A 115,060-nucleotide genomic window follows, 5' to 3' on the forward strand; every position below is an offset into this window, starting at 1 on the left:
GCCCTTGCGGCAGCGGCGCGTGCGCGCTGGGCTTGTCCCCCAGCACCAGCGTGTGTCCCGAGTCCGTGTGCTCGAAGAAGTAGAAGATGCCCTCCCACTCCATCAGCCGGCTGACGAAGGCGAAGTCACTCTCGCGGTACTGCACGCAGTACTCGCGCGCCGCGTAGCTGCCCGAGAGCGCCAGCCGCACCTCCACCCCTCCCTCCCCCAGCACCGCCTTGAGGATGTCCGGCACGCTCTTGCTCTGGAAGATGCGGCTCTTGTGCACCTGGGACAGCCGCCACAGCTTCGGCACCACGTGCGCCCGGTAGCGCCGCCGGCCCGTCTTCATCCCCAGCGACTCCACCTCGCGCACCTGGCCGTGCACGTAGCGCGCGTCGCTGTCACGCACCGACAGCGTCACCAGCGCGTCCTTCCCCACGAGGTCCGCCACCACCAGCGGCTCGCCATCCTTCGTGAAGAAGTCCACACGGAAGTCGTACAGCCGGCTGATGCCCTCCGTGCCGGACACTCCGGAGACACTCAGCTCGTCGGGGCCATGGGCACCGAGCTGCACGGAGAACGCGGGCGCACTGTGTCGCGACATGACTCCCCCTTCGCCACCTGTGGGCCTCCACCGGCGGCCGGGAACGGCGGCGAAAATTCTACCATAGGGGAGTCACCCCGGACGCATCCCCGGGACCGGGGGCGGAATCAGCCGTCGAGCGGGTCCGTGGTCCGCACCACCCGCATGCCCGCCGCGCGGAAGTCCCTCAGGGCCGCGTCCGCCACGCGGGGGAAGTCCAGCGCGGGGGGCAGCGGGTCCAGCGGAGGCGCCGGCACCGGGCTCATGGCGTCCTCCAGGATGAAGACGCGCCCCATCTTCGAGCGGTCCGTCCGCTCGATGTGCTGCCGCAGGTCCTGCAGCGTGGACAGCACGCAGTGGGACTTGGCCTGGCCGAAGACGTACACGCGGTCGAACGACATGAGGTGCTCGAAGAGGCGCGTGTTGAACTCGCCCACCTTCTGCCCCTTCACCTCCGTCACCTCGGGGGAGAGGACGGAGTAGTTCTCGGTGAGCGGGTGCTCGCCCTTGAGCTCGAACCAGGTGGGCGTGTCACGCACCAGGGCGTGGAAGAGGCTGGCCTCGTAGACGGCGGGCACCAGCGCGTGGCTGAGCCCACCCAGCAGGGCGTGGAAGGGCCAGATGGTGAGCACGTACCGGCCGGTGGCCTCCAGCCGCTCGCAGTAGGCGAGGCTCTCCTCCGGGAAGCGGGTGGCCTGCCAGCGGCCCGAGCGCACGTCGGCCACCGTAATCACCGACAGCGGCGCGGGAGGCCGCCCTTCCGCGTCGCGCCACCAGGCGGGGTGGAAGATTTGAAACGCGCGGTGGGTGTCGAGCGAGAACACCAGCTCGGTGATGCGGTCCAGGTGCGAGTAGAGGAAGCGCAGCGCGCGCTGCGTGTCCTCGACGGCGCCGGGGACGAAGAGGCTGGCGCCGGGAGTGCAGAAGGCCACCTGCACATCGATGCCGAAGGCGGCGATGCGCAGCCGGTCTTCTCGGGCGGGACGGATGCGGTGCTCGGCGGCGTAGCGACGGGCCTCGTCGGCCACCTCCGCGCCGCGCTCCAGGTGGAGCTGGCCGACGCGCGCGTCCTCGTGGAAGCGGGGCATGGGCAGGGGCATGGCGTCCTCTCTAGCGGCCCTTGGGGAAGTGGCGGCGTGTCAGCTCGTCCACGAGCTCTTTCGTGGCCTGGGTGTAGCCGATGCGGGCGTCGGTGGCGGACTCCTGCGCGCCGACGAGGGACGGGGCCTCGGCCGTGCTGTCCATGAGGGGGAAGTAACCCTCGGGTGCCGGCTCGCCCTCCTGGCCGACGAGGCCGATGGGCCCCGAGCCATGGCGGCGGCGGAAGAGGACGGGCGTGCCGGGGATGCTCTGCTTGCCTTCCGCCAGCTCGTTGCCGAACTTCATCACCGGGGTGCGGCCGGTGCTGGACAGCTTGTAGATGGCGGCGACGCGGTCCCGGGTGAGGGGGCAGTCCATGGTGCGGGCGACGATGTGGCCGCCATAGCCATAGAACTGCGCGGACGGCTCCCAGCCCACCTGACGGCGCAGGTCCTCGAACTCGCGGGTGGCCTGGGCGTCCAGGCCGTCCTCGAGGATGTTGACGGGGCGGATGCCCACGTCGCGCGCGCGCGTCACGGCGTAGAGGTACTGGAGCTTCTTGTTGCCCGAGTCGAAGCGGATGGAGTCCTGCGCGCTCGGGTCCTCGCGGATGAGCTGGAAGGCGGCGGGGATGCCGGAGGTGAGCGTGTCGAAGGTGTCCAGCAGGTAGCTGGAGCGGCCGGGCCGGCGCTCGCGCATGGCGCGGAAGGCGGCGTCATCCGAGCCGTAGCGCTGCACGTGCTCGTGGCCCATGGTACCCACGGGAATCATCCCCAGCTTGCGCGCGCCCTCGACGTTGGAGGTGCGCTGGACGCCGACCTCCTTGCAGGCGCGCAGGGCCAGCTCGTGGTGCTCCATGCAGGTGGCGGCGCGCAGGCCCACCTCGAAGATGCGGGCCGGGTCCTCGACGATGTCGATGAGCTCCTGCACGGTGGCGCGCACGCGGCGCAAGTAGCCCTCGGAGTCGACGGTGATGGGGACGGGCTTCACGCCGACGGCGTCGAGCGTCTCCAGGGCGATGGCCTTCTGCTCCTCGCAGGTGACGGTGGCGAGCGCGCGGGCGAGCGCGTCACGGTCCGCGAGCGCCTGGGTAGCCACCTGGACGCGGTAGTTGAGTTGCAGGAGCAGCGGCTCTACCCATGACACGAGGGCGGAGGGGCCGGTGACGGTGAGGATGGGCTCGCGAGGGAAGAAGAGCGCGCCGCGGGGGATGGCGCGGACGGTGAGCCTCTCCTTGCGGAGGATGGCGGCCTTGAAGCCGACGCCCATCTCGTAGTCGTAGCGGGCGAGGAACTCGTAGTCCTCGGGCTTGGGGTCGGGGAGCAGCGCCTTGACGTAGGCGGCCAGGTCGAGCGGCATGACCTGAAGGCCGCCCTTGCGGTGCGAGTAGTAGAAGGTCTCCTGGCGCAGGGGCCAGCCCGCCTCCGCCATGCTGAACTTGTAGCCATCCGTCGCGAGCAGCGAGGTCGCCATCCTGGGTGTACTCCTCCGTGTAGGAGGAGCCTAAGCGCGGGAGGGTGCTCTTTCCTACCCTTCCACCCGTTTCCCCCATGTTTCACGGGCGCGGCGAGGGAGCGGGGTTAAAAGCAGGGGCCATGTCGCCGGCTCCCTCTCGACGACTCCTCTTCGCGCTCGCCGCCAGCCTGGGCGCGCATGGGCTCCTATGGCTCCTCATGCAAGGGGAGGAGCGCGAGGTGCGCCGTCCTCCGGCGCCGGTGCCGGCCCCGGTGGAATGGGTCGAGGTGGAGGTGGCGCCTCCACCGCCACCTCCTCCCGAGCCCCCTGCCCCGGAGCCCTCCCGCACGGTGAAGCGTCCGCCGCCCACGCCAGCGAAGCCGGTCGTGCCCCCTGAGGCCGACGTGCCGCGAGCGGAACCCCGTCCCACGGACATGCCCCGCGCGGAGGCGCAGCGAGCGGACCTGCTGCCCTCGGACATGCCGCGTGCCGAGCCGACAGGCCCGCGGCTGTTGCTCGCGACGCGAGCGGTGACGGCGCCGGTGGACCGGGGAGACCCGGTGGCCACGCTCGACGCGGGAGTGCCGGACCCGCAGGCCTCGGCGCAAGCGCTCGTGCAGGACCTCGTCTCCGAGGGCATCGGCCGAGGCAAGGTGGAGCGCGGGCTCGTGCACCCGTACTTCAGCCAGCTCGGCAAGGCACTGATGAAGGCGTGGGACGCGGACCGCTCGGTGAAGGAGCACGGCCTGCAGGGCTACTTCGACATGGGCATGGAGCGCGGCCGGGCGTACTCGCGCATCTGGCTGGAGCGCGCGGAGCACTACGGCGACTCGGGCTCCTTCGGCGCGAAGGACGCACCGGAGGCAGACCGCCGCAGGCCCGCGAGCACCGTGGGAGACCCCACGCTCCAGGCCCGCCGCGAGCTGCGGCAGAAGATGCGCGAGGAGTTCCGCGCCACCCGCCGCGCCACCATCCGCGTGGTGCAGGACGCGCAGGGTCAGCTCCTGGACGTGAAGCTCGTGAGCCCCAGCCACCAGCCCGAGGTGGACCAGGAAGCCATCAAGGACGTGCGCGCCGCGGCGGAGAAGCTGCCCCCACCACCCGCCGAGGCGGTCGGCAACCGCGAGCGCATCACCAGCCTCTGGCAGTTCGAGCTGATCATCTCCATCAGCCCGCCCATTCCGTCCTTCACCTTCGAGTTCGACGAAGCGCTCGGCTTCATCGACACCCGCATGCCGCTGGACCGCCGCATCTACAAGCGCGTGCGGCTGCTGGAAGTTCGCTAGCTCGCGCGAGCCCGCGTCCGGGCCTTGCGCGCCGGCCGCGAGCGGCTCTCCGTCATGTTGGCCTTCGTGCCGTACAGCCTCTCGTAGTCCTTCATGCTGCGCTTGATGACCTCGAGCGCCTCGGGCTGGTCATAGACCTCGGCGATTTCGACGCTGCGCTTCCCCTCGCCGGGAATCTGCTTGTACGTGAGGAAGTAGTGCTTGAGCCGGTCCAGCAGCGCGCGCGGCAGCTGCGCGATGTGCTGCAGCTCGCCGTACACCAGGTCCGACTCCAGCACCGCGATGATCTTGTCGTCGGCCTCGTTGCCGTCGACCATCCGGAAGCCGCCAATCGGCACCGCGCGCACCAACAGATTCCCGTTGGAGATGACCTTCTCCGTCAGCACGCAGATATCAATCGGGTCGCGGTCGCCCTGGATGTCCTTGCGCCCCGTGCGCTCGGCGCAGCGCTTCGCCACCAGCTCGTCGCAGTACGTCTGCGGGATGAAGCCGTAGAGCGTGGGGCACTGGCTGCTGAAGCGCTGCGGCCGGTCCAGCTTCAGGATGCCGGACTCCTTGTCCAGCTCGTACTTCACGGCGTCCGTGGGGACGATTTCGATGTACGCGGTGACGATGGAAGGAGCTTCTTCCCCGGGCGTGATGCCATGCCACGGGTGAGCCTGGGATGTGGTCTGTACGGGCTTCTTCATGGAACGTCTCCCGAGCGCTTGCACGCCTCGGCATAGAGTTGAGCGACCGCGTCCTCCAGCCGGCGCGTGAGCGCGTCGCGGTCTTGAATCGTCAGGCCCTCGGTGGGGATGGGCTTGCCCACCACCAGCGCCACGCGCTGGCCCCACCGCACCGCCCGGCCTCCCTTGGGAAGAATGAGCCGTGTGCCTGACACGGCCAGGGGCACCACCGGCACGCCCGCTTGGATGGCGAGCGCCGCGGCCCCCTTCTTGAACGGCCGCAAGAGGCCGTCCTCGCTGCGCGTGCCCTCCGCGAAGAAGAGCACGCTCACCCGCTCGCGCACGGCCTTCGCGGCCTCGGACAGGCGGGCCCTGTCTCCGCCGCCGCCCGTGCGCTCCACCGGGATGTTGCCCGCGCGCCGCAGCGCCGCGCCGAACACCGGAATCTTGAAGAGCTCCGCCTTCGCCACGTAGCGCGTGTGCTTGCGGATGTGCGCGAAGTTCAGCGGCGCGTCGAAATGCGACTGGTGGTTGCTCACGAAGACGACGTGGCCTTCCGCCGGGATGTTCTCCAGCCCCACCGCCTCATGCCTCACCCCCGCCGACGCCAGCACCGAGCGCCCCCACAGCACCAGGGCCTGGTCCGCGCGCTCCACGTCCTTCCGCAGCGACAGCGCCGATACCACCGTGGAGAACACGCCCGTGAGACCCACCGCCGCCGAGCCGGCGAACGCCGTCTGCAGGAGTTTGCGAATCACACGAACTCGTGGGCGGGGAACAGGAGGACATCCGAGATGCGCTGGACCCCGAGCAGCAACATCAGGATTCGGTCGAGCCCCACGGCGATGCCCGCCGAGGGTGGCATTCGACCTACCGCGTCAAGGAACCGCTCGTCCAGTGGATACACGGACCGCCCCAGCCGACGCCTGAGTTCCTGTTCTTCCACCAACCGCGCCCGCTGCTCCTGAGGGTCCGTCAGCTCGGAGAACCCGTTCGCCAGCTCCAGGCCCTTCGCGTACAGCTCCACCCGCTCCGCCACCGCCGCGTCCCCGGGCTTCAGCCGGGAGAGCGCCGCCATGGACGCAGGATACTCAATCAGGAAGGTGGGCCGCTCGTGGCCCAGCCCGGTCTCCACCCGCTGCAGGAAGAGGTGGAAGAAGATGTCGTCGAAGCTCTCCGAGTCGCCGGTGCGCACGCCCGCGGCCTCGGCAGCCCGCTTGAGCGAGGGCCCGTCCGCATGCACGCGGATGTCCACGCCCGTGGCGCGCAGCACCGCGTCGCGCACGGTGAGCCGCTCGTAGGGCGTGCGCGTGAAGAAGGCCGGGTCCGCGCCGGGCTCACCCTCCGTCGCGCTGCGTCCTGCCTCGGCGAGCGCACCCTCCAGGTCGTCCATGATGCCGTGGTAGTCCGCCCGGGGCCGGTAGAACTCCAACATCGTGAATTCCGGGTTGTGGGTGGGGGACACCTCGCCGTTCCGGAACACCTTGCAGATTTGGAAGAGGGGCCCCGCCCCGTCGGCGAGCAGGCGCTTCATCGCGTACTCGGGGCTGGTGTGGAGGTAGAGCGTCCTCGCACGGCCGATGTCGGTCTCCGGGATGAAGCCGGCCTCGAAGGCGTTGATGTGCGGCTCCATGCCGGGCGCGGGGATGAGGAGCGGCGTTTCCACCTCCAGGTAGTCATGGGAGGCGAAGAAACGTCGCAGGGCGGAGTAGAGGGCCTGACGCCCCCGGGCAGCCCGCCATTGAGAAAGGTTGGGCATGGGCAGCGCGGAAGTAACATGAGGCCCCACATGCACCCAAGGATTCCCCTGCTGCTCGCTGTTGCCTTCTGCATCACCGCCTGCCCCAAAGGTCCACCGGCGGATGCCCGGAAGGCGCTCACCGAGCAGCAGCAGCTCACCGCCGACGTGAAGGACCTCACCACGCAGGCCGAGGCGCTCCTGGAGGCTCAGCACCGGCTGGTGTGGGTCTTCTGGACGGAGGGCCGCCACGTGGACGTCGCCGGGACGTACGCGGGCAAGGAGGCGCTCTTCAGCATCGAGAACATCCGCAAAATCGACCGGCTCCGGCAGCTCACGACGGACGCGCGCGAGGTGCGCGCCCTCACCGCGCTGCACTCGCACTTCGCCGGCGAGTACCTCTCGCGCGCGCTCGCCGAGTTCAACGACGCGGCCGCCAACCTGGAGGCGTCACTCACCTTCAACGTGGACGGGAAGGACCTCCGCTACCGGGATTTGGAGCGACTGCTCGCCAACGAGCGGACGGTGGCGCGGCGGCACGCCATGTACACGGCGGCCACGCCCGCGCTCGAGCGGCTCAACCAGACGCTGCGGCGGCGCGAGGAGCGCGCGGAGGAGCTGGTGCGCGAGCTGGGCTTCTCCTCGTACGAGGCCTTCGGCGGCGAGCTGCGGCAGGCGGACCTGGGGAAGCTGAGCGTGCTGGCGGAGGAAATCCTCCAGGCCACGCAGGCGCCGTACCGGGTGGTGATGGAGCGGCTGAGCCAGCGCGAATTGGGCATGCCCTTCAAGGACATCACCCGCGCGGACATCCCCCGGCTGTTCCGCTCGCGCGAGGTGGAGGACGCCTTCCCCAAGGGCGAGTCGCTGCTCAAGGCGCACGGCACGTTGTCGGGGATGAACATCGACCTGGCCGAGCTGCCCAACGTGAAGATTGATTCACGCGATTTGCCGCGCAAGAGCTCGCGCCCGCTGGCCCTGGCGGTGCGGGTGCCGGACGACGTGCGGCTGTCGTTCAAGCCGGGCTCGGGCGCGCTGCACCAGGCGCGGGTGCTGCATGAGTTCGGGCATGCGCTGCACTCGGCCTTCACGAAGGAGACGCGCTTCGAGCTGGCGCGGCTGGGCAACCCCACGGTGGGCGAGGCGTACTCGGCGCTCTTCGAAGATTTGGTGGAGGACCCGGTGTGGCTGGAGGAGCACGCGGGCGTCGCGGGCGAGCAGCGCTCGAAGTACCTGGCGGCGTCCAGCGCGCACAAGCTGTACCTCATCCGTCACGCGGCGGGGCGGCTCCTGTACCAGCTGGAGCTGCACCGGCGCGTGGAGGCGGACCCGAAGGAGCTGTACCGCGAAATCATGTCGCGCACGGACGACATGCCGATGACGGACGAGGACATCGCGCGCTACCTCGTGGACCAGGAGGACTTCTTCCAGTCCGCGGACAGCTTCCGCGCGTGGTTCCTCGCGGGGCAGCTCCAGGCGCAGCTCAAGGCGCGCTTCGGCCCGGCGTGGTGGCGCTCGCCGCAGTCCGGCCAGTTCCTCAAGGACTTGTGGGCCAAGGGCAACGCGCTGTCCGCGCGCGAGGTGGCCGAGGCGATTGGCGAAAAGACCATCTCCCCGGACGTGCTGCTGCTGCGGCTGGGCACCACGCTCCAGGTGCCGATGAAGCTCAACCTGGAGGGAGTGGAGGACGCCATCCTCCCCGCCGCGCCCGGGCTGGAGGACTTCACCCAGCCGCCCCCGCCGCCAGGCCTGGAGGAGTTCACGACGCCGCCCGAGCAGAAACAGGCCGCACCGAAGGCGCCGGTGCCGCAGGCGGGCGACGGGCGCTGAAACGAACAGGGCCCCCATCCGCGGTGGATGGAGGCCCTGGAATCGCATTGCTTCAGCGCGGCACTACAGGAGCTTCATCAGCTCCGCGCGCTTGGCGTTGTACTCCTCGTCGGAGAGCACGCCCGCGTCCTTCAGCTCCTTGATTTCCTTCAGGCGCTGCGCGGGGCTGCGCGTGTCGGCGGGAGCCGCCTGGGGCGAGGGCTCCTGCGGGCGCTGCTGCTGGCCCTGCTGGTTCATGAACTGCTGGGCCATGCCGAAGCCCATGCCCATGCCCATGCCGCCCAGCGCGTTGCCGGCACCGCCACCGCCGTCGCCGCCGCCCTTGGCCATGCCCTCGGCCGCGCCGAGCATCGCCTGACCCTGCGCGTACTGCTGGAAGCCGCCCGCCAGGCGTGAGTACGCCACGTCCTTGGACAGCTTCTTCAGCGTCGCCTCGTCCTCCGGCTTGATGCTGACGTGGAAGTTGCCCATCCGGACCACGGTGAGACCGTAGCCGTCCACGTGCGGCTTCAGCCCGCCGATGACCTCGGTCTCGATTTCTTCCGTGTACGCGCCGCTCGTCACGTCGAGCAGGGGCCAGCGCTTCTTCACCAGGAGCTCGGCGATGCGGTCGCGCGTCACCTTGAGCACCTGGTTCTTGAACCAGCCCAGCAGTTCGTCGTTGCTGGTGCGGCCCATGCCCACGAGGCCCACCACCAGCTTCTCCGGGTCCGTCACGCGGATGGAGAAGTCGCCGTACACCATGGTGCCGATGCCCAGGCCCGTCTCCGGGTCTCGCACGTCACCGATGGGGCCGCCGAACTTCACACCGGCCACCTCGCGCACCGAGACGAAGAAGACCTCGGAGATGAAGAGGTTGCCGCCAGTGAAGCTCTCCATCAGGCGGGCGAGGAAGGGGATGTTGTTGGTGTCGAGCGTGTGCCGCCCGGGCCCCAGCTTGCCCTCGACCTTGCCGTCCTTCACGAAGAGGGCGACCTCGTCGGCGTCGACGGTCAGCTGGGTCAGCATCCGGATGTTGTTCTCCGGATACTTGTAGATGATCTCGCCCTTCGCCGAGTCCGCCCGCGCGATGAAGTTGCGCTTCGCCTCGCCCTTGATGCTGTCGAAGATACCCATTGCTCGTCAGCGCCTCCGTGGCCGCGTCGGCAGCCGGTCAACCCGCACCGCCTCCCGCCCCTCTTAAGAACGTGGCACCCACGACGAAAGCGCGCCCGCCTTCGCCCGGCTGCTTGCTCGCAACATGCCAGTTTCACTGGCCATTGCCTAGCCGCTCGCCCCGCTGGCGGCCTGTCTCGGCCCGGTAGCGGACGTCAGCCCCAGCGGCTGACGAGGCGCTCGCGGTCCAAGAGGCGGATGCTCGCCCACAGCAGGATGGCATCCAGCACCAGCACCACGGCGCCCTGGAGCGCGTAGTAGGCCAGCCCCGCCTTGAGGAAGCCGGCCACCTGTCCGCCCACCATGCCGACGAGGGGCAGCACCACCAGCGCGGAGAGCTGCTGCGCCATGCGTGCCTCGCTCACCCGCGCGGAGATGAGCACCGCCACGCCGTTGCCGAAGAAGGCGAACAGCGGAGCGATGACGAACACGCCGAAGGTCCACAGCGCGTTGGGCATCAGCGGCATCTGCACCAGCGGCCACGCGACGATGTCCACGCCCACGCAGAAGCAGATGAAGGCCGCCCAGGTAATCACCACCGCGGGCACCAACGCCGCCAGGCTCTTGCCCGTCACCAGCTCCGCCGCCGTCACCGGCGAGGCGAGCAGCGGCTCCAGCGTGCGCCGCTCCTTCTCTCCCGCCACGCTCTGCGAGGCGATGAGGATGGGGACGAAGACGGGCATCACCAGGAACATGCCGAACCAGTCGGTGAGCGTCTTGTCGATGAGGAAGCGCGCCGCGCTCGCGCCCAGCGGCAGGTTGGGGTCGTAGAACATGGCCACGCTGCGCAGGTCCGCGTGGTTGGGCGTGCGCACGTAGGACCAGACGACGCCGATGGGCACCAGCACCATGACGGTGGGCAGCACCGCCATGGACACCAGCAGGCCCAGGTTCTTCCGCAGGTCCAGGAAGTCCTTCCAGAAGACCGCCATCGCCCGCCGGGGACGGAACGCCATGGGCTACCCCCTCCCCTCTTGCAGCAGGTCCAGATACACCTCTTCGAGCGGCCGCTGGGCGGGCACCGCGCTGTGCACTCGCGCGCCCGCGCCCACCAGGCATGCCAGCACGTCCGGCGCGTGCGCCTCGTCCGCCAGCATGACGCGCAGCCGCGCCCCTTCCGCCAGCACGTTGGGTGCGAAGGGCAGCGACGCCAGCACGTTGAGGAAGCGCTCCGCCTCGCCGTCCACGCGCACGTCCAGCGCCTGCCCCGCGCGCCGCAACTCGCGCACCGGGCCAATGGCCAGCAGCCGGCGCTTCACCACGCCCACGCGCTCGCACAGGCGCTCCACCTCCGACAGGTTGTGCGAGCACAGGACGATGGTGCGCCCCTCCGACGCCAGCTCCGCCACCGCGTCGCGCACCGTGCGCGCGGACTCCGGGTCCAGGCCGCTGGTGGGCTCGTCGAGGAAGATGACCTGGGGGTCGTGCACCAGCGTGCGGACGATGGCCAGCTTCTGCCGCATGCCCTTGGAGAAGCCGCCCACCGGCTCCGCGTCGCGCCCGCCCAGCCCGAAGCGGCGCAGGTAGTCCTGCGCGCGAGGCCACGCCTTGGCTTCGTCCAATTCGTGCAGCTTCATGAAGAAGCGCAGGTTCTCCCGCGCGGTGAGCCGGTCGTAGAGGCCGGGCTGCTCGGTGAGCAGCCCCACCACCTTGCGCAGCGCCTCGCCGTCGCGGTCCACGCGGTGGCCCCACACGGTGGCCTCGCCCTCGCTGGGGCTGAGCAGGCCGGTGAGCATGCGCACCGTGGTCGTCTTCCCCGCGCCGTTGGGCCCGAGCAGGCCGAACACCTCACCGGGCCGCACGTGGAAGGAGAGTCCCTCCACCGCCGTGCGGTCCCCGAAGCGCTTTCCCAGGCCCTCGACGTGGATACCGCTCAATCGACCGTCACCAGGACGAACTTGTTGTTGATGTCGCGGTCCACGGGCGTGACGACCTTGTCCGCGCCCACCGCGTTGCGCAGCAGGTTGAGGCGGTTGTGCTCCACCAGCACCCACTCCCGGCCGGGCCGCGCCGCCAGGTTGCGCATGCGCGTGTTGGAGTCCGTGCTGCGGTACTGCTCCACCGTGTTGCGCGAGTAGAACGTCTCACCGCGCCAGTTCATCATGAACGCGACGATGGGCTCGTCCGGCTTGCGCTGCTCGTAGTACCGCCAGAACAGGTCGCGCTGCGTCCAGTGGTGGGACAGGTCCACCCAGTGGCTCCAGTTGAACCAGAGGGCCACGCCCGCGGCCAGCGCCCAGAAGGTGCCGAACAGCATCACCCGCGCGCGCATGATGGCCGCCACCACCGCCAGCGCCCCGGCCACCGCGAAGGTGAAGCCCAGGGTGCTCTTGATGTTGACGGGCTCGGACAGCGCCTTGAGCAGCGAGTCCTCCGCCACCGGCTGGCGGAAGCCGCGCACCGCGAGCGCTATGCCCGCCACCGCGATGAGGCCCGCCACCGCCTGCAGCGTGGAGCGCGCCTCCGTGCCCGGGCGCGAGGCCTGCCAGGCCAGGAAGCCGGCCACCGCCAGCATTGCCAGGCCCAGCAGCGCCTCCGCGGACACCTGCGCCTGCGACGCCACCGCGCCCAGCGTGGCCACGCCGGACAGCAGGAGCAGCAGCGCCACCGCGCGAGCCCCCGGCGTCGCCTTGTCCTTCGAGCGCGCGGAGAAGGCGTCGAAGGAGAGGTACACACCGAAGGCCAGCAGCACCAGCGTCACCAGGTCGCCCGTCCACAGCGGGCGCGAGGCGAAGAAGGCGATGGGCTTGGTCACCAGTTCCTGAGGGTACGGACGGTCGTAGTTGTAGACGAACAGGTCGGTGAAGTTCTTCGGGTTCTCCGCCAGGTCCTTGCCCACGAGGATGAAGAGGACGAGCCCGAAGATGAGGCTCACCGCGTGCGCGGAGATGCCCTCCTCCCACAGCCGGTCGGCGAAGAGCGCCAGGAGGATGGCCATGCCCGGCAGCACCGGGAAGACGTAGTGGTGGAACTTGGTGGCGCTGGAGGCCAGCAGCCAGAAGGAGAAGGCCACCCACAGCACGGCGATGATGGCCAGGTGGTCCGCCTTGCTCGCCGAGCGCAGCTTCAAGCGCGAGACGACCGCGAAGGCGCCCGGCAGCAGGGCCACCCAGGGGAAGATGGCGTAGCCGCCCTGCTCGATGAAGTAGATGAACGTGCCACCCGGCGTGGTGGTGTGCACGCCCGCCGTGAGGCGGTTGAGGTGGTCGTGGATGAAGAAGCGGTACCAGAAGAGCTTGCCCTCATCGTCCACGTTCTTGAACAGGGACATGGTGAGGTACCAGGGCACCGCCACCGCGAGGAAGACGAGGATGCCCGTGCCCAGGTGCATCCGGAACATCTGCCCCCACAGCACCGGCATGGCCTTGCGGCCCTCGCGCACGTCCTTGCGGAAGCCGCGGTCCGTCAGCCACTTGAGGTGCGAGTCCAGGCTGGCGCCGTCCCAGGGGATGACGGCCAGGATGGCGTACAACGCCAGGATGACGGCGGGCAGGCCCACGCCGAGCAGGCCCTTGGCCAGCGTGGACAGGCCGGCGAAGAAGTAGAAGCCGTACCACCAGGCGGCGCGGTGCTTCGTCGTGTCATCCAGTTGCGCGATGAGCGCGCACGCCATGGCGCAGATGAACGTGGTGACGAAGGGAGTGTCCGTCACCGTCTGCCGGGTGAGCAGGAAGTACAGCGGCATGGTGGCCAGGATGAAGCCGGTGGCCAGGCCCGCGCGGCGGCTCACCACGCGCGCCACCGCCAGCGACAGCAGCGCCACGGCGGTGATGCTCAAGAGGGCGAAGGGAACGCGCATGCCCCACTCGGTGTACAGGCCCAGCGCGCCTTCGGTGCGCACGGTGCCCACCACCTCCATCCCCAGCGCCTGCATCCACATGGTGAGCGGCGGCTTGGAGAAGAACCAGGAGCCTTCCCAGAAGGGGTACACGTAGTCGCGGCGCTCGATCATCATCCGAGCCACCTCGCCGTAGTGCGTCTCCCAGCAGTCCCAGAGCCCCACCGCCCCCAGATAGGGGAGGAAGAGCAGGGCCGCGAAGCCGGCCGTGGCCACCACGACGCGCGTACTGAAGGGCAGCGCCAGCCACCGCTTCATCCAATTCGCCGAGAGGGTCTCCTTGCCGAGGATGGCCTCGGTGAAGGTCTGCTCTCCCTGCTGTTCGCCTTCGCTCGCCACGGGCTGAAGCTCCTTGAGTCGTTTCGGGCGGATGGCCCGCGCACAGGGCACGGGCCGCGGCCTTATATCCCCGCCGCCCCCTCCGGTCGACCACGGGGGCACCGCGGTGTGCAGGGGGACGCGCCATTGTGCAGGAGCCTGCACGCCGTGGGGAGTCCAACCCCGCGAAAGCCCGACCTCCGGCCGGGGGCACGAGCCTTGTAATGGTTGGTGGCCGCCCTTTTCGAGGAGACTTCATGCTCGCACCCGCCGTGGCCCTGGGATGTGCCCTCCTGCTCGCACAGGCAGGAGGCGGCGAGGAGGAGGACACCGAGGCCCGGGCGCGGGAGCTTCTGTCCCACCTGGGCGAGAAGCCCGCCAGCCCTCCCGTCATCCAGCCCCCCGCCTCGCCCCTGCCCATGCAGGACCCGAACGCCGCTACCGTGTGCCTGACGCTGCCGCCGACGAAGGCGGTGCCCTCCGGGAGGTGGCGGGCACAGTGTGACGATTCGACGAAGCGGTGCCTCGTGGCGCCGATGTACGAGCTGGACGCCGACGGCGTGGAGACGGAGCGCACGCTGGAGCGGGTGGGGCCGTGCACCGACGAGTCGTACTTCTCGGACGCGCTCCGGCTGAAGACGTACCGGCTGGAGCCCGCCGTCGCCGACGCGCCCCCCGGCTGGTACCGCGACGAGCGCGGGCGGGTGATGCAGTTCAACTTCGACCTGAACCGGCGCCTGTGGCTGGGCGGCGCGTGGGCACCGCTCCTGCGCGACGGTGAGGTGGAGGGCCGCATGCGCGCGGACTTCGGCATCTCCGTGGAGGTTCCTGGCGAAGGCAAGCGGCTGCACCGGCTGCGCTTCCTGGAGACGGAGCTGTTCCTGGGCGAGCCGTCCTTCGAGACGACGCTGCTGCGCTACGACTTCAGCGTGGAGCGCGCCGAGCCGCTCTTCCGCGTGACGACCTTCTTCGGCAAGCCGCGGCGCTACGACATCGACATCAACCTGGGCCTGTGGATGGAGGTGCTGCACGCGGAGGAACTCGAGCGCGAGGACACCAAGGCCGGCTTCCTCACCTGGGGCGCGGTGCATGCGACGTTGGACCTGTGGCACTCGAAGGACCTGGTCTCCTACGTGCGCGTGCGCGCGGGCCCTTCCGTGGAGCGCGACTACAAGAACGGCTTCACCACGCTGGTACCGGGCGCGGCGCTGGAGGGGGATTTGACGTTGGACCGGGACGGCTTCCACCACCTGCGCGTGGGCGTGGAGGCGGAGAAGGTGCTGCTGGCCCAATCGGTGGAGGGACGCCCGCTGCGGCCGGAGCGGCTGCGCGTGAATGCCGGCTACGAGCTCATCCTCCTGGCCATCAACGACCAGCCGCTGAGCCTGGTGGTGGACGGGCGCGGCGCCTGGCGAGAGGACCTGCAAAACGTCCCGGCGCAGTGGGAGTGGTCCGGCTCGGCGGGGCTGCGCTTCTCGCTGTGGGCCCCGGCACGCCGCTCGGCGCCCTTGGCCACGGCCGCGAGGGAGTAGGCGCGTGCTCGCGCTCGGACTGGCATTGCTGCTCGCCTCCGCGGCCACGGAGGCGTCCCCGGACTCGGAGGCGGAGGCCTGCCTCCGCACGGACGAGCGGGGCGAGCAGTTCCCCATCTGCTTCGACCCGGGAGACGGGCTGCTGCTGGGCACCGGCCTGCGCGTGCGGGACGGCGAGCGGGCACAGTCGCTGCGGGCCGGAGTGCTCATCCGCACGGGACGCACCAGCCGCAGCAAGGGCACGCCCTGGTTCAACAGCCACCGACTGCTGGGCGTGGAGGCCTGGGGCGGCGAGCAGCGCGGGCTCATCGCCACGGCCTATGACGGCACGCTGCGCCGCCACCTGGAGGAGGGCTTCATCCTCCTGCCCACCGCGCGCCCGGTGCGCATCCCCTTCCCTTTCGACGTGACGCTGGCGCCGCGCCTGGGACACCTGGAGCGGCGCGTCTGGGAGGGTCCGGGCTGGACGCTGGAGACGGCACGTGTGGGGCTGCTGGTGGACCCGGTGCGCGCGGAGACGGGACGCATGTGGCTGGGCGTGGGACCGGCGGCGAGCCACACGCTGCGGCATTCGCCCGACGGCGACGAGCACACGGTGTCGCCCTTCACCACGCTGATGCTCGACACGGGGCTGGAGTCCGCCGACGGGCTGTGGGCGCTGCACGCGTCCGGGCTCGCGGGCTGGAGCCTGGGCTTCGAGGGCGGCACGTACTTCCGCGCGCGGGCCGAGGCGGGCCTGGAGCGGGTGCTGTTCGCGGTGCAGGACCAGCCGGTGGTGCTGCAGGTGTCCGGCGCGTACGTGCACCGGGACGCGGGGCTCGCGAGGGGAAGCGAGTGGACGGCGGGCGCGGGGCTCGCGGTGCGCGCCTTCAGCGCGCGGTGGTGACGTGTTGCCAGACGGGTGCCGTCGAAGGTGGCCCTGGCCGTCGCGTAGATTGCTGTCAGTCCGGGTGGAGCCTCTCGTCCCCTGGGAGCCCCGGCGCTTTTCGCCGGCGGGAAGGAGGGCGACATGGAGAGAAAGCTCGTCTCGATTCAGTGCATCGACCACCTGGAGCCCATTCCCGGAGCCGACAACATCCTGAAGGCGCGGGTGATGGGCTGGGACGTGGTGGTCAGGAAGGGCGAGTTCGCCCCGGGGGACGCGTGCGTCTTCTTCGAAATCGACAGCCTGTTGCCGGAGGGCCAGCCGTGGGCGGAGTTCCTGCGGCCGAGGGGCTTCCGGGTGAAGACGGCGCGCCTGAGGGGCGTGCTGTCGCAGGGGCTCGCGCTGCCCACGTCCATCCTCTCCGGCGAGGTGCCGGCCCAGGGGACGGACGTGCGCGACGCGCTCGGCGTCGTGAAGTTCGAGCCGGCGCTGCCCGACACCCGAGAGGTCGCCGGGCCCTTCCCGGGCCAGGTGCCGAGGACGGATGAAATCCGACTCCAGTCCGCGCTGGGCGTCCTGGACGAGCTGCGCGGCCACGACTTCTTCGTGACGACGAAGCTGGACGGCTCGTCGGCGACGTTCTTCCGGCCGCTGGAGGGCGAGCTGGTGGCGTGCTCGCGAAACTGGGCGCTGCGGCGAGGGGCGAACCCGGTGTGGAGCGTGGCGGCGAAGTACGCGCTCGACACCGTGCTGCCTCCGGGCTTCGCGGTGCAGGGCGAGCTGTGCGGCCCCGGCATCCAGAAGAACCGCCTGGGCCTCACGGAGGCGGAGTTGTTCATCTTCAGCGTCCACGACACGCGCACTGGCCGCTTCCTGGGCCACGCGGAGTTCATCGCCTTCTGCGCGGAGCACGGACTGCGCACCGTGCCGGTGGAGCACGTCGTCACCGGTGAGGCGGCGCGGACGTTCGACCACGGCCTGGAGCACTACCTGAAGCTCGCCCAGGGCTTCTACCCGGGCACGAAGAACCGCAAGGAGGGCATCGTGGTGAGGCCCCTCGTCGAGCGGCCCTCGCCCACGCTGGGCGGCGGCAGGCTGTCGTTCAAGATCATCAACAACGACTTCCTGCTCAAGGACGAGGACTGACGGCACCCGGCCGGGCGCTCCACTGCACGGAGCGCCCGGTCGCCCTCATGGGCGGGCCGGTGACTCCAGCACGGCCCGCAGCGACACCTCCGCCGCGCGCAGCCGCGCGTCCCGGGGGTCCAGCCGCCGTGCTTCCTCCAGTCGTTCCAGCGCGCGCGCCACGTCGCCGCGCGCCAGCTCGCAGCGCACGCCAGCCTCCAGCGCCCCCGTGTCCGAGGGCCCGTACACCCGCGCCTCCGCCGCCGCGTGGCAGCCCTCGTCCACCCGTCCCGTCTCGAAGAGCGCCCGCGCCAATTCCACGCGCGTCTCCACGTGTGAGGGCGCCAGCCGCACCGCGTCCGTCAGCGGCGCCACGGCGGCCTCGGCCTGTCCCCAGCGGCGCAGCTCTCCTCCCAGCACCCGCAGCGGCCCCGGCGCGCCCGGCACCAGCAGCGCCCGCGCCCGGGCCTCGCGCAGCAGCGCGGGCTCGCCGAAGCGCAGCTCCGCCACCATCCGGTCCACCACCGCCTCGTAGGCCGGGTACGCCGCGGGCCACGTGAAGACGAGCCGGTACACCCACTCGCCGCGCGGCACGAAGAAGGCCATCAGGTACGTGTCCCCGCCCGGCCCCTCCAGCTCCGCGCGCACCCGCCGCGCGTCCCTGCCGCCCACGCGCGTCGGCACGGGCCCCGCCACCTTCAGCGTCCGTCCCTCGGGCCCCGGCGCGCCCGGCACCAGCGTCTCCTCCTGGAAGTGCCGCGCCTGCACGGCGCCGTCCCCGGGCTCACCCACTTCGATGACCTCCGCGGAGAAGGTGGCCCGCCCCAGGCCCGGGAGCCCGTTGGAGAAGGAGCGCCTTCCCTGCCCGTCCTCCTCGCCGCGCCAGCCCTCCGGCAGCAGCACCGACACGCCGAAGGTGTCGTCGCGCTCCAGCCGCCAGCCGGAGCGCTCACCCACCACCAGCGCCGCCACCACGCCCGCCACCACGACGAGCCCCACCGGCCGGACGAGCCCCCGGCTGAGCGCTCGCGGCTCCAGGAAGGCGCCCACGAGCAACCCGGTGAGCAGCCCGCCCAGGTGCCCGGCGTTGTCCACGCCCACCGACGTCCAGCCCATCCACAGGAAGACGAGCACCGTGGGCAGCGCGCTCTCCCCCGACATCCACCGCGACTTCGCGAGCCGCCCCCGGTAGCGCCGGCTCAGCACCAGCAGCGCGCCCACGCACGCGTAGACGAGCCCCGAGGCCCCCACGCTCACCGCGCCCGACCACCCCAGCGAGCCCGCCATGGTGATCAGCCCCGCGGTCACCAGCAGCGCGGCGTAGTCACGGCGCCGGCACACCCGCTCCAGCGCCACGCCGGCCGCCACCAGCACCAGCAGGTTGAGCCCCAGGTGCGGCCAGTCCCGGTGCAGGAAGTTGGCTGTCACCAGCCGCCACGGCTGACCTGCCTCCACCACCAGCGGCCCCGCCTTGGCCCCCCACCGCACCAGCACGTCCACGTCCACCGGCCCGGCGAGGGCCAGCACCGCGTGCACCCCCACCAGCACCACCGCGAGGGCCAATGTGACCCAGGGCCACCCCGTCACGGCCGACTGACCGATGGACAACAGGCTCGGTTGCCCCTCCTCTTGGGGAGAAAGCCCTGTCTTTTGAGGGGGATACATGGCTTGTACAGGTAAAGCCCGTTCTGCTATGACTGTACGCGGATCGGACCCGTGCTGAAGCTCATCATCGAAGACGACGAAGGGCGCAAGACCGTTGTTCCCTTCGTGCGTGACGAGATCACCATTGGCCGTCAGGAGGGAAACACCATCCGCCTGACGGAACGCAATGTGTCCCGTCGTCACGCACGATTGGTACGACTGAATGGCCACGTCGTGGTGGAAGACCTGGGGAGCTACAACGGCACCCGGATCAACGGAGAGCGGATCGCGGGTCAGTCGCCCCTGAAAGAGGGCGACCTGATCCAGATCGGCGACTACGACCTGGCCCTGCAGACCGCCGAAGGCGCTGCCAGTGTGTCAGGCCCCATCACGACCAAGGTGCCTTCCGCGCTCCGCAAGACGGAGCCCGCGCTCGAACCCATGGGCGCGCAGGAGCAGGAGGAGCCAGAGGAGGAAGACGACGCCTCCGCCTCACCCGGCGCCGAGGACGACGCGGACGGGGACGAGCACGACCACACCCCGCCCTCCTCCGCCGAGGTGCGTCGGCACTCCACCTCCATCATCCGGTTGGATCAGGTGGAGGCGGACCGCCCCCGCAAGTTGATGGACGTGCCCGCCGAGGACGCGCCGCGCCTGCTGGTGCTGACCCCGGATGAGCTCAAGGGTCAGGAGTTCGCCTGCATCCGCACCGAGCTGCGCATCGGGCGCACCGACGACAACGACATCACGCTGGATCATCGCTCGCTGTCGCGCACGCACGCCAAGCTGGTGCGCGAGGACGGCGGTGAGTGGCGCGTCATCGACATGCAGTCCGCCAACGGGCTGACGGTCAATGGCGAGAGCTACGCCCAGGCCACGCTCGGCTCCGGTGACATCATCGAGCTGGGGCACGTGAAGCTGCGCTTCCTCAACGCCGGCGACGCCGCGGACGACCTGCCCGCCGGTGAGGGTGGCTCGCGCTCGAAGATGCCGCTGGTGGCGGGGCTCGTCGCCGTGCTGCTGGGAATCACGGCCGCGGGCGTCTACTTCATGCGCACGCAGCCCTCGGGCCCCCCCGTGCCTCCCATGGCGCAGCAGGGGACGGACCCGGAGCCGCCCGTGGTGGAGCGGCCGACCCCCGGCACCGAGCCGGATACCGTCGCGAAGCCCCCGGACGCGCCGCCCGAGACGCCTCCCGAGCCGACGGGCCCCTCGCTCGAGCAGCGGCTGGCCCTGGCCCAGAAGGCCATCGACGCCCGCGAGTTCGACAAGGCCGAGGACTACCTCTCCAACGCCAAGGACGCGCAGGGCCGGCGGCCGGCGGAGGCGGAGAAGCTGCTGGACCTGGCTCGCGCGGAGCAGATGGTGCAGGAGCGCCTGGCCACCGCCCGCACCGCGCTGGCGGGAGGCAAGCTCGCCGACGCCGAGACGGCGCTGAACGAGAGCTCCGGCACCCGGCTCTTCGCGTCCGAGCACGCGAAGCTGCTGGCGCAGTTGGGCGACGCCCGCAAGAAGGAAGCCGCCGCGGCCGCCGTGACTCCGCCCGCCGCCACGCCCACCAACACCGTCCCCGAGCCTGAAGTCGAGGAGCCCGCGACCGGTCCCTCGGTGGACAAGCTGCTCGCCGACATCCGCGAGCTGCTGAAGGCGAAGCAGGACGCGAAGTACCGCGAGGCGCAGCGGCTCGCGAAGGAGTGCACGCAGGTCGCTCCCAAGAACGCCGACTGCTACCTCATGCTCGGCACCGTGGAAGCGCGCCTCGGCAACATCGACAAGGGCGCGGACCATTACCGCCGCTACATCGAGCTGGCTCCGGAGAACCATCCGCTTCGCGCGGGCGTGCTCGAGCGCCTGCGTACGTACGACACGGGTAAGCAGCAGCAACAGAAGAATCCGGGAGGCTGACCCGTTCACGGCCGGCTGTGGGTGCTTGCCCCTCCCCGAGCTCCACATCCCCCCTACCGACGCTGTTCACCTGCAGCGAGGAGACGCTGTGCAGATTCGCATCCTGGTGGTTGATGACGAGCAGGACAACTGCGACTACCTCAAGCTGGTGCTGACCCGCGAAGGTTACGAGGTCGTCACCACGACGGACCCCACGCAGACCGTGGAGATCCTCCGCGGCTCCGATTTCCACCTGGTCATCCTGGACATGATGATGCCCCAGATGTCCGGGACCGAGGTGCTGGAGCAGATTCGCAAGTACGACACGGACGTCGCCGTGATTGTCGCCACCGCGTATCCCACGGTGGACACGGCCGTCGCGTCGCTGAAGGCCCAGGCTTCCGACTACGTGAAGAAGCCGATGGAGCCGGAGCAGTTCATCACCGCGGTCCGCAACGCCCTCCAGAAGAAGGGCCTGTCCCAGGACCCGGAGGCGGACCTTCACCGCGCCATCGGCCGCACCATCCGCGACGCGCGCAAGACGCAGGAGCTCACGCTCAAGCAGCTCGCGCGGCGCACCGGCCTGTCCGTGTCGCTGCTGTCCCAGATTGAGCGCGCGGAATCCTCCGCGTCCATCTCCTCGCTGTACAAGATTGCCTCGGCGCTCCAGCTGCGCATGGGCGAGCTGTTCGGCGACACCTGAGTCCCAGGTGAAACCCCTCTCCCGGCCGCCGTAGCTAGCGGCCGGTGAAGCGGGGCGGGCGCTTCTCCAGGAAGGCCGCCCGCCCCTCCTTCGCATCCTCGCTGCCGAAGGCCGCCGCGCGCAGCTCGCGCAGGCGCGCCCGGTCCGTGTCCTCCAGCGGGGCACGCGCCAGCCGGCCGAAGGACTCCTTCATCCCCGACACCGCGAGCGGTGCATGGCCGGCCAGCGTGGCGCACAGCGCGAGCGCGCGCGCCTCCGCGTCGGCGGGCTCCAGGCACTCGTCCAGCAGGCCCCAGGCGAGCGCCTCGCGCGCATCCAGCCTGCGGGCGGTGAGGAAGAGCTGCTTCGCGCGGGAGAAGCCCACCAGCCGCGCCGCCCGGGCCAGCCCCTCCGGCGAGTAGACGATGCCCAGGCGCGCCGGGGGCATGAGGAAGACGGCGTCCGGCGTGCCGATGCGGAAGTCACACGAGGCCGCCAAATCGAAGCCCGCGCCCACCGCCGCGCCCTGCACCAGCGCCACGCTGGGCACCGGGTGCCCCTCCAGCTTGAGGAGGCACGCCACCAGCGGGTCATCCGGCAGGAGGCCGTCCTCACCGGGCGGCCCCAGGCGCGTCAGGTCGTAGCCGGAGCAGAAGGTGCCGCCCGCGCCGCGCACCAGCAGCGCACGGACGTGCGGGGCCGGCTCCAGCGCCGCGTCCAGTTGCGCCAGCAGCGCGTCGTTGAGCGCGTTGCGCCGGGCCGGGTGGGACAGCGTGAGGACGCGGATGCCGCCCTCACGGTCCTCCACGTGGAGCGACGGCTCCGACGAAGGCTCCACTGCTAGCCGAGCACCACGAGGACATCACCCTCGTTGACGGACTGGGCCTCCTTGCAGCGAATCTCCTTCACCGTGCCGCCCTCCTCCGCCTCCACCGGCATCTCCATCTTCATGGACTCGAGGATGACGAGCGTGTCGCCCGCGTTGACCTGCTGGCCGACCTTCACTTCGATCTTCCACACCGTACCGGTGATGTGCGCCGCGACGTCCGCCATGGAACCTTGCCTCCTCAGGGGTGGGATGGGGCTGGAGCTGCTGCCCCGGCTGCTCTACGCCGGCTTCGCGTGGTGCTCCAGGAAGTGCGTGTCCAGCTCGCCGGCCCGGAAGGCCGCATCCTGCACGATGCGCAGGTGGAGCGGGATGTTCGTCTTGATGCCTTCGATGCGGAAGCTCTGCAGCGCCGCGATGGAGCGCTCAATCGCCTGCGCGCGCGTGTCGCCGCTGATGATGAGCTTGGCAATCATCGGGTCGTAGTTCGGCGTGACGGTGTTGCCCTCGCCGTAGCCCGAGTCCAGCCGGACGCCCTCGCCCGTGGGGGGCTGGAAGACCTTGAGCGGCCCCGGCGAGGGGAAGAACTTCACCGGGTCCTCGGCGTAGATGCGGAACTCCAGCGCCGCCCCGCGCCGCTTCACGTCCTCCTGCTTCACCGTGAGGCGCTCGCCCGCGGCGATGCGCAGCTGCCAGCCGATGAGGTCCAGCCCCGTGGTGAGCTCCGTCACCGGGTGCTCCACCTGGAGGCGGGCGTTCATCTCGATGAAGTAGACCTGCCCGTCCGAGTAGAGGAACTCCACGGTGCCGGCGTTGGCGTAGCCGAACGTCTTCGCCGCGGTGACGGCCGCGGTGAACAGCGTCTGCGCCAGGGCCGCGTTCTTCCCATCCGCGAACAGCACGGAGGGGGCCTCCTCCACCACCTTCTGGTGCCGGCGCTGGATGGAGCACTCGCGCTCCAGGCCGTGGATGAGGTGGCCGTGGTGGTCCCCCAGAATCTGGACCTCGATGTGGCGGGGCGCGGGGAAGTAGCGCTCCAGGTAGACGCCCTCCTTGCCGAAGGCCGCCTTCGCCCGGTCCGTGCACTGGCGGAAGACCTTCTCCAGCTCCGCGGGGTCCTTCGCCACCGCCATGCCGATGCCGCCGCCGCCGCTGGCGGCCTTGCACAGCACCGGGTAGCCGATGCGCTCCGCCGCCGTCAGCGCGCTCGCCACGTCCGGCACCACGCCGTCGCTGCCGGGCACCACCGGGACGCCGGCCGCGGCCACCAGCTTGCGGGCCTGGCTCTTGTCCTTCATCCGCGCCATGGCCGCCGGGGGCGGGCCCACGAAGATGAGCCCCGCGTCCGCGCAGGCCTGGGCGAACTCACCGTTTTCGGACAGGAAGCCGTAGCCGGGGTGCACGGCCTGGGCGCCCGTCTGCCTGGCTGCTTCCAGGATGGCGGCGGTGTTGAGGTAGCTGTCCTTGGCTGGGGCGGGGCCGATGCGCACGGCCTCGTCCGCTTCCTTCACGAAGGGCAGCTCCGCGTCCGCGTCCGAGTAGACGGCGACAGTCTTGAGCCCCATCCCCCGCGCCACCGCGCTGATGCGGCGGGCAATCTCTCCCCGGTTCGCGATGAGCAGCTTCTGGAACATGGCGGTCGGCCTCCCCTTCGAAGGGCGGCGAACCTAACCCTCGACCCCTCCCATGACAAGGGCGCGGGCGAGCGCGCAACAGGTCGGTACAATCCCGTAAATTTGCGGCCTTGCGAGGGCCTGACGTACCTTGCCGCCCGTGAAGCCCCCCTCTTCCCAAGGCCCTGAAGGCGTCGTGGATCTGCACCGCGCGCGGCGCGCCAGGCGGCTGGACCTCTACCGTTCCCGGCAGGCGGACCGCGTCCGCAGCGTCCGCACCACGCTCGAAACGCTCACCCAGAGCGGCACCCTCTTCACGCCGGACGGCACGCAGCGCGGCCTGTCCCTGCTGAAGGCCCTCCAGTTCCTGCAGCGCGCCAGCGCGCGCCTGGAAGAGCTGTCCGGTGGCGGCGTGCTGCCCGCGCCTCGTATGCCGGAGCGGGTCGACGCGCTGTACGAGGAGGTGGACGACCTCTTCGACCGCGCGGACACGCTGGCAGGCCGCGACGAGGCGAGTGTGGCGCGGCTTCCGGGCCGCTAGCACCGGCCCCCGCGCCTCTCTCCTTCCTACCTACGCGCTACGGCAGCTCCGTCTGGCCCTGGCGCCGGAGGAAGGTGGGGATGTCGAACTGGTCCTCGTCCAGCGGCAGCGCGGCTTCCTTCACCACCGAGGTGCGGGTGCTCATGGCCTTGCCGCTCTCCACGGCGGGCAACGGCCGGGGCGCGCTGCCCTTGGTGGGCACCAGGCTGGCCACTTCCTCGCGCGTGGCGGCGAGCACGGACGGCGCCGGGCGGGACAGCGGTACCTGCACCACCGTCGGCGCCGCGCGAACCTTGGGCGCGTCGCGGTGGACGAAGCCCGTGGCGATGATGGTGATCTTCACCTCATCCTGAATCTGGTCGTCGATGAGCGAGCCGAAGATGATTTCGGCCTCGCTGTCGGCCGCGTCGTGCACCAGCGTCAGCGCCTCGTTGACCTCCTGCAGGGTCATGTCGCGGCCGCCGGTGATGTTGATGAGCAGGCCGGTGGCACCGTCGATGGACACGTCCTCCAGCAGCGGGCTGGAGATGGCCTGCTGCATGGCGGTGAGCGCGCGCTTGTCACCGGACGAGTGGCCGGTGCCCATGAGCGCCAGGCCCTTGTCGCTCATGATGGTCTTCACGTCCGCGAAGTCCACGTTGATGTAGCCGTGGTACTGGATGAGGTCGCTGATGCCCTGCACGGCGTTCAGCAGGACCTCGTCCGCGCGCTTGAAGGTCTCCAGGAGCGGCATCGGCTCGTTGGAGAGCGACAGCAGGCGCTGGTTCGGAATGGTGATGAGGGTGTCCACCGCGGCCTTCAGCTCCACGATGCCCTGCTCGGCCTGCTTGCGGCGCTTGTTACCCTCGAAGAGGAAGGGCTTGGTGACGACGCCCACCGTGAGGCAGCCCAGGCTCTTGGCGATGTCCGCGATGATGGGCGCGGCGCCCGTGCCGGTGCCGCCGCCCATGCCGGCGGTGACGAACACCATGTCGGCGCCCTCGAGCACCGCGGCAATCTGGTCCCTCGACTCCAGCGCGGCCTCGCGGCCCATCTCCGGGTTGGCGCCCGCGCCCAGGCCCTTCGTCAGCGTCTGACCGAGCTGGAGGCGCGTCGGGGCCTTGCTGGCCGCGAGCGCCTGCACATCGGTGTTGGCGGCGATGAAGTCGACCCGGTCGAGCTTCGACAGAATCATCGTATTGACCGCGTTGCAGCCGGCCCCACCTGCCCCCACGACCCGAATCTTGGCGGCCTGCTTGTTCTGATCGAACTGATCCATGGCGGTCCTTTCGGCTGGAGCGGCGCGGTGCAGCGCGCGCACTCCCAACCTCCACAATCATCAGCAAGTCCCGCGCTTTGGCAAGTATTCCGCTACGAGCCTGTAGCGGGATGAGGCGCCGCCGAGTCCTGACGCGCACTTACGCAGCGGGCTGGCATGCACGCGGTGCGGCGTGGTGGGAGCACTTCGCCTCTTGACTCGCGCAAAGCGGTACTCCTCGGCAGGTCGGAATCACGCGTCGCCACCAACGCAAAGGGTGGTCCCGGAGCATTGTCCAGGACCACCCTCGCGCATCATCCGGTGGTGTTCACCGGGTCATCAAAGCCGGTGACTCAGCGGGCGTCACGCTCCACTTCGACCTTGCCCACACGGAGGATGGTGAACTCCACGCGGCGGTTGTTCTCACGGCCCTCCGCCGTCTTGTTGGTGTCCACCGGCTTCGTCTCGCCGTAGCCCGCCGACTCCAGACGAACCGGGAGGATGCCCTCGTTCACCAGGAACTTGCGGACGTTGTTGGCGCGGCGCTTGGACAGGTCGAGGTTCTTCGCGTCGTTGCCCTGGTCGTCGGTGTGGCCCTCGATGCGGAGCAGCTCCACCTGCGGGTTGGCGCGCAGCACCGCGGCCACCTGCTTCAGCAGCGGGAAGGAGCGCGCGAGGATGACGTCCTTGCCCGTGGCGAAGTAGACCTTCTCCAGGATGAGGATGCGCTCGCCGTCGACGAGCACCTTCACCTTGCCCTTGTCGGCGCAGCCGTCCTCGTCATCCACGCCGTTGATGACCTCGGGCTCGAGGGGGCACTTGTCCGCCGTGTCGGCGATGCCGTCCTTGTCGTTGTCCGGATCGGGGCAGCCGTCCGCGTCCTCGAAGCCGTCCTTGTCCTCGGCCTGCGCGGGGCATGCGTCGTTCGGGTCCATGAGGCCGTCACCATCCGAGTCCACTTCCGGCTCCGGCGCCGGGCACCCGTTCTGGGTCCCCGCCTCGTTCACGCACGGATCGACGCCGTCGACGACGCCGTCATCGTCGTTGTCCAGGTCCGGGCAGCCGTCCGCGTCCTCGAAGCCATCCTTGTCCTCGGCCTCGACGGGGCAGCGGTCCTGCGGGTCCATCAGGCCGTCGCCGTCGGTGTCCACCGGCGCGGGCGTGACGACGGGCTTCGGCTCCTTCGAGGGCGGCGGGCTGTAGCTCAGGCCCGCGAGCACGCGGAAGCCCGGCGTGCCGTAGCCGCGGGTGAGACCCGGACCGGCGCCCAGGTGCGCGGACAGGCCCCCCAGAGAGCGGTACTTCAGCGCCGCCAGCAGCTCCAGCGGACGCTCCTCCGTGTCCTGCTCCTCGAAGCCCAGCGCGCCCACCACCGTGGCCTCGGCGGCCAGCGGCAGCTCGCCCAGGGTGAAGGGGAGTTCCGCGCCCACGCCGAAGGCGAGCGCGTTGCCGGTGTTCAGGTTGCGAAGCTGCTGCTGCTTGCGGATGTCGACGCCCAGGTTGGCGGCGAGGCGCAGCCGCTGTCCGTACTCGGCCACCAGGCGAGGCTGCACCGCGACGCCCGAGCCACCGAGGAAGTCCGAGCCGCCGCCCGTGGGCAGCACCACCGGCACCACCAGCGCGAGGCCGAAGGACTCACCGTCCACCAGCCGCGCCTTGGGCACTACGCGCAGGTCACCGATGCCGCCCGAGCCCACGCCCTGCGAGAAGCTCGGGTCCACCTGCGGCGCCGGCTCCGAGTCCTGCAGCGTCACCGGCAGCACCAGGCCCACCTCGAGGCGGTCGAACAGACCCACCGCGCCCATCAGGTCCAACCCCACCTGGCTGCGCACCAGCGCGGTGATGAACCGGTCCTGCCGCGGGTCCAGGAAGTTGAGCGGCTTGTCCGCGTAGTTGAGGGACAGGCCCACGTTCCAGCCCAGGTGCCGCTGCACGCGGGCGCTGTGCACGCCGAGGATGTCCCCGGCGCCCGGACCCGGCTTGTACTGCTGCACGTCGATGGCCTGCGACGCCGTGGGCGCCGTCACCTGCGCCTGGGCCGTCGGGGCCACCAGCGCCCCGGTGAGGGCAAGGCCCCCGGCGGCACCAGCCACCAGCGCCCGCGAGGGACGCCGGCCCGAGCGGCGCAGGCGGCCCAGCATGGGCAGCGCGAGGAGGAGCAGCGCCAGCGGAGCGAAGGTGCCCGCCCCGCCCGTGCTGCAGCCACGGCCCACGACCACGAAGTCGTCGTTGCCGTCCAGCGGGTTGCCACCGCCGGTGACTTCCTCACCGTCGCTGGCACCGCCCTGGTCCGTGTCCCGGTTCCTCGGGTCCGTCTCGCCATTGTCGAAGCTGCCGTTGAGGTTGGCGTCCTCGCGACCGTCGTTCAGCCCGTCACCATCCGTGTCGGGGTTGAGCGGGTCCGTCGAGTTGCGGCCCATCACCTCGAGGCCGTCGTTCAGGCTGTCGCCATCCGTGTCCGCCTTGTTCGGGTCGGTCTCGGTGGAGCTCACTGCGCCGTTGGAGTCCGCGTCCTCCGCCCCATCGGTCAGCCCGTCACCGTCCGTGTCCGCCTTCTTCGGGTCGGTGGTGGTGCTCGGGTCCGCGTCCGGGACGAAGTTGGGCGAGCTGGTGTTGGTGCCCGCCGGCGCGTTCTCCAGCGTCACGCCCCGCTCCGTGCCGTCGAGCAGGCCGTCGTTGTCGCTGTCCGGGTCCAGCGCGTCGATGATGCCGTCCTTGTCGGTATCCGTGAGGCCGTCGGCGCCGTCCTGCACGCCGTCGTCATCCGTGTCCGCGTCGTGCGGGTCGGTGCCCAGCTCGATTTCGGTGGTGTCATCCACGCCGTCACCGTCCGAGTCGGTGTCGTCGGCGGCCACGAGCGGATTCGTCTCGCCCGCGTCCACGCGGCCGTTGTGGTTGGCGTCCTCCACCCCGTCGCGCACGCTGCCACCGTCGGTGTCGACGTTGAGCGGGTTCGTCGTGGTGGTCGGGTCCGCGTCCGGCGTGAAGTGCGCCGGGTCGGTGTCGTCGCCCTCGGGCTCCGTCAGGCCCAGCTCCAGGCCGTCCGTCAGGCCGTCGCCGTCCGTGTCCGCCTCGTTCGGGTCGGTCTCGTTCGCATCCACGATGCCGTCGTGGTCGGCGTCCTCCGTGCCGTCCATCACGCCGTCGTCATCCGAGTCGTCGTCGAGCGGATCCGTGTCGCCGACGTTGACCTCGAGGCCGTCCGTCAGGCCGTCACCGTCCGTGTCCGGGTTGTTCGGGTCCGTGCCGAGCGTGACTTCCTCGGCGTCCGTGAGGCCGTCGCCGTCCGTGTCGACGCTGACCGACCAGTTGTACGTGGCCGGCGTCGCGTCCACGTTGCCAGCCGCGTCCACCGCGCGCACCGCCAGGGTGTGCGGGCCCGAGGCCAGGCTGGTGAAGGTGACCGGGTCCGGGCACGCCGCGAAGGCCGCCCCGTCCAGGCTGCACTCGTACGACACACCGCCGCCCGTCTGGTCGAGGTCGAAGGTGGCCGTGCTCGGCGCGTCCGCCAGCGGCGGGCCGCTGACGATGAGGGTGTCCGGAGCGGTGACGTCCACCGTCCAGGTGTAGGAGGCCGGCGTCGGGTCCACGTTGTCGTCCGTGTCCCGCGCACGCACCGCCAGGGTGTGCTCACCCTCCGCCAGGCCGTTCAAGTCGAAGGGCGTGGCGCAGGACGCGAAGGCGGCGCCGTCCAGGCTGCACTCGAACGTCACCGGCGACTCGTCCGAGGTGAACTCGAAGTGGGCCGTGGTGCTGTTGGTGAGCGCGGGCGGCGTGGAGGTGAAGCTCGTGTCGGGCGGCAGCGCGTCCACCGTGAAGTCGTGCGTCACGGGCGGGCTGGTGTTGCCCGCGGGGTCCGTGGCCGTGACGGTGACGGAGTGAGGTCCATCCGTCAGCACGGTGCCCACGGGCAGCGTCCAGTTGCCCGAGGCATCCGCCGTCACCGGACCCACCTGCACGCCGTCCACCACCACCGACACCGTGGCACCCGGATCCGTCGTGCCCGAGTACGTCACCTGCGGCGTCGGGAGGACCGCGCCATCGGCGGGCGTGGTGAGCGTCACCACCGGCGCCACCGTGTCCACCGTCCACGTGTGCGTGGCCGGCGTCGGGTCCACGTTGCCGGCCGCGTCCACCGCGCGCACCGCCAGGGTGTGCTCGCCGTCACCCAGCGGGCCGAAGCTCGTCTGGGCCGGGCACGCCGTGAAGGCCGCGCCGTCCAGGCTGCACTCGAACGTCACCGGGGACTCGTTGGAGGAGAAGACGAAGTCCGCCGTCGTCGCGGTCGTCACCACCGGCGGGCCGCTGTCGATGGCCGTGTCCGGCACGCCCGTGTCCACCCGGAAGGTGGAGGTCGCCGGGCCGCTCGTGTTGCCCACCTCATCCACCGCGACCACCGTGACGGTGTACGGACCGTCCGCCAGCGTCACCGGCGGCGAGAAGGTCCAGTTGCCCGCGCCATCCACCGGGATGGGACCGTAGGTCGTCCCGTCCAGCGTCAGCGTCACCGACGTGGCACCCACCGCCGTGCCGGTGATGGTGACATTGCCACTGGGCAGCACCGCACCGTTGGCCGGCGTGACGATGACCGGAACCGCCGGAGCCGTGAGGTCCACCGTCCAGCTGTACTCGGCGGGAGACGGGTCCACGTTGCCGGCCGCATCCACCGCGCGGACGGCCAGCGTGTGCTCACCCTCCGCGAAGCCGTTGAACGTCACCGGGTCCGTGCACGGCACGAAGGCTGCGCCATCCACGCTGCACTCGTAGGTGGAGCCCGGCTCGGAGGCCGTGAACTCGAAGGTCGCCGTCGTCGCGTTCGTCGGGTCGTTCGGGCCGGAGTCGATGAGCGTGTCGGGCTCCGTGGTGTCCACCGTCCAGCGGTGCTCCGCCGGGGTGAGGTCCACGTTGCCCACCGCATCCACCGCGCGCACCAGCAGCACGTGCTCGCCATCCGCCAGGCCCGTGAAGGTCACCGGGTCCGTGCACGGCACGTAGGAAGCGCCGTCGAGGCTGCACTGGTAGGAGACGCCACCGCCCGTCTGGTCGAAGTCGAAGGTGGCGGACGTCTCGCGGGTGAGGGCCGGCGGGCCGGAGACGATGAGCGTGTCCGGGGCCGTCAGGTCGACGATGAAGGTGCTCGTCACCGGGCCGGCGCTGTTGCCGGCGGCGTCCACGCTGGTGGCGGACACCGTGTACGGGCCCTCGGCCAGCGGCACGGGCACCGTGAAGGTCCAGTGGCCCGAGCCATCCACCGGGATGGGGCCATAGGTGGCGCCGTCCAGGTCCAGGTAGATGCTGCTGCCCGGCTCACCGGTGCCGGTGATGGTGGGCGTCGCGGTGCCCACCGTGTCGCCATCGGCCGGCGAGTCGATGGTCGGCAGCGTCGGCGCCGTCAGGTCCACCGTCCAAGCGTAGGTGGCCGGCTCCGGGTCCGCGGTGCCGAGCGCATTGACCGCGCGCACCGCCAGGGTGTGGTTGCCCGCCGCCAGGCCCGTGAAGGTCACCGGGTCCGTGCAGGGCGCGAAGGCCGCGCCGTCCAGGCTGCACTCGTAGCGCACGCCGCCGTTGACCTGGTCGAAGTCGAAGGTGGCCGTCGTCGAGTTGGTCCTCAGGTTCGGACCGGAGACGATGACCGTGTCCGGGGCCGAGGTGTCGACGAGGAAGTCATGCTCCGTCGCCTCGCTGATGTTGCCCGCGGCATCCGTCGCCGTGGCATCCACCGTGTGCGGGCCGTCGGCCAGGTCCCCGTCCTCGAGGATGCTCCAGTGGCCGTCCACGTCGGCGGTCACCGTGCCCAGCACCACGCCGTCCACCGTCACCGTCACCTGGGCGCCCGGCTCGGCCGTGCCCTCGTAGGTGGGACGCCGCGTGGCCACCGTCGCCCCGTCGGCGGGACGATCGATTTCCGGCGCATCCGGCCGCACCGTGTCCACGATGAAGGTGGAGGGAGCGCTCGGCTCACTGACGTTGCCCGCCGGGTCCGTGGACGTGGCGACCACCGTGTGCGGGCCCTGGTCCAGAACCACCGGGCAGGGGAACGTCCAGTTGCCCAGGCCGTCCACCGGCGCGGTGCCCAGCACCACGCCGTCCACAATCACCGTCACCGTCGTGCCCGGGTCGGCCGTGCCGGCGAAGGTCGGCTGCTGCGTCGGCACCGTCGTGCCGTCGGCCGGAGCCGTCACCACCGGAATGCCGGGGGCGGTACGGTCCACCGTCCAGTTGTAGGTCGCGGGAGTGGGGTCCACGTTGCCGGCCGCATCCACCGCGCGCACCGCCAGCGTGTGGCCACCCTCCACCAGGCCCGTGAAGGTCACCGGGTCGGTGCAGGCCGTGAAGGCCGCGCCGTCCAGCGAGCACTGGTACGTCACCGGGCTGTCCGGCGAGCTGAAGTTGAACGTGGCCGTCGTCGCGTTCGTCTGCGCCGCCGGGCCCGAGTCAATCACCGTGTTCGGCGGCGTGGTGTCCACCGTCCAGGCGTGGGTCGCCGGGCTCGCGTCCACGTTGCCGGCCGCATCCACCGCGCGGACAGCCAGCGTGTGGTTGCCGTCCGCCAGGCCCGTATACGTGCGCGGGTCGGTGCAGGCCACGAAGGCCGCGCCGTCCAGCGAGCACTGATAGGTGACAGGGCTCTCGTTGGAGCTGAAGTCGAACGTCGCGCTGTTGCTGTTCGTCAGCGCGGGCGGGCCGGAGACAATCGTCGTGTCCGGAGCAGTGGTGTCCACCGTCCACGCGTACGTCGCGGGAGACGCGTCCACGTTGCCCGCGGCATCACGCGCGCGCACCGACAGGGTGTGGTTGCCCTGCGCCAGCCCGCTGAAGGTCACCGGGTCGGTGCAGGCCACGAAGGCCGCGCCGTCCAGCGAGCACTCGTACGTCACCGGGCTCTCGTTCGAGGTGAAGTCGAAGGTGGCCGTGGTGGCGTTCGTCACCGTCGCCGGGCCACTCACGATGGTGGTGTCCGGGGCGGAGGTGTCCACCGTCCACGCGCGGGTGGCCGGCGTGGGGTCCACGTTGCCGGCCGCATCCACCGCGCGCACCGCCAGCGTGTGGTTGCCCTGCGCCAGGCCCGTGAAGGTCACCGGGTCGGTGCAGGCCGTGAAGGCCGCGCCGTCCAGCGAGCACTGGTACGTCACCGGGCTGTCAGGCGAGCTGAAGTCGAACGAGGCGCTGGTGGAGTTCGTCACCGCCGCCGGGCCGCTCACGATGGTGGTATCCGGAGGCGTGGTGTCGACAGTCCACGTATACGTGGCCGGCGTCGTGTCCACGTTGCCGGCACTGTCCACCGCGCGAACCTCGAGCGTGTGGCTGCCGTTCGACAGGCCCGTGAAGGTCTGCGGGTCCGCGCACGCGGTGAAGAGCACCGCGCCGTCCAGACGGCACTCGTAGGTGACGGGGCTCTCGTTGGAGTTGAAGTCGAAGTTGGCCACCGCCGAGTTCGTAATCAGGGGCGGCGTGCTGGTGAACGTGGTGTCCGGAGCCACCGTGTCGACCGTCCACGCGCGGGTGGCGGGCGTGGGGTCCACGTTGCCGGCCGCATCACGGGCGCGCACCGCCAGGGTGTGGCCGCCCTGCGCCAGGCCGGTGAAGGTCACCGGGTCCGTGCAGGCCGCGAAGGCCGCGCCGTCCAGCGAGCACTCGTACGTGACGGGGCTGTCAGGAGAGCTGAAGTCGAAGGTGGCCGACGTGGAGGCCGTCAGTCCCGACGGGCCACTCACGATGGTGGTGTCCGGAGGAGCGGTGTCCACCGTCCACGCGTAGGTGGCGGGCGTCGGGTCCACGTTGCCCGCAGTGTCACGCGCGCGGACCGACAGCGTGTGGTTGCCGTCCGCCAGGCCCGTGAAGGTGCGCGGGTCGGTGCAGGCCACGAAGGCCGCGCCGTCCAGCGAGCACTCGAAGGTGGCGGTCGCGTCAGGAGAGCTGAAGTCGAACGTGGCGCTGTTGCTGTTCGTCACCGACGCCGGACCACTCACGATGGTGGTGTCCGGGGGCGTGGTGTCCACCGTCCAGGCGTGGGTCGCCGGGCTGCCGTCGATGTTGCCCGCGGCATCCACCGCGCGGACCGCCAGGGTGTGATTGCCGTCCGACAGGCCCGTGAACGTACGCGGGTCGGTGCAGGCCACGAAGGCCGCGCCGTCCAGCGAGCACTGGTAGGTGACAGGGCTCTCGTTGGAGCTGAAGTCGAACGTCGCGCTGCTGCTGTTCGTCAGCGCAGCAGGGCCGCTCACGATGGTGGTATCCGGGGCCGTCTGGTCCACCGTCCACGCGTAGGTAGCGGGCGTCGGGTCCACGTTGCCCGCGGTGTCACGCGCGCGCACCGCCAGGGTGTGGTTGCCCTGCGCCAGGCCCGTGAAGGTCACCGGGTCGGTGCAGGCCGCGAAGGCCGCGCCGTCCAGCGAGCACTCGTACGTCACCGGGCTATCAGGAGAGTTGAAGTCGAAGGTAGCGCTGGTGGAGCTCGTCACCGCCGCCGGGCCGCTCACGATGGAGGTATCCGGAGGGGTGAGGTCGACGGTCCACGCGTAGGTGGCGGGCGTCGGGTCCACGTTGCCAGCCGCATCCACCGCGCGCACCGCCAGGGTGTGGTTGCCGGCGGCCAGGCCCGTGAAGGTGACCGGGTCGGTGCAGGCCGCGAAGGCCGCGCCGTCCAACGAGCACTGATAGGTAACGGGGCTGTCGGGCGAGTTGAAGTCGAACGTAGCGCTGGTGGAGTTCGTCACCGCCGCCGGGCCGCTCACGATGGAGGTATCCGGAGGAGTGAGGTCGATGGTCCACGCGTAGGTGGCGGGCGTGGGGTCCACGTTGCCAGCAGCGTCACGCGCGCGGACCGACAGGGTGTGGTTGCCCTGCGCGAGGCCAGTGAAGGTGACCGGGTCGGTGCAGGCCGCGAAGGCCGCTCCGTCCAGCGAGCACTCGTACGTCACCGGGGTCTCGTTCGCGGAGAAGTCGAACGTAGCCGTCGTGGCGTTCGTCACCAGAGCCGGTCCGCTGACAATCGTCGTGTCCGGCGGCGTGGTGTCCGTCGCCACCGTGAAGCTGTTGGTGTTGCTTCGGGGGCCGGCAACGCCCTGCACCTCGGCCACGGCGCTGATGGTGTGCGCACCCGTCGTCAGGTCGGCCGGCGGGGTGTAGGTGAAGTTGCCAGCGGCATCCGCCGTCACGCGGGCGTACTCCACGCCATCAACGAAGATGACCACCGTTGAATTCGCCGGAGCCGTGCCGCTCATGGGCGGGCGGAGTCCGGTGGTGGAGCCGTTGGCCGGCGTCGTCACGACAGGCGCGGCCGGAGCCGCCGGGAAGGCACCCGCCAGGGTGGTGACGAGACCGACGCTGCCAGGCGCAGCGCCATAGGTCAGACCGTCGGGAGCAGCCGCCGTCGGCTGCGTACCCGCCGCACCACCGGTAACGGAGGGCGTGCAGCCCACCGTGCCGCCCTGAATCAGGCCGCGACCACCACCGCCACCACCGCCCGTGCCGTGCTGGTCGAAGTCGGTGCTGCCACCGATGCCACCGCGCGCCGTCACCTGATTGGCGTTACACGTGAAGTTCCCCGTGAAGCGCAGGTACAGCGTACCGCCCGCGCCGCCGCCGCCCGCCGCGTCGTTGCCCGGCGGCGTTGCATTCACACCCGCCACGCCGTTCGCCGAAATCGTTCCAGCCCCCGTCAGCGACGCCGCGCGGATGAACACGATGCCGCCACCGGCGCTGCCGCCGCCGCCCAGGTCGTCATTGCTGTGGCCCGCGCCGCCACCACCGCCGAAGAGCAGGTGGTCCTGCGGAGTGAAGAGCATCTGCGCGCCGCCGCGACCACCCACGGTTCGCGAGGCCGGAGCATCGCCGCTCCACGTGCGGCCACCCACACCACCCACGCCATGGCTGCTGCCACCGCCACCGCCCGAGTTGTGGCAGATGCCGCCGCCACCACCATTGAAGATGTTGCCGTAGCCCGTCGTGCCCGCCGCCGGAGGAATTGCAAGGGAGTAGCGCGCCGGCACGATGCCCTCGCCCTTCGACGTACCGCCCGGGAAAGCCTGGTCGATGCCGGTGCACCCATCACCGTTGCCGTTGAGGAACTGGCCGCCGCGGAATCCCAGTCCGCTCGCGGAGATGGCGCCCGCGTTGCTCACCGCGCCCGTCGCCAGGAAGATGACCACGCCACCCGTCGTGCCATCCCAGGCCTGGGCGACGATGCTGCCCGCGGCGTTGACCGTCACGGTGGTGTACTCGGGCACCCGGATGGCCTGCGTCATGTTGGCTGCGAAGCTCATCGTGAGCGGCTGGCCGAAGGTGAGCCGAGTGCCGGTCAGCGCGGTCACGCGTGCGAACTGCCACCGGCCCACCGTGTTCCCCGTCAGGTCGAGGGCCGTCTGGCTGCCCGACGTCACCGTCCCGGTGTAGCCCGTGCCCTGGTACACCAACACCAGGTCGCCCACCGCGAAGCCCGTCGTGGAGGCCACGTTGGCGAAGCTCTGATTCGCCGGAACGGCCGCCGTCACCCGCGTGTAGGTGTTGACGACGGTATTGGCGGCGTTGACCGTCAGTGCGCCATTGTGGCCGTTGCCCAGCTGGAAGGTGTCGGGCTCGGCCTGGGCGGCGGGGGCCACCAGCACGGCGCACAGGAGCGCCAGCAGGCCAGCAGCAGGCAGGCGAGCTCGGAGGCGTCGCGCAGGTGCCTGCGGAGGAGAGGTGTGGGTGTGGTCGTTCATGAGGGCGTGGCCGCGCGAGGTGGGATGGGGTCCCGGCGGCAATGGCCGCACATAGCAATCCTGAAGCCATCCCCCGTCCAGTTCCCAACCCTCACAGTTCCAAGGGCTTCTGGGACCCACCACCCTCCCCTCCCAGAGGGCAATCCGAATCACGGATCTGGATTCTGGAAATCAGACAGCTTGGCGTCCCAACGGAACGCGTCCGAAGCTGCTCCTGACGCGTCAACGCTGGACGCGGGGAGGAGCCCTGACGCGTCCACGCCAGACGCGGCCAGGGCATGACGCGCCCGGCCAGAATGCAAAAGGGGCCCCCCTTCCGGAGAGCCCCTTCGCATGCGGCGGGCGCGTGGCCTCAGCCCGTCAGAAGATTTCCTCGAGCCACTCGCGCATGCGGCCCTTCACCTTCTTGTACACGTTCTCCTCGCGGATGCGGAACATGCGCCGGTCCAGGTGCTTGGCACCGTAGACGACCAGGCCCACGCCCGTGGCGTACATGGGGCTCTTCACCACGTCCACCAGCCCGCCGATACCGCGCGGCATGCCGCGGCGCACCGGCAGCCCGAGCACCTCTTCGGCCAGCTCCGGCATGCCGGCCAGCAGCGTGGAGCCACCCGTAATCACCACGCCCGAGGCCAGCAGGTCCTCGTAGCCGCACTTCTGGATTTCGCGGTGCACGAGTTGGAAGATCTCCTCCACGCGCGGCTCCAGAATCTCGCAGAGAATCTGCCGCCCCAGGACGCGCGGCTGACGGCCGCCCACGCTGGGCACCTCAATCGTGTCGTCCTTGTTGATGAGGGACGCCAGCGCGCAGCCGTACTTCTGCTTGATGCGCTCGGCCTCGTGCGCGGGCGTGCGCAGGCCGATGGCGATGTCGCTGGTGAGGTTGTTGCCGCCCAGCGCAATCACCGCCGTGTGGACGATGGAGCCGCCGGAGAAGATGGCGATGTCCGTGGTGCCGCCGCCGATGTCGACGAGGCACACGCCCAGCTCCTTCTCGTCCTCACCGAGCACCGCCTCCGCGCTGGCCAGCGGCTGCAGGACGATGTCGGAGACATTCAGCCCCGTGCGGTTGGCGCACTTGACGATGTTCTGCGCGCTCGAGACGGCCCCGGTGACGATGTGCACCTTGGCCTCGAGGCGCACGCCCGCCATGCCCAGCGGCTCCTTGATGCCGCCCTGGTCATCGATGATGAACTCCTGCGGCAGGACGTGGATGACCTCCCGGTCCAGGGGGATGGCCACCGCCTTCGCCGCGTCGATGACGCGGGCGATGTCCGCCTCGCGGACCTCCTTGTCCTTCACCGCGACGATGCCCTGGGAGTTGAAGCCCTTGATGTGGCCGCCGGCGATGCCCGTATAGACGTGGGAGATTTCAGCCCCCGCCATCAGCTCCGCCTCTTCGACGGCGCGCCGGATGGAGGAGACCGTGGCCTCGATGTTGACCACCACGCCCTTGCGCAACCCCTTCGACGGGTGCGTACCGATGCCGATGATGTCGATGCCGCTGTCGGTCAGCTCTCCGACGATGGCGCAGATCTTCGTCGTGCCGATGTCGAGGCCGACGATGATCTCCCCCGACTTCTGCTTCGCCATGACAACCCTCCCAGGCCCCCCACTCTCGTGAAAGGGGCATCCGCTTACCGCGTCGAGACCCCGTTCCTCTCGGAGACAGGGCTCGAAAGCTTCACCGCCACCCAACCGGGTCGGGCACGGTTATCCAGGTGAATGATCTCCGCTGCAAGCCCCCTCGCACCCAGCTCTCGCCGGACGCGGGCCAGCCGCTGCAGCTTGACCTCGGAATCTCCTTCTCCCAGGCGCACTTCCTGGCCGGACGCCGTCACCAGCGCCACGGTCTGCGCCTCCATGCGGACCTCGGACAGGCGCTCGGCCTTGTCGGTTGACAGCCGCGAATAGGCGCTCGCCACCTCCAGCGCCGCGCGCAGGCGCTCGCGCGCCACCGTCGGGTCCGTCACGTACCCCTCGCGGTCCAACCCCGTGACGAGCGGCAAATCCAGCCCGTCCCCCGGCGTCACCCGCTTGAAGGGCTCACCGTCCTCATCCAGGACGTACAACTCTCCCAGCACCGCCAGGGCCACCGGCGCGTGCTCGGTCACCTCCACCGACACGCGGTTGGGGAAGCGCCGCGTCACCTCCACCGTCTTCACCCAGGGGTGCTGCGACATGGCGCGCTCCAGGGCGCCGGGGTCCAGGGTCCACAGGTTCTGCCCCTTCGTCAGCACCGCCAGCCGCAGCAATTCCACGCGCGAGGCACGCTGGAGGCCGGAGAAGGACACGGCCGCGAGGTCGAAGCGGGGCGACGTCAGCGCCCAGTGCCGCAATTCCACCCCGCCCCACACCAGCAGGCCCGTGGCCACGGTCAGCGCGAGCACCTTCAGGACGCCGGGGCCGTGCGAGCGCACGGCGCCCTTCACCGCCTCCTTCTGCTGGGCGGTATCCTGACGACGACGATTTCGCGCTCTGCCAAAGGCCATGGGTCGGGACGGTCGCACGCATGCTGCGCGCGGATGGATCTCCACGCCAGTTTTTGGCTACAGGCACGTCGCTGTAGCGCTGGCGGCGGGTGCGGGGCCAGGGACTTCCGGGGGTTTTCGACGAAGCCCGACGCCGAGTTGCGTCGGGCCCGCGAGGGGGGCGCTTCAGGCCTTGAGGGAGGCGCCCAACAGGAGGCGCTCACACAGGGCCGGGAAGTCGATACCACGTCCGGCGGCAATCTTGGGCAGGAGGCTGGTGGCCGTCATGCCGGGCAGCGTGTTGATCTCCAGCAGGAACACTTCTCCGCCCTCGGTGATGATGACGTCGGACCGGGAGCCGCCACTGCAACCGAGGGACTTGTGCGCGGCCAGGCTCACCTCGTTCACCCGGGCATACTGCTCAGGGGGCAGGGGCGCGGGGAAGAGATACTGAGTACCGGAGCCCGCCTTGTACTTGGCCTCGTAGTCGTAGAACTCGCGCGCGGCGCGCACCTCGATGACGCCGAGGGCCTCATCGTCCAGCACCCCACCCTGCACTTCACGTCCCTTGACGAACTGCTCCACCAGGAGGGTGCCGGCGTACTTCGCCGCGTCCTTCACGGCGGCGTCGTAGTCCTCACGCTTCTTGCAGATATGAACGCCCACGCTGCTGCCCTCGCGGCTGGGCTTCACCACCACCGGGAAGGGGAAGGGCAGCGAGTCCGCCGCCGCCAGCGCCGACTCCGCGTCCTTGAAGGCGCGGTACGCCGGGGTGGGGATGCCGTGCGCGACGAAGACCTGCTTGGCGTACACCTTGTCCATGCCCAGCGCGGAGGCCAGCACACCGCTGCCGCTGTAGGGGATGAACATCGACTCCAAGAGGCCCTGGAGGCACCCGTCCTCGCCATAGCGGCCGTGCACCGCCAGCCACGCCACGTCCACCTTCTCCGCGATGAGACGCGCGGGCAGGTCCTTGCCGACGTCCACCTCCACCACGTCGTAGCCCAGCGAGCGCAGCGCCCCGGCCACGGCGGCGCCGGTGCGCAGGGACACCTCGCGCTCGGCGGACAGGCCGCCAAACAACACGCCCACGCGCTTCGTCTTGAGCTCGTCCTTCGTGAAGGCGCCGCGATTCGGGGTCATGGCAGGAACTCTCCCACGCGCTTGACTTCGGGTTTCATGTCGACGCCGGTCTCCTCGCGCACCCGCTGCTGCATGAGGGTGACGAGGCCCAGCACGTCGCGGGCGGTAGCTCCGCCCAGGTTCACAATCCAGTTGGCGTGCAGGGTGGAGACCTGCGCGCGGCCCAGCGTATGCCCCTTGAGGCCGACCAATTCAATGAGCCTGCCGGCATGGTCGCCCGGCGGGTTGGTGAAGACGCTGCCGAAGTTGGGCTGACTCAGCGGCTGCGTGCGCTTGCGGTAGCCCAGGTCCGCGTCCATGGCGGCCTTGGACGCCACCATGTCCCCCTTGCGCAGGAGGAAGCGCACCCGCGTCACCACACTGTCCGGCGGCAATTCCGAGTGGCGGTAGGCGTGCGGCACCTGCGCCTTCGTCAGCCACCCCACCCCGTCCGCGGTGGCGACCTCCACCGATTCAATCGCGCGGAAGGCCTCGCCGTTCTTGGTGCCGGCATTCATCGCCACCGCGCCGCCCAGCGTGCCGGGAATACCGGCCAGGAACTCCGCACCCACCAGCGCGTTGGCGCGCATGACGTTGATGAGCCGGACGATGGCCGCGCCCGCGCCCAGCGTGAGGCGGCCCTCCTCGGGGCCCACGTCCGCGACTTCTGGAAACAGGTCCGAAGGCAGCTTCACGGTGAAGCCCGGCACACCGCCGTCGCCCACCAGCGTGTTAGCGCCGCCGCCGAGGATGGAGACGGGCACGCCCTCGTCGCGCGCCAGCTTCAACAGCGCCACCAGCGCCTCCGGCGAGCGAGGACGCACCAGGGCCTCCGCTGCGCCGCCCACCCGGACGCTGGTGAGCGGAGCCAGGGGCTCGCCCGGCTTCACCTCACAGCCGGACAGCCGCGCCACGCGCTCCGCCAGCGCCGTCCTCACGCCCGCTTCCACCATGGCGGCTCAGCCCTTCGACAGCGAAGAAGTGCCCAGCAGGGTGAGCAGGTCCGGCCCCACCTGGGTGATGTCGCCCGCGCCCAGCGTGAGCACCAGGTCGCCCTCGCGCAGCCGGGGCAGCAGCGCCGCCGGCAATTCGGTGCGCTTCTCCACGAAGGTGACGTCGCGGTGGCCGTGCGCACGGATGGCGTCCGCCAGCGCGTCGCCGGTGGCGCCCGGAATCTTCTCCTCGCCCGCCGCGTACACGCTGGTGACGAAGAGCACGTCCGCGTCGTTGAACGAGGTGGTGAACTCCTTCATCAAGTCGTGCGTGCGCGTGTAGCGGTGCGGCTGGAAGGCCACCACCACGCGCCGGCCGAAGGCCTTCCGCGCACCGGCCAGCGTGGCCATGACCTCGGTGGGGTGGTGCCCGTAGTCGTCCACCACGGTGATGCCCTGCGCCTCGCCGCGCACGGTGAAGCGCCGCTGCACGCCGCCGAACTCGGCCAGCGCGCCGCGCACCGTCTCCAGCGGGATGTCCATCTCCTCCGCCACGGCGATGACGGCCAGCGCGTTGAAGGCGTTGTGCGCGCCCACCATGCGCACGCGGAACTCGCCCAGCGGCTCGTCCCGGCGGAAGGCCTGGAAGGTGGTGGTGAAGCCGTCGAGCTGGATGTTCTCCAGCCGGTAGTCCGCCATGTGCGAGCTGCCGTAGGTGACGAAGCGCTTTTCAATCCGCGGCAGCAGCGCCTGGACGTTGGGGTTGTCCAGGCAGAGGACGTTGAGGCCGTAGAAGGGCACCCGGTTGCAGAACTCCACGAAGGCGGACTGGAGCGCGTCCAGCGTGCCGTAGTGGTCCATGTGCTCCGGGTCGATGTTGGTGACGATGGAGATGGACGGGTGCAGCTTGAGGAAGCTGCCGTCGCTCTCGTCCGCCTCCACCACCATCAGCTCGCTCTTGCCCAGCTTGGCGTTGGAGTCGAGCACGTTCACCTTGCCGCCCACCACCGCCGTCGGGTCCAACCCCGCCGCGCTCAGCACGGTGGCCACCATGGACGTCGTCGTCGTCTTGCCGTGGCTGCCCGCCACCGCGACGGCGTACTTCAGGCGCATCAGCTCCGCGAGCATCTCCGCGCGGGGGATGACGGGAATCTTCCGCTGCCGCGCGGTGACGACCTCCGGGTTGTCCTTGCGCACCGCGGAGGAGATGACCACCACGTCCGCCTGGACGAGGTTCTGCGCCTTGTGTCCCTCGAAGATGGTGGCGCCCATGCGCGTCAGGCGCCGGGTGATGTCGCTCTCCTTCAAGTCGCTGCCGGACACGCGGTAGCCCAGGTTGAGCAGCACCTCGGCGATACCGCTCATGCCGATGCCGCCGATGCCCACGAAGTGGACCTGCGCGGCGTGGCGCGTCTTGAAGAGGCTGGCGGGCTTGTTCTTCGTCACGAGTGGCTCCTCGGCGCCTTCTTCGGCTCGGCGGGGGCGCGCTCCCTACCATTGGGGCCCCACGCCTGCACCATTAGGTCCACGCAGACGTCCGCCAGCTCCTTGGCGGCCTCCGGGCGGCCCAGCAGGCCCGCCTTCTTCTCCATGTTCTTGAGCTTCGCCGGGTCGCTCTTCAGCGCGCGGATGGTCTCCGCCAGCTTCGTCCCGGTGAGCTCCGACTCGCGGAACATCAGCGCCGCGCCCGCGTCCACCAGCGCCTTCGCATTCACCGCCTGGTGGTCATCCGTGGCGTGCGGGAAGGGAATGAGGATGCTGGCCTTCTTGCACACCGTCAGCTCCGCCAGCGTGGTGGCGCCGGCGCGACAGACGACGAGGTCCGCCTTCGCGTACGCGCTCGACATGTCGTCGATGAACTCCACCACGTCCGCCTGGAAGCCCTTCTCCGCGTAGCCCTTGCGCACCTGCTCCAGGTCGTTCTTCCCCGTCTGGTGGACGAAGTGCAGCCCGTCCTTCAAGTCCCCCAGGGAGTCCAGCGCCTCAATCATCCGCTGGTTGATGCCGCGCGCACCCAGGCTGCCGCCGAAGACGAGCAGCGAGAACTTCTCGTGCGCCACGTGGCTGCGCAGGTAGTTGTCCATCAGCTTGCGGCGGATGGGGTTGCCGATGAGCTGCACCTTCTTCTCGGGGAAGAAGCGGCTCGCGCCCTCGAAGGCGGTGAAGACGACGCGCACCACCTTGCCCAGCACCTTGTTGGTGAGGCCCGGCAGCGCGTTCTGCTCCTGAATCGCCGTGGGGATGCCCATCAGCCACGCGGCCAGCACCACCGGCCCGCTGGCGTAGCCGCCCACGCCCACCACCACGTCCGGCTTCTGCCGGGCGAGGATGCGGAACGACTCGATGAAGGCCAGCGGCAGGGCGAAGAGCGCCTTGATGAAGGCGAACAGGTTCTTCCCCTTGAGGCCCTGCACCTTCACCAGCTCCAGCGGGTAGCCCTCCTTCGGCACCACGCGCGCCTCGAGGCCCCGCTCGGTGCCCACGAAGACCACCTCGTTGCCGTGGTGACGCGTCGTCACCTCTTCGGCCAGGGCGATGCCCGGGAAGAGGTGGCCACCGGTGCCGCCGCCCGCGATGAGGACCTTCACGCCGTCACCTCCCGCATGTCCGTGCCCGTCCGCGTGGCGCGCGTTGCCGGTTCGGCATTCGCGCTCAAGGACAACAGCACCCCCGCCGCGCCCATCAGCACCACCAGGGAAGTTCCTCCGTACGACACGAAGGGCAGCGTCAGCCCCTTCGTGGGCAAGAGCCCCATCGCCACGCACATATTCACCGTGGCCTGGAACGCGATGATGGAGGTGATGCCCAGCCCCAGGTACGTGCCGAACGTCTCCCCTGCGGCCAGGCTGGCGCGCACCCCACGCCACAGCACCGTTCCGTACAGCGCCACCAGCAACCCCACGCCTATCAGCCCCGTCTCCTCGCCGATGATGGAGAAGATGAAGTCGGTGTGCGCCTCCGGCAGGAAGAAGAGCTTCTGCCGCCCGTCCCCCAGCCCCAGGCCCAACACACCGCCCGAGCCGATGGACATCAGCGACTCGGCCACCTGGTAGCCCACGTCGTGCCGGTGCGCCCACGGGTCGAGGAACGCGAGGATGCGCTTCATGCGGTACGGGCTCGTCGCAATCGCCACGTACGCCAGGGGCAGCGCCAGCAGCACCGAGCCCACCAGGTAGCTCAGCTTCGCGCCGGCCGCGAAGAGCAGCACGAAGAGCATGAACACCAGCAGCACGCTGCTGCCGAAGTCCGGCTGGAGCATGCACAAGAGGACGAGCACGCCACACAGGGCCAGGTGCGGGAGGAAGCCCACGGAGAAGGTGGCCACCTTCTCGCGCTTCTTCGCCAGCGAGTAGGACAGGTAGACGACCCAGGCGAACTTCGCCACCTCCGCGGGCTGCAGGCTGAAGCCCGGCAGGCGAATCCACCGGCGCGCGCCGCCCGCCGTGGTGCCGACGCCGGGAATGGCCACCGCCACCAGCAGGACGATGGCGACGAGCAGCAGCGGGTAGGCCCAGCGCGCCAGCTTGCGCCAGCCCACCTTCATGGCCACCGCCATGGCCACCACGCCCATGCCGGCCGCGGTGAGCTGGCGCTTGAAGAAGTACAGGCTGTCACCCAGCTTGTCCTGCGCCAGCACCGCGCTGGCCGAGTACACCATCACCAGCCCGAAGGTGACGAGGCCGAGCACTGCGCACAGGAGTATCGGGTCGAACCGCACGGAGGCGGACGCGGGAGGAGTGGTCTTCATGTCCATCACAGCGCCCCGACGAGGCGTTTGAAGGTGTCGCCCCGGTCCTCGAAGTTCTTGAACTGGTCATACGACGCGCACGCGGGCGACAGCAGCACCGTGTCCCCCGCCTTCGCCACTTCACGCGCCTTCTTCACCGCCGCGTCCAGCGTGCCGCACGCATGCACCGGCGCCTGCCCGGCGTACGCCTTTGCAAGGACGTCCGCGTCCTGGCCGATGGTGAGCACGCCCTTCACCTTGCCCCGCCCCTCCTCCACCATGGGCGCGTACGGCGCGCCCTTGCCCTTGCCGCCGGCAATCAGCCACAGGTCGCCCTTGAAGGCGCGCAGCGCCACCAGCACCGAGTCCACGTTGGTAGCCTTGGAGTCGTTCACCCACTCCACGCCGTCCAGCACGCGCACGCTCTCCATGCGGTGCGGCAGCCCGGGATAGCTGTCCAGCCCCGCCTGCACCGCGTCGGCCGGCACGCCGCCCAGCCGCGCCAGCAGCGTCGCCGCCATGGCGTTCTGCGCGTTGTGCGCGCCGCGCAGCGCGCGGTTGGTGAGCCGGTAGTGCTCGTTCAGGAAGTCGAGCCGGAAGCCGCCCTCCTCCGCGATGGCCTGCCCCGCCAGCTTCGGCGCGTCCGCTACCGGGCGCCCCGTCATGCCGAAGCCGTACACGGGCACCTTCGCCGCGCGCGCCAGCCCCAGCACGTCGGCGTCGTCCGCGTTGACCACCGCGAAGTCTCCGGCCTGCTGGCTCTGGAAGATGCGCGCCTTGGCCGCGCCGTAGTCGGCGTGGGTGGCGTACCGGTCCAGGTGGTCCGGCGTGAGGTTGAGGATGGCGGCGCCGCGCGGGCGCAGGGTGCGGATGCCCTCGAGCTGGAAGCTGGACAGCTCCACCACCAGCGCGTCCCAGGCCTTCGGGGCCAGGGCCGCTTCGGAGAAGGGCCGGCCCAGGTTGCCGCCCACGAAGGTGCGCCGGCCGCCGCGCAGGAACAACTCGCCGGTGAGCGCCGTGGTGGTGCTCTTCCCGTTGGTGCCGGTGATGCCGAACAGGGGCACGTCGGTGAGGAAGCGCGAGGCCAGCTCCACTTCGCCCCACACCGCCACGCCCGCCGAGCGCGCGGCCTCAATCTCCGGCAGCGCCAGCGGCACGCCGGGGCTCACCACCACGAGGTCCTGCGACGCGAGCAGGCCCGGGGGCACGGGGCCGGTGACGAGCGACGCGCCGAGGGACTTCACCTCGCGGCCCACCTCGCCCAGCGCGTCCTCGGTGCGAGCATCCAGCGCCGTGACGTGGGCGCCGTGCTGGCGCAGGAGGCGCAGCGCCGCCACGCCACTCTTCGCCAGCCCGTATACGAGGACCTTCTGACCGGACAGCGACAACGACATGGCCGAGCCCCCTTTGCCGCGGTTTCAGCGCAGCTTGAGCGACAGGAGCGCCACGCCACCACAGAGGATGGAGACGATCCAGAAACGGACGATGATCTTCGGCTCGGCCAGGCCCTTCAGCTCGAAGTGGTGGTGCACCGGCGCCATCTTGAAGACGCGCTTGCCCGTCATCTTGAAGGAGGCCACCTGAATCATCACGCTCAGGGCCTCCGCGAAGAAGATGCCGTGGATGATGGCGGACACCACCTCGTTCTTGGACAGCACCGCCAGCCCGCCCAGCGCGCCACCCAGCGCCAGCGAGCCGATGTCGCCCATGAAGACGGAGGCCGGATAGGTGTTGAACCAGAGGAAGGAGATGCCCGCGCCGACAATCGCCGCGCAGAACACGGCCAGCTCCGCGCCACCCGGCACCTGGAGGATGCCCAGGTACTGGTACAGCGGCGTGGCCACGAGCTTCGGCACCCCGTTCACCAGCTCCGAGTCCGCGATGCTCAGCGTGGTACCGGCCACGTAGCAGAGCACCGCGAAGGTGATGGCGGAGACGATGGTGGGGACGATGGCCAGACCGTCCAGGCCGTCCGTGAGGTTGACGGCGTTGGAGGTGCCGACGATGACGAGCCACGCGAAGACGACGTAGAACCAGCCCAGGTCCGGGTTGAACCAGCGGGTGGGGATGAAGGGCACCGTCAGCTTCGTGTTGATGAGCAGCGTGGGCCCGAAGGAGCCGTCCGGGTGCGTCCACGTGGTGAGCAGGCCGAACACCGCCACCAGGAAGAAGAAGGTCTGCAGCACCATCTTGTAACGGCCCGGCAACCCCTTCGAGTTGCGCTTGGACAACTTCAGCCAGTCATCCAGGAAGCCGATGAAGCCATAGCCGAAGGTGAGCAGCAGCATCACCCACACGCCACGGCTGCCCAGGTCCGCGAACAGCAGCGTGCCGGCGGCGATGCAGATGAGGATGAGCGCGCCACCCATGGTGGGCGTGCCCTTCTTCTTCTGGTGCGAGTCCGGCGTGTCCTCGCGCACGTTGCTCTGCCCGTGCTGCTTCAGCCGCAGGCGGGCGATGAGCCGGGGACCGATGAGCATGCCGAGCAGCAGGGCGAAGACGCCCGCGGCGATGATGCGGAAGGTGGGGTAGCGCAGGAAGTTGAGGACGCGCCCTGCTTCCGTGTTCTGGATGAGCTCGTAGAGGAGATACAGCACTAGTGATGTCCTCCGGGGGCTGGCGCGCCCGTGAGCGCCGCCACCACCCGCTCCAGCCGCATGCCGCGGCTGGCCTTCACCAGCACCACGTCACCCGCGCGCAGCTGGGGCGACAACCAGGCCACCAGCGGCTCGATCTCGGTGAAGTGGGCAGCGGAATTGCCCATGGAAGCGGCCTCCCACCCCTTGACGGAGCGGGGACCGAAGAAGGCCGCGAGCTTCGCGTGCCCGGGAACGCGCCCGCCCAGGCGCGAGTGCTCTTCCAGCTCGCCCGGACCCAGCTCCAGCATGTCCCCCAGCACCACCACCGGACGGCCGCCAGCGGGCACCAGCGTGCCCAGCGTCTCCAGCGCCGCGTCCATGGACGCCGGGTTGGCGTTGTAGCAGTCGTCAATCACCGTCACGCCGCCCTTGCCGTCCAGCACGTTGAGGCGCCGCGCGTACGGCCGCGCCGTCTCCAGGCCGCGCACGCACTCCTCCGGCGAGTAGCCCAGCGCCAGCGCCAGCGCGAAGGCCGCCGTGGCGTTCTGCGCATTATGCGGACCGATGAAGTGCAGCCGCACCGGCCAGTCACGGCCCGCGTACCGCACCGTGGCCACCATGCCGTCACGGCCGTGCGTCTCCACGCCCGTCAGCCGCACGTCCGCGCCCTCCGCGCGGCCGAAGGTCAGCCGCTTCGCCTTGCTGCGCGCGGCCTGCTTCGGGATGAGCGGGTCATCCACATTCACCACCACCGTGGACGTGGGGCCCAGCTCGCGGAACATCTCCCCTTCCGCCTCCGCCACACCCTCGATGCTGCCCAGCCCTTCGAGGTGCTCGGGCTGGACGACGGTGATGACACCGGCGTCGGGGCGCACCACGCGGGTGAGCCGTTCAATCTCACCGGGGCGGTTCATGCCCACCTCGATGACGGCCGCCACGTGCTGCGGCTCCAGGCGGAAGAGCGTCAGCGGGACGCCCACCTCGTTGTTGAGGTTGCCCTCCGTCTTCAGGGCCGGCCCGCGCGTGGCGAGGATGGCGCCCACCATCTCCTTGGTGGTCGTCTTCCCGTTGGAGCCGCCCACCGCGCAGAGGGGAATCTTGAAGCGCTGCCGGTGGTGACGGCCGAGGGCCCCCAGCGCCATCAGCGTGTCCTCCACCTCGTAGAGGGGGAAGCCCTCCGGCAGCACGGGCAGCGTGCGCCCGCGGGCGACGACGGCGCCGGCCGCCCCGCCCTTCGCCGCCGCGTCCACGAAGGCGTGCGCGTCGAAGCGCTCGCCGACGAGGGCCAGGAAGAGACAGCCCGGGGTGAGCGAGCGCGTGTCGGTGCAGACCGCGGAGAATTCGGCCGGGGCCGCGCCTCCGCGCCGGGTGGCACCGGTCGCCTGCACCACCTCATCGTCGTTGAATCGGGCTGACATAGGGGTGTGGGGTGCGAGCGCGGCCGGGGCCGGACCGCGCTCGCGCGACTTCAGCTAGGGGGTGCGGTTGGCCAGCGCCTTCGCCGCCACCTGGCGGTCGTCGAAGTTGTGCTTCTCCGTGCCCACCTGCTGATACGTCTCGTGGCCCTTGCCGGCGATGAGGACGACGTCGTCCGCGGTGGCCAGACCGATGGCGAGCTCGATGGCGGCGCGGCGGTCCGCGTCCACGAGGTAGCCCTTCTCACCCGACTTGGCCTTGCCCGCGGAGATGCGGCGCAGGCCGCCCTTCTCCAGGCCCGGCGTCACCTCGGAGATGATGTCGTCCGGGTTCTCGGTGCGGGGGTTGTCGCTGGTGACGATGGCCAGGTCCGCGGCCTCCGCCGCCACCGCGCCCATCAGCGGACGCTTGCCCTTGTCCCGGTCTCCACCGCAGCCGAAGACCGTGATGACACGGCCCTTGGCCAGCGCACGCGCGGCCTCCAGCGCGCGCTTGAGCGCGTCGTCGGTGTGCGCGTAGTCCACCAGCACCGCCGGAGCACCGCCGGGGCCGTAGTTCTCCACGCGCTCCATGCGGCCGGCCACCGGCGTCATGCGCTCGATGCCTTCCTGCACGTCGCGCCGGGCGAAGCCCGCGCCCAGGCCGATGCCCGCCGCCAGGAGGATGTTCTCCAGGTTGTGGGGCCCCAGCAGCTTGCTCTTGATGGGGATGTCACCGGCCGGCGTCTTCAGCGTGCCCTTGATGCCCTGGAGCGTGAAGGTGACGTCGGCGGCGGAGACCTCCCCGTTGCCCACGCGGCTGAACTTCCACGCCATGCGCTTCTGGCCGCGCAGCTCGTTGTAGATGCGGCTGGCGTAGGTGTCGTCGCCGTTGACCACGGCCACGCCGGTGGCGGACAGGTTCTCGGCGAACAGCTTCCGCTTCGACTGGAAGTAGTCCTCCATGTCCTTGTGGTAGTCGAGGTGGTCTCGGCTCAGGTTGGAGAAGCCGGCCGCCTTGAAGGTGAGCCCGTGCACGCGCTCCTGCGCGAGCGCATGGCTGGACACCTCCATGATGACCGTCTCCACCCCCGCGTCGACCATCTCCCGGAAGATGCGGTGCAGCTCCAGCGCATCCGGGGTGGTGTTGGCGCTCTCCACCGTCTTTCCGGAGAACTTGTAGCCCAGCGTGCCGATGACACCGGTGGCCGCATAGGCCGCCGTGCTCATCGCCTCCAGCAAGTAGGTCGTCGTCGTCTTCCCGTTCGTCCCGGTGACACCGAGCAGCGTGAGCTGGTCGGCGGGACGGCCGTAGAAGTTGGCCGCGATGATGGCCAGGGCCTTGCGCGCGTTGCCCACCTTGAAGAAGGGCACCTGCGAGGAGGGCACCGGCTTCTCGGAGACCACCGCCACCGCACCACGGGACACGGCCTCGCCGATGAACTGGGCCCCATCCTCCTTCGTGCCAGGAATGGCGACGAAGAGGTCCCCCGCCTTCACGCGCCGCGAGTCCTGCGTCACACCGGTGACGTCAACCGCGGAACGGCCGCCCGAGGTCTGCTCGGCACCACATCCTGCGAGGACATCCGTCAGCTTCATCTCTTCCCCTTCACACGTCTTGCAAGCGCGGGTCCTGGAGCGAGCGCGGCCTCATTGCCGCGTCGCGAGCTCCAGCGTCACCCGGGCCCCCTTCTCCACCAGTGCGCCGGCGGCGGGGGTTTGAGACACCACTCGTCCACTGCCCATTACTTGTGGCTCGAGAGCCGCGGCGAGCAGCTTCACCACGGCTTCCCGTCCTACCTGTCCCTGGACGTCCGGCACACGCACCGTGCCGGGCTCCGGGGTCTCCGTCACCGCCTCCGCCAGCACCGGACGCGCGGGCACGACGGCCTTGACGGCCACCGGCTTCGCCGCGACAGGCGCGGGGGACACGGCGGCCACGGCCACCTCGGGTGCCACCGTCCGGGACGGGGGCACGGCCAGGTGGGCCATGGCGGCAGTCGCAATCTCCTTGAAAGCAGGGGCAGCCACGAGCCCCCCGTATACGTCGGTCTTCGGTTCGTCCACTACGACAAGAATCACCGCGCGCGGTGACTCGGCCGGCACCATGCCAGCGAAGGAGGCGATTCGCTTGTCCGAATACCCCCGGGCGACGGGGTCCGCCTTCTGGGCCGTCCCTGTCTTGCCCGCCACCCTGTACTCCTCCATGGCGGCCCTGGGGGCGGTCCCCTCCTTGGTCACCACACTCTCGAGCATGCCCACCACCTGCCGGGCAACCTTGGATGAAACCACCCGGCGAATCTCCGTGGGGCGGTTTTCCAGCAGGACTACCCCATCCGGGTCCACCACCTTCGACACGAGGTAGGGCCGCATGAGCACGCCATCGTTGGCCAGCGCACCATAGGCGGACGCAATCTGGACCGCCGTGGCCGTCATCCCCTGGCCGAAGGACTGGGTGGCCAGGGCCACCTCCGCCTTCGGGAAGGGGATGACGCCGCGCCCCTCGCCCGGCAGCGCCAGGCCGGTGCGCTCGGCGAAGCCGAAGGCGTGGTAGCCGGCGACGAGCTTCTCGCGCCCCAGCGCCTGGGCAATCTTCGCCATGCAGATGTTGGAGGACACCTGGAGGATGGCGCGGGGGGCCAGCCAGCCGTGCGGGTGGGTGTCGTTGATGGTGTGGCGGCCAATGGGCCAGGCGCCGTTCTCACAGAAGAAGACGCTGTCGGGCGTTATCGCCTGCTGATCCAGGGCCGCGGCCACCACGAGGGGCTTCGTCGTGGAGCCGGGCTCGAAGGTGTCCAGCGCGGCACGGTTGCGCATCTCGGCGCGCGTGCCGGCCCCGGGGTTGTTGGGGTTGAAGCGCGGGTGGTTGGCCACGGCCAGCAATTCGCCGGTGCGCGGGTCCAGCACCACCGCCATGCCGGCCACGCCCTTGGCCTCCTCCACCGCCTTGGCCAGCGCCTTCTCCGTCACGTACTGGAGGTGGCGGTCGATGGTGAGGGTGACGGCGGCGCCCTGGCGCTCCAGCGGGTCCATCGCGCCCTGCACCAGCAGCTTGCGGCCCTTGGCGTCGCGGAAGCCGGACATGCGCGAGTTCTGCCCGGACAGCTCCTCCTCGAAGGCCAGCTCCAGGCCCTCCAGGCCGTGGCCGTCCATGCCCACCATGCCCACCACGTGGGCGCCCAGCTCTCGCTGCGGGTAGAAGCGCTTGGGCTCCTTGGTGAAGCCGAAGCCGGGCAGGCCCAGCGCCTTCACCGCCTCCACCTCCTGCGGCTTGGCCTGGCGCTTCACCCACGCGAAGCGCTTGGCGCGGCCCAGGCGCGCGGCCATCTCGTCCGCGTCGACCTTGAGCGCCTTGGCCAGCGCGCGCGCGGCGGCCCGCACGTCCGGCAGCATCGACGGGTCCACCCAGATGGAGTCCACCTCCACGCTCTGGGCCAGGGGGGTGCCACGCCGGTCGAAGATGTCGCCGCGGCGGGCGGGGATTTCAATCTGGCGGACGTACTGGTCCTGCGCCAGGCCGCGCAGCTTCTCCTGCTCGAAGACCTGGAGGAACACCGCGCGACCGAAGGCGACGCCCAGCAGCGTCAGGAAGAGGCCGAACAGCAGCTGCACCCGCAGCCTCAGCCACTTCGCGTTGGGCTCGGGAGCCCGCGTCGCCTTGAAGTCCCTCACCGCACCGCCCCCGTCGCGTCGCGCCCGGCCACCCGCACGCCGGGCAGCTCGGAGCCACGAGCTTCGGCACGGGCGTCGCCGCGAGCGGGCTTCTCCGCGGCCAGCGACACCACGGCACCACCGTTGGGCATGGCCATGCCGAGCTGCTCGCGCGCCACGCGCTCCAGCCGCGCCGGGGCCTTGAGCGTGGCCAGCTCCAGCTTCAGCCGGTCATTCTCCCGGGTGAGGGTGCGGCTCTCGGCCTCCTCGCGCGACAGGCGGTAGCCCATGTCCACCACCAGCACGCGGCTGGTGACGTGGAGCATGCCCACCGCCGCGAAGAGGGCGAAGAAGAGGACGGCCGGCAACAGGTGCAGCAGCACGCCCGTCAGCGAGACGGAGCCACGCGTCGAACCCAACCTGGAAGTCGCCTTGCTCATCGGAGTTTCTCCACCACGCGCAGGTGCGCGCTGCGAGAGCGGGGGTTGGCCTCCACCTCTTCATCCGAGGCGGCCACGGCCTTCTTCGTCACCAGGGCGAACGCGCCCGAATAGCCACAGGCGCACACCGGCAGCCCCGGCGGGCAGGTGCACCGGCCCACCATGTCGCGGAACGCCTCCTTCACCTTCCGGTCCTCCAGGGAGTGGAAGGCGATGATGGCGGCGCGGCCCCCCACCTTGAGGAGGCTCGGAATGGCGGCGAGCAGCGCATCCAGCGCCTCCAGCTCACCGTTGACGGCCATGCGCAGCGCTTGAAACGTACGGGTGGCCACGTGGATGCGGTTGGGCCACGCCTTGCGAGGCACCGCCCGCTTCACGACCTCGGCGGCCTCCAGGGTGCGCGTGGGCAGCGCGCGCTTCAATTCACGGGCGATGGGCCGCGCGAAGGGCTCCTCGCCGTACTCCTTGAGGATGTGGGCCAGGTCGCGCTCATCCATGGAGGCGATGAGCTCCGCGGCGGTGGGCCCCGTGTCGCCCATGCGCATGTCCAGCGGGCCCTCCTTCATGAAGGAGAAGCCGCGCTCGGCCACGTCGAGCTGCGGGGAGGAGACGCCCAGGTCCACCAGCACACCGTCCACCGGGAGCAGGTCCGCGGCCACGCGGGGCAGCTCGGCGAAGTTGCCCTGCCGGGCCTGGAAGCGCGGGTTGCCCCCCACGCGTGAGGTGGCCGCCGCGAGCGCCACCGGGTCGCGGTCCACGCCCACCACGGTGGCGCCCCGAGCCAGGAGCGCCTCCGTGTGGCCACCGCCGCCCAGTGTGCCGTCGATGATCACCTTCCCCACTCCCGGTTGGAGCAAGTCCACTGCTTCCCGCAGGAGGACGGTCTGGTGCTGGAAGTCCAAGGCCTCCACGCGCCGTCAGACGAACGGGGCCCGCGCGAGCGCGAAGGCGGCCCGGGCGTCGTTCATGTGCGGGTAGATTTCGAAGGCGTCGTGCGCGCCGGCCGCGCGGAAGATGGCGGCCAGGTACGGCGACAGGCCGGACAGCTTCAGGTCCCCGCCGGTGCGGCGGAAGGCCTCGGCGCGGGCCATGAGCGGCTTGACGCCCCGGTAGTTCAGGTGCCCCACGTCGGCGAAGTCCAGCACCACCTGGCGCAGGCCGCGCTGCATCTTCCGGGTGAGGTCCTCGCAGAGCTGAAGCAGGTCCTGCTCGCTCAGCTCGCCCTCGAGCATGAGCGTCTCCACGCGCCCGGTGGCCACCGCCGCGCCCGCCTCTCGCCGCACCTCCAGAACCTGGTTCATACGCTTGCCACCCTCCCGGGACTTCTGAGCCCTGTCGACTTTCCCGCTACTGCTGGCGCAGCTCCGACAGCACCTTCATCACATCCGCGGAGGTCGCCTCCTGGCGGGCCTCCTCCTGCGCCTTCGCCCAGCCCTCGCGACTCCACAGCTCAATCACCTTCACCATCCCCGCCCACACCACGTCCTTCTCCAGCCCGGCATAGGTGCGAAGCGTGGGAGGGATGAGCAGGCGCCCCAGCTTGTCCAACGGGCACTCCTGCGCGCTGGCCACGTACAGGCGCATCAGCGTCTTCACCCCCGGCTCCATCGGGTTGCGGCGGGCCAGGGAAGCCTCCAGCGCCTCCCACTCCCGCACCGGGTACGCGTGGAGGCACCTGTCGAGCGCCGTGGTGATGATGAGCCGCTCGTCGTAGGCGCCCACCAGCGTTTCCCGGAGCTTCGCCGGGAGGCTCGTCCGCCCCTTCGCGTCGATCTGGTGCTCATAGACGCCTCGGAACACGCGGGACGATCCACCTTTTCAACCCGCCAGGGGACTGAACTCCACTCCTTCCCACTCCTTGCCACTACCGGGCGGCATACATACGCGTCCCCCTGGGGGGGGTCAAGAAACCGCAACAGGTTGGAACAGCGGTTCGTTGGCGCCAGACACCTGGACGGGTGCGGCACGGCGCTCGTGGCCGGATTCCGGCAAGGCCCCCGCACCACGGACGGCCGATTCCAGGAGGCCCCGCACCGCGAGTGCCCGATTCCAGGAGGCCCCGCACCGCGAGTGCCCGATTCCAGAAGTCCCGCCACACCTGGAAGGTCCGGTGGTTGCCGCGCCGCAGCGCCCTACCCAGGGAGATGGGGCCCGCTTGAGTTCCACCCGGAGACAGGCGCAGAGTGCCTTTTGCGTGAATACGAACGTACGACTGAAGGTGGCCTACAAGACCCCGCAGTCATTGGTGGGGGAGTACACACGCAGCGTCGGGCAGGGCGGCGTCACGCTGGAGACGCGCCGCAGCCTTCCGCTCGGGACTCGCTTCACCTTCGAGCTGCACGCCGGAGGCGTGCCCAGGCCCGTGGAGGTCCTCGGCGAGGTGGTGCAGGTGGAGCCGCGCGAGGCACAGCGCTACCTGCTCACCGTGCGCTACGGCATGAGCCAGGACCGCAGCGCGCTGGACGCGATGCTCCAGCGCATCTTCTCCACCCAGGAGCAGGAGGGGCTGCGCCGCTTCCCGCGCCTGCCCCTGCACCTGCGCGCGGTGGAGGCGGCGCCCATGTCGCCCATCTTTCTGGTACGTGACATCTCCAAGGGCGGCGTGGGGCTGGAGGTGCAGGCCCCGGCGCTGCCCCGCAAGGTGCACGTGGGCACGCCCTTCCTCCTGGAGATGGACCTCCAGGGGGGACCGTTGATGCTGCACGGCGAGGTGGTGTGGACCTCGTCGGTGCCGAAGAAGCACTCGGAGACGGTGATACCCGGCTTCGGCGCCACCTTCGGGCGCTTGCGGCCGGAGATGGAGAAGCGCCTGGAGGCCCTGCTGGCCCTGGCGTCCCTGCCCCCCGCGCCCTGGAAGGCGCGCGTGAGCTTCGGCATGGACGCCGTGACGCGGATGCCGTGAGGCGCACGGGGCTCCGGCTGTTCGGGAGCCCCGCCCTGCCCCGCTACTCCTGGCTGAGCGGGTAGCTGCCCGCAGACTCGAGCGCCGTCACCACCGTCTCGCGCAGCTCCGCGGGGTTGTACGGCGTGAAGACGTCCAGCGAGGCCAGGCGCTTCAGCTCCGTGTCGAGCGCCTCACCCTGGAGTGTGGCGCACAGCGCGCGGCGCGTCCTGTCGAAGGCGCGAGGGACCGCGTCCAGCGCGTACAACTGCGTCAGCGCCACGCGCACCGGGTCCAGCTTCCCCTGGCTGGCGGCCTGGCGGGTGCGCGTCACCATGGAGTCCAGCGCGAAGGCGTCCATCACCACGTCCGACAGCGCGGCGAGCACCTCCTGGTGCTTCTCCAAATCGGTGCCGAAGGTCTCCGCGGCGATGCGCAGGCCGTGGAGGGCGAGGTGCTTGGCGGACTCGGCGGCCACTTCCTGCGGGGCCAGCGCGTCCTGGCCGCGCGCGCGGGGACGTTCGCCCCGGGACAGCTCGTCGGCCACGTTGCCGGCGACGGCGAACAGCGGCAGGTCACCCTTCACCGCGCGCTTGAGGAGCATGCCGACGATGAGCATGCGGTTGATTTCGTTGGTGCCCTCGAAGATGCGGTTGATGCGCGCGTCGCGGTACGCGCGCTCCACCGGATACTCCTCGATGTAGCCAGCGCCGCCGTGGAGCTGCACGGCGTCGTCCACGAGGGTGCCCAGCGACTCCGAGCCGTGCACCTTCATGATGGACGACTCAATCGCGTACTCCTCGACGGCGGCGAGCAGGCGCGTCTCGTAGTCGGCGGCGGTCTTGTCGTGTCCGGCGAGGCGCGCGTCCACGAGGCCCGCGGTGCGGTACGTCATGCTCTCCACGGCGTGGATGAGCGCCGTCATGCGGGCCAGCTTCTCGCGGGACAGGGGGAACTGGACGATGGGGGTGCCGAACTGCTTGCGCTCCTGCGTGAAGCGCAGCGCGTTCTGGAGCTGGAGCTTCATGCCGCCCAGCACGCCCGCGCCCAGCTTGAGGCGGCCGTAGTTGAGGATGTTGAAGGCAATCTTGTGGCCCTTGCCCACCTCGCCGAGCTGGTTCTCCACCGGGACGCGCGCGTCCTCGAAGTAGAGGGGGCACGTGGACGAGCCGCGGATGCCCATCTTGTGCTCCTCCGGGCCCACGGTGAGGCCGGGAGTGTCCTTCTCGACGATGAAGCCGGTGAACTTGTCGCCGTCCACCTTGGCGAAGACGACGAACACGTCCGCGAAGGCCGCGTTGGTGATGTAGAGCTTGGAGCCGTTGAGAATCCAGTGCTTGCCGTCCGGCGAGCGCACCGCCTTCGTCTTCGCGCCGAGCGCGTCGCTGCCGCTGCCCTGCTCCGTGAGGGCGTAGGCGGCGACCCACTCACCGGTGGCGAGCTTGGGGAGGTACTTCTGCTTCTGGGCCGCGTTGCCGAACCAGACGATGGGCAGCGTGCCGATGCCGGTGTGCGCACCGAACGTCACGGACCAGGAGCCGTTGAGGCTCATCGCCTCGGCGAGCAGGAGGGATGTCGTCTTGTCGAGACCGGTGCCGCCGTAGGCCTCGGGGATGTCCACGCTGAGCAAGCCCAGCTCGCCGGCCTGGCGGAGGAGGTTGCGCAGGAGGGCGTTGTCCTTGGCCTCGATTCGCTCGGCATGGGGGAGCACCTGCTCGCGGGAGAACTGGAGGGCCGTCTTGAAGAAGAGGCGCTGGTCCTCGGCGAATGTCTCCGGGGTGACGATGCGGGTGGCGCCCACTTCCTGGAAGAGGAACGCGCCGCCGGCGGGAATCTCCTTCGAAGGGGCGGGCTCGAGTACGGCAACCATCAACGACCTCCAGGTGCGCGGAGAGAGCGTCCCTCCGCCGGGCGGGCAAGCTCCCGCCGCGGGCAATCTAGGGTGTGGCGGGACAGGGAGGTAGTAGCAACCACGGCCGTTGGCTTCATGCGGATGCGCAGGTCCGACGGCGGGGCGGGCGGCGCTCCGGAGTGCTCAGTCGAGGAAGCGGCGCTCCCAGCGGCGCATGTCCTCCGGAGTCATCCGGCCGAGCGGGCGGGTGTTCCGGTAGAGGTACGGTTCGAGGAGCCGGGCGAGCGCACGGTGGAGGGGGAGCGTCTCTCCGGCCTCTGTGTCGCCCGGGTTCGGCGCGTCGCCCAAGGAGATGAGGAGGCGGTCTCCGCTGAGTTCCTGGATGGAGATTCCGGGGAGATTCAGTCGCTCGCGAAGGGCGGCGATACCGCCGAGTTTTCCAAGTACCGGTTGGCTGAGGAAGTTCATCCAGTGGACGCCGTCGACGTGGGTGTCCATGTCGAGTTGCGGACCCTCGCGATTCAGATGAAGGCCCGGATAACGTTTGTGAATCAGGTCAATGGCATCCTCGACGGGGTTCACCCAACCGAAGCTCAGGTCCACGAACCCCGAGTTGAAGGGAAGCTCATTCGCGACCGCTACCGCCAACTCACGGACCTGACTCGGCCCCCGCGCCTCTAGAAACTCCGTAGGCAGCCGCAGGTACAAGCTGCACGCGTCGTGCTGTCGCGCTGGCCAGCGCGAAGGAATCCTCAGACCCTTGTACTCGACGTAGAGTCCTCCAACTCGCTCAGGAGTGCCTGCAAACCGAGGAAAGAAGTTCTCCTCGGGCCCCACCATCTCCTTCCGGATGGACTCCCACTGCGTTCCATCCAGAGGATGGGTTTGAGCGTCAGGATCGATGTACCAATCGAGCGTGAGGGGCTGGATGCGCTCACGGAAGATATCGAGCGCACGCAGGATGAGTGGCGCGATCTGCTCATGGGAATGCTTCATGTAAAAACAAATGAGCAGCGCATCACTGGCGGCCTCCCCAAGGAACCGGTCGGCAAATCGCAACCTCGGATATTGCATCGGGCGCATCCTCACTTCTTCCAACGCTTCACGCCCTCTCTCGGAGAGATGAGCGTTGGTTCGGCATACAGTGCATCGAGATAGAGACCGCCCTGGGTTGAACCCAGCCACGCACCATTTCGATAGGTCTCCCAACGAGCGAGATTCGTTTCCGGGCAAGGGAACTTCATGTCGTACACATGAATGATTACGCCGTGCGCATCCATGATGACGATGTCCGGCGCGATGGTCCCTTCCAGCCCCTTCCATCCCTGCTGTGAAACAATCTGATTCACCATCTCTCGGGTGAGGAACTCCCACCTTCCCGTCCCCTCGTTGAACTGGAAGCGCGGCTCGAACAAGTAGCGGCACGGCAGCAATTGTTTGAGGGCCTCATGGAGGCAGTCCCATGCCAGATTGTGCTTGAAAGACCCCAGGTACATGGCCCAGGTCTGCCCCTCTCTCTTGAGCTCGGCGCACTGCTCCCGACTCGGGCTCTCGCCGTCGAAGTGCTGGTCGTTCGCCTGTCGCTCCACCCTGCGCACGCACTTCAAGATGGCCGCTTCGACATCGGAGCGCAGGTCCGTGGCCAGTTCCACGCCCCGGCGCTCGGCGGAACCGATGATGGGCTGGAGCGCGAGTGCAGCGGCAGCCCCCACGGACGCGATTTTCATAGCCACGGAAATGCCCGCCTCGGTTGGACCTGAAGCACCGGTACACTTCTGCCAATCACCGGGGTTCTGCTTCAGACAGCACTCGGGCGTGAGGTCCCTCGGGCCGCATTTCAGTTCCCCGCCGTCCAGCGAGGACTCCGCCAGGCACCCACCCTGGAGCAGCGCCAGGAGCACCAGCAACGGCACCACGCCATGCCTCACGGTGGGAATCATCGAATCGAGGGTAGCATCGCGACCTGCCCCCGTGTCCCCCACACCCGAGCCCTCCGTGAGTAACGACAACGTGCCCCCCGAGCCGCGAGACGCCACCGCCCCTGAGCGAAAGTGGTCACGCCGTCGCGTGCTGCACTGGTCGCTCGGGCTTACTCCCATTCTCGCGGGCGGAGGCGTGGCCGCCTTCAATTGGCGGGAACACGTGAAGGACGATGCCCTGGCCGCCCGACTCGTCGCGACCGCCGCGCCCTTCTGCTTCGCGGGTGCCCCCGAGGCCCGCGCGGAGGCGGACTCGGCACTCCGTGTCTCCAGGAACTTCGCGCCGGCCTTGTTCCTGTTCGCATGTATCGACATGGAACAGGGCCGCTGGGACGCAGCGCGAAGCACCCTCTCGGCGCCGGGGCTGAAGGGGACGCCGGAAGCAAACCTCCTGCTCGAGCTCATCGCTCGCCGGCTGGGTGCACCCGATTGGCGACATGCCTTCTTCGATTCATGGCTGGCGCTCGGCAAGCCCGACTTCTCCAAGAGCCCGCTCCTTCCCGAGGCCATGGGCATGGAGTACCTGCTCGGCGTCCCCGAGCAGAACTGGGACCAGGCCAGCGACGAGCAGCGCTTCGCGCTCGTGGCACTCGACGTCACGCTGAGCAAGCGCAGGGCGAACATCCTCTGGCTCGTGAAGCAGATTGCCGCCACGACCTCCGTGCCGCTGTTGATGGCGCTCCAGGCCCAGCTCAGCGCGCCCGAGACCGACCCCGATATCGTGGCCCTCCTCCTCGACGACGTGGAGAAGCGGATCCAGAAGGTCGCCGACGCTTCGCCCCCGACGCAGCAACTCGCGTTGTTCTCGCTCCTGAAGGGCAGCACCGCCACGAAGCCCTTCCAGCGCTCGGACCTGGAGGCACTCGAGCGGGTGTCTGCGATTCCCGCCTGGAAGCAACACTCGAATGGAGCCTTCTTCCAGGAGATGCGCTCCCTCTTCGACGGCCTGATTCTCGCGCCGGGCCATCACGCGTGGCGGCTCGTCATCCTGGCCCAGGGAATATTGCTCGGTCTCCTCCTCCACCAGCGCGCCGACGTCACCAAGACGCACCTCTCCGAGGATGAGCAACGCTGGATGGGACGGATGCTCTGGGACGTGGGCGCGCGCCTGCGCGAGCAGCGCTCGCGCCTGGAGATGAGCCGGGGAATGCGTCTGCAGAACTTCAGCTCCGAGCTGACGCACCATGTCCCGGACATGGAGAAGGCCGTCAACCGCTGGGTCGAGCTGGGCGTCTGGGAGGAGGCCGTGCAGAAGGCGGCCTGCTATCGCTGGCCAATCCCTTCGCTCCAGGACGAGTTCTACGCGGCCCGGGCCCGCGATGAAGCCGCGTGGATGACGACCTTCGCGGGCGTGGGCGAGCTGCCCTGACACAGCCCTCAGCCTCCGTCCTTCACTCCGCGCGGCGTGGGGAAGATGAAGCACAGCGTCTCGAACAACGGCTCACCATTCGCCGTGTACACCGCGCCGAGCGCCCGCACCGCCTGAGCCACCTCGGTGCCGAACGACGGCACGAGGCAGATGTCCTCCGACGTCTTGAAGCGCCGCTTCAGCAACCCGAGCGCCCGGCGCAGCGTCGCCAGGTCCTGCCGCCCTCCACGCACCGGCACCGAAGGTCCGTTCGCATCGGGCCCGGGCAACTTGCCCACACTCGTCATCAACTCGAAACCATCCGAGCGCTGGATGATGCGCAGCTTCCCCGCCGCCACCTCCTCGAGCCACGCGCGGAAGCCCGCTTCGTCGCGCAGCACCACGGGGTACGCCACCGGCCCGTCCGGGTGCTTCAGCCACACCGCCTTCGCCGAGTCCCGCAGCACCATCAACAACTCGGACACCTGCACCAGGTACGTGTCCGCGTCCGGTACCAGCAACACCTCGCGGTCCTTCACCCGCTCCGCCAGGCGCGCGGCCTCCGCGGGACGCTCGGCCTCGAAGGACTCCTGCCCCAGCCGCACCTGCTCTCCCGCCAGGTCGAGGCGCAGCGCCTCCTCCGGCAGGGCCTCACCGTAGACAGGCGCGGACTCCACGGGCGGCGCGGACTCGTCCCGCACCACCGCCCCCGCGTCTCCGACGGGTGCCCCGCTCCCCGAAGCGAGCGACGGCAGCGGCTCCGGCTTCAGGGACTGCAGCGGCTCGGCGGGCTTCTCGTCGCGGCACCCCACGCCCACCGAGACCAGCAGCACGGCCCCGAGGACACGCAAGAGCCCCGCGGACCGCGTTGGAGCTCCAACGCGCCGCCCTGGCGGCACCGTCCTCCGTGCCCAGGCCCCGCGCCTCACGGAGGTGTCTGCTTCACGGTGGCGCCCGCGGGCGCGACGACGGGAACGGCCTTCGGGAACGCGGCGGCCACACAGGCGGCATCCGCCAGCCCGGCACTCGCGGCGTGCACGGCCGCATCTTCCGACTCCTTGAAGAGCACCATGTCCTTGAAGCGCTTCGCGTCCTCGGTGCGCCCCGCGTCGCGGATGTAGATGGCCTTCACGCGTCCGGGGAACTCGTCGCGAATCTGCGCGTACACCTCCGGGTCCTTCTCCCCCGAGTCCCCCACCAGCACCACCGGCTGGGAGAACTGCTGGAGCAGGCGGCGGATGGCGGGCTGCTTGTAACCGGACAGCGTCCCCGGGCCGATGTCCCGCAGGTACACCCCGAAGCCCGCCGGAAAGCCATGGCGCGACAGGAAGGTCCGGATGCGCGGCAGGTACTGCACGGGCGAGCCACTCACCAGCGCGAAGGCCGGCGGCGACGGGCTCTTGAGGCACCCGTAGAACGCCGCCATGCCCGGCACCACCGCCTGCGTGTCCGAGTCCTTCAGCAGCGCCGACTCCACCAGCTTCACCGGGCTCGTCACGTTCGTCACCGCCACGGTGTCGTCGAAGTCCGAGACGACCAGCAGCGGCGCCGTATCCGGGATGACCTCCACCGGCGCCTTCGCGCCCGCCCCCGCCACCTTCGCCTCCGCCTCGCCCGTCCCCACCGTGAAGCGCTTCCCCTCCGGCGGCCGCAGGTTCACCTCGAAGCCGCCGTCATGGCCGCTTTTCACCGTGGCCACCACGCCCTGGAAGGACACCTCCACCCGGGCGCCCTCCCAGTTGGCTGCTGTCAGCCGTCTCACATTCCGAGACAACGCGGTGCTGCCTCCGGAAGGTGCCTCTTTCAACACCCGGCCCTGAAGGAGTACCCCCTCCGGCCTCCCAATCGTAGGGGCCAAAAGTACCGCCGGCTCCGCCGATGCGGCGGTGGATGTAGCGAGGAGTAGGACCAGCCCCAGGGGGCAGATAAGCGGTTTCAACGGAATTTTCCTATTACATTGTTGGCCATACCCCATGATAGCCTGCCTCGACTCCGCGGAGGCAGTGTGGAGGGCAGGTGCAGGTGCTACGGCCCGGAACGCCCGAAGGAGCCGGAACGAACGTGCAGCAGCCTTCCGAAGGGCTCCATTTCGGCAAGTACAAGCTGCTCGAGCGCATCGCGACGGGCGGGATGGCGGAGATCTACCGCGCCCGGATGACCGCCGTGGCGGGCGTCACCAAGCCCGTGGTCATCAAGAAAATCCTCCCCGGCTACGCGGGCAACACCGCCTTCGTGTCCATGTTCGTCAACGAGGCGCGCATCGCTGCGGGGCTGAGCCACGGCAACATCGCCCAGGTCTTCGACTTCGGCGAGGTGGACGGCCAGTACTTCATCGCCATGGAGTTCGTGGACGGCCAGCCGCTGTCACGCGTGCTCCGGCGCGCGCGGGAGAAGGGGCTGTACACCCTGCCCCAGCCCCTGGCGCTGCTCATCGCGGTGGAGGTGCTGGAGGGGCTGGCCTACGCCCACACCCGCCTGGACGAGCGCGGGCGCCCGCTCCACATCGTCCACCGGGACGTCAGCCCGCAGAACGTGCTCCTCGGCTACGAGGGCCAGGTGAAGCTGGTGGACTTCGGCATCGCCAAGGCCCGGCTCGCCGGCCGCAATGAGGCCGAGGACGGCGAGGTCATGGGCAAGTACGCCTACTTCGCCCCGGAGCAGGCCCGCGGCCGCGAGCTGGACGCGCGCACGGACGTCTTCGCCGCCGGCGTCGTCCTCTACGAGATGCTGTGCGGCCGGCTTCCCTTCGAGGGGAAGATGTCGGACGTGCTGCGCAAGGTCGCCCTGGGCGACTTCCCGCGCCCCAGGGACCTCAACCCGGACCTGCCTCCCGCGCTGGAGCGCATCCTCCTCACCGCCCTGGCCGTGGAGCGCGAGCAGCGCTACCCCACCGCCGAGGCCTTCGCGGAGGCCCTCACCCGCCACCTCCACACCGCCGCGCCGGACGTCTCGCCCCGGGCCCGGGCCCACTTCATGGGCTTCCTCTTCGAGGCCGAGCTGGTGGAGGACGGCCGCCCGGTGCTGCTGCCGCGCGAGTTCCTGGCGCAGATGACCCGCTGGACGCAGGGCCCCGCCGAGCGCCGCGCCCCACGCGAGCCCACCCACCTGCGCGAGGCGCCTCCGCTCCCCGAGGCGCCGGGCCAGGGAGACCGCACCACCCAGCCCATCACCCTGGAGCCGCCCTCCGCGCAGGACGCGCGCGAGCCCGGCCCCACCACGCAGCCCATCTGCCTGGAGCCGTTCCCCGTCGAGCCCTCCGTCTACTCCACCGGGCGCATCCCCCTGGCGCTCGTCCCCACCGAGGGCCCCGCGCCGGAAGAGGCCCTGGCGCCGTCCCCGTCGAGGGGCCCCGGCCTGCCGCGCAGCGTGGTGCTGGGGGCGCCGGTGGCCCTGGTCCTGGTCGCCATGGCGGTGATGCTGCAGATGGGCAACACGGGCACCTTCTCCGTGGAGCTGAGCTCCACGCCGCCGGGCGCCACCATCCGCGTGGACGGCCGTCCCCTGCCCTCGCGCACCCCCGCCCTCATCACCCACCTGCCCGCGGACGGCGAGCACCTCTTGGAGGTGCACGTGACGGGCATGGTGCCGTGGAGCCAGATGGTGCGCGCCGAGCGTGGCACCACCCTGGCCGTCCATGCCCGCCTCCGCCCGAGGGCGCAGGGAGGGACGGCGTCGAAGTCCGTCCGCGCCCCGCCGCCGCAGGAGGCCACCATGCCCGTGAGTCGGGTCACCCTGTCCGCCGTGGGACACGCCTTCCGCGTCCCCTTCGAGTCCGCGGCGGAGGTGAAGCTGAACCCGGCGCGCACCTACGCCGTGCGCGTGGAGGGCCGCCTGTCCACGGGCGGCCCCGCGACGGTGGAGCAGGCCGGCTACTTCCTGGAGGGCACCGAGCAGCTCCCCGCGCACGAGTCCTTCGGCCTCGTGGGCCCCGAGGAGCGACTGGTGCGCAACGCCTCCATGCTCTACGTCTTCCTGCTGGACGCGCGGAAGGAGGACAACCACGGCTCCCTCCAGGTGCGGGTGCGCGAGCGGGACAGCGGCACCGTCACCATCGTCCGGCTGGATGCGCGCACGCACGCCCTGAAGCTGTCGCGCGCGGACCGCTTCCTGCTGCGCCAGCTGGACCCGGACACCACCTATGAAGTGGTGCTGCGCGACAGCCCCGAGCCCGCGCGCACCCGCGGCTACGAGGGCGGCCCGGTGGGCCGGGTGCTCGGCCTCCACGGCACGGGCGAGGGCCCCGACTCCGCCCCCGGCGTCCTGGAGCTGCTGGAAGTCGGGCAGCCGGTGCGGCTGCGGGGAGCGTCGTGGTTGCAGCTCGCCTTCCCGGACGACCACCTGGCCGACAACACGGGCACCCTGCTCCTCGAGGTGTCCCCCGTGGTGCCGCCCGCCCGCCCGCCTCCCGTGCGGGCGCCGGGGCGCATGTTCGACACGCCCACGCGTTAGGCCCCTGGCGCTACAGCGGTGCAGCGACGTGTTGCAGAAAAATTGATCATCCGGGGCAGCCCCCTACCCTGGGCGCCCTGGAGGCATCACCATGAAGAAACTGGTGGCAGTGCTGGTGTTCGGGGTGGCGGTGATGGGGACGCTCGGGCTGTCCGCGCGCGTGGACGCGCAGCCGGGGAGCGTGGGGCTGGAGCCGACGGAGGCCCAGGTGGAGGCGGCGCTGGACGCGCGGCAGAAGGAGCTGTTGGGCTCCCTGCTGCGGGCCCAGGTGACGGACGCACGGACGGCGGCACTTCACCGGTAAACTCGTAGCGTCCGGCGCGGCTCGGTGCTAAGCCCGGGCCTCCGCTGACGTTTACCTCGCCCGTGAGGGGGACATGCCTGAAGGGTCCGCGTCACTCCAGCTCGCGGTCGGCGACCGGGTCGTCTATCCGAACCAGGGGGTCTGCCGCGTCACCGCCATCGACGTGAAGGAGGTGGCTGGCCAGAAGCTCACCTTCGTCACGATGCGCCGCGAAGAAGACGGCGCGGTCGTCATGGTGCCATCCAACAAGGTGGTCGCCATCGGTGTGCGCAAGGTCGCCACCGCCGAGGATGTGGAGAGCATCTTCGAGTTCCTGCGTTCGGACAGCGACAAGGCCGACCTGGACTGGAAGCAGCGCGCCCGCACCAACCTGGACCGGATGACCCAGGGCGGAATCCTGGGACTGGCCGAGGTGGTGAAGGGCCTCCAGGTCCTCAGCGAGCTGCGCCCCCTGCCGACCAAGGAGCGTGAGCTCTACGACAACGCCCGGCACCTGCTGGTGATGGAGGTCGCCGCCGCGCTCGGTACCGCCGAGGTCAACGCCGAGGACTCCATCGACGTCGTCCTCTTCCCGCCCGGCCGCGAGCGCCCCAAGCGCACCGCCGCCGAGTTCGCCCGCGACGAAGAGGACCTGGGCCTCGACGGCGACCTCTTGGGCCTGGATGGCGACCTCGACCTGCCGTCGGACGAGGAACCGCCCGCCGAGCCCGCCGAGGAGGAGGCCTCCGAAGAGGGTGAGGAGGGCGAGGCCGCCGAGTCGACCGAGGAGGCCGCTCCCAAGAAGCGGGGCCGCCCGCCCAAGGCGAAGCCCGAGGCCGCCGAGGGTGGCGAGGCTGCCGCGCCCAAGAAGCGCGGCCGTCCGCCCAAGCCCAAGCCGGAGGCCACCGCCGCCGCCGAGGGTGCCGAAGCTCCCGCGCCCAAGAAGCGCGGCCGTCCGCCCAAGCCCAAGCCGCCCGAGGCGGAGGGGGCTGCTCCCGCGGCGCCGAAGAAGCGTGGCCGCCCGCCCAAGGCGAAGCCTTCCGAGGGCGAGGACTGACAACCGACGGGCCCATCCGGGGCGGGTGCGCACAGGCCGCCCCGCCCGCCGTGAGGGCCCTCCCGCCGAGGTGACGCAACGTGATTCGCGTCTGGACGCTGGACTCCTTCGACGACAAGCAGCTCGCGAAGTTCAACCGCACGCTCTACACGGCGTTCGGCGTGGGCAGCGAGCACTCCGGCAGCGCCGAAGTGCCCGCCGGCATGCCCGAGCCGCTGGATGCGGAGAAGCTGCTCCAGGAGGTGAAGGGCATCCGTTCGTACAAGGATGACAAGGTGCTGCTGCTCACCACGCGCAAGCTGAAGGAGCGCGAGCTGCCCAGCGGCGTGGCGCCGACGTCCGGCTTCGCGTGGCACGGCAAGGACCGCGCGGTCCTCAGCATCGCCCCCCACAAGGACCTGGAGACCGGCTTCAAGCCCGTGGCCCGCCACGCGCTCCACCAGCTGGGACACCTCTGGGAGCTGCACCACTGCCTGGACCCGCGGTGCTCGATGTACCCGCCCTGGACGCCGTCGTTCGCCCAGGGCGAGCCCATCTTCTGCACCTTCTGCCGGGAAAAGAGCGAGCAGAAGATCCGCCTTGCGAAGTCCTAGCTTCCTGCGTGCGCTGCCCCTCGTGGAGCTGGGGGGCCTGGTACTCGTCGCGCTCCTCTGCCTCGTCTTCCACCTGCGGCTGCCGGGCCACCTTCCCTCCGAAGGTGACTACCGCGCGGTGGCGGAGCGCCTGAAGGCCGAGGCCCGTCCTGGCGACGCGGTGCTCCTCTTCCCCTGGTGGACGGAGCACGCGCGCCTCTTCGTCCCGCCCGACGTGCCGGTGTACGGCTATCTGGGCTCGGACCGGGACGACCTCTCCGCGCACCCGCGCATCTGGGTGCTGGGGCAGCCGGAGCTGCCGCGCTCGGATGAGGACGGCTTCCTCGCCACCTTCCTGCCCGAGCGCCGCGTGGTGGGCACGCCCGTGCACGAAGGGCCGCTGTCGCTGGCGCTCTATGAGAATGGCCGCTACCGGCCACGCCGCTTCACGGCCTCGGACGCGTATGCGAAGGCGCGCGTGTACCTGGAAGCGCAGGACGGCACGCGCCGCGACTGTCCCTTCGACGGGCAGGCGCACCGCTGCCCCGGCCCCAACTACCTGTACGTCGCGCCGGAGTGGCACGAGCTGTTCTACGAGCCGCGCCGCTGCCTGTGGATGCACGCGCCGGGTGGCCCGCAGCGCCTCGTCGCGGAGTTCGACGGCATCCCCGGTGGCGTGGGCCTGCGCCTGGAGGGCGGCATCATCTGGGAGCAGGCGCACCTCAAGGACGCACGGCTCACCCCGGCATACCTGGGCGTGGACGATGCGCGCAGCGGCGTGCGGCTGCTGGAGGTGGTGGTGCCGCCGGGCCTGGAGGGCGTGCAGAAGGCCGAGGTCCGCCTGCCCGAGGGCGAGCCGCGCACGGTGAAGGTCTGGGTGCAGTCGGACAACGCGGACCGGCGGCAGGTGTGCCTGGACGTGCTCGCGGTGGAGCCCGCGGTGGGGGTGCGGTGATGATGGGCCGGGCTCCCACGCGGGACGAGAAGTGGCTGGCCTGGGCGCTGTGGGTGCTGGCCTTCGTGGCGCTGCTGCTGACGGAGTCCGCGGTCGGCTTCACGCGCGACGAGAGCGTCTACTTCGCGGCGGCGGAGGGCTACGCGAGCTGGTTCCGGCTGCTCTTCCACTCACCCACGCAGGCCTTCACCGACGCGGCCATCGTCCGGGCGTGGGACTACAACCACGAGCACCCGGCGCTGATGAAGACGCTGTTCGGGCTGAGCCACCTGCTCTTCCACGACGGGCTGGAGTGGACGCGCTCGGCCACGGCCTTCCGGCTGCCGGCCTTCGCCTTCGCCGCGCTGATTCCGGCGCTGAGCTTCCTCTTCGGCAGCGCGCTGTACGGACGCACCGCGGGGCTGTTCGCCGCGCTCGCCTTCATGCTGGTGCCACGGCAGTACTTCAACTCCGAGCTGGCGTGCTTCGACGTGCCGGTGGCGGCCATGTGGCTGCTCGTCGTGTACTGCTTCTGGCGCGCGCTGGAGGACGTGAAGTGGGGCGTGTGGTGCGGCGTGGCCTTCGGCCTGGCCATCGCCACCAAGCACAACGCGCTCTTCCTTCCCTTCGTGCTGACGCCCTTCGCGCTGTGGCGCGCGTGGACGGCGAGCGAGGGCCGGCCCGAGGCCCGCACCTGGCTGTTGCGCTTCGTGGGGCTGTTCGCGGCGGTGGCCGTGCTCTACGGGTGGCTGCTGGTGTCGCTGGGCGGGGGCGAGGACTTCCAGAAGAAGTTCCTGCTGCTCAGCCCGCACACACTGCTCTTCGTCGGGCTGGCGGCCGGCGGAGCGTGGGTGCTGAACGGACTGAAGAAGGTGGACGGGCCGGTGACGCGCGCGCTGGTGCCGGTGCTGGCCATGGCGGTGCTGGGGCCGGTCATCTTCTACCTCCACTGGCCGTACCTCTGGCACGAGCCGGTGGAGCGCACGGCGTGGTACCTGGCCTTCCACGCGAAGCACAACCACTACGCCTGGTTCTACCTGGGGACGCTGCTGCGCGAGCCGCCCTTCCCGCTGACCTACGTGGTGGTGAAGACGGCGCTGACGGTGCCCACCAGCCTCTTCGTGCCCATGGTGACGGGGCTGGGAGCACTGGCGGCGCGCGCGGTGCTGGGACTCTTCGCGCGGACGCGCGCGTGGGTGGCGCGGCCGGTGACGCTGACCGAGGCGCTCGTCGGCGTGAATGCGGTGACGTCCATCCTCATCATCAGCCACCCGCAGGTGCCGCACTTCGGCGGGGTGAAGCACTGGTTCCCGTCCATGGTGTTCCTGGGCATCCTCGCGGGCGCGGCGGTGGCGCGCGGCTGCGCGGCGCTGTGGGACGTGCTCAAGGCGAAGCGCCCCGCCCTCCCCTTCGCGGTGGTGGCGGCGCCGGTGTTCGTCGTGCTGCTGGTGCCGGCGCTGGTGTACTCGGTGCGGGTGTTTCCGTATGGGACGGCGGCGTACTCGGAGCTGGCGGGTGGGCTGCCGGGCGCGGCCACGCTGGGCATGCAGCGGCAGTTCTGGTCCAGCCACGTGACGGGCGTGCTGCCGTGGATCAACGAGCACGCGAAGCCGGGGGCGCGGCTGTTCCTGCATGAGGTGCACAGCGGCTCGTTCCGCGACTACCAGCGCAACGGCATGCTGCGGAACGACCTGCGCCCGGTGGGCAGTCCCTTCGACGCGGACATCGTCGCGTACCAGTACCACCAGGAGTTCCGTGAGCAGGAGTTCCAAACCTGGCAGGCCTTCGGCACGCGCACGCCGGTGACGGGGCTGTACCTGGACGAGACGCCGCAGGTCATCGTCTACGTCCGGCCCGAGGGACGTTAGGCCTCGGGCCGCGCTCCGGCCCGACTACGCGACCTCGGCCAGCGGAGGCTGCGCGGGCGCTTCTTCGGAGTGGGCCCGTGAGCCCTTCCAACGCGCCAGCCCCACCACGGCCAGCCCGAGGACTCCGATGCTGACGGCGGACGCCTCCAGGCCATAGTCGCCTCCCGTCAACCAGATGGCCTTGCCATGGAACACCGGCGTCCACAGCCCATGGGCGGCGGTTCCACTCACGCCGAAGCCCAGGCCGCCCAGCATCCAGTTCCATCCCATGTGCACACCCACGGGGAGCGCCAGGCTGCCGGTGCGCAGGTAGCAGAAGCCCAGCAGCCACCCCGCCAGGAAGATGTTGAGCATCGCCACGGCGATGACGCTTCCCTCCATCTCCGGGCCGAAGTTGTGCGCGAGGGTGAAGATGACGGCGAACAGGAGCTGGGCCCCGAGCGGCCCCATGCCGCGGACCGCACGTTGGAACGCGTAGCCGTGGAACACGGTCTCCTCGAAGAGCGCGACGGTCAGCATCATCCCGGCCCCCTTCACGAGGCTCGACGCGCTGCCCTCCGGAGCCCGCACGAGATGGAAACCGTCGAGCAGCCAGACGGCGAACGCCACCAGCCCCACCAGGAGGGCCCCACCGGCCACGCCGAGCCCGAAGTCGTGAGCCGCGCGCCGATGGAGCGCGAAGCCTTGTGACGCAAGGGAGGTGCGCTCCAGCCGCGCGCAGAGCCACGAGGGGATGAGCGCGCCCAGGAACGCGAGGAGCGGCTCCGACACGAAGGGGCGCACGGCGTCGGGCAGCGCCCTGCGCAAGAAGATGAGGCCTGCCACGCAGAGGGCCGTCAGGACGAAATAGCCCAGCACCTTCCAGCCGTTGCGCAGGCTGTTCTCGGCATTGATGAAGAGGGACTTCATGGTGACTCGCTCCGATGCGGGTGGCCGTCGCGGCCCTGTTCCTCCGTACGGCGGAAGCGCGTCCGTCATTTCGCGCGATTCAACAGTGCTTTTATATAAGCACTTATACGAAGTGCCAAGAGCCTCTTGACGGCTGCCGGAGGGAAGCGCGCTTCACCATGCTCGGGCCGGAATGGGCCCCCTCATCCTCGCTGGCGCCGGTGGCTCCGTTGGTCGTGTGGACCATCCAGCTGGACGGCGGCGGGTCCGCCACGCTCGTGCGAAGCAGCGCATCCGGACACGTCCAGCACGTCAACGCCACGAGCAACTTCCGCCTGCCCTGGTGGGAGCGGCCCGTGGCCAATCACCTCGGCATCATCGCCCGGCCGCTGGGGCCTTGAGTCGCCCTCCGCTGCGACGGCGCTCGCGCGGCGCGGTGGAAGCGCGCACCTTCCGGGCGGGGAGCGGCCGCCGGGAGTCCTTCGCCCCGGCCTTGCCGTCCACCACCGTGAGGCGTCTGGGTTTGACGGGACGACTCGCCCAGGCCAGGGGCACGGGCAGGAAATACAGCAGGAAGATGTCCACGACGGAGTCCTCGGGGAGCGGGCGGAGGATCAACACCGCTCGGGGGTGGCATGTGTCACTTCGGCCTCGTCACGGATGACGATGGCGACCAGCCTGCGAACGTGCTCGCGGATGTCCCTGGGCCACGGCTGCGTGAGCTGCTCGAAGCGCTCTGGGTTCCGGGCGTAGAAGGCGCGAGACGCCTCCTCGAAGGCAGGAAGGTCTCCGGCCACGGCGAGCATGAAGCGGCCCGCGGCCTCCTGTGACTTCCGGGCCCGCTCGCGCCCCTGCCCTTCACGCATCTCGTTCTCGACGAGCTTGCGCAGCGCCGCGGACGCGCCGCTCGGCTGCGCGTTGAGCCACTCCCAGTGGCGAGGCAGGAGCGAGACTTCACGGGAGACGACGCCCAGCTTCGGCCGCCCCGGCCCGCTCCTTCGCGGCTCCTCCGAGTCTTCACTGGAGGCAGCGGACCGTGCGCGCCGCGCCTCGAGCCCCCGCAGCACGTCCTCGCGAGTCCCCCGCAGGTCCGGGTGGACGGGCAGGCCCGTCGCATCCTCGTAGATGACAACCGGCGCCTGCTCTCCCCCGTCGACCCACGCCTTCACCTTCAGCGCGACCTCCTCCAACCCTCCCGAGGCGATGCAGCGCGGCCCCGCGAACGCCATGTACCCGCCCTCTTCCCCCACTGGCTTCTCCTGACGCACGTGTCCTCCTCACTTCGGCGCTCGGGTTATTACCCGGGCAATATTCACCCGTCAATATCACCCGGGTAAAATTACTCAGAGTGCGGGCAGGCAGGCTTCGCTCAGGGCGCCGACATACCTGACACAAGGCTGTCATCCCCGAGGCCCAAGGTAGCCCCGCGCCCTCGAAAGGCGGCGCCCACCCCAGCCCGGTTCGAGGCCGTCATGCTCTCCTTCTTCTTCCCGCTCCTGCCCGTCGGCCTCTCCACTGGCGCTTCCAGGGGTTCCAGCGCGGTGCGCTCCGTGGCATCGGTGGGCGGAGCGAGGATGACCATGCCCACCCGAAAGCCCGTGGCGGCGCCCGCCCGTCGCGGAGGAAGCCGCCCGGCGCAGGTGCTCAGCCAGCGCGCCCTCAACCGCGCCCTGCTCGAGCGGCAGCTGCTGCTCCGCCGCTCGAAGCTGCCGGTGCTGAAGGCCGTGGAGCACCTCGTGGGGCTCCAGGCCCAGGCGCCAAACGCGCCGTACTACGGCCTGTGGACGCGGCTGCAGGGCTTCCGCCAGGAGGAGCTGTCCGCGCTGCTCATCGACAAGCAGGTGGTGCGCCTCGTCCTGATGCGCGGGACGCTCCACCTCGTCACCGGCCGCGACGCGCGGATGCTGCGACCGCTGGTGCAGCCCCTGCTGGAGCGCGTCCTCAAGACGGGCTCCGCGCATGCCCGGAAGCTGGTGGGCCTGGACCTGGAGGCGCTCGTCGCGGCGGGGCGGGCGCACGTCGACGAGAAGCCGCTCACGTACACGGAGCTCGGCGCACGGCTCGCGGAGCGCTGGCCGGACCGTGAACCCACGGCCCTCGCGCAGGCCATCCGCCTCCTGGCACCACTGGTACAGGTGCCACCTCGTGGCGTCTGGGGCTCCGGTGGACAGGCCCGCTGCACCACCGTCGAGGCCTGGCTCGGGCAGCCGCTCGATGCCGCCCCGTCGGTGGACGAGATGGTGCTGCGCTACCTCGCCGCCTTCGGCCCGGCCTCCGTCATGGACGTGCAGGCGTGGTCCGGCCTCACGCGGCTGGGTGAAGTGGTCGAGCGGCTGAGGCCCGGCCTGCGCACCTTCCGCGACGAGCAGGGCCGCGAGCTGTTCGACCTGCCCGATGCGCCGAGGCCCGACCCGGAGACGCCCGCTCCGGTGCGCTTCCTGCCCGAGTTCGACAACCTGCTCCTGTCCCACGCGGACCGCACGCGCGTCATCTCCGACGAGGACCGCAAGCGCATCATCACCGCGAATGGCCTGGTGCCCGGCTCCCTGCTCGTGGATGGCGTCTTCCGTGGCACCTGGAAGCTCCAACAGGACCGGGGCTCCGCCACCCTGCTCCTCGAACCCTTCAAGCGACTGTCCCCCCGCGAGCGCGCGGAGGTGACGGACGAAGGTGAACGGCTGCTCACCTTCGCCGCCGCCGATGCATCGCGCCGCGACCTCCAGCTCATCCGTCCGAAGTAGCGCGGGCTTCAGTCCTCGACGTCCGGGAAGCACGCAACCGGCAGGGCCCAGGGCTCGCGGCCGTGCACGCCATCCTCCGCCGTGAAGAAGACCTGGTCCCCCACGCGCGTGAAGCCGTAGGGGTAGGAGTTCGCCGTCCCTTCGTAGAGGTCCGCCATCCGTGTCCCCGCCGGGGTGCCGTCGGTCCACCACAGCTCGTCGCCGTGGACGGGCTCGAAGGCGTTGAACACGAGCCCGCTCCCCACGGCATAGGGCGTGTTCGGGTCGCCGGGGAAGGCGCTCTCGGGGCCGGGGTTGATGTCCTTCACCAGGTGCGTGCCGGAGCGGGTGCCGTCCGTCACCCACAGCTCGTGGCCGTACGTGGGATTCCGGCCGAAGAAGTAGACCTTGTCGTCGGCCGTCACCCCGGGGCCGACGCCGGAGTCCACCCCCGGCCACACGTCCGCCAGCAGCAGCGTGTGCCGCGAGGAGTCCTCGCCGCGCCAGGGCTCGCGACCATGGATGCCGTCATTCGCGTCGAAGAAGACCTGGTCCGTCCCCACGGGCAGCAGGAAAAAGGGCGCGGAGCCCAGGGGACCGGGAAGGATGTCCTCGACCAGCCGCGTTCCGCGCGCCGTCCCGTCGCTCTTCCACAGCTCCAGGCCGTGCTCGCCATCATCGGCGCCGAAGTAGAGCAGCCCGTCCACGACGGCGAGAGTCAGCAAGCCGATGCCCGAGCCCATCGGCCCCGGGTAGATGTCCTCGACCAGCCGCGTGCCCCCGGGCGTGCCATCCGTCGTCCACAACTCGGGGCCGTGGCTGCCGTCATCGGCGACGAAGAGGAACTGGCGTCCCGTCAGCCGGTAGAAGAGCGGGACGTTGGAGCCGGAGCTCGCGGCTCCAGGATAGACGTCCTCGATGAGCCGCGTGCCTGCCCGCGTGCCATCGCTCCTCCACGGCTCGCGCCCGTGCGTACCGTCGTCGGCGGTGAAGAACAGCGTGCGCGAGTCCACCGCGGTCAGGAAGTCCGGGAAGCCACTCCCGGCCCCGGGGTAGATGTCCTCGACCAACCGGGTGCCATTGCGCGTGCCGTCGCTCTTCCAGAGCTCGAAGCCGTGCTCGCCATCATCGGCGACGAAGTAGAGCGTCCGTCCCACGGTGATGAACCGCAGCAACTCCGAGCCCACGGGTCCCGGGCGGATGTCCTTCACCAGCACCGTGCCCTCGGCCGTGCCATCCGTCTTCCACAGCTCGCGGCCGTACCCGCCGTCGTCCGCGGCGAAGTACAGCGTCCGGCCGATGACGGCGGAGCCGAAGACCAGCGGAAGGCCGCCGAAGCCGGTCTTGATGAGGACCGCTTCCCATCGGCCGCATCCGCCCCTCCGCTCCAGCCTCCACAGCGTGTTGATGCCGCCGTTGTAGCCGTTGACGATGGGCGTGCCGTCCAGGTCGATGAAGCTGCGGACGTCCGTGCCCTCGAGGCCCGGAGTGAGGTCCGCCACGAAAGCGGGAGGCCGGCATCCGCAGTCGTGCTCCCGCGCCGCCTCCCCGCCCGACGTCGTGTCCGCCACGGGCTTCGCCTCGCTCGGGAGCACCACCTCGGCCTCGCGCGCACGGGCGCCCTCCCTGGCTTCTTCCGTGGCCCCACAAGCCGCCAGCAACGCGGTGGCCCCGCACAGTGACAGCCACGTGTTTCGCTGCTTCATCGTGCCCCCTCCTTGCCGCAATGGGTTCGCGGCGGCGCCAAATGTGACGAGCCCTCCCGGCCCACCCAGCGCACCCGGGGTGCCACGTCGCGTCGCACAGCGCACGCGCACCGTGCCCTTTCGGCCTCACGAGCGCCGAGCAGGTCCTGTTGCTCAAGGGTCGTCCAAGCCACGACGCGCGGTGACAACCCGCCTGCCCTCCGCGAGGGACGTGTACATTCGGCCTGCTCACACAGGAGTCCGCCCATGTCCCCGCCCCCTCCCTCCGACGACATCGACCCCCGAGCGCTCGCGGCCGCCCGCGAGGCCTTCAACCTCGCTCGCCAGGGCAACGCCGACACGCTCCGCCAGATGCTCGACGCGGGGCTGCCGGTGAACCTCACCAACGAGGACGGGAACACGCTGCTGATGCTCGCCGCGTACTCGGGTCAGGCCGACGTGGCGAAGCTGCTGCTCTCACGCGGCGCGGATGCCACGCGCGCCAACGACAAGGGACAGACGCCGCTGGCCGGCGCCGCCTTCAAGGGGGACGTGCGCATGGTGGAGCTGCTGCTCGACGGCGGCGCGCCGGTGGACGGTGCCGGGCCGGACGGGCGCACCGCGCTCATGTTCGCGGCGATGTTCGACCGCATCGAAGTGCTGGAGCTGCTGCTCTCGCGCGGCGCGGACCCCGAGCGCCAGGACGCCAGCGGCAACACCGCGCTGATTGCGGCGGTGATGATGGGCGCGCCGCGCGCCGTCGCCCGGCTCGACGCGCTGGCGAAGTAGGGCGGTACGGACCCGTTTGACACTCGGGGTGTTCTTCGCATTCCATGAGAACATGCGAAACAACTTTTCCCTGATTTGCGCCTTTGCCCTGGCCTCCGCCGCGTGCGGTGGTCCGGAGGCGGTCGACAACGCGGTGTCCGGAGAGGGCCTCGCCACGCAGGAGCAGGCCGCGTACTCGGGCGTGAATGGCACGTACTGCCTGGAGAGCCCGTACAACTGCAAGCTGCAGGACCCGGGTGGCAACCGCGTCCCCACCAACGACCCGGCCGACGACAACTGGGGCCTGGTGACGGGCGTCCCCATCCGCGACGGCAACGGCACGGTGGTGGGCACCAACACCCGCACCAGCTCCGCGTTCAACTACGGCCAGACGCGCACCTTCGCGAACGAGCTGCACGCCTTCGCGGTGTCCACCTCCAACTCCAGCGCGGGCTGGCTGCCCATGTCCGCCATCCTGGGGCGGACGTCCTTCGAGCAGAAGGTGGGCCACGTCTCGGCGCTGGGCTCGGGGCTGGCGAAGATGGCCTGCTACGCCGTGCGCAACTGGCATGACCCGGCGCTCGAGGTGAAGAAGGTGGTCTACGACACCACGTCGTCCAACGAGCGCGCGGGCGACTACCTGCCGCTGGTGCGCGCCAACGGGCTGCGCTCGGTCAACCTCATCTTCAACGTGCCGGGCCTGGCCCTGGGCGGCCCCGCGGTGGACCACTTCCCCGCGGGCACGAAGTTCCAGCGCCTGGACGTGCCCACCGACAACGGCGCGCCGTCCATCGACATCCCGCTCTGGGTGAAGGACAGCGCGGGCCGCTACCGCACGCAGTCGGGGACGATGAAGTTCATCTACGGCTACGTCATCGCCACCACCGGCACCAAGCGCAACGGGTGGATGGCCTACGACGCGCTCGAGGTCAGCTCCGGCTGCCCGTAAGCCCCTGAAGCACCGGCCCGCCCGGGCGCGTCAACCCGGGCGGCACAGACATCTCCAGCCACCTGGGACACGATGCACGCCATGCGCCCTTCCCTGCTGCTGTGCTCCCTGCTGCTGTGCCTCGGCTGTGCGCGCTCGGTGGAGCCCGTGAGCCGGCCGGACGACGCGGCGTCGCAGGAGAGCGGTGCCGCCGTGCCCTCGGCCCAGACGGAGGGCCCGGAGGCAACACCCTCCGCGAGCGGCGGCACTTCAGCGGCCATTCCCACTACGGACGGCGGCAACAAGGGCCCGTCGCCCACCGCCCAGGCGGCCGAGTGCCGGAGCGACGCGGACTGCGCCATCACCCTGGTGCCCGAGGGTGAGTGCTGCGCACGGCTGTGCACCGGCCGCGCGGTGACGGTGGCGGAGGACCAGGCCCTCGATGTGCGCGAGCGCGAGTGCCGGGAGCGCGGTGAGCGCTGCATCATTCCCCCGTGTGCGCCTCCCAGGACACGCCCGGTGGCGGTGTGCACAAGCGGGCGTTGTGGTGTTCGAGAAGTGCCACGCGAGGTGCCATGACCTCCCCACAGTCCGATGCCCCGAAGTAGGCTTGCCGCGCAGACGGTGGTTCTTCCACGCCCCTCGGGAGGGACACATGAAGCGCTGGAGTGCGGTGTTGGCGGTGTCGACAGTGTTGGCGCTGTGTGGGAGCTGTGACGGGAAGAAGGCGGACCGGCCCGCTCGCGCGCAGTTGCGGAAGACAGGTGCGGCCTTGGTGGAGGTCATCCCCTCGGAGGGACAGCTCCCCTATTGCATGCTCTACACGGTGTCGGAGAAAGGCATCATCCGTCAGCTCACGCTGACCCGGGAGAACCGCTCCATCCGGTGCGACCCGAACAGGCCCGTGGCCAACACGAGCTTCCGCATCCCCGTCCAGGAGGGGAAGGTGCGGATGTACATCTTCTTCTCCGATGACCGCATCCCCGCGGGCCCGGTGGCGCAGCAGCTCTACGATTTGCGCGGCCAGGACCGCATCAACGCCATGGACCTGCGGCTGCCCGGGCGCGTGTACGTGGAGACGCTGGAGTTCAGCCCCGAGGAGTCCGCCCCACCCGTGACGGGAGCGGTGGTGGGCTCGCACGGCGAGGTGGATGCCGGCACCACCAACGGCAACGGCACGGGCGGCGCCCCGGTGCTCCCGGATGGCGGCACCCTGGATGGGCCGGGCGCTTCGGAAGTCTCGCCCTGAAGCACCCGGGGGAGGCACTCCGCCTCCCCCGGTCCGACGTCCGCGAGCCCTATGTCAGAAGGCCTCGCGGGCCATGGCCAGCAGGTCGGCCTCGGTCACCTTGCGCGGGTTGCTCAGGTGCGAGGCGTCCTGGAAGGCCTTGTCCGCGATTCTCGGCAGGTCCTTCTCCTGCACGCCCGCGTCACGCAGCCGCGACGGGATGCCAATGGCCGCGTTGAGCCGGCGCACCCGGTCGATTGCGTTGCTCGCGAGCACCTCCTCGCGCGCGTTGGACGTGTCGCCCATGGCCTGCGCGACGCGGGCCAGCCGCGCCGTGCACACCGCGCGGTTGAACTCCATCACCACGGGCAGGACGATGGCGTTGGACAGGCCGTGGTGCACACCGGAGATGGGCGTGAGCGCGTGAGCCAGCGCGTGGCAGGCGCCCAGACCCTTCTGGAAGGCCATGGCGCCCTCCATGGCGGCCACCATCATGTCCGTGCGCGCGGCCAGGTTGCTGCCCTCCTTCACCGCCGTCACCAGCGAGCGGCTCACGCGGTGGATGCCGTCGATGGCCACCGCGTCCGCCAGCGGGTGGAAGCCGTTGGCCAGGTACGCCTCCAGGCAGTGCGTGAAGGCGTCCATGCCCGTGGCCGCGGTGACGCCGGGAGGCAGGCCCAGCGTCAGCTCCGGGTCGCAGATGGCCGCGCGAGGCAGCAGGTGCGGGCTGAAGATCACCGTCTTGCGGCCGGTGTCCTCCAGCGTCACCACACCCGAGCGCCCCACCTCCGAGCCCGTACCCGCGGTCGTCGGAATGGCGATGAGCGGCGGCAAATCATCGCGCACGTACTGGTCGCCGCCCTTCGCGTCGTCGTAGCGGCTGAGCGGCGGCTCGTGCGTGGTGAGCAGCTGCACCAGCTTGCCCGCGTCCAGCGCGCTGCCGCCGCCGAGAGCGACGATGCCGTCACAGCCACCCTTGCGGTACGCCTCCAGGCCGGCGAAGACGTCGCGTTCGGTGGGGTTGGGCTCCACGCGGTCGAAGACGGCGCACTCCAGGCCCGCGCCCTTCATGACGTCGAGCACGCGCGCGGCGAGCCCCGCCTTCACCACGCCCGCGTCCGTCACCAGCAGCGGGCGCTTCATCTTCAGGCGCTGCGCCTGGGCAGGGAGCCGCTGCAGGGCGCCCGCGCCGAAGACGATGCGCGTGGGCCAGGCCATCTCCGTGACACGCGGCTCGGTGGGGATGTCGAACGGCTTCATGACTGCTTCCTCCGTCGTGTTCATCAGATGAGCTCCAGGTAGCGCTCCAGCTCCCAATTCGTGACGGCGCGCTCGTACTGGCGCACCTCCCACTCGCGCGTGCGCACGAAGTGGTCCACGAAGCCCTCGCCCAGAATCTCCCGCGCGCGCTCGCTGTTCTTGAGCAGCGCCACCGCATCCCGCAGGTTGCGAGGGAGGGGCCGGGCGTCGGCCTCCGCATACGCGTTGCTGTTGCAGGCCGCGGGCGGCTCCACCTTGTTCTGGATGCCCCACAGGCCCGCGGCCAGGCTCACCGCCATGCCGATGTACGCGTTCATGTCCGCGGCGAGCTGCCGGTATTCAATCCGCATCGCCTTGGCGTTCTCGCCGATGACGCGGATGGCGGTGGTCCGGTTCTCCAGGCCCCACGTCGCGGTGGTGGGCGCCCACGTGTTCTCCACGCTGCGCTTGTAGCTGTTGATGGTGGGCCAGTAGAGCGCCGTCAACTCCGGCATCAGCTCGAGCTGCCCGCCGATGTAGTGCCGCATCATCCGGCTCATGCCGTGCGGCGAGCCCTCCTCGTGGAAGAGGTTCTTCTCGCCCTTCAAGTCCCACAGCGACTGGTGCACGTGCCCCGAGCACCCCGGCAGCTTCGCGTTCACCTTCGCCATGAAGCACGCGGTGAGGCCGTGGCGGGCGCAGATTTCCTTCACCACCGTCTTGAAGAGCGCGGCCTTGTCGGCGGACTTCTCGATGTCGTCGTAGCGGATGGCGGCCTCGAAGACGCCCGGGCCCGTCTCCGTGTGGAAGCCCTCGATGTTGAGCCCGAAAGCGTTGCACCCGTCGATGAGCGCGTGCACCAGTGGCGCGTTCTGCGAGGTGCGCAGCCACGAGTAGCCGAACATGCCCGGCGTCAGCGGCGTCAGCGACTGGAAGCCCTTCTCCTTCAGGCTCTGCGGCTGCTCCTTGAAGATGAAGAACTCGTACTCGGCGCCGCAGCGGGGCAGGTAGCCCATGTCCCGCGCGCGCGCCGAAATCTTCTGCAAGAGCTGGCGCGGGCTGGCCTCGAAGGGCGAGCCGTCCGCGTTGACGAAGTCCAGCAGGAAGGCCGCGGTGTCCGGCTCCCACGGAATGATGCGCCCGGTGGAGGTGTCCACCTTCGCGTGCGCGTCCGGGTAGCCGGTGTGCCAGCCCGTCACCTGGGTGTTGTCGAGCAGCTCGTCGCTCAAGTCCCAGCCGAAGACGACGTCACAGAAGCCCAGCCCGCTCTTGGCGGCGCTGAGGAACTTCTCCAGGGAGATGTACTTGCCGCGCCAGACGCCGTCGATGTCGACCGCGCCCACCTTCACCTTCTTCACGCCCTTCTCGTCCAGCCAGCGGCGCAGGGTGTCCGTCCCGTTGTCTTCGCGGGAGACGCTGCCGCGAGTGTGCTCGCGCTCCTTGGTACGGGCCCTCCGGGCCATGGCTGGATGCGTGAGGACCTTCGCCTTGGGACGCGTCGGCATGGATTCATTCCTTCCAGCCACCGTGCCGGGTGGCCTCGTCGAGCGGGCTGTCGACGTGCAAGATGTGCAACTTGAGGGCGGGAAGCCGAGGAGTGAGCGAGCAAGCGTCCATCATCGGGATGCCCCGGGTCACACAGGCGGCCCCCTCCCAATGCTCAGGAGCGGACACGCGTGGCACGAGACGTTAGGAACGAGGCACGGATGCGGCAACCTGCCGCGGTGAAGAACGTCCTCTTGCTGAAAGCAGGCGACGCGGCCGAGTCCGTGCGCCTCTCGGTGGGCGACTACGAACGGTGGTTTCTGCAAACCATCGGACTGTCCGGCTACCGCTTCGACATCCTCCACGTACACCGCGACGCCCCGCTGCCCAAGAGTACGAACGGCTACGACGCGGTGATGATGACGGGCTCTCCCCTGTCGGTGACACAGCTCGCGCCGTGGATGGAGCGCACCGCGGCCTTCATGGTGGAGGCGGGCGAGCGCGGCACGCCGGTGCTCGGTGTGTGCTTCGGCCAGCAGCTGCTCGCGCATGCGTACGGCGGCCGCGTGGCCCGCAACCCGAGGGGCCGCGAGACGGGCACCGTGGAGGTGGCCCTCACGGAGGAGGGCCGGAAGGACGCCCTCTTCGACGGACTGCCCGAGCGCTTCGCCGTGCAGGCCACCCACGAGGACATCGTCACCCAGCTTCCCGAGGGCGCGCGCGTGCTGGCGGGCAACGCCAACACCTCCGCGCAGGCGCTGGCCTTCCGGCCAAACGTGCGCGGCGTGCAGTTCCACCCGGAGGCCCCCACGGACGCCATCCGCGCGGTCATCCTGGCGAGGCAGGAGAGCCTGGACCGCGACGCCGTCGCGCGAGGCGCCGCGCCGGGAGAGCGGGTGCCTCAATTGCTCGCGGGCATCATGCCCACTCCCTCCGGGAGGCGAATCCTGGTGAACTTCCTCGAGCGCTTCACCTGACCCGCCCGAGGCCCCACTTGCCGCGTCCCGCACCTCTGCTCGTCCTCCTCGTCGTCCTCACCTCCGCCTGCTCGGGCGGAGACCTGTGCGCCCAGGCCCCGCGCTGCGACGACACGGAGGCCCTCAACTGTGAGACCGCCTGCGCCGTGGGCCCCTGCTCCACCGGGCCCACCGTGCAGGACTGTGGAGAAGGCGCCACCTGCACCGTCGTCCCCGGCAACCGCAACGACGCGCGCTTCTACCGCTCGCGCGCGGTGTGCGCGCTGGAGCTGACGGCCTGCAACCCGGCGGACGCGGGCACTCCCGTGTGCGAGGGCAGCCGCCTGGTGCGAGGCTGCAGCGCCTACCTCCGCGACATCCGAGTCCCCTGCTCCCAGGCGGGCCTGTACTTCGCGCAGGTGCCGGCGTGCTGCCAGGGCGGCGATGGCGGCACGGACGCGGGGACTCCGGACGGAGGACGCCCGGACGCCGGTCCGGGGGATGGTGGGATTCCCGACGGTGGTGCCCTCGGGGGCGACGCAGGACGTTGAGCATTCCTCGTTGCACCACGCCTACGTGGCGGGCAGGCCGGCACGCGAAGCACACGCTCTCTATCCTGCTCACATGCGGCGCCACGAGGGCCTGGGTGAGACATGAATCCTCTCGTCTTGCGTTACCGCCGGTGGAAGCGTCAGCTTCGGGACCTCGCGGGCTATTTGCACCTGGACCCGAACGCCAACCGCGTCGTGCGGCGGACGGACTTCACGGACTGCCCCAAGCCGGTGCTGCTGCTGTACGGCTTCTTCAGCACCCGGCGCGTCTTCGAGGTGCTGGAGCACCGCCTGCGGCGTGACGGCTACTGCGTCTGGTCCATCCACCTGGGTGGGGCGCTGGACCGCTTCAACACCTACGGCATCGACGTGCTGGCCAGGAAGGTGCGCGAGAAGGTGGAGCGCATGTACTCGCGCTTCCCCGGCATGGGGCCGCTCACCATCATCGGCCACTCGAAGGGCGGCCTCATCGGCAGCTACTACGTGAAGCGGCTGGGTGGGGACCAGCGCGTGCGCAGCCTGGTGACGCTGGGCACGCCGCACCGGGGCTCGCGGCTGGCGTACCTGGGCTGCGCGACGCTGGGCTGGTTCAGCCGCAGCATGTGGCAGCTCACGCCGGTGTCGCCCTTCCTCAAGCAACTGCGGATGGGGGCCTTCCCGCGAGACGTGCGCCTGGTGTCCCTCTACTCGCGCGAGGACGGAGTGACGCGCTGGCCCTCGGCCGTGGTGGACGTGCAGGAGCAACCCAACGTCTTCAACGTGGAGGTGCCCGGCGTGGACCATGGCGAGCTGCTCACCAAACGGGCGGTGTACGAGGTCATCCGCCGCGAGCTGGCCCTGGGCTATGGCGAGCCCGCGCCGGCCCCGGTGCTGCGCTCGCTGTCGCTGCCGGCCTCCGCGTCCTGAGGTAGAGAGGAAGGCATGCCGTCGCGCTGGGACCACCTCTTCGACCTCAAGCCCGTCACCCTGGTGGACCACCTCCTGGAGGAGGTGGCGAAGCTGCTGGCGAAGGACCTCCAGCAGTGGCCTCCGCCGGTGGAGGAGCTGGACCTGGACACGGGCGGCAGCTTCGCGCCCCTCTTCACCGAGCCCCGCCCGCGCCCCATGCCGGCCGTCTACACGGAGGCCCTGCGACTGGCGCGGTGGGAGCTGGCGCACGAGGCGGACGCGTACGACGAATACATGCGCAACAAGCGCTACCTGGAGCGGGGCCTGGGTCCGGACGACCGGCTGCCGCTGCTGTTCCTCAGTCGTTGGCTCACCGAACAGATGGCGGGCCTGGGCGAGGCCACCGAGGGCCGCGTCAAGCGCAAGCACATGCGGGACTGTCTGGACCGGCTGGAGGCGAAGCTGCGCCTCGTGGCGGGGCCCAGCGCCTGAACCCGCCTGCCCGCCTGCTCCCACGGGGCCGGCTCCGCTGTAGCGCTACAGCGACTCCGGATTGACGCGGGCGTGACGAGGGGCCGCCGGAGCGCGCCTGCTCTTGTCAGGGGAAGGGCACTGCCATAAGCCCGTGCCATGTTGCAGCCCCTGGACCCTCCTCCCGGCCTCCGCACCCCGACGGCCGAACGACGCAAGCGACTGCTCATCCTGGCGGTGCTGTGGTTGGCCATCGCGGTGGCGCTGGTCACCTTCCGCTCGGTGGTGATGCCGTTCGCCGGCGCGGCGCTCATCGCGTACCTCGTGCAGCCGCTCGTCGCGCGCATCACCCGCGTGAAGGTGGCGGGCCGGACCGTGCCGCGCTGGGTGGCGATTCTGCTCATCTACGCCGGCTTCTTCGTGGGCGTGTACCTCTTCTTCGTCGCGCTGGTGCCGCAGCTCTACCGCGAGCTGGCCCGCGTCAGCCGCGACGCCATGGCCTTCGCCAACACGCTCACCCCGGAGCACGTGCAGGAGCTGGCCCAGCGCGGTGAGACGTGGCTCAGCAACCGGGGCATCCCCGTGGCCCTCTCCACCCGTGCGCTCGAGGGCGCCGACGACGCGGCCCACACGGGGCAGTTCAGCCTCGCGTTGGATTTGGAGCAGCTGCTGGGCGACACGGTGAAGCGCGCCTCGTCGCTGGTGCGGGAGAACCTGGGCGACATCGTCAACGTGTCGCGCAGCATCGTCGCCGGAGTGGCCGCGGGCGTCTTCATGCTGTTCTTCGTGCTGATGGTGGGCGCGTTCTTCTCCATCGACGCACAGGCCATCCGCCGCTACGTCGGCACGCTGATTCCGCCCGAGTACACCCACGACGCGCGCCAGCTCGTCGAGCGCATCGACCGCTCCCTGTCCGGCGTGGTGCGCGGCCAGGTCACCATCTGCGTCGTCAACGGCACGCTCACCTTCGTGGGGCTGCTGCTGTTCGGCGTGAAGTTCGCATTCCTGCTGGCCACCATCGCCACGCTCTTCAGCCTCATCCCCATCTTCGGCACCATCCTCAGCTCGGTGCCCATCGTCCTCATCGCGCTGGCGGATGACTTCCGGAAGGCCCTGGCGATTCTCGCGTGGATTGTCGGCATCCACGCGCTGGAGGCGTACTTCCTCAACCCGAAAATCATGGGCCAGGCCGCGCACCTGCACCCCGTCATCGTCGCCTTCTCCCTCATCGCCGGGGAGCGGCTCTTCGGACTGGTGGGCGCCCTCTTCGCCGTGCCCGTCGCCTCCATCCTCGTGGCGTGCTTCGACTACGCGCGCCTCAAGGCCCAGCCGGCGCCCGTGGTGGCAACGGCGGAGGCCGAGGCGACGCGGACGCCCGCGGCCTGACGAGGGCAAGGCCGGGCCTCAGCTCGGTGAGGCCTCACGCACCGGCGTGACGAGGGCATGGGCCAGGCGCGCCTGGCCCACGGCGGGCTCGGGACGTCGAGGGCGTGACACACGCCCACCGGCTGCTCAGGCCCTCACGGGCTCGAGGTACAGGCGGCGGAGCAGCGCGAGCCTCGGCAGACGGGGATGCAGCGGCCACAGTCGATGGAGCCCGCCGGGCAGCCGCCCGTGCATGAGACGCCTCCGCAGCTCGGGCCCTCTTCCGCGTGGGTGACGGCGGTGCCGAGCCCACAGCAGGCGTCGGCCACGCAGTCGTCATCGCTGTAGCAGGTGGCGCTGGACAGCACCGGCGGAGGGTCCTCCGTCGGCGGGTCCAGGGTGCCCAGGTCGCACCCTGCCAGGGCTCCGAGTGTCATCCCCACGACAAGGGTGGACAGGCGGACCAGCAGGGGGCGGCGCATGGGCGCTCCTTTTTTCCGGTGGCTTACCGGTTCATCGAGCCGAGGAAGTCGGCGTTCGACGGCGTCGGACGCATGTGCTTGAGCACAAATTCCATCGCGTCAATCGGCGTGAACGGGTGCAGCACCTGACGCAGGGCGGTGATGCGCACGAGGTCGCCCGGCGTCAACAGCAGCTCTTCCTTGCGTGTGCCGGACTTGTTGATGTCCAACGTCGGGAAGATGCGCTTCTCCATCAGCTTCCGGTCCAGGACGATTTCGGAGTTACCGGTGCCCTTGAACTCCTCGAAGATGACTTCGTCCATGCGGCTGCCGGTGTCGATGAGCGCGGTGCCGATGATGGTCAGCGAGCCGCCCTCCTCGATGTTGCGCGCGGCGCCGAAGAAGCGCTTCGGCTTGTGGAGCGCGTTGGCGTCCACGCCGCCGGACAGAATCTTGCCGGACGCGGGCACCACCGTGTTGTAGGCGCGCGCCAGACGCGTAATCGAGTCCAGGAGGATGCAGACGTCGTACTTCTGCTCGACGAGGCGCTTGGCCTTGTCGATGACCATCTCGGCCACCTGCACGTGCCGCGTGGCGGGCTCGTCGAACGTCGACGACACCACCTCGCCACGCACGCTGCGCTCCATGTCCGTGACTTCCTCGGGGCGCTCATCCACGAGCAGCACGATGAGGTACACGTCCGGGTGGTTGCGGCTGATGGCGTGCGCGATGTTCTGCAAGAGCACCGTCTTGCCGGCCTTCGGCGGCGCGACGATGAGGCAGCGCTGGCCCAGACCGATGGGGCAGAACATGTCGATGATGCGCGTGGTCATCTCCGACGACTCGTGCTCCAGCTTGAGCTTGCGCGTCGGATAGAGCGGCGTGAGGTTGTCGAACAGGATGCGCTCGCGCGCCGCGTCCGACATCGGGTCCGCGAAGTTGACCTTGTCCACCTTCTGGAGCGCGAAGAAGCGCTCGCCCTCGCGGGGCTGGCGGATGGGGCCCGTCACCGTGTCGCCGGGCCGCAGGTTGAAGCGGCGCACCTGCGACGGGGACACGTAGATGTCGTCCGGGCTGGGCTGGTAGTCGCTGTCCGCGCTGCGCAGGAAGCCGAAGCCGTCGCTCAGGAGCTCCAGCACGCCTTCCGCGTGGACCTCGAAGCGCTTGTCGGCGATGCCGCCCAGCAGCGCGAAGATGAGGTCCTGCTTCTTCAGGCCCTGGTAGCCCTCGATGCCCGTGTCGTGGGCCATCTTCGCCAGGTCCGTGATCTTCATCCGCTTCAGGTCGTTCAGCTTGATGACCTGCATCGGCGCGCCGTCACGCGTGACTTCCGTGAAGGCGGGGGCTTCGGGGGCCTCTGGAGGAGGCGCCAGGGTGGCGGCCGGCTGCTCCTCGTCACCACCGGAGATGCGCGCCTCCTGGATGTCGTCGTCGCGCACGGGGCGCGAGATGGGGGTGAGTACCGGCCGGGGCGGCTCGGGGGCCGCCGCCGGCTCGGCCGCGACCTCGTCGTCGCGGCGGGTACGCCGGGCACGGACGGGCTTCTCCGTGTCGTCGCGGTCGGCCGTCTTCGCCGCGCGCTTGCGGCGAGGCTTCTCCACGTCGGCCTCCACGGCGACCTCGGTGGCGGCAACCTTCTCTCTCGAAGTACGGGCTTTACGCATGTCTGTAACGCTTGGGGAGGAGCGGGGCGACCGAGGCGTCGGACGGGGGGAATTGCTGCGGAAATGTCCGCGGCCCTCGGAAGCACCTTCCAGGAGGACGGCCCCGCCGGAATCCCTGAACGGGACTGCGCGGGCGTGAGCCTGTTGGTTGGGAAGAGACGGCGCCGTCGAAACTCCTGCGCCATGAACCGCCGGGGGACGTTATTGACCCCCTCCGGACCTGTCAAGGCATCCTTGCTGTCCGGGGTCTCTCTCTTCCTGATGACCAACAGGAGAGCGGGGCCGGCACATTTCCGCGAGGGGCCTCAGGCTGCATGTCACGCCCCGTCCCGGAAGCAAGGACCCCACGGGTTGCCGCACGGCGCCCCCCGCATGGGAAGGCAACACGCCGGCCCGTCCTCCCCTTCCCCACCCGCCCCGGCCGGACGTCCCGGCCTCCCGGGCCGGCCCATCTCCACGGGTTCGCCCCGCGACGGCCTCCACCCCGTGCGGTGCACCGGGCCCCGCTCCGCCATCCGCGTCCTACTCCACGGGTGGTGGCTCCGGGCAGGCGCCAGCGCATCGTGGGAAGGCCATCACGTCATGTCGGTGAGGCGCTCTAGATTGCGCGGACACCGGAGGCCCGCGCGTGGCGCATCCTCCGGTGGTGGGATTTGAGGTAAGGACCGCACATCGTGGACGACTTCAAGAAAGCCGAAGCCCGAGCCCGCGAGCTCCGCCAGGAGCTGGCGCACCACAACTACCGCTACTACGTGCTCGACTCGCCGGAGATCAGCGACGCGCAGTACGACAAGCTGATGCGCGAGCTGCAGGGTCTGGAGGAGAAGCACCCCACCCTGCAGACGCCGGACTCGCCCACCCAGCGCGTGGGCGGCGCGGCGGTGGAGGAGTTCGGGGAGGTGGTCCACCGCGTCCCCATGCTCTCGCTGGCCAACATCTTCGACGACGAGGGCCTGCAGGAGTTCGACGAGCGCATCCGCAAGCTGGTGAGCCTGCCCTCCGTCACCTACGTGTGCGAGCCGAAGCTCGACGGCCTGGCCATCTCCCTGCGCTACGAGAAGGGCGTCTTCATCCAGGGCGCCACGCGTGGCGACGGCACCACCGGCGAGGACGTCACCGCCAACCTGCGCACCGTGCGCAGCCTGCCCATGGAGCTGCTCCCGCAGGGCGGCGTGAAGGTGCCCGGGCTGCTCGAGGTGCGCGGCGAGGTCTTCATCCGCAAGGCGGACTTCAAGAAGCTCAACGACAAGCGCGAGGAAGAGGGCGAGCCGCTCTTCGCCAACCCGCGCAACGCCGCCGCGGGCAGCCTCCGCCAGCTGGACCCGAAGGAGACGGCCGCGCGCCCGCTGTCCGTCTACTTCTACGAGTGCGTGCCCGGCGACGGCGTGCCCGACTTCAAGTCGCACATCGAGAAGCTGGAGTACCTCAAGACGCTCGGCCTGCCCATCAACCGCTACGTCCGCGCCGAGGGCCTCGACGGCGTGCGCCAGGCGCATGACGCCTCCCTCAAGGGTCGCCACGAGCTGCCCTTCGAAGTGGACGGCATGGTGGTGAAGGTGGACGAGGAGGACCTGCGCCGCCGCCTGGGCCAGGTCTCCAAGAGCCCCCGCTGGGCGGTGGCGTACAAGTTCCCCCCGGAGGAGGAGTCCACCCTGGTGGAGGACATCGGCATCCAGGTGGGCCGCACGGGCGCGCTGACGCCGGTGGCGCACCTCAAGCCGGTGAAGGTGGGCGGCGTCACCGTGGCGCGCGCCACGCTGCACAACGAGGACGAGCTGCGCCGCAAGGACGTGCGCCGGGGCGACACCGTCTTCGTGCGCCGCGCCGGAGACGTGATTCCGGAAATCGCCTCCGTGGTGCTGTCCAAGCGCCCCGGAGACTCCAAGCCCTTCGAGTTCCCGAAGCACTGCCCGGTGTGCGGCGCGGTGGCGGTGAAGGACGAGGACGGGGCCATCATCCGCTGCACCGGCGCCTCGTGCCCCGCGCAGCTGGTGGAGAAGATCCGCCACTTCGCCAGCCGCATCGCGATGGACATCGAGGGCCTGGGCGACAAGCTGGCCGCGCAGTTGGTGGCCACCGGCACGGTGAAGACCTTCGCGGACCTGTACGCGCTCACGAAGGAGAAGCTCCTGACGCTGGAGCGCATGGGCGACAAGAGCGCTGACAACCTGCTGGCCTCGGTGGAGCACTCCAAGCAGACCACGCAGCGCCGCTTCCTCTATTCGCTGGGCATCCGCCACGTGGGGGACGCCACGGCCAAGGCCCTGGCCGAGGCCTTCCCGGACGTGCGCCAGCTCTTCACCGCCAGCCTGGACGAAATCACCCGAGTGAAGGACGTGGGCCCCATCATGGCCCAGGTCATCCACGCCTTCTTCCAGGAGCCGCAGAACCGCGAGGCGGTGGAGGAGTTGCTGCGCGCCGGCGTCTCCCCGGCCCCCCCCCAGGTCGCCACCGGAGGCCCCTTCGTGGGCAAGACGGTGGTGCTTACCGGGGCCATGACGGGTATGTCGCGGGAGCAGGCGAAGGAAGAGGTCGAACGGCGTGGTGGCAAGGTGGCGGGAAGTGTCTCGCGCAAGACCGATTTTCTCGTTGCCGGCGACGATGCCGGTAGCAAGCTGAAGAAGGCCCAGGAACTCGGGGTAAGAATCCTGGACGAGCAGGCGTTCCTGCAGCTGTTGCAGGCCAACGCCAGAGGGTGAGGCTTGGGTTCATGAGTGGCGGCGCGCGGCGGGTGACGCTGCGAATCGAGGGCAAGGTGCAGGGCGTCTTCTTCCGGGAAAGCGCCCGCGGCGAAGCCTCGCGCCTGGGCCTCACCGGCTGGGTGCGCAACCGCTCCGACGGCGCCGTGGAGGCCGTGGCGGAGGGTGTGCCCGCCGTGCTGGAAGAGTTCATCCGGTGGTGTCAACGCGGTCCGCAGCAGGCGCGCGTCACGGACGTGGCGCGCACGGACGGCGAGGCCACCGGCGAGTTCAGTCAATTCATCGTGGAGCGCACGTCATGACGCCCTACGCGCTGGCTTCCCTGCCGGCCATGCTGGGCATCCGGGCCGGGTCCAAGGTCTCCGTCATCAACCCGCCGCGGGGCTTCGTGCAGAAGCTCAACCCGCTGCCGGATGGGGTGGAGTTCCTCATCACCGCGCAGACAGGCCTGGATGTCATCCTCTTCTTCACCTCGGACGCCCAGGAATTGGTGCAGCGGTTGCCCGCCCTGGCACGTGCCATGGCGCTCACCGGCGGCATCTGGGTGTGCTGGCCCGGCGGCGAGGGCGTCAAGACGAGCCTCTCCGAGGACTTCGTCCGCCACGCGGCCCTGGACATCGGCCTGGTGGACAACAAAATCTGCACCATCGACGCCACGTGGACGGGCCTGCGGCTGGTGCGCCGGCCGCGCGGGCGGCTGGACAAGCCCGAAGGCCGCAAGCAGGCCCCGGCCCAGGCCTGAAGCCCGGCCGGGCAGGCGCCCATCATCTGCCAGACAGTGGATGGAAGCCGTTTCTCGGCTTTACACCACGGGCAGGGGGTGGAAAACTCTCCGTGTTTCTGGACGTTTGTATGACGCCCCGCGTTGTCGGGGGTCATGTCCGGTAGGGATTTTGACGGGTTGCGTCTCCGGTCTCCTCCGGGCGCGCCGGCTGCACCGAGGCTCCAGTCGCCCCCCCAAGGTGGCCCCAGACGGGCACCGACCGGGTGCGGATAGAAGAGCGGGTGGCCCGCACGTGGTGGAGGGACTCGAGCGCGTGTGAAGACAAGGCCCCGCCCGGTACGGTGCCGGTCGCAATGCGGGGCGACATGAACTCGGAGGAGCAGGCGGTGGTCCCCTCGGTCCTCGACAGTGCGACACGAACCCTACCCGGACAGTCCGGGCGGGGCCGGTTCGCTGGAGGTCCGCCGGAGGCCGCCTCTCCCTTCGCAGCGTGCTCGGAGGCGCGGCGTCTTGCCGCCTCCCGTCCGGTGAGGTCCGCCCTACCGCGCGCGCGTGCAGGATTCATCCATGAGCAGCATCCTGGTCATCAACGCCGCGGGTCGCGAGACTCGTGTGGCGCTCGTCGAGGGCGGCCACATCGCGGAGTTCTACCTCGAGCGTAAGAAGGACAAGGGAGTCGTCGGAAACATCTACAAGGGCCGGGTCGTCCGGGTGCTCCCGGGCATGCAGGCCGCCTTTGTCGACATCGGCCTGGAGAAGGCCGCCTTCCTCTACGTCAGCGACGTCGTCTACGACCCTGACTTCGCGCGCGCCCAGTTCGAGCTGACCGAGGGCGAGCACGAGGACGCGCCGGAAGTCCCCACCGAGTCCGAGGCCGACGCGGCCGAGGCCGCCCACGTCCATGGCCCCGTGGTGGAGGCGGAGGTGGAGGAGCTGACCGGCGAGGCCGCCCTGCACCTCGCCGAGTCCCTGCCGCGCGACACCGTCATGGAGCTGGCCGCCAACGCGCCGGCCTTGATTCTTTCGGACACCCCGGCCGCCCCGGCCGAGGCCGCGGCGCCCACCGCCGAAGAGGCCCCCGCGGCCAGCGCGGCGCCCGAGGCGCCGGCTTCGGCCGAGGCCCCCGCCGCGGTGGCGGAGGTGACGGAAGCGACGCCGGTGGCCGAGGCCGCCGCGCCGAGCGCTCCCGAGGGCGCCGTCGCGGCGCCGGCCCCTGAGTCGGGCTCCACGGAGGGCACCGACGCGGGTGCCACCGCCGCGGCCCTGGCGGCGGCGATGCTGCAGGCGGAGCCTCCTCCGGCGGCGGCCACCGCGCTGGGCGAAATCGTTCCCCCTCCCGCCGGTGGCGAGTCCGCGCCGGCTCCGGCCGCGCGCCCCGCCGAAGTCTCCGGTGAGCGCCGCACGCCGCGCGAGGCGCGGGAGGCCCGCGAGCCCCGCGCCCGCGAGGGCCGTGAGAAGGACCGCGAGAAGGACAAGGGCCGGCGCCCGGAGGAGAAGCGCCGCGACAAGCGCGACGACGAGAAGGAGAAGCCCAAGCAGCGCCGGACGGACAAGATCGAGGACCTGCTGAAGGTGGGCCAGGAAGTCGTGGTCCAGATTTCGAAGGACCCCATCGGCACGAAGGGCGCGCGGCTCACCTCGCACATCTCCATCCCCGGCCGTCACCTGGTGTTCATGCCCACGGTGGACCACGTGGGCATCAGCCGCCGCATCTCCAACGAGAAGGAGCGCCGGCGGCTGCGCGACATCGTGGACAAGATGCGGCCGCCCGGAACGGGCTTCATCGTCCGCACGGTGGCGGAGAACGTTCCCCAGGAGAAGCTGGAGAGCGACATCCGGTTCCTCATCGAGGTGTGGAACCAGGTGGTGCGCCGCAACGAGAAGCGCGGCGGCCCCGGCCTGCTGCACCCGGACCTGGACCTCATCCTGCGCGCCACGCGAGACCTCTTCGCGCACGACGTGGAGAAGCTCGTCGTCGATGACCGCGAGGAGTACGAGCGCATCCTCGGCTTCGTCACCGCGCAGGACCCCGCGCTGAGAGACCGCGTGGCGCTGCACGAGGGCGACGACACCGTCTTCGACGCGTACGGCATCGAGCAGGAGCTGCAGCGTGCCACCCAGCGCAAGGTGTGGCTGAAGAGCGGCGGCTACCTCATCATCGACCAGGCCGAGGCGCTCACCGCCATCGACGTCAACTCGGGCCGGTACGTCGGCAAGAAGAGCCTCGAAGAGACGATTACGAAGATCAACGTCGAGGCCGCCAAGGAGATCGTCTACCAGCTCCGGCTGCGCAACATCGGCGGCATCATCATCTGCGACTTCATCGACATGGAGAAGGCGCAGAACCGGGACAAGGTCTTCAAGTCGCTGCAGGAGGCGCTGGGCCGCGACAAGGCGAAGACGAACGTGCTGCGCATCTCCGAGCTGGGCCTCGTGGAGATGACGCGCAAGCGCGTGCGCGAGTCCATCGGCCGCATGCTCCACGAGGACTGCCCGTACTGCGACGGCAACGGCTTCGTGAAGACGGCCACCACCGTGGCGTACGAAATCTTCCGGGAGATCCGCCGCGAGGCGCCGGGCTACAAGGACTCCACGCTGGTCATCAACTGCAACGCGGAGGTGGCGCGCCTGCTCCAGGGCGAGGAGCGCAACGAGCTGCGGCACCTGATGGACCGGTACAACAAGTCCATCCAGGTCAAGGCGCAGCAGAACTACCACCGCGAGCAGTACGACATCTATGGCCGCTCGGCCACGGGCCCCGAGCACAAGGTGGCCTCGTCGCCGGGCTCCGGTGACGGTGAGCTGGCCATGCAGCAGCGCAAGCCGGACAGCAACGGCGGCGGCGGCGGCTACGGACGCCAGGACCAGGGCCGCCGGGGCGGCGGCAGGGACCGCGACCGGGGTGAGCGCAGCGACCGCGGCGGTGGCGAGCGCGGAGACCGCGGTGGCGGTGGCGGCGACCGGCGTGAGGGCCGTCGGCCCGACCGTGGCGGCGACCGTCCCCGGGGCGACCGGGGCGGTGAGCAGCGCGGTGGCGAGCGTGGCGGTGAGCAGCGCGCTGACCGGGGCGGCGAACGCGGTGAGCGCGGTGACCGGGGCGGCGAACGCGGTGAGCGCCGGGGTGGTGACCGGGGCGAACGTGGTGAGCGCGGCGGTGGCCAGGGCTCATCGGGTAGCAGCGGCGGCTCGGGCGGGAATGAAGGCGGTGGCGGCTCGACGCCTCCGGCTTCGCCCTCGTCGTCGGGCGGCGGCTCCGAGCCGTCGGGCGGCGGCTCGACCTGAAGTCCAGGCGGTTGATTCCGGCTCCCGGCCCCGCGGCTGCGTGACAGACGCAGGGCAAGCGAGCAGGCGTCCTGCCCCATCCGCGCCGTGGATACTCCCGGCGCGGTTTCCCGTTCCACTCCGCCGCGCCTCACGGCTGTGTCGGATGGGATGCGCTGGCCGCCCACGCCCCCTGGGGTGGGCTGGCCCCGGGGGCCTCGAATTGGCTAGCCTTGGGTCCCATTGCCGCGGGGCGTTGTCCGCTCCGGGCCCGGCCAGCTCCCACGGATGACTTCTCCCTTTCCCCTACGCGGGCCGACCCTTACGAGGCGCCGCATCGCCTGTCGCGAGCGGGCTCATGCCCACCCGCCTCGCAGCGCCTGGGGGGAACCGTGACGGCCAATCCGCTTCCGTGGCTGCGGGCGACGCGGGACAGGACGGTGGGCTGGGCCCTCCGGGTCTGGGCGCCAGCGCAGCGCACCCAGGTGGGGCGCTTCGCGACGGACACCTTCATGGCCGCGCGGACCGTGGCCCAGGGCTTCCGTGGAGAGAACCTGCGGCTGCGGGCCGCCGCGCTCACGTACATCAGCATGTTCTCGCTGGTGCCGCTGCTGACGGTGGCCCTGGTGCTGCTCACCGCCTTCCACCAGGACGGGTTCAAGGCCGAGCTGCGTCGGGTCGTGGGCGAGCTGCTGGACCCGGGGGTGGTGGGCAAGACGTCCGAGTTCCTCGACCGGTTCCTGCAGCCCAGCAACCGCATCGCCATCGGCAGCGTGGGCTTCCTCGCGGTGATGATGTCGGCGGGCTCGCTGCTCCGGCAGCTCGATGGCGCGGTGAACGAGCTGTGGGGCATCCGCCGCCAGCGCCCCTGGGGCGTGCGCCTGCTCATCTACGGGGGACTGCTGCTGCTGGGCCCCTTCTTCCTCGCGGTCTCCTTCTCCGGGACGGGCAAGGTCCGCGACTTCCTGCAGACCCACGCGCCCCACGCCCACGCCTTCATCTTCCTGGGCACCACGCTCGTCGCCATCGCCAGCCTCACCCTGCTCTACTTCTGGACGCCCTACTCCCACGTGCGCGTACGCTCGGCCCTCGCGGGGGGGCTGGTGGCGGGTCTGGGGTGGATGGTGGCCAAGCAGGTCTACGCCGAGTTCGCGCTCCGCAGCTTCCGCCACAACCCCCTCTACGCCTCCCTCAGCGCCCTGCCCCTGTTCCTCGCCTGGGTGTACGTGAGCTGGTTGCTGCTCCTCTTCGGGGCCCGGCTGTCCTACGCCGTGGAGCACGCCGCCTTCCGGGACTCGCTCTTCGCCTTCGGCACCCACCCGCGCGCGCATGAACTGGTGGCCTCCCGCATCGCCCAGGAGACCACGCTGGCCTGGGTGGACGGGACTCAAGCCCCCACGCCCCGTGAGCTGGCGACCCGCCTGCGGGTCCCCGAATCGCTCGTCCACGAAGTCGTGGACCGCATGGTGGAAGCGGAGCTGCTCGAGCGCCTGCGCCGGGGCGGCCTCCGTCCCGCCAGGGACCCGGCTACCCTCACGCTGGCGGACACCACGCTGGCGGTGCATGGGGTGATGATCAGCGGCGGCTCGGAGACCTGGAACGGCCCTCGCGCCCCGGGCTTCGAGCAGATGGAGCCCCTCTTCCAGGCGGCCGACTGCGCCGGCATCGACCTGCTGCGCCGCACCCGCTGGCTGGACCTCGTGGTGCATCTGCGCCCCGGACTCGCCGAGCCCGTGGCCTCCGCGCCCCCCAGGGTTGCGGCCGGCGGAAATCCGTAGAGGTTCTGGGTGGTTGGCTGTCCACCTCGCTTGCATGGGGGATGCGTTCTGCTATGTTTTCAGGATTCGACCGAGGGCCAGAGTGCCCTGTTTCCAAGGGGTCACCGGGTTTGCGGGAGCGTCCGATGCTCAAGTCCGATCTGATCAACATCCTCGTCGCCAAGCGGGGCGTGACGCAGAAGCAGGCTGAGGCCACCATCGAGACGATCTTCGAGTCGATGAAGGATGCCCTCTGCCGCGGGGAGAACATCGAGATTCGCGGCCTGGGTGCCTTCCACGTGAAGAACTACCAGGGCTACCAGGGCCGCAATCCGAAGACGGGGCAGGTCATCCCGGTGAAGCCCAAGCGCGGCCTGCTCTTCCGCACGGGCAAGGAGCTGCGCGACCGGGTCAACCGTCCGCCGCCCCAGCAGGCCCAGACGGACCTGCCCTCCGTCTCCGAGAGCAAGGGCCCCAGCACCGGCACGGGGCTCTGAGCCCTGCCGGTTGCCTCAGCGTCCCATCGGCACGGGCGACAGCCGGCCGATGGGGCGAATCTGCAGCGCCCCGTCCAGCTCGCCGTAGGTGAGCACCGCGACGTCCGGGAATGCGCCCTCGCAGAGCCTGCGCAGCGGCCTGCGCACGTCCGGCGCGGTGAGCAGCACCGCCCGCCCTCCCGTCGCCACCTGCCGCACCCCCTCCAGGATTTCCGCCACCCGCTCCGGGTCGGGCGAGGGCCCGCGAGGCCCCGTCGCCCGCAGCACCTCCTCCACCTCCGGGTCCACGAGGTAGGCGTACAGCGGCCCCGTGGGAGCGAACTTGTGGCTGAGGTACCGGCGCAGTGCCTGACGACAGCGCTCGGCGAGCGCCACCGCGTCCCCCTCGGTGGTGGGTGAGACGAGCGCCTCCAGGATGGCGCGCAGGTCTCGGATGCTGACGCCCTCCTGGAGGAGCTTGCGCAGCACGTCCGTGAGCAGCGGCAGCGGCACCTTCTGCAGGGCCTCCTTCACCAGGACGGGTGACTGGGCCTCCAGTCCCTCCAGCAGGCCCTGAACGTCCTGGAGCCCCAGCAGGTCCGCGGCGCGGGCCCGCAGCACGCTCCTCAGGTGGTCCGCCAGCAGACCCGCCGGGCGCCGCAAGGGGACCTGCGCCGCCTCCAGCAGGGCCCGCCCCGCCTCCGTGATTCGGCTGATGGCCGTGCCGGTGGCGGGCTCCACCGCGGGCTCGGCCTTCACCTGGAGGAAGGCCAGTTCCTCCGGGGGCGCCAGCGCGTAGAGCGTGCCCGGGACGACCTGCCCTCCGCCCGCGGGGACCTCGTCCACCTGGATGCGGTACTCCCCGGGCGACAGGTACGCGGCCTGCGTCCGCACGCGGATGCCGGGGATGCGCACCCCCAGCTCGAAGAACAGCTCGTCCCGCACCGCGTTCAGCGTCTTGTGGACGAAGGCCCCGCCTTCCTCTTCCGCCAGCACCGTCAGGTCCGGCGCCAGGTCCAGGGTGAGCGGCGAGACGCCCACGGGCACCGCGGCACTCTCCGGCGGCGCGCCCGCGGCGGGGCCTGGAACCGCCGCGCCAGGGGTGGCGCCCTCCTTCTCCTCGGGCCCCACGGGCCCCCGCTGATTCAGCGCATGGCCGAGCCCGCCCAGTCCCGCGGCCAGGATGAGGAACGTCAGGTGCGGCATGCCCGGCATGAGGGCCAGCGCCACACAGAGCCCCGCCACCACCCAGAGCGTCCGGGCCTCGCCGAAAAACTGCGAGCCAATCTCCAGGCCGAGCGAGTCGTCCTCCTTCTCCGAGGCCACCCGCGTGACGACGAGGCCCGCCGCTACCGCGATGCAGAGCGAGGGGACCTGCGACACCAGCCCATCGCCAATCGCGATGAGCGCGAAGGTCGACGCGGCCTCCGACAGGGACATGCCGCCCTGGAGCACGCCGATGACGGTTCCTCCCAGCAGGTTCACCGCGACGATGACGAGGCCGGCGACCACGTCGCCCTTCACGAACTTCATCGCGCCATCCATGGCGCCGAACATCTGCGACTCGCGCTCCAGGTTCCGCCTTCGCTGCCGGGCCTGCGCCTGGTCGATGGCCCCCGCGCGCAGGTCCGCGTCGATGGACATCTGCTTGCCCGGCATCGCGTCCAGGGTGAAGCGCGCGGACACCTCCGCGACGCGCTCGGCCCCCTTCGCCACCACCAGGAGCTGCACCAGCGTGAGGATGGCGAACACCACGGCGCCCACCACGTAGTCCCCGCGCACCACGAACTCACCAAACGCCTGGATGACCTCGCCCGCGTGCCCCTCCGCGAGCGCCAGCCGCGTGGAGGACACATTGAGCGCCAGTCGGAACAGCGTGGTGAACAGCAGCAGCGTGGGAAACGACGTCACCTTCAGCGCGTCCTTTGCCCGGAGCGCCGCCACCAGCAGCGCCACCGCCGCGGCCAGGTTCACCGCGAGCCCCGCGTCCAGCATCCAGGCCGGCAGGGGAACAATGAGGGCACCCAAAACGGCGGCCATCGCCACCGCGAGCACCACGTCCGAGGACTTCCGGGCCTTCAACAAGATTTTCGAGAGCGGGTTCATGGCGTCTGTCTCCGTGGATGGTCGTCCGCGCTTCGCGTCTCCATCGCCGTGCGCAGGACGACCGCGGCCGCCTGGTACAGCTCCTCGGGGATGGACTCCCCGAGGTCGTAGTGGATGAGGCTGCGCGCCAGCGGGATGTCCCTGACCACCGGAATCCCGAGCCGCCGCGCCTCCTCCCGAAGGGCGAGGGCGTCTTCCTCGCGGGCCTTGGCCACGAGATAGGGCGCCTCACATTCCCGGGCGTCGTAGCGGAGCGCGACCGCGAGGTGCGTGGGGTTGATGACCACGGCGGTAGCCTTCTGCACTCCACGTGCCGGTCCGCCCTGTGCGAGCTGCCGCTGCAGGGCCCGCCGCTGTCCCTTCTGACGCGGGTCGCCCTCGCTCTCCTTGTGCTCGCGCTTCACCTCCTCGCGGCTCATCATCAGGTCCTTCACGTGGCGCCGGCGCGCGAGCGCGTAGTCCCCCACGCCCAGCACCAGCACCACCCAGGCGAGCCGGATGGCGAGCCCGCCCAGGCGATGCACCAGCAGGGTCAGCCCCTGCGCGCCGCCCAGCCAGGTGGCACGCAGCGCGTCCGGGCCGACCTCCTCCACCTCGCTCCAGACGAGCGCCGCCACCAGCGCCACCACCCCCAGCGCCTTCGCCACCTCCACCAGCGGCCGCATGCTGAACAGCCGCTTCAGGCCCGCCGCGGGACTGATGCGCTCCAGCTTCGGCGCCGCGTGGCCCGACTCCAGCTCGAAGCCCACCGTGGCGACGGACACTCCCAGCGACGCCGCGAGGGCGCCCCCCAGCGCCGGCCCGCACAGCCTCGCGGCAATCCACAGCCCCTCCCGCCACGCTCCCAGGTCGCGCTGCTCGAGGAACAACCGCGCGGTCCAGTCCTGGAGTCGAAGGAAACCCTCGGGTGCGAAGGCCGTGAAGCCCAGCAGCCCTCCCAGCGTCACCGCGCTGGACGTCAGCAGCCGGCTGCGCGGAATCTGTCCCTTGCGCCGCGCCTCCCGAAGGCGCTTCGCGGTGGGCTGCTCCGTCTTCTCGCCACTCATCGCGCCACCTCGCCCAGCATCGCCAGCGCGCCCTCCGTGGAGAGCACACCCGCGAGAAGTCGCTCGCAGAGCACGCCCACGCCCAACCACAGCAGCGCGCCGCCGCCGAGAATCCGCAGTGGCGCTCCCACTTCCTGCAGGTTCACCTGGGGCGCGGCTCGCGAGGCCAGTCCGAGGAAGCAGTCCACCGCCAGCGCCGCCGCCGCCACCGGCGCCCCCACCGCCAGGCCCGTGGCCAGGGCGCCTCCCGCCAGCACGACGACGTGCATCGTGGCCGCTTCCGTCGGGACGAAGGCTCCCAGCCGTACCACTCCGAAGCCGCGCAGCAGCCCGGAGAGCACCTGCGAAAACAGGCTCCCCGACACCACGAGCGCCACCAGCAGGTGGTAGAGCCCATCCCCCGTGGCCGACTCGCGGCTGCCCGCGGCCGGCAGGCTGGCCTCCGCCGACGTCCCCCGGAACAGGTCGATGAAGCGGCCTCCCATCCGCGCCGCGTCGAAGGGCAGCGCAGCCACGAGCCCCACCGACATCCCATAGCCCAGCTCACGCACCACCAGCGCCGCCAGCTCCAGCGAGGACTCCACCGGCGTCACCAGCTCCACGCCCGCCTCGAGGCGAAGGAAGAGCGACAGGGCGAGCACCAGCGCCAGCCGCACCGTCGTGGGCGTGGCCTGCCCTCCCAGCAGCGGACACAGGAAGGCGATGGGCACCAGCCGCGCGGCGCACAGCGCCACCACGACGATGTCTGGCCCCAGCGCTTCGAGCCAGAGACGCAGCGGCTCCAGGTTCATGCCGCCACCTCGGCGATGAGCATGAGGAGCTGGTGCGTGAAGCGCGTGAGCTGGCCGGCAATCCACGGCCCGGCGAGCACGAGCGCGAGGACCGCCGCGCACAGCTTGGGTACTACCGCGAGCGTGCTCTCCTGGAGCTGCGTGGTGGCCTGGAAGAGGCTCGACAGGAAGCCCACCACCAGGCTCGCGCCAATGGGAGGAAGCGAGGCGAACACCATCAACAGCAAGGCCTCGCGCCCCAGGGTGAGCAGGACGTCCGGAGTCATGGCGTCACCGGTAGCCGAGGATGAGGCCCCGCGCGAGCAGGGCCCAGCCATCCACGGCGACGAAGAGGAGGATCTTGAAGGGCAGGCTCACCTGGCTCGGTGACAACGTCTGCATCCCCAGCGCGAGCAGCACGTTGGCGATGACCATGTCCAGCACCAGGAACGGGAGGAAGACGAGGAAGCCAATCTGGAAGGCCTCCTTCAGCTCGGTGATGACGAAGGCGGGAATCACCACGAAGAGGTCCGTCTCGTGCACCGCGTCCGCTTCCTCCGGCGGCCGGAGCTCGCGCGCCAGGTCCACGAAGCGCGCCCGCTCCTCCGGGCTGCCGTGCTTCACCAGGAACGAGCGCAGCGGTTCCGATACCCGCGACGCGGCCGACAGAATCTGCGCCCCCGAGCCCGCCTCCACCTCCGCGTACGCCACCTGCCCCGCGTCGTACATGCGCTCCATGACCGGCGCCATGATGTGCCCGGTGAGCACCGCCGCCAGTCCCGTCAGCACCAGCGTCGGCGGCGCCTGCTGCGTCCCCATCGCCGAGCGCGCCAGTGACAGCACCACCGCGATTTTCGAGAAGCTCGTCAGCATCAGCACCGCGAACGGCAGCAGCGACATCAGCGCGAGCATCCCCATCATCGACAGCGGGCTGCCCGCGTAGGACATCCGCGAGAGCGACGTCTCCGCCGCGGATGCCAGGGCCGGCGCCAACAGCCCCGCGCCCATGAGCACGCGCTTCATCGCCCCACCCCCTTGCCCCGCCCCGGCACCCGGCGCTTCGGCATCGGCCGGCGGGCCTGCGCCAACGCCTGCGCGAACACGTTCCCCTGCTCCTGCGTCTCGCGGATCTCCGCGAACGAGTCCCCGAAGGCCACCAGGTAGCCGCGTCCGTCCACCTCCACCAGCGCCACCCCGCAGCGCGGGGAGAGCCCCGCTCGTGAGACGACGTGCAGCCGTGCCACCTGGGGCCCCTCCGGTCCCGAGGCGCCTCTCCGTCGCAACCACCAGCCCAGGCCGCCCAGCGCCAGCGCGCCCAGCAGCCCCCGTGCGGCGGAGGTCATGGACAGTCCCCCCAGCGGCCCGAGCGCCGCCAGCCCGAGCAAGAGGGCCCCCGCCGCCAGCAGGCGCGCACGGGGAGACATGGATGAGAGGAGGCTGTTCATGGGTGGCCTCATGGCAGCAACGCCAGGACCCGGGCTCCGACCTCGCCCTCGATTTCCACGAGCTCGGCGCGAGCCACCGCACGGTCGCCCACGCGCAGCAGCACCGGCTCGTTGGCGCTGATGTGCAGCGGCAGCAGCGCGCCCGGCTTCAGCGCCGCCAGCTCCGACAGCGGCACCATCACCCGCGTCAGCTCGATTTCCACGTCCACCGGCAGCGGGGGCATGCCCTCGCGAAGCTCCTTCAGGTCCACCATGTCCGACTCCTGGGAATGCGCGCTTCCGTGCGCGCGCGTCAGCGAAAAGCCCTCGGCGAGGAAGTTCCCCACCAGCGCGAAGCCACGGGTGACGAGCCGGCCCTTCCCCAGGAGGCATCCGCCCTCGCGGCGCACCCCCTCGAAGAGGACGACGTCCCCCACCGCGAGCGACTCCAGCGCCATGGCCGGCAGCGGCGTCTGACCGATGAGGCACCGCGCCTCCAGCGACGCCGCGAGCACCTCCGGCGCAATGCCCGGCCCGCGCTCCACGGGCAGCTCCTGGAACACCGTCTGGAGCACCGGGGCCGGCAGCAGCAGGCGCGCCCCCGCGCTCACCGGCCCCACCGTCAGCGACAGCTCGATGGCCACCAGCGACTGCCGCCCATCCAGCCGCGCCACCACGTCCGCCCGCCGCATCGTCACGCCCGACAGTCGCGGCCCCAGCTTCGGGTTCAGCACTCCCTGGGAGCGCACCGCGGAGAGCGCCAGCAGCAGCAGGTAGGCCAGCGTCGCCTCCTCCAGCCGCGCCAACTCCGTCACCACACCCGGCCGCTGCCCCGCGCCAGCGATGCGCTCCAGCGCGGCGAAGGCGAGCGCCGGCTCCAGTTCCAGCACGCCCGTCCCGCCCACCGCCGACAGCTCCAGCAGCGCGAACACCGCCGGCTGCGCCAGCCCCTTCGCTGGAGAGATGGCGGCCTCCAGGAGCCGCGCCTCCGCCTTCACCGGACAATCCAGCTCCCGGGACAACACGTCCGCCACCACTCCCAGCGCTTCCCGGCCGAGCTCCGCGACCCGGGGCCGCTCCGAGAGCGCGACGTGCGCGCGGGTCAACCGGCGCGAGCCCAGCCCTCGCAGCGGGCGGACCTTCCGGGTGGCGGACTGCTCGACATCGGTGTTCATCGAAAGCTCCCTGGCGGTGTTGGGACACTCCCCACCCGTGCACGGCACCCGCCAGGTGCCGCGCCCGTGAAGTCGTGGGGTTGAAGAGACGTGGCATCCGGATGCGGGATGCCGGGTACGCGGGCCGGGACGGCTCCGCGGAAAGGCTCAGCGCGTGGCCTCGCGGATGAGCCGCTCGGCCAGGGCTCCCAGGGCGGACGGCGTCTGTTCCCCAGGCTCCACCTGACGTCCGGCGAACAGGCTCCGGTGGTAGGGCGGAAGGCGCCGGAAGATTTCCCGCCGCAGCGGCTCCGACGCCTCTTCCATCAGCGCCTTCAGCCTCCCGGCGGCGTCAGCGCGCTCTCCGAACTCCACCGCGACCTTCGCCTGCCGCTGCGCCGACGGCATCCCCGCGAGGCGCAGCAGGTGCTCCTTCGCGCGCTCCGCCTCGCGCACGCCCAGCCCGCTCAACAGCTCCGCCGCCCGCTCGCGTCCGAGCACCCACGCCACGAGCGCGTAGCGCTCCAGCGGAAGGGCCAGCGGCGGAAGCGGCATGGCCTGAGGCGGCGGCTCCTCCCGCGCGGGAGCCTGCACCGGCGGCTTCGCCCTCTTGTTCGGCCGGGCGGCCCGACCCACACGTGTCGCTTCCATGGTGACGTCCTCCCCTGGCCTCTCACGCCACCTTGCGCGCCGCGCCCGGTGTCAGCACCGGCCGCGCGGGCGATGGCGGAGCGGCCACTGTCGAAGCCCTGTCCCGGTAGTGGCGCATCCGCAGCGTCACCAGCACCAGCGCCACCGCTAGCCCCGTCACCACCACGCCGAGCACCGCGAGCAGCGCGCGGAGCCTCGTCAGGAGCGACACGCCCCCTCCCACCGGTACCTCCACCCGCGTGGAGACCTCGTCCACCAGCAGTGACACCGCGTCCGGCGACAGCCCTTCCACGCCTCCCGCGATGAGGGACCGCAACGTCTCCGAGGACTTCCGCACCCTCGCCGCGGTTCCCGGGGCCACGCGCAGCATGGCCGACGCCTTCGAGGGCGTGGAGGCCTGACCGGGCCTTGGCGGCGCGGGCACCACCAGGTGGACTCGCGCCAGCAGCACGCCCTCCACCGTCTGCAGCGTCTTCTCCAGCCCCCGCTCCAGCACGCGCACCCGGCAAACCCCCTCTTCCACCGGTGTGCGCATCAGCCCTCCGCCCCCGAAGACGTCGCACCCCACCTCCTCCGCGGGCCTCGGGAGCCCCAGCTCCGCGAGGATGCGCACCGCGTCCGAGGAGTGTTCGTCGGTGACTTCGATGGACCAGGTCGGCTTCTTGCCGGACTCCGGCACCTTGCGCGCGTCGAGCCCGCGCTCGATGAGCACCGCCTGCAGCTCGTTGGCCTGCCGCTCGTCCAGGCCGTGCTGGATGCGCTCCCGGCACGCGGTGACGCACAGGAGCAGGAGGAAGATGAGACAGCGTCGGGGAGGGAATCGCATGATGGGGGCTCCTCAAACCTGCGTTTGCAGGACCTGCTTGACGCCGCCGGTCGCCTTCTCGACGACCTTTCCGGCAAGGTCGAGCTCCTGGCTCGCCCGGTAGACGTGGGCCTGCAGCGCCAGCAACTCCGCGGGCCTGAAGGTGCGGCCGGACTCCGCGAGCTTGAGGATGTGGTCCAGCCGCTTCTGCGCCTGCCCCACCCTGTCCAGCACCTGCGCCGCCTGCTGCTCGCGCGCCGCCTGCACCGAGTCCACCCGCGACGCGCCCGGCTTCACCTCCGCACAGCCCGGCGAGGCCCGTCCCACCGCCTCCGCCCTACCGGGCCCTCGCGGGGCTTCTGTCCGCGCGCTTTGGGGCGGCCCTTCCGTGGCCACCGGCAACCCGGCGCCCCGAGCGGGACCCTTCGCCTCTTCCAGCACCTTGCCGAACCGCTCCCGCGCGGGCTCTACCGAGGGCGACACGCCCGCTCCGCCCACCGGGCTCAACTTGTCCATGGCCATGGCTCGCCCCACTCCTCAGCGGATGTTGTTGATGGCCGCTTTCGCGGAGTCGTGGCGGACCTTCATGATGTTGGAGATGGCGTTGTGCTCGCGGCTCTCCTTCTGCATCTCGTTCTGGAGCGCCAGGTAGGCCATGTTGAACTTCTGGCCGTCCGCGCTGAGCGCCCGCTGCGCCTCCAGCAAGTCCCACGCGTCCCCGTTGCCCGTCGCCGCGCCCACGCTGCCCGCCGCGCCACCTGTGCTGCCCCCCGCCACCGGCACCGTGGTGCTGGACCCGCCGGTGGAAGCCACCGTCGACACCACCGCCTTGGTGCTGGAGACGGCCGCGCTGACGATGGGGCCCGCCGGAATCATTCCCCCCACGAGGCCCGCGCCCGAGCGCACCACCTCCTGCGCCGCACGCGCCAGCACCGTCCCGAATTCGTTCTTCGGCGTCTGCCGCGCAACGTTGTGGGTGACGGTCAGCGAGGGAATCCGGTTGTCGTTGTCCAAGGGCAGCCTCCTGCGGCGGGTTGCGGGAGGCCTTCTTCAGCCGGCATGCCAGGACACAACTCCAGCAATCCCGAGCACATGGCCCGGACGCCAGGGGACGGGGCCCTCCGCGGAGCGGGAGCAGGGTCCGTCCAGCGGGACGGACGGGACGGACGGAAACTTGCCTCTGCGTCCCCGTGCCTCAGAGTTGTCGCACCCTGTCGCACGAAGAGGAGCTGCACCGGTGATGACTCCCACTGGCAACCCCAAGGCAGTCGAACGCTTCCATCCGCGCGTCGAGGCGCAGCTCACCGTGAAGGTGCACCTGTCGGGCCGGACGGTGACGGTGCAGGCGCGCGACGTGTCCATGGCCGGCCTGTTCCTCCAGGCGCACGCGGCGGACAGCCTTCAGCAACTCACCATCGCCGTGCCCCTGCCGGGGGACCGCGAAATCGTCACCACCTGCACCATCCGCCGCCGTGAGGTGGATGGCGTGGCACTGGAGTTCGGTGAGCTGGACTGGGACGACTTCCTCGCCCTGGCGCGCTTCCTCCACCCGCGCCTGCCCTGAAGGCTCGCGAGCGGCTCAGGCGGGCTCGGTCTTCAGCGGGCCCGCGCGCAGCCGCTCCACCAGCGCCATCAGCTCCGCGCCACGGAAGGGCTTGTGGATGTAGCCGTCCGCACCGGCCAGCGTGGCGCTCTCCATGTCGGACTTCTTCGCCTTCGCCGTGAGCATGTAGAGCGGCACCTCGGCCGTCACCGGGTCGCTCTTGAGGATGCGGCACACGGAGATGCCGTCGAGCTGCGGCAGCACCACGTCCATCAGGATGAGGTGGAACGTCTGGCTGCGCGCGAGCTTCAGCCCCTCCAGCCCGTTGGCCGCGCACACCACGTCCACGGTGCCATCGCTCAACATCGAGCGCACCAGCTCCCGGATGACCGGTTCATCCTCGACGAGCAGGATGTGGAAGGGTGCCTGGGAATTGCCAGCCATGGTTCTCCGGGTGCGACTCGAGACCACTGCGGGACAGCTCGCGGGCCCGTGCATCAACCCCCGATGCCGGTGCCACCTGCGGCGCGCGGTATAGCCCCGCGAGCCCCCCTCGCAACAGGGTGGTTGCGTCGATTGTCGGGTGCACCCCGCATCGCCCTTACGTAAGCCCTGCCCCGTGCGGTTGCCTCACTTCCCACGCCCCCACCCCACCCGGCTCCCGCACGCCTGCTGATTAGCCGGACTGACAGGCGGGTGAAGCCCACATGCGACGCCCGGGTGTCACGGCGCTCCCGCCCACCCGGCGTTATGATGGGTCGGAAATGGCCGCAAAGCTCGAATGTCCGGAGTGCCAGGGCCCGGTGGGCGAGGCCGACTTCCAGTGCACGCACTGCGGGCTGCTGCTGGACGCGGAGCAGGCCAGTGGCGAGTACGTCGCCCACGAGCCCACCATCGTCCGGGCGCTGTTGTCGCCGCTCCAGCGCTCGCGGACGCTGGAGGTGCCGCTGCCGCCACTCCAGCAGCCCACGCCGCATGACCTCGCCACGGCGCGCTTCACCGTGCCCATGGACGCGCACACGGTGCCGCACCTGCGCGGCGGGCTGGACATCGCCCTGCAGCCGCTCCACCCGTTCGAGGCGCACATCGCGTCCTTCATCGACGGCGTCCAGCCGGTGCCAGAGCTGGCGCGCGCGGCGAAGCTGCCCGAAATCGAGGTGAAGGTCGTCCTCAAGGCCCTGCTGGAGCGCGGTGTGGTGGAGCTGCACCGGGTGCCCGGCGCCCCCGGCCTGCACATGCTCGCGGAGGAGCTGCCGGTGCTGGATGGCAACGACTTCCTGGTGCCGGAGCCCATGGCGCTCGGGGACGAGGAGCCCGCCCCTCGCCCTCTCCCTACCCTGGCGGTGATACCGGACCTGTCGGGCCCGCCGTCCCGGCCCGGCCTCGCGTATCCCCCGCCGCTCCCTCCAGCGCCCCTCGCGGCGACGCCTCCGCCGCCCCGCGCCACCGTGCCCCCGCCCCGGCCCCGCCCCCGGGGCAACGAGCCGGCCACGGCTGAGGACTTCCTCCAGCGCGCGGTGCGGCTGGAGCGCGAGGGCCAGGTGGAGCGCGCCATCGAGGTGCTCACGCGCGCCATCGACCGCGTGCCCGAGGCCGCGGTGCTCCACAGCAAGCTGGCCCTCATCCTGGTCCACCAGCGCAAGGACTACAGGACCGCGGCGGCCCTGCTGGAGCGCGCCGTGGAGCTGGAGCCGGGCAATGCCGTCTTCCAGCAGAACCTGCTCAAGGTGACGGGCCTCATGGCGGCCGCCGCGGGCGAGAGCCAGGAGCCCAAACGCGGCCTCTTCGCGCGCCTCATGGGCCGGCGGAGCTGACAGCCTCCGCCCTCAGGCGGACCAGCCGCCGTCCAGCAGCCGCTCGGCCTCCTCCAGTGAGAAGGCCAGGTGCGCCTCATGGCCGATGGCGCGGCTGATGCGCTCGAACTGGAGGGCCGCCGCCGTCGAGCGCCCCACCACGCGCACCACCCGGCGGAAGCCCCGCGCCCGCGCCGCCTCGACGATGCGTCGCAGTTGGGCCAGTCCCTCCGGAGGCACCGCCGTCAGGCCGCTGAGGTCCGACACCATGTCGAGCCCCGGCCGCAGCCGGTCGATGGCGGCCACCGCGGCGTCGCCAATCCGGCGAGCCTCCGCGTCCTCGACGTCTCCCCAGATACGCACCACCAGCCGATTCTTGCCGACGCGCGCCTCGACCTCGAACACGGAGCCACGACCTCCAGGAAGAAGTCGCCTTCCCTCCGCCCGAGTCTAGCTGCGGGACAGCGCGCCCTTCCACGCCCCGCCGCGCCCGAAGGCGCGGGTCCGCCCGGACTTCAGATTTCCGCCACGCCTTCGCGCTCGGCCCAGCCCTCCAGGCCATTGGGAAGGCGGATGCGGACGAAGCGGCCCGTCTCCTCCAGCAGCCGAACCTTGAGGCCGGCGTGGACCTCGAAGATGGAGCGGGCGCCAGCCTGGGGCAGCTCGCGCGCCACCAGCGTGGGGGCGAGGACGACGGCCTCGTGCACCGTCTCGTCCACCCACGCGTGCGCGGCCAGCAAGAGCCCGGAGGGCACCGCCACCGTGAAGAGCAGCGCGGACATGATGCCCACCGCCGTGCGCCGGCCCGGGCGCAGCGCGCGCCACAGCAGCACCAGGGCGAACGCCGCCACCCAGGTGCCCAGGAAGGTCCACGCCACCACCGTGCCGTCCGTGGCCGCCGTCACGCGCGGGAGGAACTCCTCCTCCGCCGTGGCGCCCACCACCTTGTCCACCTGGCGCGCGCGGGCCACGGCCAGGTTGGCCTCCAGGTCCGGCGCGCGGCCACCCTCCTTCTTCGCCTGCTCCAGCGCCAGCACCGCCCGGCCCAGGTCTCCCCGCGCCAGGTGCGAGGTGCCCAGGTTGTAGAGCACGTCCGGTCCGCCGTGGCCGTGGGACAGGAGCTTCTCGTAGCCCTGCTGCGCCGCCGCGTAGTCCTCGCGCGCGTACGCCTCGTTGGCCTTGAGGAAGACGTCCTGCGCCTCTTCCGGCGTGTAGTAGCCGCTCACGCCCAGCCCTCCATGGCCGCCATCGCGGTATCCATCACCTTCTGCCGCTCCGCCGGGTTGCCGCCGCCGCCGTAGCGGCCGAGGTCACACGCCTCCAGCACGAAGAGCACCCGCGAGCGCCGCTCCGCGTCCGCGCCCGCCGCCGTCAGCCGCTCGGCGAGCACCTCGCGGGTGAGGCCGCCCACCGGCACGCCCAGCCGCGCCTCCAGGAAGCCGTGCAGCGCCTTCTCCACCTCCGCGTAGAAGGCCCCCACGTTGGTGCCGCCCTGCAGCTTCTCCGCCGCCGCCAGCCGCTTGCGCGCGGCCTTCGCCTGCTGCCGGCCGCGGTCCGCCTCCGTGCGGGTGGCCAGCCTGCCGCGCACCCCGCCGATGAGCGCCACGCCCAGCAAGAGCCCCAGCGGCGCCAGCACCGCCGGCACGAAGAAGCCGCGCTTCCACGGGGGCTCGGACGGGGCCACGAACTTCGCCTGGTAGCGCACCGGCCGCAGCCCGCCCGCCGTCAGCACGTTCTTCTGCTCGTTGGCCGCGTCCGCCACGTGCGACGGCGACGAGGGCAGCGCCGACACACCGCCCGCGCCCGCCTCCACCGTAATCGTCACCGCGTCCGTGCGGGCGACCTCGTAGGACTGCTCGCGAGGGTCGAAGTAGGGGAACTCCAGCGCGGGCAGCGTGAAGGTGCCCGTGCGCTGCGGCATCACCAGGTACTCCACCACGCGGCGCCCCTGCACGCGGTTGCGCTGGGGCGCCACCTTGTCCGTCGTGGTGGGGTCGTAAATCTTGAGCGCCGCGGGGCCAGTGAGCTTCGGCGGGGTGACGTTCTTCACGTTGCCCACGCCCTCCAGGATGACCTTCACCGTGACGGGCTGGCCCAGTTCCACGCGCGTCTGCGACACGTCCATGGACAGCCGCCAGCTGCCCACCTGCGCGTTGGCCATGCCCGGGGGCGCGCCCGGCGGCAGCGGCCGCACCTTCACCTTCAGCGCGTTGGAGACGCGGTGCACGCGGTGGCCCGCGAAGAGGAAGCCGGTGGTGATGTCCGCCTCCGCGGCGGTGATGGACAGCGTGCCGGGCTTCACCGGGAAGAGCGCGCGGCGGCGCAGCAGGTAGGCGCGGTAGGGAATGCCGTCGACAATCTTCTGCTCGCCGGACAGCTGCGTGGGGCTCTCCACCTCCTCCGTCCAGAAGCCCTCCAGCTTGGGCATGGTGACGGAGTCCACGCTCGACAGGTCCACTCGCGAGTAGATGTAGAGCGACAGCGTCACCTGCTCGCCGACGTACACCTCGTCGCGGTCCAGGCTCGCGCGCAGGAACAGGTCCGAGTCCCCGCGCGGAATCGTGGGCTCGTCCGCATCCAGCTCCTCGCCGAACGGGTCTTGCCGCTGCTGCGAGGGCGCGCTGGCGAACGGGTCCGGCAACGAGCCTCCGGAGCTGCCCGAAGGAGGCGAGCCCAGCCGGCCCGTCCTCACCGACAGCTCCACCGGCTGCGTGCGGTACGTCTTCCCGCGCACCGTGATTTGCGAGGGCGGAATCTTCAGCCGCCCGGCGCGATTGGCCCGCATCACCAGCACGTACCGGGTGACGTCCTGGATGACGGCCGGGCCGCCGCCGGACAGGGAGATGGAGCGCTGGCTGCTGCGCGAGCTGGAGAGGACCTCGAAGTCGTCCGACTCCGGCAGCTGCATCTGCGCGTTGGGCGGCGCGTCCACCACCACCACCGTGAGCCGGAAGGTGTCCTGGCTGCCCACCTCCTCGCGGTCCACCGTCTGGTAGAAATCCAGGTCGTCGTTCGCCCAGGCCGGCGCGGTGGCCAGCAGGGCGAGCACGGCCAGCAGGGCCCCGCGGGCGCTACCAGTCCTTCTCATTGGGCTTCCTCTGCTTCTTCTTCTGCTGGAAACGCCAGAGCTGGAGATTCTTCTCGTTCTGCTTCATCGCATCCAGCAGGCGCTCCGCCTCCTGCCGATCGACGTCCGTCGGGCTCGCCCCGCCATCACGGGACTCCTCCGCGTCCTCTTCTCCCGCGCTGCCCCCGTCACTGCCACCGTCCTTCGATTCACCCTCACCGTCGTCCTGCCCACCATCCGCGCCGCCGTCGGCACCGCCGTCGCCCTTCTGCTGCGGACCCTGCTGCCCGCCGTCCGCGCCACCATCCGCGCCGCCGTCACTGCCGCCGTCACCCTGGCCACCATCCGCGCCGCCGTCACTGCCGCCGTCGCCCTGGCCACCATCCGCGCCGCCGTCCGCGCCACCATCCATGCCCCCGTCCTGCGGGGTGCCGCCATCGCCGCGCGTGCCGCCATCCGCGCCCGCATCCGGGCGCCCGCCGTCACTGCCTCCGTCGGCGCCACCATCCGCGCCGCCGTCGGGCTGGTTCTGCTGCGGGGGCGGCAGGTTGCGCAGCACCACCTCGTAGTTGTGCCGGGCCTGCACGTCCTGCGGGTCCAACGTCAGCGCGCGCCGGTAGGACTTCAGCGCCTCCTGCCGGTCTCCCGTCGTCGCGTGCAGGTTGCCCAGGTTGTACCAGGCCTTCTGCCGCAGGTCGGGACGGTTGGACTCCGTCACCCCGCGGAAGGCCTCCTGCGCCTCGGGGATGCGGCCCAGCTTCGCCAGCGCGTCCGCGCGGTTGAAGTCCACCGCCGGGTCATTGGGCCGCTCCTTCTTCGCCGCCTCGAAGGCCGCCAGCGCGTCCTCGAAGCGGCCCGCCGCGTACGCCTCGCGGCCCTGCTCCACCAGCGGGTGGTCCTTCTCCAGCGGCCCCGCCGCTCCCGCGGATGTCGGCAGCGCGAGCGCCACCACCAGCGTCCAGGTCAGCAGGCGCGCGGCGCGGCTCGCGCGGCTCGCTCGGCTCGGAAACTCCAGACGCGCGCTCACGGCGAGGACCTCCGGCGCGAGGACGGCAGCAGCAACATGCCCAGCGCGAGCAGCGCCAGCCCCGGAATGGCGAAGGACTGGAAGCGCTCGTCGTAGCGGACCGTCACCCGGCTCTCCAGTTCGCTCTTCTGCATCTGGTCGATGCGCTCCACCACCTGCGCCATGGCCACACCGCGCGGCTGGTAGAAGAAGGCTCCGCCAGAGCCCTCGGCGATGGTCGTCAGGCCCGCGCGGTCCAGCCGCGTAATCACCGTCTCGCCGGCCGCGTCCTTCTTGTAGTCCACGAACTCGCCGCGCCTGTCGTAGACGGGAATGGGCTCACCGGACTCGGAGCCGACGCCCACCGCCAGCACCGGGACATTCGCTTCCTTCAGCGCCTCGGTGGCCTCGGCCACCTCGCCGAAGAGGTCCTCACCGTCCGACAGCAGCACCACCACGCGCTCCTTCGAGCCGCGGTCCGCGTTGTCCAGCACCTGCTTCGACAGCTTCAGCGCCGCGCCCACGTTGGTGCCGCCCTGGGGCATCACCTCCGGGTCCACCGCGCGCAGGAACAGCTTCACCGCCGAGTAGTCCGACGTCAGCGGCGACTGGATGAACGCATCGCCCGCGAACACCACCAGACCCACGCGGTCGCCCTTCAGCTCATCCAGCAGCGTCGTCAGCTCCAGCTTCGCGCGCTCCAGGCGGCTGGGCTGCACGTCGCGCGCGAGCATGGACTTGGACGCATCCAGCGCCACCACCACGTCGATGCCGCGGCGCTTCGTCAGCTCGCTCTTGGTGCCACACTGCGGCTGTGCGAGCGCGAAGCCGAAGAGCGCCAACCCCAGCCCGTACATGCCGCTCTGCACCGCCGGCCGCCACACCGAGACGCCCGGCGTGAAGCGCTCCGCGTGGCGTTCGTTGAGCAGCGCGCGCACGCGCGAGCGGCGCCGCAGCGCGCCCACCAGCGCGAGCATTCCCAGCAGCACGCCCAGCAGCATCAGCAACAGGAAGAAGGGCTGGGCAAGCCCCACCTGGTAGCCGAGCAGCGTGAAGCGCCAGGGTTCCACGGGCGTCACGGGAAGACCCTCAGGAAGGAGGCGCGCAGGAGCAGCTCCAGCGCGGCGAGGCCGAAGGCGGCCAGCAGGAACGGATGGAACTCCTCGCGGTAGGTGGCGCTGGCGCCGCCCTCCATCAGCTTCGAGCGCTCCAACGAGTCGAGCACCTTCTGCAGGCCCGCGCGCAGGCCCTCCGGGTCCGTGGCGCGGTAGTACTCGCCGCCGGTGCGGTCCGCGATGTCCTGCATCAGCTCCGGGTTGATGGGAATCTCCGTCTCGCGCCACACGGTGTTGCCGAACAGGTCCGTGCCCTGCGGGAAGGGCACCTTGCCGCCCTTGCCCACCAGAATCGTGTAGATGGGCACCTTGAGCGAGTGGGCCATGTTGGCCGAGTCCATGGGGCTGATCTTCCCGGCGTTGTTGTCGCCGTCCGTAATCAGCACCACCACGCGGCTCTTCGCCTCCGAGTCGCGCAGGCGGTTGAGCGACGTGGCCAGCGCGTCGCCAATGGCCGTGCCGTCCTCCAGCACGCGCGTGCGCAGCTGCTTGATGACCTCCTTCAGCACGCCGTAGTCCAGCGTCAGCGGCGCCTGCGTGTAGGCCGCGCCCGCGAACACCACCAGGCCGATGCGGTCATTCACGCGGTTGGCGATGAACTCGCTGAGCACTTCCTTCGCCACGTGCAGACGGTTCTGCGGGCGGAAGTCTCCGGCCTCCATGGAGGTGGACAAGTCCAGCGCCACCACGATGTCGATGCCCTCCACCGACAAGTCGCGCACGCGCGAGTCGCGCGCCTGGGGCCGGGCGATGGCGAAGATGGCGGCGGCCACCGCCACCGCGCGCAAGAGCGGGAGCAGGGGCAGCAGGTACGTGCGCAGCCCCTTGCCGTTGCGGGCGAAGACGTGCGCGGCGGAGAAGCTCAGCGTGGCGCGGGCGCGCCGCTCCCGCCACGCCTGCACCAGCAGCAGCGGCACGAGCAGCAGCCCCCAGAGCGCCTCGGGGTTATTGAACGTGGGGAGCGGCGGCATTGGCGGGAGCCTGGGGCGGGGGCGGAACGTACGTCTTGTCGATGAGCGCGTAGCCGAAGGCGAGCGCGTCGCGGCAGGACTCGGGCGAGGACTCCGCGCGCGCGTACTTCACCATGTCCGACTCGGACACGAAGCGCATCAGCGCGTCCTCGGGGAGGCCGGGCGTGGGCAGGCGGCGCAGCGAGGCCATCAGCTCCGAACTGGTGCACTCCAGCGCCTCGAAGCCGTAGCGCTCACCGAGGTAGCCACGGACGATTTCGGAGAGCCGGAAGTAGAAGTCCTTCGCGTGGCCGCGCGCGGGCAGGTCCTCCGCCTTGAGCGCGTCCAGCGCCTTGCGCGTGCGCACGTCCAGGGGCTGCTGCGGCACCACCACCACGTGCTTCGGGCGGTTCTTCCACCAGCGATACAGCGCCCACGCCAGCAGGCCCGCGGCCAGGGTGCCCAGCACCGCCAGCACCAGGCGCCACGAGCGGATGGGCACCTCCTGCGGCGGCTGGTAGTCGAAGAGGTCCGCGCCCTGCCCGTCCGCGTCCGGCGGCAGCGTGGACGTCACCTCCACCTCGCGGCCCGGCAGGGAGAACTTCTTCGGGCCGTCCGGCGTGGCCACGTCGAAGGTCAGCGCCGGCACCTGCACCAGCCCCAGCGAGAAGGCGGACATGCGCACGCCAATGGTGGTGGTGGCCGAGTCCGGCCCGTCCTTGCGCTGGCGCGTCTGGTCCAGCACCTCGAAGTCGCCCGTCTCCTTGGGCAGCACCAGTTCGTAGCGGTGCTCCTTCGGGTGGGTGATGACCACCTCGTAGAGGAAGGGGTCGCCGATGCGCACCTGCCTCGGCTCCACGCGCGCGGAGACGTTCTGCGGCTGCACCGTCTCGGCTGCGGGCGCACCGGGAGGCTGCGGCGCCGCCGCCACCCATGACGGGAGCGCGCCCACCAGCAACAGGGCCAGCACGGGAAGGAGCCGCGTCACGCCGCCATCCTCCGGGCCCGCGCGCGGAAGAACTGCGCGAGCGCCTTGCCGTGGTCATCGCCCGCCCGCAGCTCCACGTGGTCCAGCTCCAGCTTCTTGAACAGCTTGCGGCGCTCGTCGCGCGCGACCTGCATGGCGCGCGCGAAGCGGCCGCGCACGCGCGGGTCGCTGGTGTCCACCACGAAGCGCTCGCCCGTCTCCGGGTCCTCCATGTCCACCAGCCCCAGCCTCGGAAAGGCCTCCTCCAGCGGGTCCTCCACCACCACCGGCACCAGGTCGTGCTTGCGCCCCACCAGCCGCAGCGGCT

Annotated in this window: 99 protein-coding genes (1 of these 99 cut by a window edge); 35 read left to right on the forward strand and 64 right to left on the reverse strand. The window is 70.5% G+C overall.

The genetic code is table 11. The features are described 5' to 3' along the window. The 3 genes from tssI to G4D86_RS17760 form a co-directional block, all read right to left on the reverse strand. Nucleotides 1–586, reverse strand: a 586-nt coding sequence (gene tssI / locus G4D86_RS17750) for a type VI secretion system tip protein TssI/VgrG (protein ID WP_163995162.1), incomplete at its 3' end; no start/stop codon positions are given. A 107-nt stretch (nt 587–693) separates the two neighbouring features. Further along, nucleotides 694–1,665, reverse strand: coding sequence for a cysteine hydrolase family protein (locus G4D86_RS17755; RefSeq protein ID WP_163995163.1), 972 nt, complete (start codon nt 1,663–1,665; stop codon nt 694–696). Between the two features lie 10 nt (nt 1,666–1,675). After that, the gene (locus G4D86_RS17760; RefSeq protein WP_163995164.1) at nt 1,676–3,118 is read right to left on the reverse strand and encodes a nicotinate phosphoribosyltransferase; all 1,443 of its coding nucleotides are present in this window, start codon (nt 3,116–3,118) and stop codon (nt 1,676–1,678) included. Between the two features lie 122 nt (nt 3,119–3,240). Between G4D86_RS17760 and G4D86_RS17765 the strand changes: the two genes are divergently transcribed. Next, nucleotides 3,241–4,386, forward strand: a complete 1,146-nt coding sequence (locus G4D86_RS17765; protein ID WP_163995165.1) for an energy transducer TonB family protein — start codon at nt 3,241–3,243, stop codon at nt 4,384–4,386. On the opposite strand, the gene G4D86_RS17770 is transcribed toward G4D86_RS17765, so the two are convergent. Genes G4D86_RS17770 through epmA form a run of 3 tightly spaced genes read right to left on the reverse strand, consistent with a single transcriptional unit; the run spans nt 4,383 to nt 6,813 of the window. Next, the gene (locus G4D86_RS17770) at nt 4,383–5,075 is read right to left on the reverse strand and encodes an inorganic pyrophosphatase (RefSeq protein WP_163995166.1); all 693 of its coding nucleotides are present in this window, start codon (nt 5,073–5,075) and stop codon (nt 4,383–4,385) included. The two genes, G4D86_RS17765 and G4D86_RS17770, sit on opposite strands and share 4 nt — an antisense overlap. Continuing rightward, nucleotides 5,072–5,812 carry a lysophospholipid acyltransferase family protein gene (locus G4D86_RS17775; RefSeq protein WP_163995167.1) on the reverse strand — a complete coding sequence of 247 codons (741 nt, stop codon included), beginning with the start codon at nt 5,810–5,812 and terminating at the stop codon, nt 5,072–5,074. The genes G4D86_RS17770 and G4D86_RS17775 overlap by 4 nt, the downstream gene beginning before the upstream one ends. Continuing rightward, the gene (gene epmA, locus G4D86_RS17780; protein WP_163995168.1) at nt 5,809–6,813 is read right to left on the reverse strand and encodes an EF-P lysine aminoacylase EpmA; all 1,005 of its coding nucleotides are present in this window, start codon (nt 6,811–6,813) and stop codon (nt 5,809–5,811) included. Before epmA ends, G4D86_RS17775 begins: the two co-directional genes overlap by 4 nt. 30 nt (nt 6,814–6,843) lie before the next feature. Here epmA and G4D86_RS17785 point away from each other — a divergent pair, with 30 nt between their 5' ends. After that, on the forward strand, nt 6,844–8,619 hold the full coding sequence (locus G4D86_RS17785) for a gluzincin family metallopeptidase (protein WP_240360319.1): 1,776 nt from the start codon (nt 6,844–6,846) through the stop codon (nt 8,617–8,619). Nucleotides 8,620–8,682: 63 nt separating this feature from the next. Here the strand turns inward: G4D86_RS17785 and G4D86_RS17790 are convergent, their stop codons facing one another. The 4 genes from G4D86_RS17790 to G4D86_RS17805 form a co-directional block, all read right to left on the reverse strand. Further along, entirely contained in the window at nt 8,683–9,735 is a 1,053-nt protein-coding gene (locus tag G4D86_RS17790; RefSeq protein WP_163995170.1) for an SPFH domain-containing protein, read from the reverse strand. Between the two features lie 194 nt (nt 9,736–9,929). Continuing rightward, nucleotides 9,930–10,730, reverse strand: a complete 801-nt coding sequence (locus tag G4D86_RS17795) for an ABC transporter permease subunit (RefSeq protein ID WP_163995171.1) — start codon at nt 10,728–10,730, stop codon at nt 9,930–9,932. 3 nt (nt 10,731–10,733) lie between these two features. Beyond that, nucleotides 10,734–11,651 (reverse strand): ABC transporter ATP-binding protein, encoded by a 918-nt coding sequence (locus tag G4D86_RS17800; protein ID WP_163995172.1) that lies wholly within the window; start codon nt 11,649–11,651, stop codon nt 10,734–10,736. Next, complete coding sequence (locus G4D86_RS17805) at nt 11,648–13,951, reverse strand: ArnT family glycosyltransferase (RefSeq protein WP_163995173.1); 2,304 nt, start codon at nt 13,949–13,951, stop codon at nt 11,648–11,650. The genes G4D86_RS17800 and G4D86_RS17805 overlap by 4 nt, the downstream gene beginning before the upstream one ends. Nucleotides 13,952–14,187: 236 nt before the next feature. Here G4D86_RS17805 and G4D86_RS17810 point away from each other — a divergent pair, with 236 nt between their 5' ends. The 3 genes from G4D86_RS17810 to G4D86_RS17820 all read left to right on the forward strand — a co-directional run bounded on the left by G4D86_RS17810 (nt 14,188) and on the right by G4D86_RS17820 (nt 17,473). Further along, nucleotides 14,188–15,462, forward strand: a complete 1,275-nt coding sequence (locus tag G4D86_RS17810; protein WP_163995174.1) for a hypothetical protein — start codon at nt 14,188–14,190, stop codon at nt 15,460–15,462. 4 nt (nt 15,463–15,466) lie between these two features. After that, the gene (locus G4D86_RS17815) at nt 15,467–16,348 is read left to right on the forward strand and encodes a hypothetical protein (RefSeq protein WP_163995175.1); all 882 of its coding nucleotides are present in this window, start codon (nt 15,467–15,469) and stop codon (nt 16,346–16,348) included. A gap of 123 nt (nt 16,349–16,471) precedes the next feature. Continuing rightward, a complete protein-coding gene (locus tag G4D86_RS17820; RefSeq protein WP_163995176.1) occupies nt 16,472–17,473 on the forward strand; it encodes an RNA ligase (ATP) in 1,002 nt (333 codons plus the stop codon). A gap of 45 nt (nt 17,474–17,518) precedes the next feature. Here the strand turns inward: G4D86_RS17820 and G4D86_RS17825 are convergent, their stop codons facing one another. Continuing rightward, the gene (locus G4D86_RS17825) at nt 17,519–19,060 is read right to left on the reverse strand and encodes a rhomboid family intramembrane serine protease (protein ID WP_275899119.1); all 1,542 of its coding nucleotides are present in this window, start codon (nt 19,058–19,060) and stop codon (nt 17,519–17,521) included. A 108-nt stretch (nt 19,061–19,168) separates the two neighbouring features. Between G4D86_RS17825 and G4D86_RS17830 the strand changes: the two genes are divergently transcribed. Continuing rightward, nucleotides 19,169–21,001, forward strand: coding sequence for an FHA domain-containing protein (locus G4D86_RS17830; protein ID WP_163995178.1), 1,833 nt, complete (start codon nt 19,169–19,171; stop codon nt 20,999–21,001). Between the two features lie 88 nt (nt 21,002–21,089). Continuing rightward, complete coding sequence (locus G4D86_RS17835; RefSeq protein ID WP_002634367.1) at nt 21,090–21,683, forward strand: response regulator; 594 nt, start codon at nt 21,090–21,092, stop codon at nt 21,681–21,683. A 34-nt stretch (nt 21,684–21,717) separates the two neighbouring features. Here the strand turns inward: G4D86_RS17835 and G4D86_RS17840 are convergent, their stop codons facing one another. From G4D86_RS17840 to G4D86_RS17850, 3 genes are read right to left on the reverse strand one after another with little or no spacing between them, the layout of a single operon-like run. Then, on the reverse strand, nt 21,718–22,500 hold the full coding sequence (locus G4D86_RS17840; RefSeq protein WP_163995179.1) for an enoyl-CoA hydratase/isomerase family protein: 783 nt from the start codon (nt 22,498–22,500) through the stop codon (nt 21,718–21,720). Nucleotides 22,501–22,502: 2 nt separating this feature from the next. Continuing rightward, a complete protein-coding gene (locus G4D86_RS17845; RefSeq protein WP_163995180.1) occupies nt 22,503–22,715 on the reverse strand; it encodes a biotin/lipoyl-binding carrier protein in 213 nt (70 codons plus the stop codon). 54 nt (nt 22,716–22,769) lie between these two features. Beyond that, entirely contained in the window at nt 22,770–24,122 is a 1,353-nt protein-coding gene (locus tag G4D86_RS17850; protein WP_163995181.1) for an acetyl-CoA carboxylase biotin carboxylase subunit, read from the reverse strand. 130 nt (nt 24,123–24,252) lie between these two features. Between G4D86_RS17850 and G4D86_RS17855 the strand changes: the two genes are divergently transcribed. Continuing rightward, a complete protein-coding gene (locus G4D86_RS17855) occupies nt 24,253–24,642 on the forward strand; it encodes a hypothetical protein (protein ID WP_163995182.1) in 390 nt (129 codons plus the stop codon). 37 nt (nt 24,643–24,679) lie between these two features. Here the strand turns inward: G4D86_RS17855 and ftsZ are convergent, their stop codons facing one another. The 18 genes from ftsZ to mraZ all read right to left on the reverse strand — a co-directional run bounded on the left by ftsZ (nt 24,680) and on the right by mraZ (nt 54,698). Next, on the reverse strand, nt 24,680–25,900 hold the full coding sequence (gene ftsZ / locus G4D86_RS17860; RefSeq protein WP_163995183.1) for a cell division protein FtsZ: 1,221 nt from the start codon (nt 25,898–25,900) through the stop codon (nt 24,680–24,682). Between the two features lie 332 nt (nt 25,901–26,232). Beyond that, complete coding sequence (gene agmC, locus G4D86_RS17865) at nt 26,233–36,486, reverse strand: adventurous gliding motility protein AgmC (RefSeq protein WP_240360320.1); 10,254 nt, start codon at nt 36,484–36,486, stop codon at nt 26,233–26,235. A gap of 456 nt (nt 36,487–36,942) precedes the next feature. Continuing rightward, complete coding sequence (gene ftsA / locus G4D86_RS17870) at nt 36,943–38,175, reverse strand: cell division protein FtsA (protein WP_163995185.1); 1,233 nt, start codon at nt 38,173–38,175, stop codon at nt 36,943–36,945. Between the two features lie 44 nt (nt 38,176–38,219). Continuing rightward, a complete protein-coding gene (locus tag G4D86_RS17875; protein WP_163995186.1) occupies nt 38,220–39,074 on the reverse strand; it encodes a cell division protein FtsQ/DivIB in 855 nt (284 codons plus the stop codon). A gap of 165 nt (nt 39,075–39,239) precedes the next feature. Further along, nucleotides 39,240–40,196: a D-alanine--D-alanine ligase gene (locus G4D86_RS17880; protein ID WP_163995187.1), complete on the reverse strand. Its 957-nt coding sequence runs from the start codon at nt 40,194–40,196 to the stop codon at nt 39,240–39,242. Next, entirely contained in the window at nt 40,193–41,128 is a 936-nt protein-coding gene (gene murB / locus G4D86_RS17885) for a UDP-N-acetylmuramate dehydrogenase (protein ID WP_163995188.1), read from the reverse strand. Before murB ends, G4D86_RS17880 begins: the two co-directional genes overlap by 4 nt. A 6-nt stretch (nt 41,129–41,134) precedes the next feature. Continuing rightward, on the reverse strand, nt 41,135–42,553 hold the full coding sequence (gene murC / locus G4D86_RS17890; protein WP_163995189.1) for a UDP-N-acetylmuramate--L-alanine ligase: 1,419 nt from the start codon (nt 42,551–42,553) through the stop codon (nt 41,135–41,137). Continuing rightward, the gene (murG, locus tag G4D86_RS17895) at nt 42,550–43,695 is read right to left on the reverse strand and encodes an undecaprenyldiphospho-muramoylpentapeptide beta-N-acetylglucosaminyltransferase (RefSeq protein WP_163995190.1); all 1,146 of its coding nucleotides are present in this window, start codon (nt 43,693–43,695) and stop codon (nt 42,550–42,552) included. Before murG ends, murC begins: the two co-directional genes overlap by 4 nt. Next, nucleotides 43,692–44,855 carry a putative lipid II flippase FtsW gene (gene ftsW / locus G4D86_RS17900; protein WP_163995191.1) on the reverse strand — a complete coding sequence of 388 codons (1,164 nt, stop codon included), beginning with the start codon at nt 44,853–44,855 and terminating at the stop codon, nt 43,692–43,694. Before ftsW ends, murG begins: the two co-directional genes overlap by 4 nt. 5 nt (nt 44,856–44,860) lie before the next feature. Continuing rightward, nucleotides 44,861–46,228: a UDP-N-acetylmuramoyl-L-alanine--D-glutamate ligase gene (murD, locus tag G4D86_RS17905; protein ID WP_163995192.1), complete on the reverse strand. Its 1,368-nt coding sequence runs from the start codon at nt 46,226–46,228 to the stop codon at nt 44,861–44,863. Between the two features lie 24 nt (nt 46,229–46,252). Next, on the reverse strand, nt 46,253–47,431 hold the full coding sequence (mraY, locus tag G4D86_RS17910) for a phospho-N-acetylmuramoyl-pentapeptide-transferase (protein WP_163995193.1): 1,179 nt from the start codon (nt 47,429–47,431) through the stop codon (nt 46,253–46,255). Then, nucleotides 47,431–48,831, reverse strand: a complete 1,401-nt coding sequence (locus G4D86_RS17915) for a UDP-N-acetylmuramoyl-tripeptide--D-alanyl-D-alanine ligase (RefSeq protein WP_163995194.1) — start codon at nt 48,829–48,831, stop codon at nt 47,431–47,433. The genes mraY and G4D86_RS17915 overlap by 1 nt, the downstream gene beginning before the upstream one ends. 54 nt (nt 48,832–48,885) lie before the next feature. Beyond that, nucleotides 48,886–50,406 (reverse strand): UDP-N-acetylmuramoyl-L-alanyl-D-glutamate--2,6-diaminopimelate ligase, encoded by a 1,521-nt coding sequence (locus G4D86_RS17920; RefSeq protein ID WP_163995195.1) that lies wholly within the window; start codon nt 50,404–50,406, stop codon nt 48,886–48,888. Between the two features lie 51 nt (nt 50,407–50,457). Then, on the reverse strand, nt 50,458–52,479 hold the full coding sequence (locus tag G4D86_RS17925; RefSeq protein WP_163995196.1) for a penicillin-binding protein: 2,022 nt from the start codon (nt 52,477–52,479) through the stop codon (nt 50,458–50,460). Beyond that, nucleotides 52,476–52,898 carry a cell division protein FtsL gene (ftsL, locus tag G4D86_RS17930; RefSeq protein ID WP_163995197.1) on the reverse strand — a complete coding sequence of 141 codons (423 nt, stop codon included), beginning with the start codon at nt 52,896–52,898 and terminating at the stop codon, nt 52,476–52,478. The genes G4D86_RS17925 and ftsL overlap by 4 nt, the downstream gene beginning before the upstream one ends. Continuing rightward, nucleotides 52,895–53,809 carry a 16S rRNA (cytosine(1402)-N(4))-methyltransferase RsmH gene (gene rsmH, locus G4D86_RS17935; RefSeq protein ID WP_163995198.1) on the reverse strand — a complete coding sequence of 305 codons (915 nt, stop codon included), beginning with the start codon at nt 53,807–53,809 and terminating at the stop codon, nt 52,895–52,897. Before rsmH ends, ftsL begins: the two co-directional genes overlap by 4 nt. 6 nt (nt 53,810–53,815) lie before the next feature. Then, nucleotides 53,816–54,199 (reverse strand): STAS domain-containing protein, encoded by a 384-nt coding sequence (locus G4D86_RS17940; RefSeq protein ID WP_163995199.1) that lies wholly within the window; start codon nt 54,197–54,199, stop codon nt 53,816–53,818. Nucleotides 54,200–54,245: 46 nt separating this feature from the next. Then, a complete protein-coding gene (mraZ, locus tag G4D86_RS17945; protein ID WP_163995200.1) occupies nt 54,246–54,698 on the reverse strand; it encodes a division/cell wall cluster transcriptional repressor MraZ in 453 nt (150 codons plus the stop codon). Nucleotides 54,699–55,092: 394 nt separating this feature from the next. Between mraZ and G4D86_RS17950 the strand changes: the two genes are divergently transcribed. Continuing rightward, nucleotides 55,093–55,800, forward strand: a complete 708-nt coding sequence (locus tag G4D86_RS17950; protein WP_205519620.1) for a PilZ domain-containing protein — start codon at nt 55,093–55,095, stop codon at nt 55,798–55,800. Between the two features lie 43 nt (nt 55,801–55,843). Here G4D86_RS17950 and G4D86_RS17955 read toward each other — a convergent pair whose 3' ends face one another. From G4D86_RS17955 to G4D86_RS17965, 3 genes are all read right to left on the reverse strand, one after another. Then, nucleotides 55,844–57,649, reverse strand: a complete 1,806-nt coding sequence (locus tag G4D86_RS17955) for an acyl-CoA dehydrogenase family protein (protein ID WP_163995201.1) — start codon at nt 57,647–57,649, stop codon at nt 55,844–55,846. A gap of 165 nt (nt 57,650–57,814) precedes the next feature. After that, on the reverse strand, nt 57,815–58,705 hold the full coding sequence (locus G4D86_RS17960) for a type VI immunity family protein (RefSeq protein WP_163995202.1): 891 nt from the start codon (nt 58,703–58,705) through the stop codon (nt 57,815–57,817). An 11-nt stretch (nt 58,706–58,716) separates the two neighbouring features. Next, entirely contained in the window at nt 58,717–59,571 is an 855-nt protein-coding gene (locus G4D86_RS17965) for a hypothetical protein (protein ID WP_163995203.1), read from the reverse strand. A gap of 202 nt (nt 59,572–59,773) precedes the next feature. Between G4D86_RS17965 and G4D86_RS17970 the strand changes: the two genes are divergently transcribed. After that, nucleotides 59,774–60,979, forward strand: a complete 1,206-nt coding sequence (locus tag G4D86_RS17970) for a hypothetical protein (RefSeq protein WP_163995204.1) — start codon at nt 59,774–59,776, stop codon at nt 60,977–60,979. An 8-nt stretch (nt 60,980–60,987) separates the two neighbouring features. Here the strand turns inward: G4D86_RS17970 and G4D86_RS17975 are convergent, their stop codons facing one another. Beyond that, nucleotides 60,988–61,809: a hypothetical protein gene (locus tag G4D86_RS17975; RefSeq protein ID WP_163995205.1), complete on the reverse strand. Its 822-nt coding sequence runs from the start codon at nt 61,807–61,809 to the stop codon at nt 60,988–60,990. 74 nt (nt 61,810–61,883) lie between these two features. Beyond that, nucleotides 61,884–62,732, reverse strand: coding sequence for a phosphatidate phosphatase App1 family protein (locus G4D86_RS17980; RefSeq protein ID WP_240360321.1), 849 nt, complete (start codon nt 62,730–62,732; stop codon nt 61,884–61,886). Nucleotides 62,733–63,019: 287 nt separating this feature from the next. On the opposite strand from G4D86_RS17980, the gene G4D86_RS17985 reads away from it, so the two are divergent. From G4D86_RS17985 to G4D86_RS18010, 6 genes are all read left to right on the forward strand, one after another. Then, the gene (locus tag G4D86_RS17985; RefSeq protein ID WP_163995207.1) at nt 63,020–65,407 is read left to right on the forward strand and encodes a serine/threonine-protein kinase; all 2,388 of its coding nucleotides are present in this window, start codon (nt 63,020–63,022) and stop codon (nt 65,405–65,407) included. A gap of 91 nt (nt 65,408–65,498) precedes the next feature. Beyond that, entirely contained in the window at nt 65,499–65,711 is a 213-nt protein-coding gene (locus G4D86_RS17990) for a hypothetical protein (RefSeq protein ID WP_163995208.1), read from the forward strand. Nucleotides 65,712–65,784: 73 nt separating this feature from the next. Beyond that, complete coding sequence (locus tag G4D86_RS17995; protein ID WP_163995209.1) at nt 65,785–66,747, forward strand: CarD family transcriptional regulator; 963 nt, start codon at nt 65,785–65,787, stop codon at nt 66,745–66,747. A gap of 80 nt (nt 66,748–66,827) precedes the next feature. Continuing rightward, entirely contained in the window at nt 66,828–67,340 is a 513-nt protein-coding gene (locus G4D86_RS18000) for a zinc metalloprotease (RefSeq protein ID WP_163995210.1), read from the forward strand. After that, entirely contained in the window at nt 67,327–68,274 is a 948-nt protein-coding gene (locus G4D86_RS18005) for a hypothetical protein (protein ID WP_163995211.1), read from the forward strand. Before G4D86_RS18000 ends, G4D86_RS18005 begins: the two co-directional genes overlap by 14 nt. Next, nucleotides 68,274–70,121 (forward strand): ArnT family glycosyltransferase, encoded by a 1,848-nt coding sequence (locus G4D86_RS18010; protein WP_163995212.1) that lies wholly within the window; start codon nt 68,274–68,276, stop codon nt 70,119–70,121. Before G4D86_RS18005 ends, G4D86_RS18010 begins: the two co-directional genes overlap by 1 nt. Nucleotides 70,122–70,145: 24 nt before the next feature. Here G4D86_RS18010 and G4D86_RS18015 read toward each other — a convergent pair whose 3' ends face one another. After that, nucleotides 70,146–71,030 (reverse strand): CPBP family intramembrane glutamic endopeptidase, encoded by an 885-nt coding sequence (locus tag G4D86_RS18015; RefSeq protein ID WP_163995213.1) that lies wholly within the window; start codon nt 71,028–71,030, stop codon nt 70,146–70,148. Between the two features lie 158 nt (nt 71,031–71,188). Between G4D86_RS18015 and G4D86_RS18020 the strand changes: the two genes are divergently transcribed. Next, nucleotides 71,189–71,410, forward strand: a complete 222-nt coding sequence (locus tag G4D86_RS18020) for a phosphodiester glycosidase family protein (RefSeq protein WP_163995214.1) — start codon at nt 71,189–71,191, stop codon at nt 71,408–71,410. Between the two features lie 213 nt (nt 71,411–71,623). Here the strand turns inward: G4D86_RS18020 and G4D86_RS18025 are convergent, their stop codons facing one another. Further along, nucleotides 71,624–72,277, reverse strand: a complete 654-nt coding sequence (locus G4D86_RS18025) for a DUF2239 family protein (RefSeq protein WP_240360322.1) — start codon at nt 72,275–72,277, stop codon at nt 71,624–71,626. A gap of 312 nt (nt 72,278–72,589) precedes the next feature. Here G4D86_RS18025 and G4D86_RS18030 point away from each other — a divergent pair, with 312 nt between their 5' ends. Then, nucleotides 72,590–73,750, forward strand: coding sequence for a winged helix DNA-binding domain-containing protein (locus tag G4D86_RS18030; protein WP_240360323.1), 1,161 nt, complete (start codon nt 72,590–72,592; stop codon nt 73,748–73,750). Between the two features lie 8 nt (nt 73,751–73,758). Here G4D86_RS18030 and G4D86_RS18035 read toward each other — a convergent pair whose 3' ends face one another. Further along, nucleotides 73,759–75,435, reverse strand: a complete 1,677-nt coding sequence (locus tag G4D86_RS18035) for an ELWxxDGT repeat protein (protein WP_163995216.1) — start codon at nt 75,433–75,435, stop codon at nt 73,759–73,761. Between the two features lie 246 nt (nt 75,436–75,681). Here G4D86_RS18035 and G4D86_RS18040 point away from each other — a divergent pair, with 246 nt between their 5' ends. From G4D86_RS18040 to G4D86_RS18050, 4 genes are all read left to right on the forward strand, one after another. Then, nucleotides 75,682–76,203 carry an ankyrin repeat domain-containing protein gene (locus G4D86_RS18040; protein WP_163995217.1) on the forward strand — a complete coding sequence of 174 codons (522 nt, stop codon included), beginning with the start codon at nt 75,682–75,684 and terminating at the stop codon, nt 76,201–76,203. 52 nt (nt 76,204–76,255) lie between these two features. Continuing rightward, the gene (locus tag G4D86_RS18045; protein ID WP_163995218.1) at nt 76,256–77,131 is read left to right on the forward strand and encodes a hypothetical protein; all 876 of its coding nucleotides are present in this window, start codon (nt 76,256–76,258) and stop codon (nt 77,129–77,131) included. 81 nt (nt 77,132–77,212) lie between these two features. Next, nucleotides 77,213–77,689: a hypothetical protein gene (locus G4D86_RS52140; RefSeq protein WP_205519621.1), complete on the forward strand. Its 477-nt coding sequence runs from the start codon at nt 77,213–77,215 to the stop codon at nt 77,687–77,689. 76 nt (nt 77,690–77,765) lie between these two features. After that, nucleotides 77,766–78,359 carry a hypothetical protein gene (locus G4D86_RS18050; RefSeq protein WP_205519622.1) on the forward strand — a complete coding sequence of 198 codons (594 nt, stop codon included), beginning with the start codon at nt 77,766–77,768 and terminating at the stop codon, nt 78,357–78,359. 54 nt (nt 78,360–78,413) lie between these two features. Here the strand turns inward: G4D86_RS18050 and G4D86_RS18055 are convergent, their stop codons facing one another. Both G4D86_RS18055 and G4D86_RS18060 read right to left on the reverse strand, forming a co-directional pair. Continuing rightward, nucleotides 78,414–79,598, reverse strand: a complete 1,185-nt coding sequence (locus G4D86_RS18055) for an iron-containing alcohol dehydrogenase (protein WP_163995220.1) — start codon at nt 79,596–79,598, stop codon at nt 78,414–78,416. A 23-nt stretch (nt 79,599–79,621) separates the two neighbouring features. Next, nucleotides 79,622–81,082, reverse strand: coding sequence for a glutamine synthetase family protein (locus tag G4D86_RS18060; RefSeq protein ID WP_163995221.1), 1,461 nt, complete (start codon nt 81,080–81,082; stop codon nt 79,622–79,624). Nucleotides 81,083–81,283: 201 nt separating this feature from the next. On the opposite strand from G4D86_RS18060, the gene G4D86_RS18065 reads away from it, so the two are divergent. The 5 genes from G4D86_RS18065 to G4D86_RS18085 all read left to right on the forward strand — a co-directional run bounded on the left by G4D86_RS18065 (nt 81,284) and on the right by G4D86_RS18085 (nt 85,314). Beyond that, a complete protein-coding gene (locus G4D86_RS18065; RefSeq protein WP_163995222.1) occupies nt 81,284–82,039 on the forward strand; it encodes a glutamine amidotransferase in 756 nt (251 codons plus the stop codon). Nucleotides 82,040–82,056: 17 nt separating this feature from the next. Next, entirely contained in the window at nt 82,057–82,569 is a 513-nt protein-coding gene (locus tag G4D86_RS18070; protein WP_163995223.1) for a hypothetical protein, read from the forward strand. 102 nt (nt 82,570–82,671) lie between these two features. Further along, on the forward strand, nt 82,672–83,475 hold the full coding sequence (locus G4D86_RS18075; protein ID WP_163995224.1) for an esterase/lipase family protein: 804 nt from the start codon (nt 82,672–82,674) through the stop codon (nt 83,473–83,475). Nucleotides 83,476–83,490: 15 nt separating this feature from the next. Continuing rightward, entirely contained in the window at nt 83,491–83,949 is a 459-nt protein-coding gene (locus G4D86_RS18080) for a hypothetical protein (RefSeq protein WP_163995225.1), read from the forward strand. 138 nt (nt 83,950–84,087) lie between these two features. Next, nucleotides 84,088–85,314, forward strand: a complete 1,227-nt coding sequence (locus tag G4D86_RS18085) for an AI-2E family transporter (protein ID WP_163995226.1) — start codon at nt 84,088–84,090, stop codon at nt 85,312–85,314. A gap of 134 nt (nt 85,315–85,448) precedes the next feature. Here the strand turns inward: G4D86_RS18085 and G4D86_RS18090 are convergent, their stop codons facing one another. After that, on the reverse strand, nt 85,449–85,775 hold the full coding sequence (locus G4D86_RS18090) for a hypothetical protein (RefSeq protein ID WP_163995227.1): 327 nt from the start codon (nt 85,773–85,775) through the stop codon (nt 85,449–85,451). A gap of 23 nt (nt 85,776–85,798) precedes the next feature. Then, on the reverse strand, nt 85,799–87,418 hold the full coding sequence (gene rho, locus G4D86_RS18095; RefSeq protein WP_205519623.1) for a transcription termination factor Rho: 1,620 nt from the start codon (nt 87,416–87,418) through the stop codon (nt 85,799–85,801). A 674-nt stretch (nt 87,419–88,092) separates the two neighbouring features. On the opposite strand from rho, the gene ligA reads away from it, so the two are divergent. From ligA to G4D86_RS18125, 6 genes are all read left to right on the forward strand, one after another. After that, nucleotides 88,093–90,117 carry an NAD-dependent DNA ligase LigA gene (gene ligA / locus G4D86_RS18100; protein ID WP_163995228.1) on the forward strand — a complete coding sequence of 675 codons (2,025 nt, stop codon included), beginning with the start codon at nt 88,093–88,095 and terminating at the stop codon, nt 90,115–90,117. Nucleotides 90,118–90,128: 11 nt separating this feature from the next. Further along, on the forward strand, nt 90,129–90,419 hold the full coding sequence (locus tag G4D86_RS18105; RefSeq protein ID WP_163995229.1) for an acylphosphatase: 291 nt from the start codon (nt 90,129–90,131) through the stop codon (nt 90,417–90,419). Next, on the forward strand, nt 90,416–90,859 hold the full coding sequence (locus tag G4D86_RS18110; RefSeq protein ID WP_163995230.1) for a DUF3052 family protein: 444 nt from the start codon (nt 90,416–90,418) through the stop codon (nt 90,857–90,859). The genes G4D86_RS18105 and G4D86_RS18110 overlap by 4 nt, the downstream gene beginning before the upstream one ends. 549 nt (nt 90,860–91,408) lie before the next feature. Beyond that, nucleotides 91,409–94,123, forward strand: a complete 2,715-nt coding sequence (locus tag G4D86_RS18115; protein WP_163995231.1) for an Rne/Rng family ribonuclease — start codon at nt 91,409–91,411, stop codon at nt 94,121–94,123. 371 nt (nt 94,124–94,494) lie between these two features. Continuing rightward, the gene (locus G4D86_RS18120; RefSeq protein WP_163995232.1) at nt 94,495–95,880 is read left to right on the forward strand and encodes a YhjD/YihY/BrkB family envelope integrity protein; all 1,386 of its coding nucleotides are present in this window, start codon (nt 94,495–94,497) and stop codon (nt 95,878–95,880) included. Between the two features lie 125 nt (nt 95,881–96,005). Beyond that, nucleotides 96,006–96,356 carry an HU family DNA-binding protein gene (locus G4D86_RS18125; RefSeq protein WP_163995233.1) on the forward strand — a complete coding sequence of 117 codons (351 nt, stop codon included), beginning with the start codon at nt 96,006–96,008 and terminating at the stop codon, nt 96,354–96,356. Between the two features lie 15 nt (nt 96,357–96,371). Here the strand turns inward: G4D86_RS18125 and G4D86_RS18130 are convergent, their stop codons facing one another. From G4D86_RS18130 to G4D86_RS18180, 11 genes are all read right to left on the reverse strand, one after another. Then, nucleotides 96,372–98,441 carry a flagellar biosynthesis protein FlhA gene (locus G4D86_RS18130; RefSeq protein WP_163995234.1) on the reverse strand — a complete coding sequence of 690 codons (2,070 nt, stop codon included), beginning with the start codon at nt 98,439–98,441 and terminating at the stop codon, nt 96,372–96,374. Further along, on the reverse strand, nt 98,438–99,487 hold the full coding sequence (locus G4D86_RS18135; protein ID WP_163995235.1) for an EscU/YscU/HrcU family type III secretion system export apparatus switch protein: 1,050 nt from the start codon (nt 99,485–99,487) through the stop codon (nt 98,438–98,440). The genes G4D86_RS18130 and G4D86_RS18135 overlap by 4 nt, the downstream gene beginning before the upstream one ends. After that, nucleotides 99,484–100,278, reverse strand: a complete 795-nt coding sequence (locus G4D86_RS18140) for an EscT/YscT/HrcT family type III secretion system export apparatus protein (protein WP_163995236.1) — start codon at nt 100,276–100,278, stop codon at nt 99,484–99,486. Before G4D86_RS18140 ends, G4D86_RS18135 begins: the two co-directional genes overlap by 4 nt. Then, a complete protein-coding gene (locus G4D86_RS18145) occupies nt 100,275–100,544 on the reverse strand; it encodes a flagellar biosynthetic protein FliQ (RefSeq protein ID WP_163995237.1) in 270 nt (89 codons plus the stop codon). Before G4D86_RS18145 ends, G4D86_RS18140 begins: the two co-directional genes overlap by 4 nt. 4 nt (nt 100,545–100,548) lie before the next feature. Further along, complete coding sequence (sctR, locus tag G4D86_RS18150; protein ID WP_163995238.1) at nt 100,549–101,280, reverse strand: type III secretion system export apparatus subunit SctR; 732 nt, start codon at nt 101,278–101,280, stop codon at nt 100,549–100,551. Then, complete coding sequence (locus tag G4D86_RS53810) at nt 101,277–101,702, reverse strand: flagellar biosynthetic protein FliO (protein ID WP_275899120.1); 426 nt, start codon at nt 101,700–101,702, stop codon at nt 101,277–101,279. The genes sctR and G4D86_RS53810 overlap by 4 nt, the downstream gene beginning before the upstream one ends. An 8-nt stretch (nt 101,703–101,710) precedes the next feature. Beyond that, nucleotides 101,711–102,856 carry a type III secretion system cytoplasmic ring protein SctQ gene (gene sctQ / locus G4D86_RS18160; protein WP_205519624.1) on the reverse strand — a complete coding sequence of 382 codons (1,146 nt, stop codon included), beginning with the start codon at nt 102,854–102,856 and terminating at the stop codon, nt 101,711–101,713. 147 nt (nt 102,857–103,003) lie between these two features. Next, nucleotides 103,004–103,486 (reverse strand): hypothetical protein, encoded by a 483-nt coding sequence (locus G4D86_RS18165; RefSeq protein WP_163995241.1) that lies wholly within the window; start codon nt 103,484–103,486, stop codon nt 103,004–103,006. Nucleotides 103,487–103,508: 22 nt separating this feature from the next. Then, complete coding sequence (locus G4D86_RS18170; protein WP_163995242.1) at nt 103,509–104,312, reverse strand: flagellar M-ring protein FliF; 804 nt, start codon at nt 104,310–104,312, stop codon at nt 103,509–103,511. Nucleotides 104,313–104,324: 12 nt separating this feature from the next. Further along, nucleotides 104,325–104,813: an ATP-dependent helicase HrpB gene (locus tag G4D86_RS18175; protein ID WP_163995243.1), complete on the reverse strand. Its 489-nt coding sequence runs from the start codon at nt 104,811–104,813 to the stop codon at nt 104,325–104,327. 15 nt (nt 104,814–104,828) lie between these two features. Continuing rightward, nucleotides 104,829–105,305 carry a hypothetical protein gene (locus G4D86_RS18180; RefSeq protein WP_163995244.1) on the reverse strand — a complete coding sequence of 159 codons (477 nt, stop codon included), beginning with the start codon at nt 105,303–105,305 and terminating at the stop codon, nt 104,829–104,831. A 226-nt stretch (nt 105,306–105,531) separates the two neighbouring features. Here G4D86_RS18180 and G4D86_RS18185 point away from each other — a divergent pair, with 226 nt between their 5' ends. Continuing rightward, the gene (locus tag G4D86_RS18185) at nt 105,532–105,855 is read left to right on the forward strand and encodes a PilZ domain-containing protein (RefSeq protein ID WP_163995534.1); all 324 of its coding nucleotides are present in this window, start codon (nt 105,532–105,534) and stop codon (nt 105,853–105,855) included. Nucleotides 105,856–105,870: 15 nt separating this feature from the next. Here the strand turns inward: G4D86_RS18185 and G4D86_RS18190 are convergent, their stop codons facing one another. Further along, a complete protein-coding gene (locus G4D86_RS18190; RefSeq protein ID WP_163995245.1) occupies nt 105,871–106,278 on the reverse strand; it encodes a response regulator in 408 nt (135 codons plus the stop codon). A gap of 320 nt (nt 106,279–106,598) precedes the next feature. Here G4D86_RS18190 and G4D86_RS18195 point away from each other — a divergent pair, with 320 nt between their 5' ends. After that, entirely contained in the window at nt 106,599–107,648 is a 1,050-nt protein-coding gene (locus tag G4D86_RS18195) for a tetratricopeptide repeat protein (protein ID WP_205519625.1), read from the forward strand. 12 nt (nt 107,649–107,660) lie between these two features. Here G4D86_RS18195 and G4D86_RS18200 read toward each other — a convergent pair whose 3' ends face one another. The 8 genes from G4D86_RS18200 to G4D86_RS18235 form a co-directional block, all read right to left on the reverse strand. Then, a complete protein-coding gene (locus G4D86_RS18200) occupies nt 107,661–108,032 on the reverse strand; it encodes a hypothetical protein (protein ID WP_163995246.1) in 372 nt (123 codons plus the stop codon). Between the two features lie 110 nt (nt 108,033–108,142). Further along, the gene (locus tag G4D86_RS18205; RefSeq protein ID WP_163995247.1) at nt 108,143–108,853 is read right to left on the reverse strand and encodes an SH3 domain-containing protein; all 711 of its coding nucleotides are present in this window, start codon (nt 108,851–108,853) and stop codon (nt 108,143–108,145) included. After that, entirely contained in the window at nt 108,850–110,715 is a 1,866-nt protein-coding gene (locus G4D86_RS18210) for a BatD family protein (RefSeq protein ID WP_163995248.1), read from the reverse strand. Before G4D86_RS18210 ends, G4D86_RS18205 begins: the two co-directional genes overlap by 4 nt. Continuing rightward, the gene (locus tag G4D86_RS18215) at nt 110,699–111,721 is read right to left on the reverse strand and encodes a tetratricopeptide repeat protein (protein WP_240360324.1); all 1,023 of its coding nucleotides are present in this window, start codon (nt 111,719–111,721) and stop codon (nt 110,699–110,701) included. Before G4D86_RS18215 ends, G4D86_RS18210 begins: the two co-directional genes overlap by 17 nt. Next, nucleotides 111,718–112,779, reverse strand: coding sequence for a VWA domain-containing protein (locus G4D86_RS18220; protein WP_163995249.1), 1,062 nt, complete (start codon nt 112,777–112,779; stop codon nt 111,718–111,720). The genes G4D86_RS18215 and G4D86_RS18220 overlap by 4 nt, the downstream gene beginning before the upstream one ends. Further along, the gene (locus tag G4D86_RS18225; protein WP_163995250.1) at nt 112,776–113,786 is read right to left on the reverse strand and encodes a vWA domain-containing protein; all 1,011 of its coding nucleotides are present in this window, start codon (nt 113,784–113,786) and stop codon (nt 112,776–112,778) included. Before G4D86_RS18225 ends, G4D86_RS18220 begins: the two co-directional genes overlap by 4 nt. Further along, nucleotides 113,761–114,753 carry a hypothetical protein gene (locus G4D86_RS18230; RefSeq protein ID WP_163995251.1) on the reverse strand — a complete coding sequence of 331 codons (993 nt, stop codon included), beginning with the start codon at nt 114,751–114,753 and terminating at the stop codon, nt 113,761–113,763. The genes G4D86_RS18225 and G4D86_RS18230 overlap by 26 nt, the downstream gene beginning before the upstream one ends. Next, nucleotides 114,750–115,060 carry the end of a DUF58 domain-containing protein gene (locus tag G4D86_RS18235; protein ID WP_163995252.1) on the reverse strand. It continues 571 nt past the right edge of the window, so the window shows 311 of its 882 coding nt (coding positions 572–882); the start codon falls outside the window, past its right edge; its stop codon occupies nt 114,750–114,752. Before G4D86_RS18235 ends, G4D86_RS18230 begins: the two co-directional genes overlap by 4 nt.

Origin of the sequence: Pyxidicoccus caerfyrddinensis (genome assembly GCF_010894405.1) — a bacterium.
GTDB lineage: Bacteria > Myxococcota > Myxococcia > Myxococcales > Myxococcaceae > Myxococcus > Myxococcus caerfyrddinensis.

Excerpts from the sequence above, each read along its gene's own strand:
- G4D86_RS18165 (WP_163995241.1), bottom strand. The coding sequence starts at position 103,486 with ATGGAAGCGACACGTGTGGGTCGGGCCGCCCGGCCGAACAAGAGGGCG.
- G4D86_RS18045 (WP_163995218.1), top strand. The coding sequence starts at position 76,256 with ATGCGAAACAACTTTTCCCTGATTTGCGCCTTTGCCCTGGCCTCCGCC.
- G4D86_RS18135 (WP_163995235.1), bottom strand. The coding sequence starts at position 99,487 with ATGAGTGGCGAGAAGACGGAGCAGCCCACCGCGAAGCGCCTTCGGGAG.
- G4D86_RS18115 (WP_163995231.1), top strand. The coding sequence starts at position 91,409 with ATGAGCAGCATCCTGGTCATCAACGCCGCGGGTCGCGAGACTCGTGTG.
- G4D86_RS18035 (WP_163995216.1), bottom strand. The coding sequence starts at position 75,435 with ATGAAGCAGCGAAACACGTGGCTGTCACTGTGCGGGGCCACCGCGTTG.
- ftsL (WP_163995197.1), bottom strand. The coding sequence starts at position 52,898 with ATGAGCAAGGCGACTTCCAGGTTGGGTTCGACGCGTGGCTCCGTCTCG.
- G4D86_RS17820 (WP_163995176.1), top strand. The coding sequence starts at position 16,472 with ATGGAGAGAAAGCTCGTCTCGATTCAGTGCATCGACCACCTGGAGCCC.
- G4D86_RS17790 (WP_163995170.1), bottom strand. The coding sequence starts at position 9,735 with ATGGGTATCTTCGACAGCATCAAGGGCGAGGCGAAGCGCAACTTCATC.
- murB (WP_163995188.1), bottom strand. The coding sequence starts at position 41,128 with ATGGTGGAAGCGGGCGTGAGGACGGCGCTGGCGGAGCGCGTGGCGCGG.
- G4D86_RS17770 (WP_163995166.1), bottom strand. The coding sequence starts at position 5,075 with ATGAAGAAGCCCGTACAGACCACATCCCAGGCTCACCCGTGGCATGGC.
- G4D86_RS18085 (WP_163995226.1), top strand. The coding sequence starts at position 84,088 with ATGTTGCAGCCCCTGGACCCTCCTCCCGGCCTCCGCACCCCGACGGCC.
- G4D86_RS17875 (WP_163995186.1), bottom strand. The coding sequence starts at position 39,074 with ATGGCCTTTGGCAGAGCGCGAAATCGTCGTCGTCAGGATACCGCCCAG.
- ftsZ (WP_163995183.1), bottom strand. The coding sequence starts at position 25,900 with ATGGATCAGTTCGATCAGAACAAGCAGGCCGCCAAGATTCGGGTCGTG.
- G4D86_RS18110 (WP_163995230.1), top strand. The coding sequence starts at position 90,416 with ATGACGCCCTACGCGCTGGCTTCCCTGCCGGCCATGCTGGGCATCCGG.
- G4D86_RS18190 (WP_163995245.1), bottom strand. The coding sequence starts at position 106,278 with ATGGCTGGCAATTCCCAGGCACCCTTCCACATCCTGCTCGTCGAGGAT.
- ftsW (WP_163995191.1), bottom strand. The coding sequence starts at position 44,855 with ATGAAGACCACTCCTCCCGCGTCCGCCTCCGTGCGGTTCGACCCGATA.
- G4D86_RS17990 (WP_163995208.1), top strand. The coding sequence starts at position 65,499 with ATGAAGAAACTGGTGGCAGTGCTGGTGTTCGGGGTGGCGGTGATGGGG.
- G4D86_RS18130 (WP_163995234.1), bottom strand. The coding sequence starts at position 98,441 with ATGAACCCGCTCTCGAAAATCTTGTTGAAGGCCCGGAAGTCCTCGGAC.
- G4D86_RS17940 (WP_163995199.1), bottom strand. The coding sequence starts at position 54,199 with ATGAACCAGGTTCTGGAGGTGCGGCGAGAGGCGGGCGCGGCGGTGGCC.
- G4D86_RS17965 (WP_163995203.1), bottom strand. The coding sequence starts at position 59,571 with ATGATTCCCACCGTGAGGCATGGCGTGGTGCCGTTGCTGGTGCTCCTG.
- G4D86_RS18125 (WP_163995233.1), top strand. The coding sequence starts at position 96,006 with ATGCTCAAGTCCGATCTGATCAACATCCTCGTCGCCAAGCGGGGCGTG.
- G4D86_RS18040 (WP_163995217.1), top strand. The coding sequence starts at position 75,682 with ATGTCCCCGCCCCCTCCCTCCGACGACATCGACCCCCGAGCGCTCGCG.
- ftsA (WP_163995185.1), bottom strand. The coding sequence starts at position 38,175 with ATGGCGAAGCAGAAGTCGGGGGAGATCATCGTCGGCCTCGACATCGGC.
- sctQ (WP_205519624.1), bottom strand. The coding sequence starts at position 102,856 with ATGAACACCGATGTCGAGCAGTCCGCCACCCGGAAGGTCCGCCCGCTG.
- G4D86_RS17785 (WP_240360319.1), top strand. The coding sequence starts at position 6,844 with ATGCACCCAAGGATTCCCCTGCTGCTCGCTGTTGCCTTCTGCATCACC.
- G4D86_RS18015 (WP_163995213.1), bottom strand. The coding sequence starts at position 71,030 with ATGAAGTCCCTCTTCATCAATGCCGAGAACAGCCTGCGCAACGGCTGG.
- G4D86_RS17850 (WP_163995181.1), bottom strand. The coding sequence starts at position 24,122 with ATGTTCCAGAAGCTGCTCATCGCGAACCGGGGAGAGATTGCCCGCCGC.
- G4D86_RS18080 (WP_163995225.1), top strand. The coding sequence starts at position 83,491 with ATGCCGTCGCGCTGGGACCACCTCTTCGACCTCAAGCCCGTCACCCTG.
- G4D86_RS17960 (WP_163995202.1), bottom strand. The coding sequence starts at position 58,705 with ATGCAATATCCGAGGTTGCGATTTGCCGACCGGTTCCTTGGGGAGGCC.
- G4D86_RS17795 (WP_163995171.1), bottom strand. The coding sequence starts at position 10,730 with ATGGCGTTCCGTCCCCGGCGGGCGATGGCGGTCTTCTGGAAGGACTTC.
- G4D86_RS18170 (WP_163995242.1), bottom strand. The coding sequence starts at position 104,312 with ATGCGATTCCCTCCCCGACGCTGTCTCATCTTCCTCCTGCTCCTGTGC.
- sctR (WP_163995238.1), bottom strand. The coding sequence starts at position 101,280 with ATGAAGCGCGTGCTCATGGGCGCGGGGCTGTTGGCGCCGGCCCTGGCA.
- G4D86_RS17955 (WP_163995201.1), bottom strand. The coding sequence starts at position 57,649 with ATGGTTGCCGTACTCGAGCCCGCCCCTTCGAAGGAGATTCCCGCCGGC.
- G4D86_RS17995 (WP_163995209.1), top strand. The coding sequence starts at position 65,785 with ATGCCTGAAGGGTCCGCGTCACTCCAGCTCGCGGTCGGCGACCGGGTC.
- G4D86_RS17880 (WP_163995187.1), bottom strand. The coding sequence starts at position 40,196 with ATGACCCCGAATCGCGGCGCCTTCACGAAGGACGAGCTCAAGACGAAG.
- G4D86_RS18075 (WP_163995224.1), top strand. The coding sequence starts at position 82,672 with ATGAATCCTCTCGTCTTGCGTTACCGCCGGTGGAAGCGTCAGCTTCGG.
- G4D86_RS17915 (WP_163995194.1), bottom strand. The coding sequence starts at position 48,831 with ATGTCAGCCCGATTCAACGACGATGAGGTGGTGCAGGCGACCGGTGCC.
- G4D86_RS18185 (WP_163995534.1), top strand. The coding sequence starts at position 105,532 with ATGACTCCCACTGGCAACCCCAAGGCAGTCGAACGCTTCCATCCGCGC.
- G4D86_RS18105 (WP_163995229.1), top strand. The coding sequence starts at position 90,129 with ATGAGTGGCGGCGCGCGGCGGGTGACGCTGCGAATCGAGGGCAAGGTG.
- G4D86_RS17920 (WP_163995195.1), bottom strand. The coding sequence starts at position 50,406 with ATGAAGCTGACGGATGTCCTCGCAGGATGTGGTGCCGAGCAGACCTCG.
- G4D86_RS17765 (WP_163995165.1), top strand. The coding sequence starts at position 3,241 with ATGTCGCCGGCTCCCTCTCGACGACTCCTCTTCGCGCTCGCCGCCAGC.
- G4D86_RS17755 (WP_163995163.1), bottom strand. The coding sequence starts at position 1,665 with ATGCCCCTGCCCATGCCCCGCTTCCACGAGGACGCGCGCGTCGGCCAG.
- G4D86_RS17810 (WP_163995174.1), top strand. The coding sequence starts at position 14,188 with ATGCTCGCACCCGCCGTGGCCCTGGGATGTGCCCTCCTGCTCGCACAG.
- G4D86_RS53810 (WP_275899120.1), bottom strand. The coding sequence starts at position 101,702 with ATGAACAGCCTCCTCTCATCCATGTCTCCCCGTGCGCGCCTGCTGGCG.
- G4D86_RS18020 (WP_163995214.1), top strand. The coding sequence starts at position 71,189 with ATGCTCGGGCCGGAATGGGCCCCCTCATCCTCGCTGGCGCCGGTGGCT.
- G4D86_RS52140 (WP_205519621.1), top strand. The coding sequence starts at position 77,213 with ATGCGCCCTTCCCTGCTGCTGTGCTCCCTGCTGCTGTGCCTCGGCTGT.
- G4D86_RS18055 (WP_163995220.1), bottom strand. The coding sequence starts at position 79,598 with ATGAAGCCGTTCGACATCCCCACCGAGCCGCGTGTCACGGAGATGGCC.
- G4D86_RS17760 (WP_163995164.1), bottom strand. The coding sequence starts at position 3,118 with ATGGCGACCTCGCTGCTCGCGACGGATGGCTACAAGTTCAGCATGGCG.
- G4D86_RS18210 (WP_163995248.1), bottom strand. The coding sequence starts at position 110,715 with ATGAGAAGGACTGGTAGCGCCCGCGGGGCCCTGCTGGCCGTGCTCGCC.
- G4D86_RS18145 (WP_163995237.1), bottom strand. The coding sequence starts at position 100,544 with ATGACTCCGGACGTCCTGCTCACCCTGGGGCGCGAGGCCTTGCTGTTG.
- epmA (WP_163995168.1), bottom strand. The coding sequence starts at position 6,813 with ATGCCCAACCTTTCTCAATGGCGGGCTGCCCGGGGGCGTCAGGCCCTC.
- G4D86_RS18140 (WP_163995236.1), bottom strand. The coding sequence starts at position 100,278 with ATGAACCTGGAGCCGCTGCGTCTCTGGCTCGAAGCGCTGGGGCCAGAC.
- G4D86_RS18195 (WP_205519625.1), top strand. The coding sequence starts at position 106,599 with ATGGCCGCAAAGCTCGAATGTCCGGAGTGCCAGGGCCCGGTGGGCGAG.
- G4D86_RS18030 (WP_240360323.1), top strand. The coding sequence starts at position 72,590 with ATGCCCACCCGAAAGCCCGTGGCGGCGCCCGCCCGTCGCGGAGGAAGC.
- G4D86_RS18060 (WP_163995221.1), bottom strand. The coding sequence starts at position 81,082 with ATGCCGACGCGTCCCAAGGCGAAGGTCCTCACGCATCCAGCCATGGCC.
- G4D86_RS18065 (WP_163995222.1), top strand. The coding sequence starts at position 81,284 with ATGCGGCAACCTGCCGCGGTGAAGAACGTCCTCTTGCTGAAAGCAGGC.
- murD (WP_163995192.1), bottom strand. The coding sequence starts at position 46,228 with ATGTCGTTGTCGCTGTCCGGTCAGAAGGTCCTCGTATACGGGCTGGCG.
- G4D86_RS18050 (WP_205519622.1), top strand. The coding sequence starts at position 77,766 with ATGAAGCGCTGGAGTGCGGTGTTGGCGGTGTCGACAGTGTTGGCGCTG.
- G4D86_RS18010 (WP_163995212.1), top strand. The coding sequence starts at position 68,274 with ATGATGGGCCGGGCTCCCACGCGGGACGAGAAGTGGCTGGCCTGGGCG.
- G4D86_RS17845 (WP_163995180.1), bottom strand. The coding sequence starts at position 22,715 with ATGGCGGACGTCGCGGCGCACATCACCGGTACGGTGTGGAAGATCGAA.
- G4D86_RS18090 (WP_163995227.1), bottom strand. The coding sequence starts at position 85,775 with ATGCGCCGCCCCCTGCTGGTCCGCCTGTCCACCCTTGTCGTGGGGATG.
- G4D86_RS18225 (WP_163995250.1), bottom strand. The coding sequence starts at position 113,786 with ATGCCGCCGCTCCCCACGTTCAATAACCCCGAGGCGCTCTGGGGGCTG.
- rho (WP_205519623.1), bottom strand. The coding sequence starts at position 87,418 with ATGCGTAAAGCCCGTACTTCGAGAGAGAAGGTTGCCGCCACCGAGGTC.
- G4D86_RS18175 (WP_163995243.1), bottom strand. The coding sequence starts at position 104,813 with ATGGCCATGGACAAGTTGAGCCCGGTGGGCGGAGCGGGCGTGTCGCCC.